At 58.9% G+C, this 115,343-nt stretch carries 92 protein-coding genes, 1 tRNA gene and 4 pseudogenes (1 of these 97 running past the window's edge); 50 read left to right on the top strand and 47 right to left on the bottom strand.

The features are described 5' to 3' along the window. Positions 1–181: the 5' portion of a hypothetical protein gene (locus H8B20_RS19975; protein ID WP_042559031.1), read on the bottom strand. 71 nt of this gene lie to the left of the window's left edge; 181 of the gene's 252 nt are visible here — the first part of the coding sequence; the start codon lies at positions 179–181; the stop codon falls past the left edge of the window. A gap of 153 nt (positions 182–334) precedes the next feature. Here H8B20_RS19975 and H8B20_RS19970 point away from each other — a divergent pair, with 153 nt between their 5' ends. After that, a complete protein-coding gene (locus tag H8B20_RS19970; RefSeq protein ID WP_210624311.1) occupies positions 335–652 on the top strand; it encodes an ElaB/YgaM/YqjD family protein in 318 nt (105 codons plus the stop codon). 41 nt (positions 653–693) lie between these two features. Here H8B20_RS19970 and H8B20_RS19965 read toward each other — a convergent pair whose 3' ends face one another. Next, positions 694–1,734: an Ldh family oxidoreductase gene (locus H8B20_RS19965; protein WP_210624310.1), complete on the bottom strand. Its 1,041-nt coding sequence runs from the start codon at positions 1,732–1,734 to the stop codon at positions 694–696. Positions 1,735–1,953: 219 nt separating this feature from the next. On the opposite strand from H8B20_RS19965, the gene H8B20_RS19960 reads away from it, so the two are divergent. After that, positions 1,954–6,753, top strand: coding sequence for a dermonecrotic toxin domain-containing protein (locus H8B20_RS19960; RefSeq protein ID WP_210624309.1), 4,800 nt, complete (start codon positions 1,954–1,956; stop codon positions 6,751–6,753). Between the two features lie 57 nt (positions 6,754–6,810). On the opposite strand, the gene H8B20_RS19955 is transcribed toward H8B20_RS19960, so the two are convergent. Next, positions 6,811–7,080, bottom strand: coding sequence for a PepSY domain-containing protein (locus H8B20_RS19955; RefSeq protein ID WP_042559028.1), 270 nt, complete (start codon positions 7,078–7,080; stop codon positions 6,811–6,813). Positions 7,081–7,232: 152 nt separating this feature from the next. On the opposite strand from H8B20_RS19955, the gene H8B20_RS19950 reads away from it, so the two are divergent. Next, a complete protein-coding gene (locus tag H8B20_RS19950) occupies positions 7,233–8,234 on the top strand; it encodes a FecR family protein (RefSeq protein WP_210624308.1) in 1,002 nt (333 codons plus the stop codon). 55 nt (positions 8,235–8,289) lie between these two features. Here H8B20_RS19950 and pvdQ read toward each other — a convergent pair whose 3' ends face one another. Beyond that, positions 8,290–10,635 carry a bifunctional acylase PvdQ gene (pvdQ, locus tag H8B20_RS19945; protein WP_210624307.1) on the bottom strand — a complete coding sequence of 782 codons (2,346 nt, stop codon included), beginning with the start codon at positions 10,633–10,635 and terminating at the stop codon, positions 8,290–8,292. A gap of 301 nt (positions 10,636–10,936) precedes the next feature. On the opposite strand from pvdQ, the gene H8B20_RS19940 reads away from it, so the two are divergent. Further along, positions 10,937–11,314, top strand: coding sequence for a fe2+ zn2+ uptake regulation protein (locus H8B20_RS19940; protein WP_210624306.1), 378 nt, complete (start codon positions 10,937–10,939; stop codon positions 11,312–11,314). An 18-nt stretch (positions 11,315–11,332) separates the two neighbouring features. Here H8B20_RS19940 and H8B20_RS19935 read toward each other — a convergent pair whose 3' ends face one another. Further along, complete coding sequence (locus tag H8B20_RS19935) at positions 11,333–11,521, bottom strand: hypothetical protein (protein WP_042559024.1); 189 nt, start codon at positions 11,519–11,521, stop codon at positions 11,333–11,335. A gap of 215 nt (positions 11,522–11,736) precedes the next feature. Between H8B20_RS19935 and H8B20_RS19930 the strand changes: the two genes are divergently transcribed. Next, a complete protein-coding gene (locus H8B20_RS19930; protein ID WP_210624305.1) occupies positions 11,737–12,135 on the top strand; it encodes a hypothetical protein in 399 nt (132 codons plus the stop codon). Between the two features lie 63 nt (positions 12,136–12,198). On the opposite strand, the gene H8B20_RS19925 is transcribed toward H8B20_RS19930, so the two are convergent. Then, entirely contained in the window at positions 12,199–12,726 is a 528-nt protein-coding gene (locus tag H8B20_RS19925; protein WP_210624304.1) for a hypothetical protein, read from the bottom strand. Between the two features lie 380 nt (positions 12,727–13,106). Between H8B20_RS19925 and H8B20_RS19920 the strand changes: the two genes are divergently transcribed. The 20 genes and pseudogenes from H8B20_RS19920 to H8B20_RS19820 all read left to right on the top strand — a co-directional run bounded on the left by H8B20_RS19920 (position 13,107) and on the right by H8B20_RS19820 (position 39,673). Then, a complete protein-coding gene (locus H8B20_RS19920) occupies positions 13,107–15,098 on the top strand; it encodes a methyl-accepting chemotaxis protein (protein WP_210624303.1) in 1,992 nt (663 codons plus the stop codon). 221 nt (positions 15,099–15,319) lie between these two features. Then, a complete protein-coding gene (locus H8B20_RS19915; protein WP_150596301.1) occupies positions 15,320–15,766 on the top strand; it encodes a DUF411 domain-containing protein in 447 nt (148 codons plus the stop codon). Next, a complete protein-coding gene (locus tag H8B20_RS19910) occupies positions 15,766–16,200 on the top strand; it encodes a YqaA family protein (RefSeq protein ID WP_210624302.1) in 435 nt (144 codons plus the stop codon). Before H8B20_RS19915 ends, H8B20_RS19910 begins: the two co-directional genes overlap by 1 nt. Positions 16,201–16,286: 86 nt before the next feature. Continuing rightward, entirely contained in the window at positions 16,287–17,336 is a 1,050-nt protein-coding gene (locus H8B20_RS19905; protein WP_210624301.1) for an alpha/beta fold hydrolase, read from the top strand. A 13-nt stretch (positions 17,337–17,349) separates the two neighbouring features. After that, a complete protein-coding gene (locus H8B20_RS19900) occupies positions 17,350–18,303 on the top strand; it encodes a D-2-hydroxyacid dehydrogenase family protein (protein WP_210624300.1) in 954 nt (317 codons plus the stop codon). 583 nt (positions 18,304–18,886) lie between these two features. Then, a complete protein-coding gene (gene glgA, locus H8B20_RS19895; RefSeq protein ID WP_210624299.1) occupies positions 18,887–20,473 on the top strand; it encodes a glycogen synthase GlgA in 1,587 nt (528 codons plus the stop codon). An 18-nt stretch (positions 20,474–20,491) separates the two neighbouring features. Then, positions 20,492–22,294: a malto-oligosyltrehalose trehalohydrolase gene (treZ, locus tag H8B20_RS19890; protein WP_210624298.1), complete on the top strand. Its 1,803-nt coding sequence runs from the start codon at positions 20,492–20,494 to the stop codon at positions 22,292–22,294. Next, positions 22,291–24,369 carry a 4-alpha-glucanotransferase gene (gene malQ / locus H8B20_RS19885; RefSeq protein ID WP_210624297.1) on the top strand — a complete coding sequence of 693 codons (2,079 nt, stop codon included), beginning with the start codon at positions 22,291–22,293 and terminating at the stop codon, positions 24,367–24,369. The genes treZ and malQ overlap by 4 nt, the downstream gene beginning before the upstream one ends. After that, the gene (locus H8B20_RS19880) at positions 24,366–27,134 is read left to right on the top strand and encodes a malto-oligosyltrehalose synthase (protein WP_210624296.1); all 2,769 of its coding nucleotides are present in this window, start codon (positions 24,366–24,368) and stop codon (positions 27,132–27,134) included. Before malQ ends, H8B20_RS19880 begins: the two co-directional genes overlap by 4 nt. A 27-nt stretch (positions 27,135–27,161) precedes the next feature. Further along, on the top strand, positions 27,162–27,491 hold the full coding sequence (locus tag H8B20_RS19875) for a DUF2934 domain-containing protein (protein ID WP_210624295.1): 330 nt from the start codon (positions 27,162–27,164) through the stop codon (positions 27,489–27,491). A gap of 223 nt (positions 27,492–27,714) precedes the next feature. Then, complete coding sequence (gene glgX, locus H8B20_RS19870; RefSeq protein WP_042559006.1) at positions 27,715–29,874, top strand: glycogen debranching protein GlgX; 2,160 nt, start codon at positions 27,715–27,717, stop codon at positions 29,872–29,874. Position 29,875: 1 nt separating this feature from the next. Then, the gene (locus tag H8B20_RS19865) at positions 29,876–30,874 is read left to right on the top strand and encodes an acyl-CoA dehydrogenase family protein (RefSeq protein ID WP_210624294.1); all 999 of its coding nucleotides are present in this window, start codon (positions 29,876–29,878) and stop codon (positions 30,872–30,874) included. Continuing rightward, complete coding sequence (locus H8B20_RS19860; RefSeq protein WP_210624293.1) at positions 30,871–31,641, top strand: PIG-L deacetylase family protein; 771 nt, start codon at positions 30,871–30,873, stop codon at positions 31,639–31,641. The genes H8B20_RS19865 and H8B20_RS19860 overlap by 4 nt, the downstream gene beginning before the upstream one ends. Further along, positions 31,638–32,237: an SAM-dependent methyltransferase gene (locus tag H8B20_RS19855; RefSeq protein WP_210624292.1), complete on the top strand. Its 600-nt coding sequence runs from the start codon at positions 31,638–31,640 to the stop codon at positions 32,235–32,237. Before H8B20_RS19860 ends, H8B20_RS19855 begins: the two co-directional genes overlap by 4 nt. Continuing rightward, a complete protein-coding gene (locus tag H8B20_RS19850; RefSeq protein WP_042559002.1) occupies positions 32,234–32,920 on the top strand; it encodes a glycosyltransferase family 2 protein in 687 nt (228 codons plus the stop codon). The genes H8B20_RS19855 and H8B20_RS19850 overlap by 4 nt, the downstream gene beginning before the upstream one ends. 155 nt (positions 32,921–33,075) lie before the next feature. Continuing rightward, positions 33,076–33,834 (top strand): PIG-L deacetylase family protein, encoded by a 759-nt coding sequence (locus tag H8B20_RS19845; protein WP_210624291.1) that lies wholly within the window; start codon positions 33,076–33,078, stop codon positions 33,832–33,834. A 400-nt stretch (positions 33,835–34,234) separates the two neighbouring features. Then, positions 34,235–34,589: pseudogene (locus H8B20_RS19835) on the top strand (DUF6124 family protein); the annotation flags it as partial. 131 nt (positions 34,590–34,720) lie between these two features. Further along, entirely contained in the window at positions 34,721–35,503 is a 783-nt protein-coding gene (locus H8B20_RS19830) for an endonuclease/exonuclease/phosphatase family protein (RefSeq protein ID WP_210624289.1), read from the top strand. Between the two features lie 199 nt (positions 35,504–35,702). Continuing rightward, positions 35,703–38,282 (top strand): autotransporter family protein, encoded by a 2,580-nt coding sequence (locus tag H8B20_RS19825; protein WP_210624288.1) that lies wholly within the window; start codon positions 35,703–35,705, stop codon positions 38,280–38,282. Between the two features lie 320 nt (positions 38,283–38,602). Then, complete coding sequence (locus tag H8B20_RS19820) at positions 38,603–39,673, top strand: autotransporter domain-containing protein (RefSeq protein WP_210624287.1); 1,071 nt, start codon at positions 38,603–38,605, stop codon at positions 39,671–39,673. Between the two features lie 129 nt (positions 39,674–39,802). Here H8B20_RS19820 and glgB read toward each other — a convergent pair whose 3' ends face one another. The 3 genes from glgB to H8B20_RS19805 all read right to left on the bottom strand — a co-directional run bounded on the left by glgB (position 39,803) and on the right by H8B20_RS19805 (position 47,541). Beyond that, positions 39,803–42,034 carry a 1,4-alpha-glucan branching protein GlgB gene (gene glgB / locus H8B20_RS19815; protein WP_210624286.1) on the bottom strand — a complete coding sequence of 744 codons (2,232 nt, stop codon included), beginning with the start codon at positions 42,032–42,034 and terminating at the stop codon, positions 39,803–39,805. Positions 42,035–42,036: 2 nt separating this feature from the next. After that, positions 42,037–45,378, bottom strand: a complete 3,342-nt coding sequence (treS, locus tag H8B20_RS19810) for a maltose alpha-D-glucosyltransferase (RefSeq protein WP_210624285.1) — start codon at positions 45,376–45,378, stop codon at positions 42,037–42,039. Positions 45,379–45,543: 165 nt separating this feature from the next. Further along, positions 45,544–47,541 (bottom strand): alpha-1,4-glucan--maltose-1-phosphate maltosyltransferase, encoded by a 1,998-nt coding sequence (locus tag H8B20_RS19805; RefSeq protein ID WP_210624284.1) that lies wholly within the window; start codon positions 47,539–47,541, stop codon positions 45,544–45,546. Between the two features lie 218 nt (positions 47,542–47,759). On the opposite strand from H8B20_RS19805, the gene H8B20_RS19800 reads away from it, so the two are divergent. After that, positions 47,760–47,918, top strand: coding sequence for a hypothetical protein (locus H8B20_RS19800; protein ID WP_210624283.1), 159 nt, complete (start codon positions 47,760–47,762; stop codon positions 47,916–47,918). A gap of 41 nt (positions 47,919–47,959) precedes the next feature. Here H8B20_RS19800 and H8B20_RS19795 read toward each other — a convergent pair whose 3' ends face one another. Beyond that, positions 47,960–48,493, bottom strand: a complete 534-nt coding sequence (locus H8B20_RS19795) for an MgtC/SapB family protein (protein ID WP_042558993.1) — start codon at positions 48,491–48,493, stop codon at positions 47,960–47,962. Positions 48,494–48,615: 122 nt separating this feature from the next. Between H8B20_RS19795 and H8B20_RS19790 the strand changes: the two genes are divergently transcribed. The 3 genes from H8B20_RS19790 to mapR all read left to right on the top strand — a co-directional run bounded on the left by H8B20_RS19790 (position 48,616) and on the right by mapR (position 52,138). Then, complete coding sequence (locus H8B20_RS19790) at positions 48,616–48,864, top strand: DUF3203 family protein (protein WP_210624282.1); 249 nt, start codon at positions 48,616–48,618, stop codon at positions 48,862–48,864. 195 nt (positions 48,865–49,059) lie between these two features. Next, positions 49,060–50,502 carry a cytochrome c oxidase accessory protein CcoG gene (ccoG, locus tag H8B20_RS19785; RefSeq protein ID WP_047300934.1) on the top strand — a complete coding sequence of 481 codons (1,443 nt, stop codon included), beginning with the start codon at positions 49,060–49,062 and terminating at the stop codon, positions 50,500–50,502. A 226-nt stretch (positions 50,503–50,728) separates the two neighbouring features. After that, positions 50,729–52,138: a GntR family transcriptional regulator MpaR gene (mapR, locus tag H8B20_RS19780; protein ID WP_042558991.1), complete on the top strand. Its 1,410-nt coding sequence runs from the start codon at positions 50,729–50,731 to the stop codon at positions 52,136–52,138. A 227-nt stretch (positions 52,139–52,365) separates the two neighbouring features. Here mapR and H8B20_RS19775 read toward each other — a convergent pair whose 3' ends face one another. The 7 genes from H8B20_RS19775 to tpx all read right to left on the bottom strand — a co-directional run bounded on the left by H8B20_RS19775 (position 52,366) and on the right by tpx (position 65,318). Next, positions 52,366–53,112 (bottom strand): SDR family oxidoreductase, encoded by a 747-nt coding sequence (locus H8B20_RS19775; protein ID WP_042558990.1) that lies wholly within the window; start codon positions 53,110–53,112, stop codon positions 52,366–52,368. Between the two features lie 116 nt (positions 53,113–53,228). Continuing rightward, positions 53,229–55,310, bottom strand: coding sequence for an EAL domain-containing protein (locus H8B20_RS19770; protein ID WP_210624281.1), 2,082 nt, complete (start codon positions 55,308–55,310; stop codon positions 53,229–53,231). Positions 55,311–55,581: 271 nt separating this feature from the next. After that, complete coding sequence (locus H8B20_RS19765; protein WP_210624280.1) at positions 55,582–57,042, bottom strand: efflux transporter outer membrane subunit; 1,461 nt, start codon at positions 57,040–57,042, stop codon at positions 55,582–55,584. Next, positions 57,039–60,146, bottom strand: a complete 3,108-nt coding sequence (locus H8B20_RS19760) for an efflux RND transporter permease subunit (RefSeq protein WP_210624279.1) — start codon at positions 60,144–60,146, stop codon at positions 57,039–57,041. The genes H8B20_RS19765 and H8B20_RS19760 overlap by 4 nt, the downstream gene beginning before the upstream one ends. A gap of 79 nt (positions 60,147–60,225) precedes the next feature. Further along, positions 60,226–63,327: an MdtB/MuxB family multidrug efflux RND transporter permease subunit gene (locus tag H8B20_RS19755; protein ID WP_210624278.1), complete on the bottom strand. Its 3,102-nt coding sequence runs from the start codon at positions 63,325–63,327 to the stop codon at positions 60,226–60,228. Continuing rightward, a complete protein-coding gene (locus H8B20_RS19750) occupies positions 63,324–64,631 on the bottom strand; it encodes an MdtA/MuxA family multidrug efflux RND transporter periplasmic adaptor subunit (RefSeq protein ID WP_210624277.1) in 1,308 nt (435 codons plus the stop codon). Before H8B20_RS19750 ends, H8B20_RS19755 begins: the two co-directional genes overlap by 4 nt. 186 nt (positions 64,632–64,817) lie before the next feature. Beyond that, positions 64,818–65,318 (bottom strand): thiol peroxidase, encoded by a 501-nt coding sequence (gene tpx / locus H8B20_RS19745; protein ID WP_210624276.1) that lies wholly within the window; start codon positions 65,316–65,318, stop codon positions 64,818–64,820. 167 nt (positions 65,319–65,485) lie between these two features. Between tpx and H8B20_RS19740 the strand changes: the two are divergent. Continuing rightward, positions 65,486–65,737: pseudogene (locus tag H8B20_RS19740) on the top strand (YciI family protein); the annotation flags it as partial. Between the two features lie 121 nt (positions 65,738–65,858). On the opposite strand, the gene H8B20_RS19735 reads toward H8B20_RS19740, so the two are convergent. The 4 genes from H8B20_RS19735 to H8B20_RS19720 form a co-directional block, all read right to left on the bottom strand. Beyond that, positions 65,859–66,533: a DUF3313 domain-containing protein gene (locus tag H8B20_RS19735; RefSeq protein WP_210624275.1), complete on the bottom strand. Its 675-nt coding sequence runs from the start codon at positions 66,531–66,533 to the stop codon at positions 65,859–65,861. 341 nt (positions 66,534–66,874) lie between these two features. After that, positions 66,875–67,849: a hypothetical protein gene (locus H8B20_RS19730; protein WP_210624274.1), complete on the bottom strand. Its 975-nt coding sequence runs from the start codon at positions 67,847–67,849 to the stop codon at positions 66,875–66,877. Between the two features lie 222 nt (positions 67,850–68,071). After that, positions 68,072–68,551, bottom strand: a complete 480-nt coding sequence (locus H8B20_RS19725; RefSeq protein WP_210624273.1) for a DUF934 domain-containing protein — start codon at positions 68,549–68,551, stop codon at positions 68,072–68,074. Then, positions 68,548–70,221, bottom strand: a complete 1,674-nt coding sequence (locus H8B20_RS19720; RefSeq protein ID WP_210624272.1) for a nitrite/sulfite reductase — start codon at positions 70,219–70,221, stop codon at positions 68,548–68,550. Before H8B20_RS19720 ends, H8B20_RS19725 begins: the two co-directional genes overlap by 4 nt. A gap of 240 nt (positions 70,222–70,461) precedes the next feature. On the opposite strand from H8B20_RS19720, the gene ccoN reads away from it, so the two are divergent. After that, on the top strand, positions 70,462–71,889 hold the full coding sequence (gene ccoN, locus H8B20_RS19715) for a cytochrome-c oxidase, cbb3-type subunit I (RefSeq protein ID WP_115147994.1): 1,428 nt from the start codon (positions 70,462–70,464) through the stop codon (positions 71,887–71,889). Between the two features lie 16 nt (positions 71,890–71,905). Beyond that, entirely contained in the window at positions 71,906–72,127 is a 222-nt protein-coding gene (locus H8B20_RS19710) for a hypothetical protein (protein WP_042558980.1), read from the top strand. A 116-nt stretch (positions 72,128–72,243) separates the two neighbouring features. On the opposite strand, the gene H8B20_RS19705 is transcribed toward H8B20_RS19710, so the two are convergent. Next, entirely contained in the window at positions 72,244–72,735 is a 492-nt protein-coding gene (locus H8B20_RS19705) for a hypothetical protein (protein ID WP_210624271.1), read from the bottom strand. Between the two features lie 202 nt (positions 72,736–72,937). On the opposite strand from H8B20_RS19705, the gene H8B20_RS19700 reads away from it, so the two are divergent. Then, positions 72,938–73,630, top strand: a complete 693-nt coding sequence (locus H8B20_RS19700) for an aspartate/glutamate racemase family protein (RefSeq protein WP_200614503.1) — start codon at positions 72,938–72,940, stop codon at positions 73,628–73,630. A 1-nt stretch (position 73,631) separates the two neighbouring features. Here the strand turns inward: H8B20_RS19700 and H8B20_RS19695 are convergent, their stop codons facing one another. The 11 genes and pseudogenes from H8B20_RS19695 to H8B20_RS19645 form a co-directional block, all read right to left on the bottom strand. Next, on the bottom strand, positions 73,632–74,150 hold the full coding sequence (locus H8B20_RS19695) for a GNAT family N-acetyltransferase (RefSeq protein WP_047300894.1): 519 nt from the start codon (positions 74,148–74,150) through the stop codon (positions 73,632–73,634). A gap of 122 nt (positions 74,151–74,272) precedes the next feature. Beyond that, a complete protein-coding gene (locus tag H8B20_RS19690; protein WP_210624270.1) occupies positions 74,273–75,253 on the bottom strand; it encodes a LysR family transcriptional regulator in 981 nt (326 codons plus the stop codon). Positions 75,254–75,342: 89 nt separating this feature from the next. Continuing rightward, on the bottom strand, positions 75,343–76,290 hold the full coding sequence (locus H8B20_RS19685; protein WP_210624269.1) for a peptidylprolyl isomerase: 948 nt from the start codon (positions 76,288–76,290) through the stop codon (positions 75,343–75,345). Further along, positions 76,287–76,760, bottom strand: a complete 474-nt coding sequence (locus H8B20_RS19680; protein ID WP_210624268.1) for a YbjN domain-containing protein — start codon at positions 76,758–76,760, stop codon at positions 76,287–76,289. The genes H8B20_RS19685 and H8B20_RS19680 overlap by 4 nt, the downstream gene beginning before the upstream one ends. Positions 76,761–76,790: 30 nt before the next feature. Continuing rightward, a complete protein-coding gene (locus tag H8B20_RS19675; protein WP_210624267.1) occupies positions 76,791–77,420 on the bottom strand; it encodes a DNA repair protein in 630 nt (209 codons plus the stop codon). Between the two features lie 17 nt (positions 77,421–77,437). Beyond that, a pseudogene (locus tag H8B20_RS19670) lies at positions 77,438–78,319 on the bottom strand (putative porin); the annotation flags it as partial. A gap of 2 nt (positions 78,320–78,321) precedes the next feature. Then, positions 78,322–78,725 (bottom strand): annotated as a pseudogene (locus H8B20_RS19665) (POTRA domain-containing protein); the annotation flags it as partial. A 112-nt stretch (positions 78,726–78,837) separates the two neighbouring features. After that, entirely contained in the window at positions 78,838–79,440 is a 603-nt protein-coding gene (locus H8B20_RS19660; RefSeq protein WP_042558968.1) for a transposase, read from the bottom strand. Positions 79,441–79,734: 294 nt separating this feature from the next. Next, on the bottom strand, positions 79,735–80,943 hold the full coding sequence (locus H8B20_RS19655) for a DSD1 family PLP-dependent enzyme (protein WP_210624619.1): 1,209 nt from the start codon (positions 80,941–80,943) through the stop codon (positions 79,735–79,737). Positions 80,944–81,017: 74 nt separating this feature from the next. Beyond that, entirely contained in the window at positions 81,018–82,346 is a 1,329-nt protein-coding gene (locus H8B20_RS19650; RefSeq protein ID WP_210624618.1) for a D-arabinono-1,4-lactone oxidase, read from the bottom strand. A 76-nt stretch (positions 82,347–82,422) separates the two neighbouring features. Beyond that, entirely contained in the window at positions 82,423–82,785 is a 363-nt protein-coding gene (locus tag H8B20_RS19645; RefSeq protein WP_210624266.1) for a c-type cytochrome, read from the bottom strand. Between the two features lie 368 nt (positions 82,786–83,153). Here H8B20_RS19645 and H8B20_RS19640 point away from each other — a divergent pair, with 368 nt between their 5' ends. After that, positions 83,154–84,779, top strand: coding sequence for an NADP-dependent glyceraldehyde-3-phosphate dehydrogenase (locus tag H8B20_RS19640; protein ID WP_210624265.1), 1,626 nt, complete (start codon positions 83,154–83,156; stop codon positions 84,777–84,779). Positions 84,780–84,816: 37 nt separating this feature from the next. Further along, positions 84,817–85,866, top strand: coding sequence for an FUSC family protein (locus H8B20_RS19635; protein ID WP_210624264.1), 1,050 nt, complete (start codon positions 84,817–84,819; stop codon positions 85,864–85,866). A gap of 4 nt (positions 85,867–85,870) precedes the next feature. Here H8B20_RS19635 and H8B20_RS19630 read toward each other — a convergent pair whose 3' ends face one another. Then, complete coding sequence (locus tag H8B20_RS19630; protein WP_210624263.1) at positions 85,871–86,764, bottom strand: DMT family transporter; 894 nt, start codon at positions 86,762–86,764, stop codon at positions 85,871–85,873. 149 nt (positions 86,765–86,913) lie between these two features. Between H8B20_RS19630 and H8B20_RS19625 the strand changes: the two genes are divergently transcribed. Next, positions 86,914–87,351 carry an Lrp/AsnC family transcriptional regulator gene (locus tag H8B20_RS19625; protein WP_042558961.1) on the top strand — a complete coding sequence of 146 codons (438 nt, stop codon included), beginning with the start codon at positions 86,914–86,916 and terminating at the stop codon, positions 87,349–87,351. Between the two features lie 57 nt (positions 87,352–87,408). Then, a complete protein-coding gene (locus H8B20_RS19620) occupies positions 87,409–87,735 on the top strand; it encodes a YceK/YidQ family lipoprotein (RefSeq protein ID WP_210624262.1) in 327 nt (108 codons plus the stop codon). Positions 87,736–87,800: 65 nt separating this feature from the next. On the opposite strand, the gene H8B20_RS19615 is transcribed toward H8B20_RS19620, so the two are convergent. After that, entirely contained in the window at positions 87,801–88,472 is a 672-nt protein-coding gene (locus H8B20_RS19615) for a Bax inhibitor-1/YccA family protein (RefSeq protein WP_007915443.1), read from the bottom strand. A gap of 122 nt (positions 88,473–88,594) precedes the next feature. On the opposite strand from H8B20_RS19615, the gene H8B20_RS19610 reads away from it, so the two are divergent. After that, positions 88,595–88,682: transfer RNA gene (locus H8B20_RS19610), tRNA-Ser, on the top strand. Between the two features lie 305 nt (positions 88,683–88,987). Here the strand turns inward: H8B20_RS19610 and H8B20_RS19605 are convergent. The 6 genes from H8B20_RS19605 to H8B20_RS19580 all read right to left on the bottom strand — a co-directional run bounded on the left by H8B20_RS19605 (position 88,988) and on the right by H8B20_RS19580 (position 94,744). Next, complete coding sequence (locus H8B20_RS19605) at positions 88,988–90,310, bottom strand: purine-cytosine permease family protein (protein WP_210624261.1); 1,323 nt, start codon at positions 90,308–90,310, stop codon at positions 88,988–88,990. 111 nt (positions 90,311–90,421) lie between these two features. Next, positions 90,422–91,396: a 5-oxoprolinase subunit C family protein gene (locus H8B20_RS19600; protein WP_210624260.1), complete on the bottom strand. Its 975-nt coding sequence runs from the start codon at positions 91,394–91,396 to the stop codon at positions 90,422–90,424. Beyond that, positions 91,393–92,265, bottom strand: coding sequence for a 5-oxoprolinase subunit B family protein (locus tag H8B20_RS19595; protein ID WP_210624259.1), 873 nt, complete (start codon positions 92,263–92,265; stop codon positions 91,393–91,395). The genes H8B20_RS19600 and H8B20_RS19595 overlap by 4 nt, the downstream gene beginning before the upstream one ends. Then, the gene (locus H8B20_RS19590) at positions 92,262–93,635 is read right to left on the bottom strand and encodes an acetyl-CoA carboxylase biotin carboxylase subunit (protein ID WP_210624258.1); all 1,374 of its coding nucleotides are present in this window, start codon (positions 93,633–93,635) and stop codon (positions 92,262–92,264) included. The genes H8B20_RS19595 and H8B20_RS19590 overlap by 4 nt, the downstream gene beginning before the upstream one ends. Before the next feature lie 10 nt (positions 93,636–93,645). Then, complete coding sequence (locus H8B20_RS19585) at positions 93,646–93,891, bottom strand: acetyl-CoA carboxylase (RefSeq protein ID WP_210624257.1); 246 nt, start codon at positions 93,889–93,891, stop codon at positions 93,646–93,648. Positions 93,892–93,985: 94 nt separating this feature from the next. Further along, positions 93,986–94,744 carry a 5-oxoprolinase subunit PxpA gene (locus H8B20_RS19580; RefSeq protein ID WP_210624256.1) on the bottom strand — a complete coding sequence of 253 codons (759 nt, stop codon included), beginning with the start codon at positions 94,742–94,744 and terminating at the stop codon, positions 93,986–93,988. 142 nt (positions 94,745–94,886) lie between these two features. Between H8B20_RS19580 and H8B20_RS19575 the strand changes: the two genes are divergently transcribed. Both H8B20_RS19575 and H8B20_RS19570 read left to right on the top strand, forming a co-directional pair. Further along, positions 94,887–95,804 (top strand): LysR family transcriptional regulator, encoded by a 918-nt coding sequence (locus tag H8B20_RS19575; protein ID WP_042558952.1) that lies wholly within the window; start codon positions 94,887–94,889, stop codon positions 95,802–95,804. 401 nt (positions 95,805–96,205) lie between these two features. Then, on the top strand, positions 96,206–97,279 hold the full coding sequence (locus tag H8B20_RS19570) for an NAD(P)/FAD-dependent oxidoreductase (protein WP_210624255.1): 1,074 nt from the start codon (positions 96,206–96,208) through the stop codon (positions 97,277–97,279). A gap of 71 nt (positions 97,280–97,350) precedes the next feature. On the opposite strand, the gene H8B20_RS19565 is transcribed toward H8B20_RS19570, so the two are convergent. Together H8B20_RS19565 and H8B20_RS19560 are read right to left on the bottom strand one after the other, a co-directional pair. After that, positions 97,351–98,511, bottom strand: coding sequence for an IS30 family transposase (locus tag H8B20_RS19565; protein ID WP_210624254.1), 1,161 nt, complete (start codon positions 98,509–98,511; stop codon positions 97,351–97,353). 166 nt (positions 98,512–98,677) lie between these two features. Then, positions 98,678–99,265, bottom strand: a complete 588-nt coding sequence (locus tag H8B20_RS19560; RefSeq protein ID WP_210624253.1) for a TetR/AcrR family transcriptional regulator — start codon at positions 99,263–99,265, stop codon at positions 98,678–98,680. 149 nt (positions 99,266–99,414) lie between these two features. Here H8B20_RS19560 and H8B20_RS19555 point away from each other — a divergent pair, with 149 nt between their 5' ends. From H8B20_RS19555 to yidD, 5 genes are all read left to right on the top strand, one after another. Then, on the top strand, positions 99,415–100,515 hold the full coding sequence (locus H8B20_RS19555) for an alkene reductase (RefSeq protein ID WP_210624252.1): 1,101 nt from the start codon (positions 99,415–99,417) through the stop codon (positions 100,513–100,515). A gap of 39 nt (positions 100,516–100,554) precedes the next feature. Beyond that, a complete protein-coding gene (locus H8B20_RS19550; protein ID WP_210624251.1) occupies positions 100,555–101,343 on the top strand; it encodes an SDR family NAD(P)-dependent oxidoreductase in 789 nt (262 codons plus the stop codon). Between the two features lie 82 nt (positions 101,344–101,425). Then, positions 101,426–102,295, top strand: coding sequence for an alpha/beta fold hydrolase (locus H8B20_RS19545; RefSeq protein WP_210624250.1), 870 nt, complete (start codon positions 101,426–101,428; stop codon positions 102,293–102,295). A 46-nt stretch (positions 102,296–102,341) separates the two neighbouring features. After that, entirely contained in the window at positions 102,342–103,340 is a 999-nt protein-coding gene (locus H8B20_RS19540) for an NADP-dependent oxidoreductase (RefSeq protein WP_210624249.1), read from the top strand. Between the two features lie 600 nt (positions 103,341–103,940). Then, on the top strand, positions 103,941–104,219 hold the full coding sequence (yidD, locus tag H8B20_RS19535) for a membrane protein insertion efficiency factor YidD (protein ID WP_342345714.1): 279 nt from the start codon (positions 103,941–103,943) through the stop codon (positions 104,217–104,219). Between the two features lie 190 nt (positions 104,220–104,409). Here yidD and H8B20_RS19530 read toward each other — a convergent pair whose 3' ends face one another. Continuing rightward, positions 104,410–105,396: a TerC family protein gene (locus tag H8B20_RS19530; protein ID WP_210624247.1), complete on the bottom strand. Its 987-nt coding sequence runs from the start codon at positions 105,394–105,396 to the stop codon at positions 104,410–104,412. A gap of 518 nt (positions 105,397–105,914) precedes the next feature. Here H8B20_RS19530 and H8B20_RS19525 point away from each other — a divergent pair. Then, positions 105,915–106,079: a hypothetical protein gene (locus tag H8B20_RS19525; protein WP_210624246.1), complete on the top strand. Its 165-nt coding sequence runs from the start codon at positions 105,915–105,917 to the stop codon at positions 106,077–106,079. Positions 106,080–106,332: 253 nt separating this feature from the next. Here the strand turns inward: H8B20_RS19525 and H8B20_RS19520 are convergent, their stop codons facing one another. Further along, entirely contained in the window at positions 106,333–107,460 is a 1,128-nt protein-coding gene (locus H8B20_RS19520) for a GGDEF domain-containing protein (protein ID WP_210624245.1), read from the bottom strand. A gap of 285 nt (positions 107,461–107,745) precedes the next feature. Here H8B20_RS19520 and H8B20_RS19515 point away from each other — a divergent pair, with 285 nt between their 5' ends. From H8B20_RS19515 to H8B20_RS19505, 3 genes are all read left to right on the top strand, one after another. Further along, on the top strand, positions 107,746–108,126 hold the full coding sequence (locus H8B20_RS19515) for a DUF2946 family protein (protein ID WP_228732716.1): 381 nt from the start codon (positions 107,746–107,748) through the stop codon (positions 108,124–108,126). Between the two features lie 168 nt (positions 108,127–108,294). Beyond that, positions 108,295–110,313, top strand: coding sequence for a TonB-dependent receptor (locus H8B20_RS19510; protein WP_210624617.1), 2,019 nt, complete (start codon positions 108,295–108,297; stop codon positions 110,311–110,313). Between the two features lie 422 nt (positions 110,314–110,735). Continuing rightward, a complete protein-coding gene (locus tag H8B20_RS19505) occupies positions 110,736–112,514 on the top strand; it encodes a sensor domain-containing phosphodiesterase (protein WP_210624243.1) in 1,779 nt (592 codons plus the stop codon). A gap of 555 nt (positions 112,515–113,069) precedes the next feature. On the opposite strand, the gene H8B20_RS19500 is transcribed toward H8B20_RS19505, so the two are convergent. Further along, on the bottom strand, positions 113,070–113,669 hold the full coding sequence (locus H8B20_RS19500) for a terminase small subunit (protein WP_210624242.1): 600 nt from the start codon (positions 113,667–113,669) through the stop codon (positions 113,070–113,072). Positions 113,670–113,908: 239 nt separating this feature from the next. On the opposite strand from H8B20_RS19500, the gene H8B20_RS19495 reads away from it, so the two are divergent. Further along, complete coding sequence (locus tag H8B20_RS19495) at positions 113,909–114,889, top strand: lysozyme inhibitor LprI family protein (RefSeq protein WP_210624241.1); 981 nt, start codon at positions 113,909–113,911, stop codon at positions 114,887–114,889. A 216-nt stretch (positions 114,890–115,105) separates the two neighbouring features. Here H8B20_RS19495 and H8B20_RS19490 read toward each other — a convergent pair. Further along, positions 115,106–115,343: phage holin family protein (locus tag H8B20_RS19490; RefSeq protein ID WP_210624240.1), on the bottom strand; the 238-nt coding region annotated here is incomplete at its 5' end.

The raw sequence follows: 115,343 nt of genomic DNA, 5'->3' as shown, positions 1-115,343 counted from the left end.
CCAGTTCCGCACGGACCCACTCGGCCCATTTGCCCTTGCGCTTGGCCCGCTCGCCGAACAACCGTGCAGCTTCGCCTTTGGCCTTGCCCAGATTACTTTGCCAGAGGTCGAACAGACGGGATTTCTCGTCTTCCAGCGCGGCGCGCTCTGCGAGGGGTTTGTCGGCCAGATTGAAACTCATGGGGATTTATCCTGCGGCGTAAAATGCCGACATCTTACACGCTCGACGGAAATCTCCCGCGCAGGTTTTGATTCCGGACTAAATTCAGTGCAACTTTTCACCCAGCGTCACACTCCATTGATCACTGTCCATTCAACTGCAAGGAGTCACCCAATGGCCCGCAAATCCGCCGTGCAAGCCGCCCAGGATCAAATCAAGGATCAAGCCTTCAGCGACCTTCAGGCGCTGATCGAAGAGTCCGAAAAACTACTCAAGAGCAGTGCCTCGATGGTAGGTGAAGAAGCGGAGACCCTGCGCGGACAAATCTCGGTGAAGCTGCAGCAGGCGCTGGACTCGGTAACCAGCGTGCGTGATCGCACCAAGCCTGCGGTCGAAGCCACCGAAAGCTACATTGGCGGCCACCCTTGGCAAACTGTGGCCATCTCGGCTGGCTTTGGCCTGGTGGTGGGTCTGCTGCTCGGTCGTCGCTAAGCAATCTCCTGTGGTGAGGGGACTCGTCCCCTCACCACACCTCAATATCCAGCCAGCGTTCTGAGCTGTTGCAAAGTCGCCTCATCCAGCACAATCCCCTGCTCCAGTGACCTTGCCCTCTGCAAATGCCGACGGTCCCCCGGCAAGCGCTTGAGCCCTGCCCCATGCATCTGACGCACTAGTTCTTCGCTGCGCTCGGCAAAGCTCTGGCCCGCCGCCTTGCTTGGGTCGATGACGATCAATAGCTGGCCGGTCCATGGTGTTTTCGCCCCTGGATGGTTGGACCAGTCGAACTCGAAAGAAAAATTCCCTCCCGTCAGTGCCGCCGCGAGCAATTCGACCATCATCGATAGCGCCGAGCCCTTGTGCCCGCCAAATGGCAACAATGCCCCGCCTTCCAGAATCGCCTTGGGGTCCTGAGTCGGCTGGCCGAGGGTGTCGACGCCCATCCCCGGCGGCAGTTTTTCACCTTTGCGCGCGGCGATCTGCACGTCGCCATGGGCGATGGCACTGGTGGCCAGGTCGAAAACGATGGGTGCGGCGCCGGTGCGTGGGGCGGCAAATGCAATCGGATTGGTGCCGAACAATGGCCGGTCAGCGCCGTGTGGCACCACGCAAGTCATGCTGTTGACCACGCTCAATGCCACCAGCCCTTCCTCGGCGAAAGGCTCGACATCCGGCCACAGCGCGGCGAAATGGTGAGAGTTGCGAATGGCCAACACGGCGATTCCGGCGTGACGCGCCTTCTCCACCAGCAGCGCTCGTGCAGCCGCCAGTGCAGGCTGGGCAAAGCCATTACCGGCATCGACCCGAACAAAACCCGAGGCGACGTCTTCAACCTGGGGCACTGCCTGGCCGTTGACCCAGCCACTGCTCAGGGTCGAAACATAGCCGGGAATGCGGAACACGCCATGGCTGTGAGCACCATCACGCTCGGCATTGGCGCAGTTGGCGGCCAGCACCCGCGCTACTTCGGCACTGGTGCCATTGCGCAGAAACACGCTTTCAAGCAACCGGGTCAGCGCCTCAAGGGTAATCGAGGAAGCAGCGGCAGGTATTGCACAATCGTTTGGCGCAGACATCTGAAGCTCCAGAATAGTTATTGGAGGGAACACCAGCGTACGGACAACTTGCGCACCGATTAACCACGCCACAACAGTACCCTGTCAACCCTTCGACGCCTGCCGTCCAAAGCACCAGCATCTGGCCGTGCGATAACTATCTACCACCTGCGCCGCCTCCATCGCCCCTAGTCTCGGACTTCATTTTTCGCGCCGCACGCGCCATTTCGAGACCTGATGATGACTGAGCCGGCATCCCCGCTGCTGTTTTCCGAAACCCTGAATTTTCCCGCGCTGTGGAGTCAACTGAGTAAAACGCACAATCTCAATGCCAAGGATTTCACCTGGCTGGGCCATGTAAAACTTGCTACTCAGGCACTGCGTAGCCGGCAAACCCCGCCGATGCTCGCGCAAAGCATTCACATTCACGCAGGCACGGCGCCCTCGGTGACGTTGGCAGGCTGTTTCATTCTCAGCGAAACGCCTGATGACCGAGGCGCGATCCTGTACACGCCCTATGACGGCATCAAGAAATACGAAAACCTGGCCACGCTGAAAAAACAGCTCGAAAAACGTCTGAAGGATGCCGAAGAAGACGACCTGCTTCTGGCCTTCATCGCGCTCGGCCAACGCAGGGACATTGTCGAACAGCGGCAGCGCACGCTGACGTTCGAAACCATCGAAGGCGACATTTTCGATCATCAGAAGGCGCAGATTCTCGCGAGCCAGCAACGTAATGCCCAGGCCACGCTCGACGAGTTGAAACGCCTGCCCTCGCTGACATCAATGCTGGAAACGCTCCTCAACGGCTTGTTGAACATCCGTTTGCCTCACATCAATCAGGCGCTGACCCGAGTCAACTTCTACCTCGATGCCGCGCTGGGCAGTGCAAACGCCGCATCGCCAACGCAGTCCGTCAGGCACTGGCACGACTCCATCAGCCTGAGTGACGCAGTCTTGATGGTCTACCGCAATCAGGGTTGGTCAACTGACCAGATGCATGAGTTTTCCCATCCCGGGCGTGCACCGTTCGATCGCGACCAGGCCGTATGGGAAGAGGCGCTTGATGCGGTCGCGGGCAAGCTGCAGGTGTTGCTCTTTCAACAACTGCAACACTACTGGCAGGCGCCCGCCGAAACAGGTTCGCCGCGTAACGCGTTCTTCAGTGCCGTGCTGCAAGAGCAGGCGCGCGCCGACCTGATGATCAAACGCGAAGGCGCCATCCTCAGCGCTGACAAGTTCGCCGTCCTGCATCAGATGATTCAGCCCGACGCATTACCGGCCGGTCGCCCGACCATCGAAAACGTGCGGATCTGGGAGTACCAACCCGAGTATGTCGAGTTGGCCGGTTCGCTGATGATCAGCCACATCGATGCCTGTCTGTACACGCCCACGCACGGTTTGCAGGTGCTCAAGGACTACGCTGACCTGCGAGACACCGTGTTGAGCAAGTTCGGCGCACGCGGTCATCAGGACGAATTCTATGGCTTGCTGAGCATGCAGGAGCGCAACCGGTTCATTGGTTTCAATCGCCCGAACGTGACGGGAGAAAGCCTCGGCGGCGAACCCTTCAAAGTGCTGTGCGAGGCGATCATCACCAAGCAACGGCAAAACATCGCCTACGCCTTGCAAGTGTTCCGGCACAGCGATGGCGGCGTCGATATTCATTCATTGTTCGACAAGGCACTGGATATCCGCGCCATGCTGCATGAACGGCTGTTGACTCTCGACGCCGGCGAACGTTGGTCGACACGGCCGGTATTGACCGGCGTGCAACAACCTTCCGAGGTGCTGGCGCACAAGGCGACGAGGATTGCCGATACCTGTGATCTGGAAAACATCGTGCTGACCGGCACGTTCAGAGGGCAGCCGACGGCGACCGAAGCCGAACAGCGCCGTTACCTCGACACCCTAAAAGGCAGGCTCAGCAACGTGTTGGTCAGCGGCGTGACCCATGAGGCGCAGCTACGCGTGATGAGTGGTTCGCTGACGGTGCCGGAGCAAGCGATTGTCGACACCGTGTTCAACAACGCTCAGCCCAGCCGCGATGATCGTCGCTCGCTTAATGGTTTCCGGCCCGACGCCTGGTCAATCACCCTCAGGAGCGCCGGGGTGGCGCAAGCGTTGGCATTGGCCCACTGCTTTTTACTGACCGAGCGTGGTGGCCTGGACGACCTGTACTCCGGTCGCGCCGTTTTGTGGACTCCGGCACAGGGCCTGGAAGTCTTTGCCAGCATCGGCTCCGCCCGCCTCGCGCTGGAACATCGGCTCAAGGACAAGCTTGATCGCCTGACCCTGCTGGAAAACCTGCTGCCCCAGCAACGTCGGTTTCACAACGAGTACACGCTGGGTGCCTTGCGGTTGATCGAGGACAACGTGCTGCTGGAACGTGTGCAGTCCGGCATCGAGCATTTCCTTGCGCGTTGCAATCAGCTTCGCCAGCGCATCAAGACGGCGTCGAAACTCAAGGCTGCCTTTGACGTTGTGGTGAAAACCCCGATTGACACCAATTTGGAGCGCAGCGTCTACCTGGCCAACGCCATCTGCCAGCAACAATCGCTGCCGGCCTGGATGGCCATGGCGCCGGTGCAAGAGCAACAGCTTTATCTCGAACTGCTGGAGCAATGGCGCCACAGTGTGGTTGACCAGCAGGATTACCTCAGCGGCCTGCCGTCACTGCCCGAGTACGTCAGCCAGCGCTTGCAGTCGTTGCTCGACAGCCGTTTCCCGGGTAGCGCGCTCGACCCGCAGAACATCGAGATCACCCCCAACCTGGCATTGGCCGGCCCTGCGCGCCCGCTGACGGAATTTGCGTTGAATCATTTCAACATCGGCCAGGGCACCGGGTTCAAGGTCGCCTCGAAAACCACCCGGCGTCTACCGGCCGGCCTGGATCAAAGCGCTGTCAGGCAATTGCTGTTGTCGCTGGACATTCCCACGACATTCGCGGCAAAGATCACCGCCGCGTTGTCGCCGGGCAATGCGCAAGCCACGGCGCGCAGACAGCGCTTTTATCGCCAGTTACCCTGGCAATTGCTGCAACATGCGCAAGGTCTGAAGATGCAGCAACAGCTGTCCGCCAGCGCGTTCGATCACCTGTGTCAGGTGCTCGACATGCCGGATGGCCTCGCCCGTAAAACCGTCGAAGGCGCCCACGCGATTGTTTCTCCGCTGTCTTTGTTCAAGACCGCAGGCGCAGTCGCTGTCGAAGCGTTGGGGATGTACCTGATCGGTCCGGGTGGCGGCCACACCGGCCCATTGGTCCTGTATTCGCCGTATGGCGAAGAAGTGTTGCGCGAGTTCGCGGATTCGGCGAGCGTCATCGCCGCCATCAACACACCGGGCAGGTTCCAGGACCTGCTGATTCGCCGTTTGCCCCAGGCACAACAGTCGATCTTCGCTACGCTTTTACAATCGAGTGCTGGCACGACCAGTGAGTTCACCCTGTCCAGCACGCCCATCACCGGCAACGTGCTGCACAGGTTTTTCACTGACAACCTCAAGCTGCTGCCGCAATTTCTGAGCTGCCAATTGCAACGCGACGCCCAGGCCGACTGGGACACGGCCAAAGCGCTGTTCAACCGAGGTATCAGCCTGAGTGCGAGCCTGCTCCCGGGTAAAGTGTCCTACCTCTCTTTTCTCTGGCAGGCCTACAAAGACTTCAAGCACTCCGCCGAAGGCTTGCAGGATCATCACTGGCCGCAAGCCCTGAAAAGCTTTATTTCAGGGGCGGCGCAAATGATCTCGCTGGGGCGTCTCAAGCTGGAAGGCGCCGCGACCGTCACCGACGTGCCAGCACCGCCCACCGCGCAGTCTGCACCGAGCTGGTCGCAGATCAGAACAACCTCGCCGCTACGCACCGAGTTGCAGCCCTTTGAAGCCACGGATGTCGCGCTGCAGGATCTGCGGCATGTCCCACAAACGGGCGTCTACGAGGATCTGCTCAGCAAGCGCACCTATGCGCCGATCGCTGGCAAGGTAAACCGTGTAGAACAACCAGGACCTGTCTGGCAGATGGTCAACGACCTGGCACCCGGTCCGTGCTTGGTCCAGAGCGGCTCGCGCCTGTTGCTGGCGCCTGATCAGAACGCCGCGCATTACGGCAAAGTCATGTCGATCCTGTCGCGCGCGGATGATGTTGAAGCCCACCGCAGGGCGTTGCTGAACATTGAAGCGATTGGCATGAAGGAGATTCAGCGCCTTCATCCGTATAAAGCACGGCAGATCCAGCAGGCCATCGACATTGCCCGCTTTTACGCTTTCAACAGTTTGCACAATCTGGCCCAGCTCAAAGCCAACGTTCCCGGCAGCCGGCTGGATGGCTTTCTCAAGGTTTTTTTCGGGGTGACTGCAGTCGATAAAAACCTGTTAGGCAAGGTGCACAAGGCGATCGTGCCGATCTGTGAAGCGCTGGTAGACCCCAGCGATGACCTGATGAACACCGAGCGGTTTGTGGTGGGCTCCAATATCTATAAGTCCTCCGTCAGTGCGTTTGTACTGATCAAGGACGAGCGCAAAATGGTGCATTTCACCGAGCATTTCTTCGACCCGAACCTGGCCTACTACCAGGAACATCTGAGTGAGCCCTTCAACATCGAAGGCCATGCCCAGGCTGCCACCCTGATCCACGAATTTTCCCATCAATACTCCGGCACCGAAGACTTCGCCTTACTGGAAGCGCGGCGACCGTTTCCCGATCTGATCAACACCATCACGGTTTTCGGGCGAAACCTGAGGGATGCGCTGGAAGACTTTCGAAGCACCGCGCTGTCCCTGCAAACGCCGCGTCAGGCACTCTTTGCGCGTGAAAGCCACCGCCGCGGGGAGTTCGTCGATCTGGACAAGATCCCCGATGGCAAACACATCGGCAAAGAAATACTCAGGCTGACCAGCAGCCCGACCATGGATGAGGCACGCAACGCTTTTTACAACCGAATCTCAGCCGACGCGCGGATCGATGTCATTTTGCACAATGCCGATTCGCTCGCCCTGTTGATCTGCGAGATGGGTCGGCAACTGGACCCAGTACCGGCACCCTGAAAAAAACATAAAAAAAGGCGCAGGTCGAAACCTGCGCCCTGGCTCAGACGATCGGGATCAGTCTTTCTGATCGCGCAGTATGTTGCCCGATGCGCCATCGATGCGGAACTCATAGACGACACCGTCAGACTTGCGCCCTTCCCCTTCCCAATAGCCATCGTTATCGGCCTCGATCTTGTAGATCTCGACATAACCTGCCTTGGTCTTCGCGGTATCGATGGCTTTTTCGATGGTGATCCAGCCTGCGCCTGGCTTGTCTGCCAGCGCAGCACCGGCGCTGAGCAGGCTTGCAGTGGCAATCAGGGCAGCAAAGGTCTTCTTGATCATTTTTTTACTCCATTTATGGATAGTGGTCATTGGCGTCCTGTTTTTTGGGCGCCTGAGCGAAAAATAAGTTCCACTTTGATGGGTAAATGCCATGACTTATGTTCTCGGCAACTTCCCGTCAAGGTTAGAATGTGCGAAATCAGGATGAGTCAATGACCCAAGACACTCTCTCGGAAGCCGAATACGATGCGATCACCGATGCCGCCGCGCATTGGTGCATGCGTTTGCACGCCGCCGACTGCACGGAAGACGAGCGTCGCGCATTCCAGCAATGGCACGATGCACATCCTCTACATGCATTCGAGTACGAAGCCATGCTGGAAATCTGGGACGTTGCCGGACACCTGCCGCGCCCGGAGACAGCATCGGTTGTGCCGGTTCCTCAGCCTGCCCGCTCATGGCGCCGCTACGCGATAGCGGCCGGGGTCTGCGCACTGGCGTTGCCGCTGACGGCTTACACCGGTTGGCATCTGGGCTGGCTGCCCAACAGTTATGAGCATTTTGCTGCCACTGACAATGTGCGGCAGGTGACGCTGAGTGACGGCAGCCAACTCGAACTGAACCTCAACACTGACCTGACCTTCAGCAACTACAAGGACGAACGCCGCGTCACGCTGAAAAAAGGCGAGGCATTCTTTACCGTCAGTCACGACACGTCACACCCGTTTGTCGTGCGGGCAGGCGAAGGCAGAATCCGGGTGACCGGCACGCGGTTCAATGTCTGGATGTACGAGGATCAAGTGCGAGTGAACCTGATCGCAGGTTCGGTGCTGGTCAGCAGTAATCGTCAATTGCCGGGCGATGGCTTGCGTCTCGAGCCGTCCATGCAAGCGCGTTACAAACCGGGCGACTACATGCCGCAAATCAGCCAGACCTACCCTGACGATGCTTCGCTGGCCTGGCGCAGCGGCAAACTGGTGCTGGACAATCTGCCGCTCAGTGAGGCCCTGCCGCTGATCAACCGCTACCTGGAAAAACCGTTGATGCTCGCCGACAACAGCACCGGAGCGATTCGGGTGGGCGGTATCTACAACATCAAAGAGCTGAACAACCTCGCCAACTCCCTGCCCAAGGTCTTGCCCGTTTATCTGACGCGCAACAAGGAAGGCAACCCGGTGATCAACCCGATGCCGCAACAGCCGCCAAAAAGCTGAAGGCCGCGCCCCCTGCGGGATGCGGCCTTCAGCTTTTTTTCCAGTAACACCGTGTTTACTGTGCGGCGACCTTCCCCGCTTTGTCCAGCGTCCCGTGAATGGTCTGCACCTGATACTGCGGGTCAGCCTGGATCTGCTGTTCGGTAAACGGCAGCACACTCCACTGTTTCTTCGAGAATGCCTCAGTCTGATCGCGCGAGTATTTCGATGCCGGATCGCTGGACAGCGAGAAGGCCAAAATTCCCTGCGCGTGCGGGCCCTTTTCATCGAACGTCACGACTTGCAGATAACTGGTCCCACTGACCACCTCAAGCTTGCCATCCTCGCGTGGCACGCTCTGGATCGCGTTGTAGATCCCCAGCGTACCCGGCCCGCCATGGATCGGCGTCTGCCGCCCGCCGCTGCTGACCACCTGAATGTCGCCCCATCGGGTTTGCGGTTTCAGGCCCATTTTGGCCACCGTATCGACCGACGCCAGCATCGCTTCGCGAAGCGCCTTGGCCACCGCTGGCTGCTCGACCGCCAGACCACGCGGCGTGTGTTGCGCGTCTTGCGGATCGAAGGCGACGCGCCAGATGTCCACCGACTTCTGCAGGGCTTGCATGATGTTCTGGAAATGCACCAGGCCCAGGCCCGAATCCAGATTGGCCCGCCCGTCCCACGCTTTCAGGCTGGCACACACCGGTTTCAGTGCTTGCGCATCGGCGCCAAGGTCAGCGGCGCAGAACTTCAGCAGATCCGGCACCACCTGGGTTGCCAGATACACTTGATCGTCCATCACCATCTGCTGCAGATCCTTGATCCCCAGCGCGCCTTTTTTGTTCAGGCTCGCCAGACGATCGAGGGCAAAGCGCGAACGCAAGCCCAGCGGTTGGCCGTCCTGACTGATCAACGGCGAGAAACCGGTGAGCGGTTGCGCCGGGTTGGCCAGCCATGCGGAATCGTTGGAGTGCTGGACGAAGTCCTTGCGCAGCAGTTGCGGCAATTGGCTGGCAGCAAAAATGCCCTTCTGCGCGGCTTGCGAGTCGACGTCCCAGGCGCAGGCGCTTTTTGAGCCGTCGAGCACGATCATCTGGGTGCCGATTCGCGGGTCACTGCACTTTGCGAGTTTTTCGCCGCTGACGTTCGGCACCACCGACAGGTTCATGTACAGCGTCTGCCCCTTGTCATCTGCGGCGAGCGTATTGACCCAGGGAATACCCTGAATCTTGTGCACCGAATCCTGCAAATCTTCAAGCGTGGAAGCCTGATTCATCGCATACCACTGCTTGAGCACGCGATCGTTGTCGAGGTTGGCATCACGCAGGCTGTAGGCGAACTGATTGTCCCAATCGAGCTTGCCCGGCCACTGCACGATCGGCCCGTACTTCGAGCTGTAGATGTCACGTGCCACCGGCAGCACTTGCCCGTCGGCCTGTTTGACCTGCACGGTCACTGTCTGCTTGCTCATCGGCAATGATTGGCCATCGAGCAGATAGCGCGTCGGGTCTTTTGGATCGAGTTGCAGGCGATACAGGGTGAAGTGTTTGGAGGAATCGACCGTGTGGGTCCAGGCCAGATGCTGGTTGAAACCGATGTTGATCATCGGCAGGCCCGGTAAAGCGGCACCCATGACGTCAAGTTTGCCCGGAATGGTCAGGTGCATTTGATAGAAACGCATACCGCCAACCCAGGGAAAGTGCGGGTTGGCCAGCAGCATGCCGCGACCGTTGAACGACCGCTCGCCCCCCACCGCCACGGCGTTGCTGCCACGATCAAGCGCGAAGCGCTGCTGACGGACATCTGCCATTTGGTAGGCGTGCGTATCGTTGGCGATCCGGGCCGTGGCCTGTGGCGGCGTGGCACCGGCAAGGGCTTCGGCGAATTGTCCAACCCCGCCCTCGACCAACAGACGACGGGTCAGCTTGACCAGATCTTCCGGGGCAATATCGCGAACCCATTCGCCCTGACATTGTTGCGGCAGGCCCTGCGGACGGCGTTCGGCGAGATAGCGGTTGTAGCCCGCGGCATAACCCTGGACCAGATCACGCACCTGTGCCGTTTGCGCCTGCCAGAAGGTGCTGACCGCTTCCGGCGTATTAAGCCAATTGAAAAAGACATCGCTGACACGGTTTTCACGCTCTTCGACGGTGAACTGATCCGGGCCGAAATAACGCGAACGCTGGCCATTGACCGTGACGATTTCGTTGGCCAGCAGGCACAGGTTGTCCTGCGCATAGGCGTAACCGATGCCGAAACCCAAGCCTCGCTCGTCGTGTGCGCGGATATGCGGCACGCCGAAACCGGTACGACGGATCTCGGCGCTGGTATCAATGGAGGGGCTGAATGCATGGGCCGAAAGGCTCAGCCCGAAAAGCATACCGGCAACGGCCAGTCCGGTTAACTGCCTGGAAATAATCACGCTCGCTCCTGATCGAAATGCCGAAGAGCGGATCTGCCTTGCCGCGCGAAACATGTGACGGGCAACGGATCCGCTGTGGTAACACCCACGCGTCCACGCGCAATGAGCCTGTCCTGAAAACGAACGTCGACGAAAAAAATTTAGCGCGGTGGGCGGCAGTTTTACGCAGTGATTACGCGCAGAAGACGAAATCCCGACAAATTTTCTACATTTTTTCTTTCATGATTTGGCGAGCTGAAACGTCTTGTTTAGAGAGCGCAAAAAAACCTTTCCCGATCGGGCTCTGAAAAGGAGTAATTGCATGTACAACTCGCAACTACCAAGGGACGGTAGCCAGGCGTCACAAGGAGCATCCATGAGCCCCCACGCGAGCGATTTCGGACAACGCATCGAGCGTCACGGCAACGAACGCATCCGGCTATTGCTCAAGAGCTTCGGTCTGCGCACCAGCCTGATTCGCCTGAAGGTCATCGACGCCCTGCTGGTCGCGGCACAAAACGACCGTCGCCTGGGCGTTCGCGGCGTCCATAGCCAATTGCTGGATCTGGATATTCCGCTGTCCTTCCTCAGTGTGCGCGAAGTCCTCAAGCGCCTGAGCGCCGAAGGTGTGATCACCTTCAACGCGGACAAGAGCTACAGCCTGCATCCGCAGGCTGCTGCAGTCCTCGACACCGAGTGAAACGTACTGCGATCGCCGTCAGGGTTTGACCTTGCGGCGCATTACGCCGTTGATCACCACGACGATCACCGCCACACCGATGGCGATGTACTGGAAGGTCTTTTCATCGATCTTCCCGGTGTTTTGCAGCCAGGACAGGCCGAGCATGATCGCCAGTACGGAGACGGCGATCAGAATCGAATAAATCAAACGTTGCTTCTGGGTCATTGCGGCTTCCTGAAACTTTGGAATGTATCCACTTGCATGCCATGCACTTGCCGTCATACGGGTACGCGCCGCTGCAAACGGGGCCTCATGTTACAGCCGATAGAGGCTTTTGGCTTCATCACGGCTTCAAGACGACCATCATCCTTGCAACGGGGTAGCCCCGGCGGCGATCAACATCGCCAAGGCAGATCTGGCCGTCTGCTTACCGCAGTTTCATGGAACATTTATGTGATGTATTCGGCACGCAAGAGCAGCGATTTTACTGGCGTGGTCCCGCGATTCAGCTGGAACAACACACCAGTCGTTACGACATCCTGCTCATGGCCCTGCGGCACGATCTGCTCGAGCAGCTAAGGGGATTGCCGCAGCAATGGCTAGTGTCGATCCGGCTCGGATTGTCACCGCAATTTACCTGCGACCTGAACAGACTGGCTGCAATCGGATTTGTCTTTACCGGGCTGACACCCGTCGAGGGTAAGGAGGGAGGATGGCTGGCGCTGTTTCACCGGGGTTACCGGCTGGGAAAACTTGAGTTGCACTGCCCGCAGATGCAGCAGTTACACGATCAGGCACAACAGCAAGTCGTACCTCGCCTGAGCAAAATAGCGCTGTGACTTGAGCGTACCGCGATCTTGCGAAATGACCCGTTCACCTTGAGCGGGTCATTGTCTGGCGGCTCAAGCCTTGGCTTTGATGCCGTCTTTATTGGGAAGCGGCGCGTTGCCTTCCCCATAGGTTTTCAGGTTTTGCAGGACGTAAATGGCTTTCTTGAATTCGGGGATCAGATTTTTGCCATACGCGTTGCCATTGAGACCATTGTTCTGGATCGCATCAAGCTGAGTCGCGAAATACTCCAGTGCATTGAATTTGGCGTCAATGTCTTTGGTCACGCCGAAACGGTCGAACTTGTCGCCGGCATTCATCAGGGTGAAGGACGTGATTTCCGAGATCAGCCCGCGGCTACGCAGCATCGCCGCCAGGTTACCCATCTGTTTTACCGAGACATTCGCGGGATCAAAGCCCTTGATGTTTTTGCGCAGGCCTTGCTTGTCCATCTCGGCAGTGTTCAAAGCGTTAGGATCGTTACCGACCTTGGTGAGCATCTGCTGCACCTTGACGCTTTGGGACACCTGCTTTTTGCCGCCCGTGTTGCGCACCATGACGCCAGCCTTGCTTTCCCAGCCGCCGACAATGCCAATCGTCATGAGAAAACTCCCTGTGAAATGAACATGAAATATCCTTGTTGAACCACTCGAATGCTGGGGAGTATCCATCGGCTAACTGATGGCACCAACCCTTTTTGTGCGCTCACTTACAATTCTCGTACATTCTCGATACAAATCAGCAGACGTCTGTGGATGCTGGCTTTCAAGCCCTTCATCGAACCGCGACCGGTCGAAATTCACCCCGATGGCCTGGCTTGTTGATTCTTGTGTAACAGGTTCGATACCGACCAGTCATCGGCATTCAGCTTTTTAGCACGCCGGTACCTAAAGCTTCTGACGGCAACGACGATACCTAGTGATACCCGCACTGTTTACGCCTCCCGCCCCTAATAAGAATCGCAGCTCAAGGACCGGTTTCCATGCCCGCATTCCGCACTATTCAGGCTCGCTACACGCTGTTTCTGGTTCTGTTCATGCTGCTGTTGTCAGTGCTGACCGTGGTCGGTATCAGCCAACTGGTCGCACCCAAACTGCGTCAAACCGAAGAACAGGTGGTGCTCAACCGCATTGCCGAAGTCGCGGAGCAGATTCAGGGCGAGTTGAACAAGGTTCAGGCGCAACAACGCAGCATCACCCAGACCATCCCGCTGCTCGACAGCGTGGCCATCGACACGGTATTGCCGGGCCTGGTGGATCAATACGGCGAACTGAAAGTGTTTGGCGGTGGTATCTGGCCGCTACCCGGCCAGCGTGAAGCCGGGCGCAACAAGTTCAGCACCTTCTGGCATCGCGATGCCTCGGGCAAACTGGCTGTCAACACGTTCTGGAACAGTGATGCGGCGCCCAACTACTACGACCAGACCTGGTACAAGGGCGGCATGGCCACCCCGCGCGGTCAGTGCGCCTGGGCGGCGGCCTACAAGGACGACGCCAGCGCCGAGCCGCGCACCAACTGCGCCATGGCCATCCAGAAAAACGGCAATGCCTGGGGCGTGTCGACCATCGACGTCACCCTGGGTTTCTTCAACGACCTGGTGGCCCGCAAGGAAAAAGACCTCAACGCCGAAATGCTCATCGTCGAGGCCGATGGCAAAATCATCAGCAACAGTTCGCGCATCAGCGGACCGATCGTGCTGAAGAACATCAGCGAACTGGCTGCCAGCTCGACCTTCGCCAGCCAGGTCAAGGCGGGTCTGCAAAGCCGCGATCAGGCGCAGCGCGTCGAATTCGACAACAACGGTGAAGCCAGCACCTTCTTCATGCGCCCGATCGAGGGCACGCCGTGGTTCCTCGCCACTGCCCTGCCGACAAAAATGCTGACCGCCCAGCGTGACGACGTGCTCAGCACCCTGAGCCTGTTGCAGATTCCGCTGGTGATTCTGCTAGTGCTATTGCAGGTCTACGCGATCCGTCAGCTGGTTTCGCGCATGAAAGCGCTGAAAGCCAACATCGACCTGCTGTCCAGCGGCGATGCCGACCTGACCCGACGCATCACCATCCGCGCCGAGGACGAACTCGGCGCCATCGGTCATTCGGTCAACACCTTTATTGCCTATCTGCAAAACATGATCGGTGAAGTCACCCAGGCCACCGGCGCCATGGCGTCGAGCCTCGACAACCTGCAACGCACGTCGACGCATACCAGCCAGATTCTGCTGCGTCATGCTTCGGAAACCGATCAGACCGTCACCGCCATCACCGAGATGAGTTCGACAGCCGAAAGCGTGGCACAGAACGCTGCAGAAACCGCGGCGTTCACCCAGCGCGCCAACGAAAACGCCGACCGTTCGCGGGTGGTGGTGGGCGAGGCGACCAACAGCGTGGTTGCGCTGATCGATGAAGTGGCCAGCGCCACCCATAAAGTCGAAAACATGCAACAGGACGCTCAACGCATCACCGAGATTCTCGGGGTGATTGGCGCGATTGCCGGTCAGACCAACCTGCTGGCCCTCAACGCCGCCATCGAAGCGGCGCGCGCCGGTGAACAGGGCCGCGGCTTCGCCGTGGTGGCCGATGAAGTGCGTGCCCTCGCCGCCCGGACCCAGGCCAGCACTTCGGAAATCAACGAGATGTTGAAGCGCCTGACCCAAGGGGTCAGTTCGTCGGTCAGCGCCATGGAAAACACTCAGGCCAGTTGCCAGTCGGCGGCCGACGCCACGGCACGGGTCAACTCGGGGCTGGATGAAATGGCCGGTTCCGTCAGCCATATCAACAGCCTCAGCACGCAAATCGCCACCGCCGCCGAGCAGCAAAGTGCGGTGACCGAAGAGATCAACCGCAGCATGGTGCAAATTCGCCACATGGTTGATGAACTGGTTCAAAGCGGCCAGGCCAGTGAACTCAACACCCGCCAGTTGCTGGAAGCCAACAGCCGGGTGAGTGCGATCATGGGGCGCTTCAAGGTCAGTTGATCCACCTCAATCTCATGTAGGAGCTGCCGCAGGCTGCTCCTACACAGGATCGCGTGCAACCTTACGGATATGTCATCTCTCGCTCATGGGGCTGTCAGGGTTGATCTACGATTATCCTGCCAGTCAGCCTTGTAGCAACTTGAAACACTGAGTTGATGCCTGGCAGGAAAAACCGGTCAAAATACGTTCTTTTTGACCGCCACCCGAGTCGAGAGTCCGTCATGCGAACCCACCTGCGTCTGGTCGCCCTGAGCGCCCTGTTCATCTCCTCCCTGGCCCAGGCTGCCGACCTGATTCCCATCGAAGTCCATCGCGACGCCAATTGCGGCTGCTGCAAGAAATGGATCAGCCACCTAGAAGCCAACGGTTTCAAAGTCGAAGATCACGTTGAAACCGACATGAGCAGCTTCAAGCAACAACACGGCGTGCCGCCACGGCTTGCCTCATGCCACACCGCAATCATCAACGGCAAATTTGTCGAAGGCCATGTCCCGGCGGAGCAAGTGCTGGCCCTGAGCAAGCGTGACGATCTGCTGGGTGTTGCCGCACCGGGCATGCCGATGGGCTCGCCGGGCATGGAAATGGACGGCATGAGCGATGCTTATCAGGTGATTGGTCTGAAAAAGGACGGCGCTGACGTCGTAGTGGCGGACTACCCGGCCCGTTGATGGGCGCGGCTTACGCAGGACTTTTCTTTGCCGCCTTCGGCGCCGCGACGTTGCTGCCACTCCAATCCGAAGCCTTGCTGGTCGGATTGATCGTCAGCGACCGTTACTGGCTATGGGGATTGTTGGCGGTGGCGACGGTGGGCAATGTGCTCGGCTCGCTGGTCAACTGGTGGCTGGGTTGCAGGCTTGAGCGATTTAAGGATCGGCGCTGGTTTCCGGTCAGCGCCAGACACATGGAAACCGCACGCAAGCACTATGAAAGATACGGCCATTGGTCACTGCTGCTCAGTTGGTTGCCGATTATTGGCGATCCGCTGACGTTGGTTGCCGGGGTGATGCGCGAGCCGCTCGGGCGCTTCCTGTTGATCGTCACCCTCGCCAAAGGCGCGCGGTATGGCGTGCTGGCCATGCTGACGCTGGGCTGGATCGGTTGAACCATCATCGCCGCACATTGCCTGTGTTTAACGTCGCCCTAATCCCGCCGTTCCAGCATCGGCCGATTTCAATGGAGTTAGCCCTTATGTCTGTCACGTTATCCCGTTGGCTGCCCGGCCTGTTCCTGACTGCCGCCCTGCCGCTGTTTGCCCATGGCGCCACGCAAACGACAGCCCCCGCCGAAGGTCCGGCGTATGGGCCACAGCTGCAAGGCTTCGAATACCCCTACACGCTTAAACACTTCGATTTCCAGTCTCAGGGCAAAACCCTGCAGATGGGTTACATGGATGTCGCTGCCCTCGGCAAGGCCAACGGTCGCACCGTGGTGCTGATGCACGGCAAGAATTTTTGCGCAGCCACCTGGGACAGTTCGATCCAGGCCCTGAGCGAGGCCGGTTACCGTGTGATCGCGCCAGATCAGATCGGCTTCTGCACCTCCAGCAAACCGGACAACTATCAATACAGCTTCCAGCAACTGGCAACCAATACCCAGCAATTGCTCAAAGCGCTCGGCATTCAGAAAGCCACCCTGCTTGGTCATTCCACTGGCGGCATGCTCGCCACGCGTTACGCGCTGCTGTTCCCGGAGCAGGTCGACCATTTGGCACTGGTCAACCCGATTGGTCTGGAAGACTGGAAAGCCCTCGGCGTGCCGTATCGTACGGTGGATCAGTGGTACCAACGGGAGTTGAAAGTTACCGCCCAGGGCATTCGCGACTACGAGCGCACGACTTACTACGATGGCCGCTGGAAACCTGAGTTCGACCGCTGGGTCGACATGCTCGCCGGCCTGAGTAAAGGCCCGGGCAAGACCCAGGTGGCGTGGAACTCGGCGCTGATCTACGACATGATTTTCACCCAGCCGGTGTACTACGAGTTCAAGGACTTGAAGATGCCGACACTGTTGCTGATCGGCACCTCCGACACCACGGCCATCGGCAAGGACCTCGCGCCACCTGAGGTGAAAGCGAAAATCGGTCACTATGAGGTGCTTGGTAAACAGGTCGCCAAACTGATCCCGCAGTCGACTCTGGTTGAATTCCCCGGCATGGGCCACGCGCCGCAGATGGAAGAGCCGGCGAAGTTTCACCAGGCCCTGCTCGGCTGGCTGAACAAAACCAATCCCGTTGATTGATGAGGTAGGGCTGATGGCGGTACAGATTGCGGTGATTGATGACTGGCAGGACGTGGCGCGGGACGTGGTCGACTGGTCGGTCCTCGATGGCATCGGTGAGGTGACGTTCGAGCACGATTACCCGGCGGACAATGCCACGCTGGCCAAACGTCTGGGCAAGTACTCAGTGATCTGCGTGATGCGCGAACGCACGCGTTTTGACGAAGACCTGCTCAAGCGTTTGCCCAATCTCAAGTTGTTGGTGACCGGCGGTATGCGCAACGCCGCGCTGGACATGCAAGCCGCAGCGGCGCTGGGCATCAGGATCTGCGGCACCGACAGCTACAAACACGCCGCGCCGGAACTGACCTGGACACTGATCATGGCCGCCACGCGCAACCTGCTCAATGAAACCAACGCATTGCGCGCAGGCGTGTGGCAACAAGGCCTTGGCGGCGATTTGCATGGCAAGACGCTGGGCATCCTCGGCTTGGGCAGCATCGGGCAACGGGTGGCGCAGTTCGGGCAGGTATTTGGCATGCGCGTTATCGCCTGGAGCGAAAACCTCACGGCCGAGCGCGCGCAACAAGCCGGTGTGACCTATGTCAGCAAGCAACAATTGTTTGAACAGGCGGACGTGCTGTCCGTGCATCTGGTGCTCAGCGACCGCAGTCGTGGGCTGGTCAATGCGCAGGCATTGGCCTGGATGAAGTCGACTGCGCTGTTGGTGAACACCGCCCGCGGCCCGATTGTCGATGAAGCAGCGCTGATCAAGGCCTTGCAGAAACAACAGCTCGGCGGCGCGGCGCTGGATGTGTTCGATCAGGAGCCGCTGCCAGCGCTGCACCCGTTTCGCACACTCGACAATGTGCTGGCGACCCCGCATGTGGGGTATGTGAGTCGGCAGAATTATCAGCAATTCTTTTCGCAAATGATCGAGGATATTCAGGCTTGGACGGCGGGCGACTCAATACGTCTGCTCAACTGAGCCCCCCTGTAGGAGCTGCCGCAGGCTGCGATCTTATGATTTTGAACCCGGATACAAGGATCAAAAGATCGCAGCCTTCGGCGGTTCCTACATAGGGCAAGGTGATCGGCTTATCAACAAACTCCCCGCACCACAACAGTGCGCTCATCTTCCTCGCTAGCACGAAAACGTGACCGCTCGGTCACCGTTTTGACCCCACCAGGCAAAAAAACCTGCCCTTCGTCGGTGCGTTTCCCTCTCCATACCTTCACTCGCAACACCACGTAACCGATTGTCGAACAATTTACCCATTTGCTCTGGCCCGCTCTAGGATCTGGCCTAGACTCATTTTCGCGGGGTAAAAACTGTCGGTCACAAACTCGAAAAAAAGTCGAAACTTTTGCTGGGCCCGGCGGGTCATCTCAAAGGTAGGGCTGAAGCGAGTGGTGCAATCCTTGCAATGGCCTCTCCACCCATTCTGCTTTGCGCGTGTTGGGTAGCGTTTGCTCCCCACTGCGCGGTGCGTTTGCGCCCGGCCACAGGATTTGGCCATGAACATCGTTTGTTTGAGACAAGAATCAGATCAAAAACACGGGAGATTCATATGATCAGTGCGGCATTGGACATTCAGGGAGAACGTGCTCAGCAGTCGATAGGCGAAGCGAGCACCGTCAGCATTCCCGGCAGCCGGTCGATCAACGTCCCGAGCAGCAAAACACTGACACCGGTAGCCAGTCAGAATCCCAACAAGAAAAAAGTATTGTTCGTGACCTCGGAAATCGCCGATCTGGTGAAGACCGGCGGCCTGGGTGACGTGTCCGCCGCCCTGCCTCGCGCCATGGCGCATCTGCACGACGTCCGGGTGTTGATCCCCGGTTACCCGCAGGTGATGCACAGCGAGAACCCTATCCATATCATCGGCGAACTCGGCGGTCATGCAGCGCTGCCGCCGTGCCAGATCGGGCGCATGGACATGCCCGACGGGCTGGTGATCTACGTGTTGATCTGCCCTGAACTCTACGAGCGTGAAGGCTCGCCCTACGGCGCCAACAACGGCCGCGACTGGCCGGACAACCACATTCGCTTCGCACGTCTGGGCCTGGCCGCTGCCGATATCGCCGCCAACCTCGCGCAAATTCACTGGTGCCCGGACCTGGTGCACGCCCACGATTGGCCGGCTGGCCTGGCGCCTGCTTACATGCACTGGCGCGGTCAGCGTACGCCAACCCTGTTCACCATCCACAACCTGGCTTATCAAGGCGTGACCAGCCTGGGCTCGTGCCCTGAACTCGGCATCCCGAACCATGCCCTGCAACAGGAAGGCATGGAGTTCTACGGCAAGATGTCGTTCCTCAAGGCCGGCATGGCTTATTCGAGCCACATCACCACGGTCAGCGCGACCTACGCGCAGGAAATCACCACCCCGGATTTCGGCTGCGGTCTCGACGGTTTTCTCGCCGCCAAAACCCAGCAAGGTTTGCTCAGTGGCATTCCCAACGGCATCGATGAAAGCTGGGATGCCGCAACCGACCCGCACCTGTTCGCGCCGTTCGCCATCGGCGACTGGGAAGGCAAAGCGGTCAATGCCGCGCACGTTCGCCAATTGTTTGGCCTGAAAGACTCCACTGGCCCGCTGTTCGCTGTGGTTTCGCGCCTTGTTTATCAGAAAGGCCTGGACCTGACCGAGGCTGTCTCCGAGTACATCGTGCAGAACGGTGGGCAGATCGCAATCATCGGACGTGGCGAACCGGAAGAAGAACAGGCCATGCGTGAACTGGCGTTGCGCTTCCCGGGCCAGATCGGTGTGCGCATCGGCTTCAACGAAACTGACGCACGCCGCATGTTTGCCGGCAGCGACTTCCTGTTGATGCCTTCGCGTTATGAGCCTTGTGGCCTGAGCCAGATGTATGCGCAGCGCTTTGGTTCGCTGCCCGTAGCGCGCAATACCGGGGGTCTGGCCGACACCATTGAAAATGGCATGACCGGGTTCCTCTTCGACGAATCCACGCCTGAAAGCTATCGCGAAGCGCTGAGCCGGGCGTTCAAGGTTTTCGCTTTCCCTGAACTGCTCAACGCCATGCGTTGCCGCGCTATGGCTGCGCCGTTCAACTGGTGCAAAGCGGTCGAACCGTACGCTGAACTTTACGAAAAACTGGTCGCCAAGGCACTGGGTAAGGCTCACCACAAATAAGCAGGGAGTTTTTTAACGATGCCGTTACGGACCCAAGAGAACTGGCCCCACGGCGCGATCAAGCTGGACGCCGAACACACACAATTTGCGCTGTGGGCACCTGACGCGTTTTACGTCAGTGTAGAACTGGACAATGGAGAGTCGCTGCCGATGCTGCCTCAGGCAGACGGCTGGTTTGTGGTCAAGACCCGCTGTCCGGCGGGTACTCGCTACCGTTACAACATCGATGGCGAGCTGGAGGTGCCCGACCCGGCCTCCAGAGCTCAGGACGGTGACATCGATCGCCACAGCGTGGTGGTCGACCCTCTCGCCTATCAATGGCGACACCTGGCCTGGCACGGTCGCCCCTGGCACGAGGCGGTGATTTACGAACTGCACGTTGGCGCGCTCGGCGGCTTTGCGGCAGTTGAAACGCATCTCGCGCGACTGGCCGAAATGGGCATTACTGCTATCGAACTGATGCCGATTGCGCAGTATCCCGGCGATCGCAATTGGGGCTACGACGGCGTCTTGCACTACGCACCGCAAGCGTCCTACGGCACGCCCGAACAGCTCAAACACCTGATCGATACCGCCCACGGCCATGGTCTGGCGGTGATTCTCGACGTGGTCTACAACCATTTCGGACCCGACGGCAATTATCTCAACCGTTATGCCAAAGGTTTTTTCCGCGAGGACAAGCACACGCCTTGGGGCGCCGGAATCGACTTCCGTCGCCTGGAAATCCGTGATTTTTTCATTGAAAACGCTTTGATGTGGCTGCTGGAATACCGCTTCGACGGGTTACGCCTGGACGCGGTGCATGCCATTGAAGACCCGCAATTCCTGCGCGAACTGGCGCGACGCATCCGCCAGCAGGTCGATCCTTCCCGGCACGTCTGGCTGACCGTGGAGAACGAATTCAACCAGTCGAGCCTGCTCGAAGAGGACTACGACGCGCAGTGGAACGACGATGGGCATAACGCGCTGCACGTGCTGCTGACCGGCGAAACCGATGCGTATTACGCCGATTACGCGCTGCAGCCAACCGAGCAACTTGTGCGCTGCCTGAGCCAGGGCTTCGTGTTTCAGGGCCACATCACCCGCCATGGCGAGCCTCGGGGTGAACCGAGCGAACATCTTCCGTCGACCGCTTTCGTGCTGTTCTTGCAGAACCATGACCAGATCGGCAACCGTGCCTTTGGCGAACGCCTGCATCAACTGGCCGACCCTCGAGCCTTGCAGGCCGCGACCGTGTTGCTGCTGTTGTCGCCAATGATTCCGCTGATGTTCATGGGCGACGAGTTCGCCGCCGAACAGCCGTTCCTGTTTTTCACCAGCCATCATGGCGAACTGGCGGAGCTGGTGCGCGAAGGCCGGCGCAATGAATTCGCCGCGTTCAGCGCCTTCGCCGATCCGCATAAACGCGAGCAGATTCCCGATCCCAATGCCGAGCAAACCTTCCACGCCTCGCAGCCACAGCTGATAGACGGCGGCACCGCGCAACAGCAGGAAACCCTCGCGCTGTACCGGCAACTTCTGCAATTGCGCCATCAGCACATCATTCCGCACCTCAGTGGCACACAGGCCCTTGGCGCGCAAATGCTGGGTTATGCGGCCGTCAGTGCGCGCTGGCGCCTGGGCGATGGCAGTGAGCTGCGAATCGACCTGAACCTCAGCGATACCGCAGTGGTCAACCCTCCACGGACCGGCGCGGTGTGGCTGTTTCAAAAGCCACCCGCCGTCGAACTGTCGGATGAAGGCCTGCTGCCACCGTATTGCGCGCTCGTCAGCCTCACGGCCGCAACCCCCTTGCAACCTCTGAATGGAGAGCGCCTATGAGCGATGCGCAACTGGAAATTCTTGCCAGCCGAGCCGGCCTTGCCGTCGACTGGATTGACGCCAACGGGCGGCCACAAAAAGTCGCCCCGGCGGTGCTGCGCAATGTTCTGATCGGCCTAGGCCACCCCGCCAGCACGGCGCTGGAAATCGACGCCAGCCTGCTTGAATTGCAAAAAGTCCAGCAAGACCGCCATCTGCCCCCGCTGCTGACCAGTGACGTGGGCGTCAGCGTTGACCTGGCCCGCTTTTTCAAACCCGAGACGCCGTGTGAAATCCACCTTGAAGACGGTTCGCGGATGAACCTGAAACTCGATTCCGAAGCCATGCTGCCTGGCGTGGTCCCGGTCGGCTATCAGCAAGTGCACATTGACGATCAGTACTTCACGCTGGCCGTGGCGCCGGAACGTTGCTTCAGTGTCGGCGACGCGGTCGACAACCCGCTCCCCCGCGCCTGGGGTCTGAGCGTGCAGTTATATGGCCTGCGTCGGGCTGGCGACGGCGGTTTCGGTGATACTCAGGCCCTGGAAGAACTGGCCAGGGTCGCCGGCGAGCGCGGTGCCGATGCATTGGCGATCAGCCCGATGCACGCGATGTTCAGCGCCGACACCGGGCGATACAGCCCTTATTCGCCTTCCAGTCGCTTGTTTCTGAATTCCCTGTATGCCGCCCCCGGCGCGATTCTCGGCGAACGCGCCCTGCGCGATGCTATCGACAGCGCAGGCCTGGCGGCGCAGTTCGCGCAACTCGAAGACCTGAAACTGGTCGATTGGCCGACCGCCGCCGACGCCAAACAAAAACTGCTGCAAGCCTTGTATGAAGGCTTTGTCGCTGGCGACCATCCGTTGCACCCCGACTTCGCCAGTTTCCGTCACGCCGGTGGTGATGCGCTGGAAAACCACTGCCGCTTTGAAGCCATTCAGGAAATGCGCGCCGCCCGTGGCGAGAGCCTTGACTGGCGCGAATGGCCCGAGCACTGGCACGACCCGCGTGGCGCTGCCCTCGGAGCATTCGCCGAAGAGTATGCCGAGCGCATCGGCTACTTCGCCTTTTGCCAATGGCTGATCCACCGCTGCCTGGAACGCGCCCAAACCGCTGCGCGCAGTGCAGGCATGGGTATTGGCCTGATCGCCGACCTGGCGGTCGGTGCCGATGGCGGTGGCAGTCAGGCCTGGAGTTTTCAGGATGAGCTGCTCGCCTCGCTGACCGTTGGCGCGCCGCCCGACATCCTCAATCGTTCCGGTCAGGGTTGGGGGATTTCCGCATTTTCTCCCGAAGGTCTGATTCGCAATGGCTTTCGTGCATTCATCGAAATGCTCCGTGCCAACTTCGCCCATGCCGGCGGCCTGCGCATCGACCATGTCATGGGCCTGCAGCGGTTGTGGGTGATTCCCAATGGATCGGCGCCGGCCGACGGTGCGTACCTCTATTACCCGGTGGATGATTTGCTGCGTTTGCTCACCCTTGAGTCGCACCGCCATCAAGCCATCGTGCTCGGTGAAGACCTCGGTACCGTGCCCGACGGCCTGCAGGAAAAACTCATCGCCCGCTCCATACTTGGTATGCGAGTGCTGTTGTTCGAACAGAACAACACCCATTTCAAACCGATTCTCGACTGGCCGGACAACGCACTGGCGACTACCAGCACCCACGACCTGCCGACGCTCAACGGCTGGTGGCATGGCCGCGATATCGACTGGAACGCCCGCTTGGGTTTTGTCGATGCCAATGGCGAAATCGAATGGCGTCGCTACCGCCAGCGTGAGCGCGAAGGCTTGCGCGGTGCCTTGAGTCAGGACCCGCAGAATTTTCGCGAAGAGTCCCACGAAGCCGATCAAATTGTCGACGCCGCCGTGCGTTACCTCGGCCATACCCGAGCACCGCTGGTGCTGCTGCCGCTGGAGGATGCGCTGGGCATCGACGAGCAAGCCAATCTGCCGGGCACCATTGACACGCACCCGAACTGGTCGCGGCGATTGCCCGGCAACAGCGAAGCATTGCTTGAGGGTGCGGATGCCGCGCGGCGTCTGGAACTCTTGGCGTGCGCGCGCCTGCAAGCTGCCGAGCGTGACCAATGAACCAAGCGAACATCCAAGCGTTGCGCGCCACCCTGCGACTGCAATTTCATAAAGGCTTCACCCTCGAACAAGCCGTGCCACTGGTGCCGTACTTTGCCCGCCTCGGCATCAGCCACATTTATGCCTCGCCACTGCTCGCCGCGCGCGCCGGTTCGATGCACGGCTATGACGTGGTCGACCCGACACAAGTCAATCCGGAACTGGGTGGCGAGCCTGCGCTGCGCCGTTTGGTCAGTACCCTGCGCGAACACGGCATGGGGCTGATCCTCGACATCGTCTCCAACCACATGGCGGTCGGCGGCAACGACAATCCGTGGTGGCTGGATTTGCTGGAGTGGGGGCGTCTGAGCCCTTACGGCGAGTTCTTCGACATTCAGTGGCACTCGCCGGACCCATTGATGGAAGGCCAGTTGCTGTTGCCGTTTCTGGGCAGTGATTACGGTGTCGCGCTGCAAGAGGGCACGCTCAAGCTGCAGTTCAATGCGCAAACCGGCGGCTTTTATGTCGAGCACTATGACCATCATTTCCCGATCTGCCCGAACGATTACGGCGAGCTGCTCACATCCGAAGAAGCGCTGAAATCCCTGGCCGATCGTTTCAGCTCACTCAGCTACCAGACCGATGCCCATTCGCTGGCCATGCCTCTGAAAGAAGAGCTCCGGCAATTGGCAAGCGAGCCGCAGATTGTCGCAGCCATTGGCAGCAATCTGGCGCATTACGACTCCACCACCGAAGAAGGTTTCCAAAAGCTGCATCAGTTGTTGGAACGCCAGAGTTATCGCCTGGCCAGTTGGCGCACGGCGGCGGATGACATCAACTGGCGGCGCTTCTTCGACATCAACGAACTGGGCGGTTTGCGCGTCGAACGTCCGGCGGTCTTCGAAGCGACTCACGGCAAAATCTTCCAGTTGATCGCCGAAGGTTTGGTGGATGGCCTGCGCATCGACCATATCGACGGCCTCGCCGACCCGCGTGGTTATTGCCGCAAACTGCGCCGCCGTGTCGATCTGCTCGCGCCGGGGCGTCATTTGCCGATCTACATCGAGAAGATCCTCGGTGCCGGCGAAACCCCGCGCCGCGACTGGGCGGTGGATGGCACCACCGGTTACGAGTTCATGAATCAACTGTCGCTGCTGCAACACAACCCCGACGGTGAACACGTGCTCGGCGACTTGTGGCAACGCCGCACCGAGCGCCCTGCCGCGTTCATCGAAGAGGCGCAACTGGCGCGTCAGCAGATCCTCAACGGCTCGCTGGCCAGCGATTGCGAAAGTGTCGCGCAGGCGTTACTGCAAGTGGCCCGCGATGACTTGATGACCCGCGACCTGACCCTCGGCTCGATCCGCCGGGTCTTGCAGGCGTTGATCGTGCACTTCCCGGTCTATCGCACCTACATCAGCGCGATGGGCCGTTCCGCCCAGGATGAGGTGTTTTTCCAGCAGGCCATGGACGGTGCGCGGCAGACCCTCGGCGAAGGCGACTGGCCGGTGCTCGACTGCGTCGCGGCCTGGCTCGGTGGCACGCCGTGGCGGCAGAAGCCGCGCGGGCGTTCACGCAAGATCCTCAAGCACGCTTGCGTACGCTTCCAGCAACTGACTTCACCGGCAGCCGCCAAAGCTGTGGAAGACACGGCGCTGTATCGTTCGGCCGTGTTGTTGTCGCGCAATGACGTCGGCTACAACACCGAACAGTTCAGCGCACCGGTCAGCGATTTCCACGAGATCAATCAGCAGCGTCTGGAGCAGTTCCCCGACAACCTGCTGGCCACCGCCACCCACGATCACAAACGCGGCGAAGACACCCGCGCGCGCCTCGCTGTTCTCAGCGAGCGCAGCCACTGGTACGCCGAACAGATCGAACTGTGGCGCGCCCTCGCCCGCCCGGTGCGCAGTGACGATCAAATGCCTTCGACCGGCGATGAGCTGATTCTCTATCAAGCCCTGCTCGGCAGTTGGCCGCTGGATCTGCACGATGGCGATCAGGCCGGATTGGCTGACTACGCCAAACGCATCTGGCAGTGGCAACAGAAAGCGTTGCGCGAAGCCAAGCTGCAAAGCAGTTGGAGCGCTCCCAATGAAGCCTATGAAAACGCCGCGCAGTCGTTCACCGAAAAACTGCTCACTGGCGAAGAAGGCGAACTGCTGCGAGCGGCCCTGCACAAGACCGTCCACAGCATCGCCGCCGCCGGCGCGCTCAATAGCTTGGCGCAGACTTTGCTGCGCATGACCGTGCCGGGTGTACCGGATTTGTATCAGGGCAACGAGTTCTGGGACTTCAGCCTGGTCGATCCGGACAATCGTCGGCCGGTGGATTACGCCGCTCGCGAGCACGCCCTGGAAGCAGCGTTACCGGTCGGGGAGTGGCTGCACGATTGGCGTGACGGGCGCATCAAGCAGGCCTTGATTGCTCAGGTACTGAACCTGCGCGTCGAGCATGCCGAGTTGTTCCGCCGCGGCTCGTATCAGGCCCTGGAGGTGCTGGGCAGCCAAGCGCACAACGTGCTCGCCTTTGTCCGCGAACATGCAGGGCTGCAAGCTATCGTCATCGTGCCGATTCGCTGCGCGAGCTTGCTGGAAAACAGTGCTGTACCGCAGGTCGATGCGCTGCGCTGGGGCGATACGCGAGTGGTTTTACCGTTCGCCGCCTCTGACACAAACCTGAAGGGACTTTTTGCAACCCGCGCAGTCACAAAAAACAGGGAGTTGAAAGTCAGCGACGCGCTGGGGGATGTCCCGGTCAATCTCTATATCCAACACTTAACCTAAGCGTGAGTTCAGTTCAGGAGTATTGCGATGAGTACCGACGATAAACGCATTCGCGAGTTCGCCTATCAGATCTGGGAATCTGAAGGTCAGCCGCAAGGCCAGGAAGAACGCCACTGGGAGATGGCGCGCAAACTGGCCGAGGCCGAAGCACTGGCGCCGAAAAAATCGCCCAAGGCTGCCGGCAGTAAAACCGCTGGCAAGTCTGCAACCACCAAGACAGCAGACAGCAAAACCGCAGCGGCAAAACCTAAAACGGCGTCCAAGGCCAAGCCTGCAAGCGCTGCCTCGGTGATCCCGCCGGGCGAAAAAGCCGCCGAGAAAAAACCGCGAGCCGCACGCAAGCCCCAGGCGAACTGACGCTCTTCCGAGTATTGAACTGAACGACTGTGTGGCGAGCGTGCTCGCCACCGAGGGCTCATTCGCCCTGAAAAAAGCACACAAACACCTGTGGGAGCGAGCCTGCTCGCGAAGACGTCGGTACATCCGACATCGCTGTTAGCTGACCTACCGCCTTCGCGAGCAGACTCGCTCCCACAGGGGCTTGTGTAAAACGAACTACCCGAATTTTGCAGGAGCAATCATGACCCGTCCAAATAAAGCCGAGCCCGCCACACACGCCGAACCATCGAGAATTCGTGAGGGTCTGCCCTTCCCGCTCGGCGCGACCTGGGATGGCTTGGGGGTGAACTTTGCCCTGTTCTCCGCCAACGCCACCAAGGTTGAACTGTGCATCTTCGATGATGCCGGCGAAGTCGAACTCGAACGCATCGAACTCCCGGAATACACCGACGAGATTTATCACGGTTACCTGCCCGATGCGCACCCAGGGATGATCTACGGCTACCGCGTTTATGGCGCGTATGACCCCGCCAACGGCCACCGCTTCAACCACAACAAACTACTGATCGACCCCTACGCCAAGCAATTGGTTGGCGAACTCAAATGGTCGGAAGCGCTGTTCGGCTACACCATCGGCCACCCTGACGCCGACCTCAGTTTCGACGAACGCGACAGTGCGCCATTTGTACCCAAGTGCAAGGTCATCGATCCGGCGCACACCTGGGGCAACGACCAGCGCGTCAGCGTGCCGTGGGACAAAACCATCATCTATGAGACCCATGTGCGCGGCATCAGCATGCGGCACCCATCGGTTCCGGAAAATGTGCGCGGCACCTTCGCCGGTTTGATGAATGACGATGTGCTCAAGCACATTCGCAGCGTCGGGGTGTCGTCGGTGGAGTTGCTGCCGATCCACGCTTTCGTCAACGACCAGCATCTGCTGCACAAGGGCATGACCAATTACTGGGGTTATAACAGCATTGCGTTCTTCGCCCCGGACCCGCGCTATCTGGCCAGCGGCAAGATCGCCGAGTTCAAGGAGATGGTCGCGCACCTGCACGAAGCCAACCTCGAAGTCATCCTCGATGTGGTCTACAACCACACCGCCGAGGGCAATGAGCAAGGCCCGACCCTGTCGATGCGCGGTATCGACAACGCGTCGTACTACCGCTTGATGCCGGATGACAAACGCTATTACATCAACGATTCCGGCACCGGCAACACTCTGGACCTGAGTCACCCGTGTGTATTGCAGATGGTCACCGACTCGCTGCGTTATTGGGCCAGTGAAATGCATGTCGACGGTTTCCGCTTCGACCTGGCGACCATTCTCGGTCGCTATCACGACGGGTTTGACGAGCGTCACAGCTTCCTCGTGGCCTGCCGTCAGGACCCTGTGCTGCGTCAGGTGAAAATGATCGCCGAACCTTGGGACTGCGGCCCGGGCGGTTATCAGGTCGGTAACTTCCCGCCGGGCTGGGTCGAGTGGAACGACAAGTTCCGCGACACCGTGCGTGCGTTCTGGAAAGGTGACGACGGCCAGGTAGCCGACTTCGCCGCCCGCATGACCGCATCCGGCGAGATGTTCAACCAGCGTGGACGGCGGCCGTATTCGTCGGTGAACTTCATCACCGCCCACGACGGCTTCACCCTCAATGACCTGGTGTCGTACAACGACAAGCACAACGAGGCCAACGACGAGAACAATCAGGACGGCAGTAATAACAACCTGTCGTGGAACCATGGCGTCGAAGGCCCGACCGACGATCCCGAGATCAATGCCCTGCGTCATCGGCAGATGCGTAACTTCTTCGCCACCCTGCTGCTGTCCCAAGGCACACCGATGATCGTCGCCGGTGACGAATTCGCGCGGACTCAGGACGGCAACAACAACGCATATTGCCAGGACAGCGAAATCGGCTGGGTCAATTGGGACCTGAGCGAGGACGGCAAAGCCCTGCTGAAATTCGTCAAACGTCTGATCAAGTTGCGCCTTGCTTACCCGATCCTGCGCCGTGGCCGTTTCCTGGTTGGCGAATACAACGAAGACATCGGCGTCAAGGACGTGACCTGGCTGGCACCCGATGCCACCGAGATGACCACCGAACATTGGCACGACGCCAATAACCGTTGTCTGGGCATGCTGCTCGATGGCCGCGCGCAGGAAACCGGCATCCGCCGCAAGGGCGCCGATGCGACCCTGCTGCTGGTGGTCAACGCCCACCACGACGTCGTCAACTTCACCTTGCCGGAAGTGCCTGAGGGCAGTTTCTGGACGTGCATGATCGACACCAATCAGCCGTCGATCCGTGGTCAGGAACGATTCGACTTCGGCCACGAGTACTCGGTCACCGGGCGTTCGCTGCTGCTGTTTGAACTGCAACGTGATGAAGAAGATTGATATGGACTTGCAAAACTATCTCGCCCGCCGCCCCCCGGACTACAGCGATACCGTAGCGCTGGGTGGTTGCTTGCGGGCGATGGTCGAGGCAGGGCTCGACCGCTTGCCGCTACCGGGCAGCGGTCACACGCTGCAGCGGTGGCAGCATCTGGCCACTGTCAGCGGCCACGATCTGGGGCTGTGCAAACTCTATGAAGGCCACACCGACGCACTGGCAATCATCGAGCAACTGGGCGGTTCGCCGACGCCGGGCAGCACGTGGGGCATGTGGGCGGCAGAACCGCCGCAGGCGCGGGTGCAAGTGAGACCCGCCGGTCACTTGGTCACGTTGCATGGACGCAAGGCCTGGTGTTCTGGCGCCGCCGTTCTCAGCCATGCGCTGCTTACTGCGTGGGACGCCGATGATCAACAGCAACTGGTTGCGGTCGCACTCGATCAACCGGGCGTGACCATCACCGATCAAGGCTGGCAAGCGGTTGGCATGGGCGCCACCGGTAGCGTCGAAGTATTATTCGACGGCGCCGAAGCCCAGGCCATTGGCAATCCCGGCGACTACCTGCAACGTCCAGGGTTTTGGCAGGGCGGGATCGGCATCGCCGCCTGCTGGTATGGCGCGGCACGGCAGATTGCCGAAGTGTTGCGCCAACAGTGCACGCAACGACAGGAACCACACGCCCTCGCCCACCTCGGCGCGGTCGATACGGCGTTGCAGGCGGCTGCCGATGTGTTGCGTTTCAGCGCCTTGCACATCGATGCGCATCCGCAAGAGAGCGCCGAACTCCTCGCCCGTCGCGCCCGCGCCGTGGTCGAACAGTCGGCTGAGCAGGTGATTCGCGAAGCTGGCCGCGCGCTGGGCGCCGGGCCGTATTGCAAGGATCGGCATTTCGCCCGCCTCATCGCCGACTTGCCCGTGTTCCTGCGGCAAAGCCACGCCGAACGCGACCTCGCCGCCCTCGGCCAAATAGTTGCCGCGCAATCTGCTGAGGCCTGGACGCTATGAACGCCGCGCAGAAAGACAATCCGATCGTGGGTCACGGCACGTCCCTGCAGCAATGGCAGAACTCGCGGCATCTGGCGGAACTGGACAGCATCGATATCCTCGAGCTTGTGCCTGCGGGCGCCCGGGCGGTGATCATTGCACCGCACCCGGACGATGAAGTGCTGGGCTGCGGCGGCATGTTGCAACTGCTTGCCGCCGCCGACCGTCCAGTGCAACTGATCTCGGTCACCGACGGCTGCGCCAGTCACCCCGGCTCGGAGCGCTGGCCGGTGGAGCGTTTGAGCGTGATTCGTCCGCAAGAGTCCGCCGAAGCCTTGCGCCGGCTCGGCATGCCGATGCATCAACTGAAATGGCTGCGCGGTGGTTTCGCCGACACCCAGGTGGCCGCTCAGGAGCCTGCATTGAGCGACTTTATCGAGCGCTATCTACGTCCCGGCGATGTGGTGTTTACCACTTGGCGTGAAGACGGCCATTGCGACCACGAAGCCGTCGGCCGCGCCAGTGCCGACGCTGCGCGCAGGGTCGGGGCAAGCTGCCACGAACTGCCCGTGTGGACGTGGCACTGGGCAACCCCCGAAGACGCGGTCGTGCCGTGGCAACGAGCACGCAAGATTCTGCTGACGCCCGAACAAGTCGCACGCAAACGCCACGCAGTGCAGGCCTTTGCGAGTCAACTGGAAGGTGATCCCGCCGCCGGACTCGCCCCGGTCCTCGCGCCGCATATTCTCGAGCGTCTACTCCAACCCTTCGAAGTGGTGTTCTTATGAGCGTCGAGGATCGATATTTCGAAGGCCTGTTCGCAGGCAACGATGACCCTTGGGCCTTCCGCGAACGCTGGTATGAACAGCGCAAACGCGCTATTACCCTCGCGGCGTTGCCTCGAGCGCACTATCGGGCGATTTTCGAACCGGGCTGTGCCAACGGCGAGTTGAGCGCAGAACTGGCCAGCCGTTGTGACCGACTGTTGTGCTGTGACACGGCAAGTGCTGCGGTGAAACTGGCGCGAACCCGATTGGGCTTGTTTGATCACGCCGAAGTCCGCCAGAGCCGCTTGCCCGGCGACTGGCCGGAGGAAAAATTCGACCTGATTGTATTTAGCGAAATCGGTTACTACCTCGATGGCAAGGATCTGACAGAAGTGATCCGTCGGATCAGCGATTCACTGACGGCCGACGGGCAATTGCTGGCCTGTCACTGGCGCCCGCCCATTGAAGGCTGCCCGCTGAACGCGAGGCAGGTTCACGATCTGATTCACGAACAATTGCGGCTGCCGCGTGTGGCGCTGCACCAGGAGTCGGACTTCATTCTCGAGGTGTGGAGCCGCGAACCGCGCTCGGTGGCGGCATTGGAGGGCTTGCGATGATTGGCATTCTGATCCCGGCGCACAACGAAGAAGACCTGCTCGACGAATGCCTGAGTGCGGCCATACGCGCCAGCCAGCACGGTTTGCTCGCTGGTGAGCGAGTCGAAGTGCTGGTGGTGCTCGACAGCTGCACTGATCGCTCGGCGCAAATCGTCAGCCGCTACCCAGTGCAGAGTCTGCACATTGAGGCCCGCAACGTCGGCCAGGCCCGCGCCGCCGGTGCCCAACTGTTACTGGAGCGCGGCGCGCGCTGGATCTCCTGCTCGGATGCTGACAGCCGGGTCGCCGATGACTGGCTGGTGGCTCAACTCGGGCTGGGCGCGGACGCGGTGTGCGGCACGGTCACCGTTGAGCGCTGGCATGAGTCGTTCGATGAAGCGGCGCAAATCCACTATCACCGAAACTATCGGGCCTGCGATGGTCATCGGCATATCCACGGCGCCAATCTGGGCATCAGCGCTGACGCCTATCGATGGGCCGGAGGCTTTAAACCGCTGGCGTGCGACGAAGATGTGCAACTGGTCCGGGAGCTGGAACTGGTCGGTGCCAACATCGCCTGGAGTCATCGCCCGCAGGTTCACACCAGCGCTCGCCTGGACAGTCGGGCCCGCGGCGGCTTTGGCGACTATCTGCGTCACCTGGCACAGTTGGACGCAAAAAAACCGGATCAGATTGATCTGTGACGCGACGAATCTGAATTCATGGGCAATACTCCTGTGCGCGGCAATCCAGGATTCGGAGCGCTGCCAGGCAATCAACCAGCCTTCAGGGGTCGACCACGTCGGATTTCATGACGGTGAGCGCGATCGAGGGCGAGACAAACAAGGACGTCACACCCATGAAACCGTTATCGCTAACTGAAGGTCCTTCGTCGGCGCAAATCTGGAATAGCGCGGCGCAACTCGACAATATTCCCATCATCAACACCCGCACCCTGGTGCCCACCGGCGCACGCGCGGTGATCATTGCGCCGCATCCCGGCGACGAAGTGGTGACCTGCGGCGGCCTGCTGCAATTACTCTCAAGCCTGGGTCATCCACTGCAGTTGCTTTCCATCACCGATGGCAGCGCCAGCCATCCCGGTTCGCGACAATGGTCGGAAAAACGCCTGAGCGTATTCCGCCCGCAGGAAAGCGTCGAAGCCCTGCGCCGCCTCGGCTTGCCGATGCACAGCCTGAAATGGGTGCGTGGTGGCTTCACCGACAACGCCCTGAGCGATCAGCACAGCCAGTTGACCGAGTTTATCGGCCGTTACCTGCGGCACGGCGACGTGGTGTTCAGCACTTGGCGCGGTGACGGCAACAATGACCATGAGGCAGTCGGTCGCGCCGCCGCCGAAGCCGCAGAACTGGCCGGGGCGACTTTCCACGAAGTACCGGTCTGTGCATGGCATTGGCCAGAGCGCGACCAGCAATTGATCCCCTGGCAGCGAGCTAGAAAACTGCGCCTCGACACCTGGACGGTCGCCCGCAAAAGCCACGCCACCCACGCTTACGCCAGCCAGCTCAAGGGCGAACCGGCACTCGGCATCGCCCCCATGCTGCCGCCGGTGATTCTTGAGCGGATGCGTTTGCCGTATGAGATTGTTTTCGTCTGAACTACCCGTGAGTCGCCGAAGGCGACGATTCTTGCTTTTAAACGGCCATGTTTAAAAGACACTTGCAGACACGGGTTCCAGGCTACAAATCCTTGCGCCTTTGCCTACAGCTACGCAAGAATCCGCCGGCTTGTGCGCTTTGGGCGGGATCTCTATCGTGGATCGGTCGCTGACGAATCAGCGATCGGGTTTAGCGATCCGGCACTTTACAGACGTCACAATGCCCAGCCTCAACTGCAGCTTCTGTCGTTCCTGCAATTGGCGTCATGGTGGCTGTGCGCGGGAAACCTTCGGGTCTACCCGGGGTTTCTGTGACCCGGATCGTTAACCTGCGTACAGCCGCCACCTTTACTTGTTTAGCGATGAGCCGTGGCGGCCTAATCAACCACGGAGCTTCACCATGATAAAACCCACGCCCAACCCACCCGAAACCGACCCCACCTCCCCCTACGAATCCCTTGATTCAAAAAAACTCAACGACGCCGCCGACCGCGCCCTCGATCACTACCTCTGCCCACCCGGCTTCACCCCCACCGCCACGTCAAACCCGCAGGATGTACGCCGTTACCGCGGATTTTAAAAACGAGGAGCTGCTGGTCGACGCCTGCGAACCACTCGCCTCGGCCAAAACCATCGCCCAAGACTTCGCCCGTCTCTTGCCAGCGTCACAGCGCCGGACGCTGTCGGGGATTGCGCAACTGATCATGCTGGGAGAGTTGGCGGTGAATCGCGTGCTGGATAGTCTGGAATTGCCGGGCTACGCCTTGGCACATCCCCCTCGCAACAGAATGGGGCAACTCCACCGGTGGGTGTGCGCATTCCGACGGAACTGCCACCCCCACCCATCAGTCGCATGAACAGGCACTCAGGATTCAGAGGAGTAACCGTGTCCAGCGATCCCCAGCCTCACCTCGTCGACGCACCCGCCATTCATCGTCTGCGGGTGCTGACGGTCAATACCCACAAGGGTTTTACCGCGTTCAACCGGCGTTTCATCCTGCCGGAATTGCGTGAAGCGGTACGCAGCACTTCGGCCGATCTGGTGTTTTTGCAGGAAGTAGTGGGTGAACACGAGCGGCATTCGAACCGCTACAACGAATGGCCACAAACGTCGCAATACGAATTTCTCGCCGACAGCATGTGGAGCGATTTCGCCTACGGGCGCAACGCGGTCTATCCCGACGGCCATCACGGCAATGCGTTGCTGTCGAAATACCCGATCCGCGAATACCGCAACCTCGACGTCTCGATCACCGGCCCCGAACGCCGTGGCCTATTGCACTGTGTGCTGGATGTGCCGGGGCACGCTGAAGTGCACGCGATCTGCGTGCACTTGAGTCTGCTCGAAAGCCATCGTCAATTGCAGCTGCAACTGCTCTGCCAGTTGCTCGAATCCCTTCCGGACGACGCACCGGTGATCATCGCTGGCGACTTCAACGATTGGCAGTTGCACGGCAACGCCGCCCTCGCCCGTCGTGAATATCTGCACGAAGCCTTTGAGCGCCACCACGGCCGCCCGGCAAAGACGTATCCGGCACGGTTTCCTTTGTTGCGTCTGGACCGGATCTACCTGCGCAACGCCAGCAGTCATGACCCTCAAATCCTTGGCAACAAGCCCTGGACACACCTGTCGGATCACCTGCCGCTGGCGGTTGAAGTGCATCTCTAGCATTACATTGTGCAGGACCGTTCGTCAGACATGCTGTCCGACGCCGGAAAAACCCTCTACACCTGTAAAGGCCAAGGACAGCACTTTCATAACGTTAGGGTTCAGATCTCACGTAGTTCATCAGCAGTTCAGAGGTTTTTTAGATCAGGCACCCATCCAAGGATTAATACCCACTGGTTCCTCCATGGAAATTGCCAACATGCGATCTATAAATTCTTTGAAGGCTTTGCCGCACACTTTACTGCTGCCCGCTTCCATCCTGCTGCTCGTCAGCCCGCCGGCCTGGTCCGCCTGCGTGTTGACGCCCGGCGCAGGTAACGATGCCTTCACCTGTGACAGCGGCACCAGCGGTTCACTGACCGACCTTGCGGGCAACAACATCCTGACTCTCCCCACCAATGGCACAGGCCGGATCAACGGCAGCGTGACCTTCGGCGATGGTGCCGACCGCGTCGACATACACTCCGGCGTCATCACCGGCGCCGTCGGCCAAGGCAATGGCATTGATGATTTCGTGATGTCCGGCGGTTCGATAGGCTCTTTGGCTCAGGGCGACGGTCGCGACACCTTCCTGATGACCGGCGGCACCATCGTCGGTGCTTTCGAGGACGGTGATGTCGCGCGCATGACCGGCGGCAGCATCGGCAGGGTCGACATGAAACTCGACAAAAATATTTTCGATCTGTCCGACGGGCAGATTATCGGCAACCTGGTGACTGGTTTTGACACCGACACCATCATCGTCTCCGGCGGGCGCGTTGGCGGCAATGTCAGTGTTAGCGGCGGCAACGACAGTATCACCGTGACCGGTGGTGAAATCGGCGGCGAGATCCGCGCCAGCACAGGCAATGACACCTTGCTGTGGGACGGCGCAGGCATTATCCGCTCGGCAATCCTTATGGACGCCGGCAATGACAGCGCCACATTGCGCAACCTTGACGACAGCATTCTCGCGCTGACTCCCAGCGTCAATGGCGGTGTCGGTACCGATGTGCTGACTTTCGACAATACGCGCACAGCCCTGCCCGCGCGGTTTATCAACTGGGAAACCGTCAATCTGAGTAACAGTTCGCAACTGGATCTGGGCGCGAGCAGCCTGGTACTGGGCGACGCCGGAACCGGCAGTGGCGTGCTGAATATCGATGCGAGCAGCGTTGTGCTCGCGACGCAAGGGGCTGTCGCTCCCGCAGTGGCCGGGCAAGCGGTGACGTTCAATAACGCTGGCACCATTGACCTCACCCGCAACAACAGCCGCACCGACGACACGCTCACGGTTCAGGGCAACTATGTCGGCAACAGCGGTCAGTTACTGTTGCAAAGTGTGGTGGCTGGCGATGATTCGCCGAGTGACAAACTGGTGGTCAACGACGGCAGCCTCGGCGGTGCCACGGTGATCAGCGTCAGTAACGTCGGCGGACTCGGCGCACTGACCCAGGCCAACGGCATCCAACTGGTGCAGGCGCAGGACAGCACGGTCAGTACCGATAACGCGTTTACCCTCAGTGGCCCGGTGTCTGCCGGCGCCTACGATTACTACTTGTTCAAGGGCGGCGTGACTGCCGGTACGCAGAACAGTTGGTACTTGCGCTCAGCTGTGGTTGCGCCGCAGGTGATCAGCGTGCCGAATCCCGATCCAGCGTTGCCGCCGATTCTGGTTCCGGTAGTGACCACCCCCGTCGCGGCGGCCATCACGCCTATTGCCAGCTCACCTGGCTTACCCGGCGAACCCGGCGAACCCGGCGAACTCGCGCCTAACCCGGCGCCACCGGCACTGGCGGCACTGCCTGTCCTGCCGGCGGCTGTGCCGGGTGCCGAGCCAATTCCTCTCTATCGTCCGGAAGTCCCGACCTGGTCGGTGCTGCCACCCGCTGCGGCGCAGTTGACGCTCAACGCACTGGGTACATTCCATGACCGCCAGGGCGATCAGCGCTTGCTCAGCGAGACCGGCGCCTTCGGTGCAGGTTGGGGTCGGGTTTATGGCAAAAACCTCGATCAGACCTGGGCCGGCACCGTCACGCCGCGCCTGGACGGCTCACTCAATGGTTTTCAGGTTGGCAACGACCTGTACAGCTCGCTGACCTCGGGTGGCCAGACCCAACGTCTCGGTTTCTTTGTTGGCCATAGCCGCTTGCAAGGTGATGTCGAAGGCTTCAATGAAGGTTTTCAGGACAACAGCGCCGGCAAGGTCAAACTTGAAGGCGACAGTTATGGCTTGTACTGGACGCTGACTGATCCGTATGGCTGGTACATCGACACGGTGGTGATGGGCACCCGCTTCGACGGCGACAGCCATTCCGACCGCGGTGTTGAACTGGACAATCGCGGGCATGCGCTGACGCTCTCGGCGGAAGCCGGTTATCCCTTTGCGCTCAACGACACCTGGGTAGTCGAACCGCAGGTGCAAGTCATCCACCAGAAAATCTCCCTCGACAGCCAGGACGATGGCATTTCCCGAGTGTCGTTCGACTCCGGCGACGCCTGGACCAGTCGCCTCGGCACGCGACTCAAGGGTCGCTATCAGGTCAGCGGTATGCCGCTGGAGCCGTATCTGCGTGCCAACCTGTGGCATACATTTTCCGGGACCGATTCGGTGACTTTCGACGACAGTGATGTGATCAGCACCGAGCAAAAATCCTCAACGGCGGATGTCGGGTTCGGTGTGGTGCTGACCCTCGACCGCGCAATGAGTGTCTACGCCAGCACCGATTACAGCCGCAATATTGACAGCAATGACTTGCACGGCATGTCGGGAAACATCGGAATTCGCATTAGCTGGTGAACCTTCCGTCGGTAAGAAAATGCTCTGGGCCGGCACTTTCATTACGTTTTTCTATGCAAACAACCACTTAGTTATGTGCAGAAAAACAAACGCTTGCGTCGGACAATTTGCCACTACCGCTCATCGTTCAATTTCTTGACGCGCGCCCTTCACTCTTCTTATCTCTACCTTACTACCCCCGGAATCCTAACCGGGGCAAGCCTACGGACTCTCGCGAAATCGAGCGCCCACGGTTTGCCTCGCTCCATTCGGTCGCCCCTCGTTCGGGGTAGGAGAGGCGCCACATCGAGATGCTGCATGCGCCCGCAAGGTAGACCTCCATGAAAACGTCAATCACCCCACACGAGATCAAAATCACTTTTTGCACAGTATCGAGTTCTATCTTGCTGTGCTCATCCATGGAGGCGCAGGCCGGTTCTGCGGCGGATGAAACGTCCCCTTGGTATCGAGAGAACGTCCCGGTGATGACCTTGCCCGCGACGGTGATCACCCCCGGTCCGCAACGCTTCAGCCAGCGCCCTGACCTGCAAGGCTCCCGCCTGATCACCGAAGACCTCGCGCCCGGAGTCTGGGAGCGGTTCTACGGCCAAAGCTCCCGCCAAGCGCAAATCGACGTGCTGTCATCAGGTTTCGCAGTACCCGGCGGTGGCCATTCAAAAGGTCCTGCAATCCTGACACTGCAAAGCGGCAGCGGCGCCACCCAGACCATCGGTTTGATTGGCGGTGTCAACCAGATTCAGGCCAACGGCAACGGCCCGCTCACCAGTCGTGCCCTCGCCGACCCGTCCACCGTCACCCTGAATCTGGAGGGCCAGAGCCTCGGCGCCTATTACAGCCTGACGGGGGCGCAAGGCTGGCACGTCGACCTCTCGGCGAGCGGCGGGCGAGTCAGTGGATTCAGTCGCAACCAACAAGGTGCGCGGCAAGCCACCGAAGGCAGCGCGATCACCTTCTCGGTCGAGGGCGGCTACCCGATTGGCTTGAGCGAAAACTGGGTGGTCGAACCGCAGGCGCAACTGATCAATCAGCGCATCACCCTGGACACACCGTCAGCAGGCTCCGGCAATGCGTCGTCAAGCGACCTGACCTCATGGAGCGGTCGCGTCGGCGCACGGTTGAAAGGCAGTTATGACTTGAACGGTTTGCCGGTCGAACCCTATGTGCGGACCAATCTGTGGCACACGGTGTATACCGGCAGCACGGTGACCCTGGACCAGGTCGACAAAATCAGCAGCAGTCGCAAGTCATCAACTGTGGAATTGGGACTGGGACTGGTGGCACGGGTGACACCCGTGGTCAGCCTGTACGTCAGCGCCGATTACAGCAGTGACGTCGATGACAATGATTTGAATGGGCTGATAGGCAGTTTGGGTGTGCGGATGCGTTGGTGATCTTCGGATCACCAAAGATCCCTGTGGGAGCTGGCTTGCCAGCGATGGCGCTGGATCATCCAACAGTCATATTGAATGTCACGCCCTCATCGCGGGCAAGCCCGCTCCCACAGGTTATGCGGCGCCTGGCTAGCCCTGCGGTCGCAAGATCAACACCGCCAGCGGCGGCAGGTTCAGCTCCAGTGACATTGCCTGGCCGTGGCTCGGTACTTCTTCGGTAAACGCCCCGCCGCCGTTGCCATAGTTGGAACCGGCGTAGGTGTCGGCGTCGCTGTTGAGCAGCTCGGTCCAGCGCCCGGCAAACGGCACGCCAACGCGATACGCCTGACGCGGCACCGGCGTGAAGTTAGCCACCACCAACACTGGCTCGCCGTCCTTGCTCCAACGCAACCAGGCATACACGCTGTTGATCGCATCGTCACCGATCAGCCACTGAAACCCCTGCGGCGCGTCATCCTGATCGTGCAGCGCCGGCACTTCGCGATACAAGCGATTGAGGTCGCCGATCAGTTTCTGCACGCCTTTGTGCTCGGAATACTGCAGCAGATACCAGTCGAGCTGTTGATCATGATTCCACTCACGCCACTGACCAAACTCGCAACCCATGAACAGCAGCTTCTTGCCCGGATGGGTCCACATGAAACTCAGGTAGGCGCGCAGGTTGGCAAACTTCTGCCAGCGGTCGCCGGGCATCTTATCGATCAGCGAATGCTTGCCGTGCACCACTTCATCATGGGAAATCGGCAGGATGAAGCGCTCGGACCATGCGTAAACCAGACCAAAACTCAGCTCGTTGTGATGATGGGCGCGGTAGACCGGGTCCTGCTGAATGTAATGCAGCGAATCGTGCATCCAGCCCATGTTCCATTTATAGGCAAAGCCCAGGCCGCCCTGCTGCGTACTCTGGCTGACGCCCGGCCACGCGGTGGACTCCTCGGCGATCACCAAGGCAGCCGGCGCTTCGAGCTCAACAACATCGTTCAAGTGGCGCAGGAAGTCGATTGCTTCCAAGTTTTCACGTCCGCCATGGCGGTTCGGCACCCATTCGCCAGCCTTGCGCGAATAGTCGCGATAAAGCATCGAGGCCACCGCATCGACGCGCAAACCGTCGATGTGAAAATGCTTCAACCAATGCAACGCCGAGGCAAGCATGTAGCCATGTACTTCGGTGCGCCCGAGGTTGTAGATCAGCGTGTCCCAATCCTGATGGAAACCTTCCAGCGGATTGGCGTATTCGTACAGCGCCGTGCCGTCGAACTGGGCCAGACCGTGGGTATCGGTTGGAAAGTGCGCCGGCACCCAGTCGAGGATCACCCCGATCTCGGCACGGTGGCAGGCATCGACGAATTCGCCGAACTGCTCCGGCGTGCCATAACGCGCACTCGGGGCGAACTGCGAGAGCAGTTGATAACCCCATGAGCCACCGAATGGATGCTCCATGATCGGCATCAGTTCTATGTGGGTGAAACCCAGTTCCTTGACGTACGGAATCAGCCGTTCAGCCAGTTCCGGCCAGCTGTACTGGCGTGCCACTTCACCGAGATCATCCAGCTCGCATTGCCACGACCCGGCATGCAGCTCGTAGATTGACAGCGGCGCCGCATGTTTCTGCCGCTCGTGGCGGCTGCTCATCCAGTCCTGATCCTGCCAATTGACCTGCAATGGCGCGGCGACTTTCGACGCCGTGTCCGGCGGCAGGCTGGTGGCCAGCGCCATCGGGTCAGCCTTGAGCGGCAGAATCCCGTGAGCACCCAGTATCTCGTATTTGTACAGTTCCCCCGCTTGCAGGCGCGGGATAAACAACTCCCATACCCCGGAAGGATGGCGCAGACGCATCGGATGGCGACGACCGTCCCAGACGTTGAAGTCACCGACCACCGAGACCCGCCGCGCATTCGGCGCCCACACTGCGAAACGTACACCGTCGACGCCATCAACCGTTTTCAGTTGTGCGCCGAGGCAGGCACTGAGGTCACGGTGATTGCCTTCGGCGAACAGATACAAATCCATTTCGCCAAGCAACTGCCCGAAGCTGTAAGGATCCTCGGCAACCTGCTCACCACCGGCCCAACGGGTGCGCAAGCGATAGCGCGGCTGCCCATTGAAGTGGCCAACAAACAGCCCCGGCGTCTCGGTTTGCTCCAGCGCGCCGAGTTCTTCATCGCTGTCCTTGGCCAGCACGGCAACGCTTAGCGCACCGGGTAGATAGGCTCGAATGAACTGCCCGCCAGCGCCATCGCCGTGCGGGCCAAGAATGGAAAATGGATCCGGGTGTTCCGCACGTACCAGCGCGTCGATGTCTTTCGTCGACGGCAGTAACGCTTCTTTAGCGTGACCCTGTTCCTTGTTCGAGAAACTCATGACTACTCTCCACCAAGATCGGAAAAGGGTTTAAGCCCCGTCAATAACCCATACAAACCGTGCAACGGCACGGGCAGCCACGTGGGGCGATTTTCGGCTTCATAGGCCACTTCATAGGCCGCCTTCTCCAGACCGAACAGCGCAAGCGCGGCGTCGGCACCTTCAGGATCCTGCCAGGCATGATCAAGACTAGCTGTCGCTTGGCGATATGCCTCGACAAATGCTGCGCGCGCCTCAAGCAGATACCGTTGCGCCACCCGACGGCGAGCGTCTTCGGATTCCGAACTGTGATCGACGTTGTGCACGTTGATGGTCATCGCTGCGGCGTAGTCGAAAGAACGCAGCACGCCGCTGACATCCTTGTACGGACTGTGCTTGCCACGGCGTTCGCTAAGTGGTCGCGCGGGCTCACCCTCGAAATCGATCAGATAAGCGTCGCCCTTGATCACCAGCACCTGGCCCAGGTGCAAGTCACCATGGACACGAATACGCAAACCACCGACGGCTTTTTTCGCCAGATCCTGCACATGGACAAGGATGGTTTTCTTCTCGTCGAGCAGCCGTGCGACCAGTTTCTGATCCGCAGCACTGAGTTGCCCCTGATGTTGCTTCAAGAGTTTCAGCGCATGCTCGACCTGGGCCACGACATCCTTGCCGGTCGCTTGCATATCCTTGGCCGAACTCACCTGTGGCGCAAAATCGGCGTTGTCGGTCGGCGCAGCCAGCAACTGGTGCATCTCACCGAGGCGCTGGCCGAGCATACCGGCAAAATCCTTCAGCTCGCCCAAAGCGTTGTAGTGCTGATCCTGCTCGGACATGGAGTCGGCCAATTCATCGCGCAACGCCCGTTCGAGGTTGTTCTGCGTCCATTCCCACGCATCGCCCTGATTGCTCAAATAACCTTGGGCGATCATCAGCAGGTTATCTTCGCCCTTGGCGTCGCGGCGGATCACCGAGCCCAGCAGCGGCGAGATATTGGCAAATCCGGCAGCGGTCAGGTAAGCGCTCATCTCCAGTTCCGGGTGTACGCCAGACGCTACTTTCCGGATCAGCTTAAGCACCAGGCTGTTGCCGATCACCACGGAACTGTTGGATTGCTCGGCCGACAGATAACGCACTTCAGAGTCGGCACCCAGGTTGAGTGTTTCCAGATGTGCCGTCGGTGCGAAACGGATTTCGCCGTCGGCCGACTCCAGCACGGTATTGTTCTGCATGCCTTGCAGCACCGCATGGACAAACCCTTCAAGACTGAAGGCGTCAGTGATCAAACCCACCTGACGAACCCGACGCACGCGGGCCAGTGCCAATTGCTGTGGCAACGGTGGCCCGACGTAATCTTCGGCGATAAAGCCGAACGGCAGCTGATAACGGCTGGTCTGGCCGCCACTGGTGACTTCGATTTCGCTGAGCAACACGGGGTGCTGCGCATCGCCAAACCGCACGCCGTAAGCCAGATTGACCTTCTCGATCGCCGCATCCTTGCCGGCGAACCAGCGACGGTTTTGCAGCCAGCTCGGCAGAATGCTCTGCTCCAGCGTCGTGCGGGATGGCGCTTCGAGCAGCTCTTCCATGCGTTTTTTCAGCACGAGCGTGGTGAAGTCCGGCAGGCTCTGTACCGGTTCCACGTGCCAGCTCGGCATCTGGTTTTCGGTCGCCAGGGCGAACCAGTAGAAACCGTACGGCGCCAGGGTCAGGAGGAAATTCAACTGGCCAATCGGTGGAAAAGCGTTACCGCCGAGCATTTCCACCGGCACCATCCCGGTGTAGGCAGACAGGTCGAGCTCAGCTGCCTGAGCACTGCGCGACACGTTGGCCACACAAAGAATGATCTCGTGTTTGCCATCGGCATCGGTGAATTCGCGGGTGTAGGCCAGAATCCGTCGGTTGCTCGGCGAAAGCATTTTCAACGTGCCGCGCCCGAACGCCTTGGACTGTTTGCGCACAGCGAGCATGCGCCGCGTCCAGTTCAGTAGCGAGTGCGGATCGCCGGCCTGGGTTTCGACGTTGACGGACAGATAACCGTATTGCGGGTCCATGATCGGTGGCAGCACCAGGCTGGCCGGGTCGGCGCGGGAGAAGCCGCCATTGCGGTCGATCGACCACTGCATCGGCGTGCGCACACCATCACGGTCACCGAGGTAGATGTTATCGCCCATGCCGATTTCATCGCCGTAATACAGGGTTGGCGTGCCCGGCATCGACAGCAGCAGGCTGTTGAGCAACTCGACGCGACGACGGTCGCGCTCCATCAACGGCGCCAGACGTCGGCGAATACCGAGGTTGATCCGCGCGCGACGGTCAGCCGCGTAGTAATTCCACAGGTAATCGCGTTCCTTGTCGGTCACCATTTCCAACGTCAGTTCATCGTGGTTACGCAGGAAAATCGCCCACTGACAGTTGGCAGGGATTTCCGGGGTCTGGCGCAGAATGTCGGTGATCGGAAAGCGATCTTCCTGGGCCAGCGCCATGTACATGCGCGGCATCAACGGGAAGTGGAAAGCCATGTGGCATTCGTCGCCATTCAGGCCTTCGGCGTCGGTGTCACCGAAATACAGCTGAGTGTCTTCCGGCCATTGGTTGGCCTCGGCGAGCAGCATGCGGTCCGGGTAGTTGGCGTCGATTTCCGCGCGGATCTGCTTGAGGACGTCATGGGTTTCCGGAAGGTTTTCGTTGTTGGTGCCATCGCGCTCGATCAGGTACGGAATCGCGTCCAGACGCAGACCGTCGATCCCCATGTCCAGCCAGTAGCGCATCACCGACAGCACCGCTTTCATCACTTGCGGATTGTCGAAATTCAGGTCCGGCTGGTGCGAATAGAAACGGTGCCAGAAGTACTGGCCTGCGACCGGGTCCCAGGTCCAGTTGGACTTTTCGGTGTCGAGAAAAATGATCCGCGTGCCGTCGTATTTCTGGTCGTCGTCCGACCACACATAGAAGTCTCGCGCCGCCGAACCGGGTTTGGCCTTGCGCGCCCGCTGAAACCACGGATGCTGGTCGGAGGTGTGGTTGATGACCAGCTCGGTGATCACTCGCAAACCGCGCTTATGCGCCTCGGCGATGAAACGCTTGGCATCGGCCATGGTGCCGTAATCGCTGTGCACGCCGCGATATTCGGCGATGTCGTAACCGTCATCACGTCGTGGCGAGGGATAGAACGGCAGCAGCCAGATGGTATTGACGCCGAGTTCGGCAATGTAATCGAGTTTGGCGATCAGGCCGGGAAAGTCGCCGATCCCGTCGTTGTTAGAGTCGAAAAACGATTTGACGTGAACCTGATAAATCACCGCATCCTTGTACCAGAGCGGGTCTTTGATAAAGGTGGCTGCCTTGGGTTTCTTCGCCATTTGAAACTCCTGCGTTCAATTCTGGAAGCCATCCGGCGTCCTGAAAAAATGGTGGTCATTGTGGGAGCTGGCTTGCCAGCGATAGCGGTGGTTCAGCGATAAACAAGCAAGCTGCCAGAACGCAATCGCTGGCGAGCCAGCTCCCACATTTGATAGTTGTCGGGCTCAGGAATGACTGATCCGCCAGATGCCGAACGGCTGATACGCCGGATCAAGGCGCATGAACTGGTACTTGCCATGCCAGTCCCAGCGGTGCCCGTTCATCAAGTCTTCGCCGTGCGTGGTTGCATCGTCCGGCAGGCCCATTTCCCATAACGGCAGCTCGAAATTCGCTTCCTGCACGTTATGCGGATCGAGGCTCACCGCCACCAGAATGAAATTGCTGCCATCGGCGCTGCGTTTGCCGAAATACAGAATGTTGTCGTTCCACGCGTTGTAGACCCGCAAGCCCAGATGGGTGTGCAGCGCGGGGTTTTGGCGGCGGATGCGGTTGAGCTGGGCAATTTCGGCAATGATGTTGCCCGGCGCATTGAAGTCGCGGACGCGGATTTCGTACTTCTCGGAATCGAGGTATTCCTCCTTGCCCGGCACCGGTGCCGCCTCGCACAGTTCAAACCCCGAATACATGCCCCACAGGCCCGAACCCATGGTCGCCAGCGCCGCACGAATGAGAAAGCCCGGGCGCCCGGATTCATGCAGGAACGCCGGGTTGATGTCAGGCGTATTGACGAAGAAATTCGGTCGGTAGCATTCGCGCCACGGCGACTCGTTCAGCTCGGTGAAGTACGCGGCCAACTCTGCCTTGGTGTTGCGCCAGGTGAAATAGGTGTAGCTCTGGGTGTAACCAACCTTGCCCAGGCGCGCCATCATCGCCGGCGTGGTGAAGGCTTCGGCGAGGAAGATCACTTCCGGGTGCAGCGCCCGCACATCGGCAATCAGCCATTGCCAGAACGGCAGCGGCTTGGTGTGCGGGTTGTCGACGCGAAAGATCTTCACGCCCTCCTCGACCCAGCCAATGACGATGTCCCGCAGCTCGACCCACAGACTCGGGATCGCGTCCGGCGCATAAAAGTCGACGTTGACGATGTCCTGATATTTCTTCGGCGGGTTTTCCGCATATTTGATGGTGCCGTCCGGCCGCCAGTTGAACCAGCCCGGATGCTGTCTGAGCCACGGGTGATCCTGGGAACACTGAATCGCGAAATCGAGGGCGATTTCCAGACCATGATCGGCAGCCGCAGCCACCAGCCGACGGAAATCCTCACGCGTGCCGAGCTGCGAGTGAATCGCCTCGTGGCCACCCTCCTTGCTACCGATGGCGTACGGGCTGCCGGGATCATCCGGCCCAGCGGTCAGGGAATTGTTGCGGCCCTTGCGGTGGGCGCGGCCAATCGGGTGGATCGGCGTGAAGTACAGCACGTCGAAACCCATGTCCTGAATCATCGGCAACCGAGAGTGCACGTCATTGAAAGTGCCGTGGCGGTTGGGATCGTCGGTGATCGAGCGGGGAAACAATTCATACCAACTGGCGAACTCGGCCAGCTCGCGCTCGACATCCATCGGGAATTCTGCGCTGACGCTGAGATAAGCGCGGTGATCCGCCTGGGCCATCAGTTGCGCACTGCGCGAGTGCAGAAACAGCGCGACTTGCTCGGTTTCGAGCAGACCGGACAGTTCATGGTGCAGCGCCGCCAGTTGTTCGCTGAGCTGACCTTCACTGCGCTCGGCGGCGTGTTGCACCATGCTGCGACCTTCTTGCAGCTCCAGTGAAACCGGGACGGCGGCGTTGTGTTTCTTTTCCAGTTCATACTGGAAACTGGCGAAATGGTCGATCCACGCTTCGACGCAGTACACGAATCGCCCTTGGTGTTCCGGGCGGAAACTGCCACGCCAGCCGTTGTTGCCTAGCTCCGACATGACTTCGCTTTGCCAGGTTTCCTGACCTTCCTCGCGCCAGCGAATGCGCACGGCGAGCTTGTCGTGACCGTCGGCAAACACCTTGCTGGTAACGATCACGTCGCGCCCGGCAATCGACTTCACGGCGAACTGGCCGCCATCAAGAGTTGGCATAGTGTCTTCGATAACGATGCGAGGCAGCAGCAATGCCTGCGATAGCGGCATGTGCGGGTTATAGCTCAGCTCTGAGGTTTTTTCAGCAGTCATCGAGCATCTCTCCTTTACGCCCCAAGGACGCTCTTGTGCCGGTTCAGTCTTCACAACAAAGCACCTGCCCCGGAATGAACTCACTTAGGTTCCGAGCGACCGCGGCCGAGAAAAGTTCACAGCGATTTGTCTGTTTGAACCGGCGGATCGAATTCGTCGCGAGGTGGTCAATCCACTTAAGCACTTCTCACGCCATGTGCCACACGGAGGTCTACCTGATGAACAACCCGTTCCCGGCGGAAACGCCCGATCCGAACATCGACAACCCGACCATTCCTGAAACCGAGCCGCAACCGATCCCCGAACAGGAGCCGCCAGGCACCACGCCACCGGCCAAGGAAGAGCCTCCGACAACGATGCCGCCGGTGATCCTCTAAACCGAAACGATCGCTCCTACGCACAGTGTGGGAGCGATTGATCACAAGCGATCATCCTTCTGCTCATCCTTGTCAAAAGGCTGATCGTCCTTGTCGAAGATGCGCACGATCCTCGGCATCAGACTGAAAATCCCCAGTGTCAGCAGGGTACTGAACAGTGCGGTCGCCTCCTTGCCCAACCCGGCTGCCACACCGATGGCTGCCGTCATCCACAACCCGGCAGCGGTGGTCAGGCCTTTGACGTGCCCTTCATCACCCTCCTGATTTTTCAGGATGGTGCCGGCGCACAGGAAGCCGATCCCGGCAATCACCCCCTGCAACACCCGGCTCATCGCGTCGGACTCTGCACCCGAGGTCTGCGGCACCAGCACAAACATTGCCGCACCCAGCGCCACCAGCATGTGCGTTCGCACGCCCGCAGCCTTGCCCTTTTGCTCGCGCTCGAAACCGAGAATCCCGCCAAGGATCGCCGCCACCAGCAGGCGCACGGTAATGCGCGTCAGTTGCGACGCATCACCGATGTCGGCGAATTCCGCTTGCAGCGTTTCCAGCACCTCTTCCCACCACGCGTTCATCGTCCAGTCCTTGTTATGGCTATATAAGCGATGGACAGCGGCGACCATTAATCAGTTGCGCAGAACGATCTGCGAGTCCTGTGCCCTAACCTTTCAGATACCCGTGAAAAAAGGACCGCCTCATGACCGTTCGAATCGATGAAACCAATCCCGACTCAAAAGTGTGTTTTTTCACCGTTGAAAATGGCGAGGAAATTCGCATCTGCGACACCCTTGAGGTCAAGACAGATAGCGAAAAAGCCATGTCATTCGTAGAAATCGAAGCGCGGCGCGTCTACATCACCGAAGCGGAGGCCGACGCCTTGACCGTTGCAGGCGTCAAGGACGGGCGTAAGCATTTGAAGGCCGATACGAGTGATTCGGTGATTTGATTGACCTTGGTCAACACTTCGCGCAAACGTCTGGTTCAGGCGTTTGCGCCTTGGCCTGCGGGCTGCTTCAAGTTGTCGCAGGCGCTGCATCAAAGCTCATCTGATACGGTTTTTATTGATTTAGCTGAGTCTGTTATGCAAACAGATCGACGCTCATAGTTCATCGGCCTGATGGAGGCTGATGAGCGAATGACCATGAGCGAACAAATCCCCGTCCGAACCGTAGAAGCAACCCCCACCATAGCTCCTCATATAAAAAAGGTGCCCGCACGCCCAATGAAGGCGACGGCCAAGTCCAGCGACAACCAGATTCATACCCGCAGTTTTACCGGCCTGTTCCGCACGCTGCGCATGAGCGGCGCGGGGTTTCTGTTTTTGCTGTTCTTTGGCACGGTGTGGTTGAACTGGGGTGGTCGTCAGGCTGTGTTGTGGGACCTCGCAGAAAGCAAATTTCACATTTTCGGCGCGACCTTTTGGCCGCAGGATTTCATCCTGCTCTCGGCCCTGTTGATCATCGCCGCGTTCGGCCTCTTCGCCATCACCGTGTTCGCCGGACGCGTCTGGTGTGGTTACACCTGCCCGCAGAGCTCGTGGACGTGGATCTTCATGTGGTGCGAGAAGATCACCGAGGGCGAGCGCAACCAACGAATCAAACTGCAAGCCGCGCCCTGGGGCTTGAACAAACTGGCGCGCCGCGCGGCCAAGCACACCCTGTGGCTGGCGATCAGCGTGCTCACCGGCCTGACCTTTGTCGGCTACTTCACGCCGATCCGGCCGCTGGCCGAAGAGCTGCTGACCCTGCAAATCGGCGGGGTCAGCCTGTTCTGGGTGCTGTTTTTCACCGCCGCGACGTACATCAATGCCGGCTGGCTGCGCGAAGCCGTGTGCATGCACATGTGCCCGTATGCGCGGTTCCAGAGTGTGATGTTCGACAAGGACACCCTGGCTATTTCCTACGACGTGGCCCGCGGCGAAAACCGTGGCCCGCGCAAACGTGATGTAAAACCGCTCGAGGCCGGGCTGGGCGATTGCATCGACTGCCAGTTGTGCGTGCAGGTGTGCCCGACCGGTATCGACATTCGTGATGGTCTGCAGATGGAGTGCATCGGTTGCGCGGCGTGCATCGATGCCTGTGATTCGATCATGGACAAAATGAACTACCCGCGCGGCTTGATCCGCTACAGTTCGGAGCGCGAATTGCAGGGCGGCAAAACACATCTGCTGCGGCCACGGCTGGTCGGTTACGTGGCGGTGCTGCTGGTGATGATCGGCGCACTAGCATTGGCCTTGGTGGAGCGGCCGATGGTGTCGCTGGACGTGACCAAGGATCGCGGATTGTTCCGCGAAAACGGTCAGGGCCAGATCGAGAACATCTACAGCCTCAAAGTCATCAACAAGACCCAGCAACGCCAGGATTACCGTTTGAGCCTGGTCGACGGTGAGGGCTTCCAGTTGCAAGGCAAAACCGAACTGAGCCTGGCGCCGGGTGAGATTGTCGATGTACCGGTGTCGGTGGCGATGACCACGGAGCGGCCGAGCAGCAGCTCGCAGACCTTGAGTTTCAAGATTGCCGACAGCGACGAACCTGAAGTTTATAGCGTGGCGAAAAGCAGGTTTGTCGCACCGATGAATCGCTGAGTCGTTAGAATCTCCGCCCTCACCCCAGCCCTCTCCAAGAGGTAGAGGGGGCCGACCGAGGTGTCACTCGCTGTACATCGACCTAGGCGACCGAGTCGATTATGGGTTCAGAGAAGCGCGTACTTCCAACATTCAACACGGTCAGTCCCCTCTACCTCTGGGAGAGGGCTAGGGTGAGGGGCAGTTGCCTGGCACCCCACACAACCAACAAGCACCAAGGCCCTCGATGAAACGCTACGAAAAATTCGCCGAAGACATCGCAGAACTGATCCGCTCCGGCGTCCTGGGCCCCGGTCAGCGCGTGCCATCGGTGCGCTACGCCAGCCAGACTTACGGCGTCAGCCCGTCCACGGTGTTTCAGGCCTATTACCTGCTCGAACGTCGTGGTCTGATTCGCGCCCGGCCCCGCTCCGGTTACTTCGTCAACACCCATGCACCGAGCCCGTTCTCGGAGCCGGTGATCAGCAGCCACGTCAACGATTCCACCGAAGTCGACGTCAGCGAACTGGTGTTCTCGGTACTGGAATCGATCAAGGACCCAAGCACCGTGCCATTCGGCTCGGCATTCCCCAGCCCGACGCTGTTCCCGTTGCAACGGCTGTCGCGGTCACTGGCCAGCGCCGCGCGGGAGATGGACCCGCGCATGGTCGTCACCGACATGTCGCCGGGCAACCCGCAACTGCGTCGACAGATCGCCCTGCGTTACATGGTCGGCGGCTTGATGCTGCCGATGGAGGAACTGCTGATCACCAACGGCGCCCTCGAAGCGCTGAACCTGTGCCTGCAAGCGGTCACCGAACCCGGCGATCTGGTGGCCATCGAAGCCCCGGCGTTCTACGCCAGCCTGCAAGTGCTGGAACGACTGAAACTCAAAGCCGTGGAAATCCCCGTGCACCCGCGCGACGGTATCGACCTCGGCGTGCTCGCGCAGACGCTGGAACGCCATCCAATCAAGGCCTGCTGGTGCATGACCAGTTTCCAGAACCCGATGGGCGCGACCATGCCCGAGGCCAAGAAACAGGAACTGGTCGAACTGCTGCGCCGCCATCAGGTGCCGCTGATCGAAGACGACGTCTACGCCGAACTCTATTACGGCCAACAGGCGCCAAAACCGGCCAAGGCCTTCGATACCGAAGGGCTGGTGATGCATTGCGGTTCGTTCGCCAAGAGCCTGGCCCCCGGCTACCGCATCGGCTGGGTCGCGGCTGGGCGCTACGCGCAGAAAATCGAACGGCTGAAACTGATGACCTCCCTGTGCGCCTCGATGCCGGCGCAAGCGGCGATTGCCGACTACCTGCAACACGGCGGCTACGACCGGCACCTGCGTAAATTGCGCTATGCGCTGGAAGAACAGCAGAGCGCAATGCTGGCGGCAATTGCGCGGTACTTCCCGGCGCAGACGCGGGTCAGTCAGCCGGCGGGCGGCTACTTTTTATGGCTGGAATTGCCACCGCAGATGGATTCGTTGAAGTTGTTTCAGATGGCGCTGGCGCAAGGCATCAGCATCGCGCCGGGGCCGATTTTCTCGCCGACGCAGCGGTTCAGGAACTGCATTCGCTTGAATTACGGCAGCCCGTGGACCGAGGACTCGGAGAAGGCGATGGAGACGCTGGGGCGGATTGTGCGGTCGTTCTGACAGTTTGAGGTTGATGGCACCCGCCTTATCGCTGGCAAGCCAGCTCCCACAGGATTCGATGTCGCTCACAAATTGCGTGTTCAACACAAATCATTGTGGGAGCTGGCTCGCCAGCGATGAGGCCAGACCTGACAAAACAAAAGATCGCAGCCTGCGGCAGCTCCTACAGGGGAAAATAAATTCCTCTGTAGGAGCTGCCGCAGGCTGCGATCTTTTGATCTTGCTGTTTATCGCCCACCACCCAAATCAACAAACGTCCCGGTCGCATACGAAGCCTTGTCCGACAGCAACCAGATGATCGCCTCTGCCACCTCATCCGGGCGCCCGCCACGAGCCATCGGGATCGCTGACTCAAGCTTGCTGACCCGATCCGGATCGCCGCTCAGCGCGTGAAAATCGGTGTAGATGTAACCCGGACGCACCGCGTTGACCCGAATCCCCTCGCCCGCCACTTCCTTGGACAAACCAATGGTGAAGGTATCGAGCGCGCCTTTGGAGGCCGCGTAGTCAACGTATTCATTCGGCGAACCGAGGCGCGCCGCCACAGACGAGACATTGACGATGCTGCCGCCCTGCCCGCCGTGTTTGGGCGACATGCGCAGGATGGCGTGCTTGGCACAGAGGATCGGCGCCAGGACGTTGGTTTTCATGATTTTGAGGATGCGGAATTCGGACATCTCATCGACACGCGACTTTTGCCCGACGGTGCCGGCGTTGTTCACCAGCGCGGTCACTCGGCCCAGCTCGTTGTCGACCCGGTGAAACAGTGCGATCACTTCGTCTTCGATGCTGACGTCGGCGCGCACCGCGATGGCTTGTGCGCCCAGCGCACGGACTTGCTCCAGCACGCTGTGTGCGGCCTGTTCGTCTGACTGGTAGTTGATGCAGATCCGATAGCCGTGTTCGGCAGCCAACAACGCCGTGGCGGCGCCAATTCCGCGCCCGCCACCGGTGATCACAATGACTTTATCCATGCTGGCCTTTCCCCCAAATGCACACGTAACCGTCGCGGGGAAGAATAACCGCCATTGGCCGGTTTTGCATGGGCTGCGTTGCGCCCGGGCTTACCCGAAAGAACCCGGGGGTGGGGTCATATCACCGCCAGCTTCTCGCCCCGGGCAATGTCACGCATGAACTGATCCGCCGGCAGCGGATGCCCCAGCAGATACCCCTGCAACGAATCGCAACCCAGTTGCGTCAGGAAATCCTGCTGCGAATCCGTTTCAACACCTTCAGCAACGATGCGCAAACCCAGCGCCTGGCCCAACGCGACAATCGCCGAAACGATCGCAGCATCGTCGCTGTCATGCTCCAGATCGCGGACAAATCCACGGTCGATCTTCAACTCGTTGGCCGGCAGGCGTTTGAGGTACATCAGGCTCGAGTAGCCGGTGCCAAAGTCATCAATGGACAAATCGACGCCCATGTCCGACAACTCCTGCAACACCGTCATGCTCGCATCAGCGTCGCTCATCGCCGTGGTTTCGGTGATTTCCAGGGTCAGGCTGTTGGCCGGCAACTGGTGGGTCGCCAGCGCCTTGGCAACGCTGCGCACCAGTCCTGCGTGGCAGAACTGCAACGCCGACAGGTTCACCGCGATGCGCCAGTCGGTGTAGCCGAGCACGTACCACTCGCGCATCTGTCGGCAGGCTTCGTTGAGCACCCATTCGCCGATCGGGATGATGACCCCGGTTTTCTCCGCCAGATCGATGAATTTGTCTGGCATCAGCATGCCGTGGATCGGGTGCTGCCAGCGTAGCAGCGCTTCGGCGCCGACCGGTCGCCCGTTGGCGGCGTCGAATTTGGGTTGGTAATGCAGGCTGAACTGGCCATGCTCCAGCGCTGCGCGTAAATCCTGCAGCAATTGCAGCTGTTTGCGCGCATTGGTATTCATCGATACGTCGAAGAAACTGTAGCCGTTTTTGCCACCACCCTTGGCGTGGTACATCGCTGCGTCGGCGTTCATCAGCAATTCCTGAGCACTCTCGCCATTGCCAGGGTACAGGGCGATGCCGATGCTGGCGGAAATCTGCAAGTCATGTTCAGCCACGTGAAATGGCTGCGCGATCAGCCCGACCTGGCGTGTTGCCAGGCCCAAGGCGTCGTCAGGCTCGGTCAGGCGCACCAGCAAGACGAATTCATCGCCGCCGATCCGCGCCAGCGTGTCGAGGCTGCGCAAATCTTCGCGCAGACGCACGCCAACTTCACGCAACAGTTGATCCCCCATGTGATGGCCGAAAGCGTCATTGACCGGTTTGAAGCCGTCCAGATCAATGAACATCAGTGCAAAGCAGCCACCCTGCTCATTGACCTTTTTCATCGCCTGATTGATGCGGTCATCCAGCAGCATGCGATTGGGCAGACCGGTCAGGGTATCGTGCAGCGCCAGTTGCGTGAGCTCGCGGTTAGCCACGGTCAAGGAGTGCGCCAGATCGGCGGTGCGCGCTTCAAGACGCGCGTCGAGTATCGAGGTCAGCAAGGCAATCGAAAGCACCGCCAGTGTGGTGATCAGCACGAGACTGTCGAGGCCATTGCCTTTCAGGCCATCGATCGCCGCGCCGCAAAAACTGCCGTCCGGAAACTGCGCGGCGGCCATGCCGGTGTAATGCATGCCGACAATGGCGATGCCCATGATCACTGCAGCGCCAGCGCGAATCAAACGGACGTAGGGCGAATGCTGGCGCAGGCGAAAAGCGATCCACAGCGCCGCCGCAGAAGCACCGACCGCGATCAACAAGGACGCACTGAACAGCGTCGGATCGTAGTCGATTCCCGGGGTCATGCGCATCGCCGCCATGCCGGTGTAATGCATGGCACTGATGCCGGCGCCCATGATCAGCGCGCCAAACGCCAATTGCAGAATTGGCAGTTTCGGCTGACTCACCAGCCACAAGGCAAAACCACAGGACAGCAGTGCGATCAGCAGCGACAGCGCCGTGAGGGCGATATCGTAGCCAAGCTCGATCGGAAGCTTGAAGGCGAGCATGCCGATGAAGTGCATCGACCAGACGCCAATGCCCATGGCGAAACCGCCACCCGCAGTCCAGAAATGCACGGCACGGCCCTTGGCAGTGGTGATGCGGCCCGTGAGGTCGAGCGCGGTGTACGAAGCGAGAATCGCGACACACAGCGAGATGAAAACCAGAGTGGAGGAATAACTACCGATGAGCATGCGGATTCTCGAGGCTACCCATACCGGCTTGCGTCCATTCTCGGTCGGGCAAATGCGGCGATTGTACTGATTGCACAGAAGAACGCACTGACAAAGTAACCATTTTGCCATCAACCCGATGAAACGCTTGTTTGATCGTCCTGGCGGGCTCTGGCGCGGTAATCACAGCCCCCAAAAACCCCTTGTAGGAGCTGCCGAAGGCTGCGATCTTTTGATCTTGCCTCTAAAGACCAGGATAAAAAGATCGCAGCGTTGCGCAGCTCCTACACAGTCATTCGGCGGGAAGTTGCCCATCCCATCCACCGCCCAACGCAGCAATCAGTTGCACACTGGCAATCAGCCGGCTCTGAAGGATATTCAGCACATTGCGCTCGTTGCTCAGCGCCGTGGCCTGCACCACCACCACGTCGATATAGGCAATCAGCCCGGCCTTGTACTGGTTTTCCGTGAGGCGCAGCGAATCCCGGGCAGCATCCAGCGCTTCCTGGCGCACCGCCGCTTCGTCCTCATACACCTTGAGTTGGACCAGATAGTTTTCCACCTCGCGGAAACCGTCGAGCACCGTCTGCCGGTACTTGGCCACCGTCTGGTCGTACACCGCTTCAGTACGGTCGACCTCTGCCGAACGTATGCCGCCGTCGAACAGCGGCAAGTTAAGTTTCGGCCCCACCGACCAGAAGCGGTTCGGCAGGCTGATCAGGTCATTTGACGTGCTGCTGCTGTAGCCACCGCTCAGACTCAGCGACAGATCCGGGTAATAGGCAGCTTTGGCTACGCCGATGTTGGCGTTGGCTGCAATCACCGAGCGCTCGGCCGACGCGATATCCGGGCGGCGCTCAAGCAGTTGCGAAGGCAGGTTCAACGGCACCTGCGGCAGGTTCGGAATGGTCTGGGTTTCGGCGATGTCGAAGTTTGCCGGCGCTTGCCCGGTCAGCACGGCAATGGCGTTTTCAAACTGCGCCCGCTGCCAGATCAGATCGACCAGATCAGCCTGGGTACTTTTGAGCTGCGTCTGCGCCTGGGCTACCGCGTCGCGCCCGGAAACGCCCGCGCGGTATTGGTTCTGGGTCATCTTCAGCGAACGCTCATACGCCGCAACCGTGGCTTCGAGCAAACGCTTCTGCTGATCGATGACCCGCAGTTGCAGGTAGTTCTGCACTAACTCCGACTGCTGGCTCAAACGCATCGCCGCCAGATCGGCGAAGCTCGCCTGGGCACTGGCCTCATCGGCTTGAAGCCCGCGGCGCAGCTTGCCCCAGATATCGGCTTCCCAACTGACGCCCAATTGCGCGTTGTAGGTATCACGAATACCGCTGGATGAACTGCTCAGGCTCGAACTGCTGCTGCCGGTACCCTGACTGGAACGTGTCTTGCCGACGCTCAGGTCGACACTGGGGTAAAACGCTCCACGCGCACTGCGCACCAAGGCCTGGGCCTGACGGTATTGGGCTTCCGATTGCGCGACCGTCTGGTTGGCATTGTTGAGTTTCTCGATCAGGCCGTTGAGTTGCTGATCGCCGTATAGCTCCCACCACGCGCCGCGGGCCAGCGAATCGCTCGGGTTGGCCTGGCGCCAGCCTGCGGCTTCCTTGTATTGAGCGATTTCCGCTGTCTGCGGGCGCTGGTAGTCCGGGCCGACGGCGCAGGCACTGAGCATTGCCACACACAATGACAGGCTCAACAGGCGCGAGCCGCGAGCAGTGGCCAGATTGAAAAGCGAACGGTCAGTCATAGCGGAGTTTCCAGAGCGGCATCAGTACGCACGCCACGCCATTTGTTGAAGCGATGGCGCAGCTTGTCGAGATAGAGGTAAACCACAGGCGTGGTGTAAAGCGTCAGCACCTGGCTGAAAACCAGCCCGCCGATGATGGTCAGGCCCAATGGCTGGCGCATTTCGGCACCTTCGGCGCGGCTGAGCAGCAACGGCAAGGCGCCGAGGATCGCCGCCAGCGTGGTCATCAGGATAGGTCGCAGTCGTTGCAAACAGGCGCTGCGGATCGACTCCAGCGGAGTCATGCCCTGATGCCGTTCCAGTTGCAATGCGAGGTCGATCATCAGGATCGCATTCTTCTTCACCACGCCGATCAACAGGAACAATCCGAGCAACGAGATCAGGCTGAACTCACCACCCAGCACATAGATCGACAGCAACGCGCCCACCCCGGCCGAGGGCAGCGTCGAAAGAATCGTCAGCGGATGGATGTAGCTTTCATAGAGCACGCCCAGCACCAGATACACCGCCAGAAGCGCGCCAAGAATCATGAACGGCTGGCTCTTCTGGGTCGCGGCAAAGGCATCGGCGGTGCCGGCCATTTTCGCGATGACATCTTCCGGCAAGCCGACCTTGGCAATCGCCCGCTCGATGGCGGCACTGCCCTGCTCCACGGTCACGCCTTCGGCCATGTCGAAGGAAATATCTTCGGAAGCGAACTGGCCTTCGTGGCTGACGCGATCGTCTTCGAGGCTGTTTTCATAGTGAGCAAAAGTCGACAGCGGCACCCGCGCACCGTCAGCGGTGATGACCTGCACTTGCTTGAGCGTCACCGGGTCCTGGGCGTATTTCGGATTGACCTCCATGACCACTTGATACTGGTTGAGGCTGTCGTAGATCGTCGAAATCTGGCGCTGGCTGTAGGCGTTGTTCAACACAGAAGTGACCATGTCCATGTCCACGCCAAGACGTTTGGCCTGGTCGCGGTCGACGATCAGCGTCACCTGTTGCGCGCCCTTGCCTTCGCGGGCGTCGATCGCCGTCAACTCCGGCAAGGCTCGCAGCGCGGCGACCACTTTCGGATACCACTTACGCAGTTCACCGAGATCGCCGCTTTGCAGGATATAGCTGTATTGCGACGAGGTTTGCTCGCGGCCACCGCCAAATTGCAGATCCTGATCCGCCATCAGCATCAGTTGCGCACCGGGCACCTTGGGCATTTCCTTGCGCAGGCGCTCGATAACCTTCTGCGCCGACAACTGGCGATCCTTGATCGGTTTCAGACGCACCAGCATGAAGGCGTTGTTGGTGCCGTTGCTGCCACCGATGAACCCGGCGACACTTTCTACCGCTTCATCCTTGAGCACGGCGCGGCGGAAGATCTCCATTTTCGGCTGCATGACACTGAACGACAGACCGTCGTCACCACGCACAAAACCAATCAACTGCCCCGTGTCCTGTTGCGGCATGAAGGTTTTCGGCACCACCACGTACAGCGCGACGTTGACGCCAACGGTAACAAACAGACTGAGCAACGTCAGGCGACGGTGGCGCAACACCCAGTCGAGGCTGGTGGCGTACCTGGCGACCATCCAGTCGTTGGTTCTGCGACTCCAGCGTTGCAGGCGGTTTTCCTGCCCCGGCGTATGCGGCTTGAGCCACCGCGCACAGAGCATCGGCGTCAACGTCAGGGACACCACCAGCGAGACCACAATGGCCGCGGCCAGAGTGATGGAAAACTCGCGAAACAGGCTCTCGACAATCCCGCCCATGAACAGGATCGACAGGAACACCGCGACCAGCGACACGTTCATCGACAGCAAGGTAAAGCCGACTTCCTTGGCGCCCAGATAGGCCGCCTGCATCGGTTTGACGCCTTCGTCGATGTGCCGGGAAATGTTTTCCAGCACCACGATGGCATCGTCCACCACCAACCCGGTGGCGAGAATCAGCGCCATCAGCGACAGGTTGTTCAGCGAGAAGCCATAGAGGTACATCACCGCAAATGTGCCGACCAACGACACCGGCACCGCCAAAGTCGGAATCAGCGAGGCGCGGAAGTTGCCCAGAAACAGGAACACCACCAGGATCACCAACGCCACGGCGATCAGTAGGGTCATCTCGGCTTCGTGCAGGGTTGCCTTGATGACTGGCGAGCGGTCCATCGCCAGATTCAGCTTGACGCTGGCCGGCAACACCGCCTGCAGCGCCGGCAACTGTGCCTTGATCTCGTTGACCGTCTCGATGATGTTGGCGCCGGCCTGGCGGTTGATCACCAGCAGCACTGCCGCGTCATCGTTGAAGAAACCACTGTTGTAACGGTCTTCGACACCGTCACTGACCTTGGCCACATCCTTCAGGCGCAGCGCGGCACCGTCGGCGTAGTGGATGATCAGCGATTCGTAATCCTTGGCTTTCTCCAGCTGATCGTTGGCCTGGATCTGCCACAGCCGCTGACCGTCCTCGACCGAGCCTTTCGGCCGGCGCACGTTGGCATCGGCGATGGTTTTACGCACATCGTCCAGCGCTACACCGTATTGGTTGAGTGCCTGCGGTTCGAGTTCGATGCGCACCGCCGGGAGCGAGCTGCCGCCGATCTGCACCTCACCGACACCCTGCACCTGCGACAGGCTCTGCGAGAGGATCGTCGACGCCAGATCGTAGAGCTGGCCCTTTTCGAGCACATCCGAGGTCAGCGACAGCACCATGATCGGTGCCTGCGACGGGTTGACCTTTTTGTAGGTCGGCATGCTGCGCATCCCGCTCGGCAACAGATTGCGCGAAGCATTGATCGCGGCCTGCACCTCCCGCGCCGCGCCGTTGATGTCGCGGTCGAGATCGAATTGCAGAATGACCCGGGTCGAACCCTGACTCGAACGGCTGCTCATGGTGTTGACGCCGGCAATGGCGCCGAACGAACGCTCCAGCGGCGTCGCCACGGTGGACGCCATGACTTCCGGACTGGCGCCGGGCAGGCTCGCCTGCACGACAATCACCGGAAAGTCCATTTGCGGCAGCGGAGACACTGGCAGCAAGCCGAAGCTGACACCGCCCAGCAGCATGATCGCCAGGCTCAGGAGCATGGTTGCCACCGGACGCTTGATGAAAGGACCAGAAAGATTCATAGCGCCGAGCCCCAGGCTTCAAGCGTCAAGCTAAAAGCCAGGTATCTTGCAGCTTGAGGCTGGAAGCTCGCCGCTGCCTTCATACCGCCACCTCTTCGGTGTCGGCATTGGTTTTGCCAAAACGTCGGCCCAGACGGTCGAAATACAGGTAGATCACCGGTGTGGTGAACAGCGTCAGCACCTGACTCACCAGCAAGCCGCCGACCATCACCAGACCCAAAGGCTGGCGCAGCTCAGCCCCGGAACCGGTGGCGAGCATCAATGGCACGGCACCGAACAGCGCCGCCAGCGTGGTCATCAGGATCGGTCGGAAACGCAGCAGTGCCGCTTGATAGATAGCCTCCTGCGGCGCCATGCCCTGATTGCGTTCCGCGTCTAGGGCGAAGTCGATCATCATGATCGCGTTCTTCTTGACGATGCCGATCAGCAGGATGATGCCGATGATCGCGATCATGCCCAGGTCGTTACCACTGAGCAGCAATGCCAGCAACGCGCCGACCGCCGCTGACGGCAGAGTCGAGAGAATGGTGATCGGGTGGATATAGCTCTCGTAAAGAACGCCGAGCACGATGTACATGGTCACCACCGCCGCCAGAATCAGCAGCAAGGTGCTCGACAGCGATGCCTGGAACGCTTCGGCCGCGCCCTGGAACTGGGTCTGCACGCCGACCGGCATGCCGATGTCTTTCTGCACCTGTTCGATGACATCCACCGCATGCCCCAGCGCTACGCCCGGCGCGAGGTTGAACGACATCATCACCGCCGGGAACTGGCCGATGTGGGTGATCGCCAGTTGCGCCTGGCGCTCCTCGACATGAGCCAGACTCGACAGGCGCACCTGCGCGCCGTCAGTGGTCTTGACGTGAATCTGATCCAGCGCCTGCGGCCCGATCCTTTCCCCGGCCTGCGCCTGCAACACCACGCGGTACTGGCTGGCCTGAGTGTAAATGGTCGAGATCTGCCGCTGGCCGAAAGCGTCGTACAGCGCATCGGTGATGTTCGCCACCGACACACCGAGGCGCGACGCCGCATCACGGTCGATCACCAGATAAACCTGCAAACCCTTGTCCTGCAAGTCACTGGCGACGTCGGTCAGCTCCGGACGTTGCGCCAGGGCCTGGACCAATTTGCCGCTCCATTGGCTCAACAGCTCGGAGTCTGGCGAGGACATGCTGAACTGGTACTGGGTGCGGCTGACGCGGTCTTCGATGGTCAGGTCCTGCACCGGTTGCATGTACAGACGAATGCCGACCAGTTTGTCCAGTTGCGGTTGCAGGCGAGCGATGATTTCGGTAGCGGTGAGATCACGCTCGCTGTGTGGTTTGAGATTGATCAACAACCGACCGCTGTTGAGCGTGGCGTTATCGCCATCGACGCCAATGTAAGACGACAGGCTCTGCACTGCCGGGTCTTCAAGAATGACCTTGGCCAATGCCTGTTGACGCTCACCCATGGCAGCGAAGGAAATCGACTGCGGCGCTTCGGAAATACCCTGAATCACCCCGGTGTCCTGCACCGGGAAGAAGCCCTTCGGCACAACCATATAGAGAAACACAGTCAATGCCAGAGTACCGATGGCGACCAGTAACGTCAGCGGCTGATGCTTGAGCACCCAGCGCAGCATCCGACCGTACTCGGCGATCATCCAGTCGATACACGCGCCGCTGGCCCGGTAGAACCGGCCCTGCTCATGCTCCTCGGGTTCGCGCTTGAGCAGACGCGCGCACATCATTGGCGTCAGGGTCAGCGAGACTACGAGGGAAATCAGGATCGCCACCGCCAGGGTGATGGCGAACTCGCGGAACAGCCGCCCGACCACGTCTGCCATGAACAGCAGCGGGATCAGCACGGCTATCAGCGACAGGGTCAGGGAAATCAGGGTGAAACCGATCTGCTTCGCGCCTTTTAGCGCGGCCTGCATCGGGCTGTCGCCCTCCTCGATGAAGCGCGAGATGTTTTCCAGCATCACGATCGCATCGTCGACCACGAAACCGGTGGCGATGGTCAGCGCCATCAGGGTCAGGTTATTGACCGAGAATCCGGCGAGATACATCACGCCGAAGGTACCGATCAGCGACAGTGGCACAGCCACCGACGGAATGATCGTCGCGCTGAAACGGCGCAGAAACAGGAACGTCACCATGACCACCAACGCGATGGCGATCAGCAGTTCGTGCTGCACGTCGGTGACCGAGGCGCGAATGGTTTGGGTGCGATCGGTGAGAACAGTGACTTCGAGGCCCGCCGGCAAATTGTCGGTGATGCTTGGCAGCAAGGCTTTGATCCGGTCGACCACCTCGATGACGTTAGCGCCCGGTTGACGCTGAATGTTCAGCAGCACAGCCTGATTCAGGTTGGCCCACGCGGCCAGGCGCTCGTTCTCGGCGCCATCGACAATTTCCGCGACATCCTTGAGCCGCAACGGCGCGCCGTTCTTGTAGGCGAGGATCAGGTTGGCGTAGTCCTCGGGCGACGTCAGTTGGTCATTGGCATCGAGCATCGACACCCGGGTCGGGCCGTCGAAGTTACCTTTCGGCTGGTTGACGTTCGAGGCGCCGATCAAGGTGCGCACGTCCGACAGGTTCAGGCCATTGGCGGCCAACGCCTCCGGGTTGACCTTGATCCGCACGGCCTGACGCTGACCACCCGCGATGCTGACCATGCCGACGCCACTGATCTGGGCGATTTTCTGCGCCATGCGCGTATCGACCAGGTCATTGAGTTTGGGCAGCAGCATGGTTTTCGAGGTGATGGCCAGGGTCAGCACCGGGGTGTCCGCCGGGTTGACCTTGTTGTACACCGGCGGCGCCGGCAAGTCGGTCGGTAACAGATTGGTCGCAGCGTTGATTGCCGCTTGCACCTGTTGCTCGGCGACATCCATGTTGATGTCGAGGCTGAAACGCAGGGTCAGCACCGAGGCGCCGCCGGAGCTGGTCGAGGCCATTTGTGTCAGGCCCGGCATCTGCCCGAATTGACGTTCAAGCGGCGCGGTGACGGCGCTGGTCATCACGTCCGGGCTGGCGCCGGGATACAGGGTCATGACGCGGATGGTCGGATAATCGACCTGCGGCAGCGCCGACACTGGCAGCAGGCGATAAGCGATCAGGCCGGCCAGCACAATGGCCAGCATGCTCAGGGTGGTGGCTACCGGACGAAGGATGAACAGCCGCGAAATGTTCATGCGCCCTTCTTGGCCTTGTCGGAAACAGCGGCATCAGTCGGTGTGGCGGCGGACTTGCCTTGCAGGTGTTCGGTCGGTGTGGTCGGCACTTGATTGCTGTCGTTGACCACCTCCACTTCGCTGCCTTCCTTGAGGCGGTCGGTGCCTTCCAGCACTACGCGGTCGCCAGCGGCCAGGCCTTCAGTGATAACGGTGTTTTCACCGTCACTGGCGCCAATCTTCAACTGACGGATCGTGACTTTCTTGTCGCCATCCAGCGCATAGACGAAGGTGCCGTTGGTGCCGAACTGAATCGCGGCGGACGGTGCCAACACGACGTTTTTCAGGGTGTCGGCCAGCAGGTGCACATTGACGAACTGATTGGGGAACAGCGACTGATCACGGTTATCGTAACGGGCCTTGAATTTCAGGGTGCCGGTGGCCACATCGATCTGGTTGTCGAGGCTTTGCAGCACACCGGTGGCTTGCAGTTTGGTGTCGCCGCGATCCCACGCTTCAGCCGGCAGCTTGGCACCGCTGCGGTAGCGGGCGAGCACGGTTTCGAGGTTGTTTTCCGGCAGGGTGAAGGCGACGCTGATCGGCTGAGTCTGGGTGATCACCGCCAGAAACGTGGTGTCGTTGGCCGCAACGAGGTTGCCGACGTCCACTTGGCGCAGACCGACCCGACCGGCAATGGGCGCGCGAATTTTAGTAAATTCGAGATTGAGTTTCGCGTCGTTGACCGCCGCCTGATTGGTCTTGACCGTGCCCAGATACTGGCCGACCAACGCTTCGGCGGTGTCCAGCGTCTGCTTGGCGATGCTGTCTTCCTTGAACAGACCGCGATAGCGCTCGACATCAACCTGCGCGTTCTTCAGTTGCGCCTGATTCTGCATCAAAGTGCCTTGCGCCTGAAGCAAGGCATTCTGGTAGGAGCGCGGGTCGATCTCGGCAAGCAAATCGCCCGCCTTGACCATCTGGCCTTCCTCGAAATGGATTTTCACCAATTCGCCACCCACTCGACTGCGCACGTTGATGGTGTTGAGCGCAGTGACGGTGCCGAGCGCCTTGTAATACAGCGGAAAGTCACCCGTGACCGCCGGCGCCACGCGCACAGGAATTGGCCCGGTGCCGCCGCCGAAGCCCGGCCGCATCATCCCGGAACGCCCGGCATGTCCGGCTGCAGCCTTCTCGCCGCCCTCCTTGTCGGCTGAACCGGCGGGCCAGAATTTCCAGCACAGTACGGCGATAACCAACAAGACAAGCAGGCTGAACAGCCAGCGACGGGAGTTGCGGGGAGACGATTGCATGGAGTGATTAACCATTGGGCGCGTGGGCTTCTTCTACGGGAGGCTGAACGATAAGCACTGACGGGAATTAAGCAAAGCAGCTTTACCGGCAATTTACCTTCAACTTACGTTTCAAGGTGTGAGTCAAAACACTGATACACAAATGAAAACGGCCTGGACAGGGCCAGGCCGTTAACAATTGTAAAAGCGCTGTTGCGCAGTTTACTTCAGTACCGCCAGAGCAGCGTCGTAGTTCGGCTCTTCAGCGATTTCGTTGACCAGTTCGCTGTGCAGGACGTTGTCGTTCTCGTCCAGTACTACCACGGCACGGGCGGTCAGGCCTTTCAGCGGGCCGTCGGCGATGGCAACACCATAGTTCTCGATAAACTCGGCGCCACGCAGGGTCGACAGGTTCTGCACGTTTTCCAGACCTTCGGCACCGCAGAAACGCGCCTGGGCGAACGGCAGGTCAGCCGAGATGCACAGCACCACGGTGTTGCTGATGTCGTTGGCCTGGGCGTTGAACTTGCGCACGGAGGTTGCGCAGGTCGGGGTGTCGACGCTTGGGAAAATGTTCAGCACTTTGCGCTTGCCGGCGAAGTCTTTCAGGGTGACGTCGGACAGATTGCCGGCAACCAGGGAAAAGGCTGGCGCCTTGGAACCGGCTTGTGGCAACTGGCCGTTGACTTGAACCGGGTTGCCTTTGAGGGTGACTTGAGCCATGACTTGAGTCCTTCTGAACGTTGTTTTAGAAAATCACGCAAGGGCCGAAGTTAACCACGAAATTGTTCGACAACCTATGCCCGCGCTGAAATTGTCATGTTCTGAAATGAAAACTGCATACAACTCGTAACCCCTGTAGGCGCAGCGTTCCGCAGCTCAAGGGCTTGGGTGAAAAACGCACAGTGACCGACGGCCCCTTCATCGAAACCAAAGAACTGGTGGCCGGGTACTGGATCTGGGACGTGAAGTCGAAAGAGGAAGCTATCGAATGGGTCAAACGCTGTCCCAACCCGATGCCGGGCTGTGACTCTGAAATCGAGATTCGCCAGATCTTCTCGGCAGAGGATTTCGGTGCCGAGTTCACGCCTGAGCTGCGGGAGCAGGAAGAGCGGATTCGCGAGCAAGCGAAAAAGCCCTGAGCAGTCCTCCGTGAACGCGACCTACTGTAGGAGCTGCCGCAGGCTGCGATCTTTTGATTTGCTTTTCAACGATCAAGATCAAAAGATCGCAGCCTTCGGCAGCTCCTACGCTGGTAAGTGGTTATTTACCCGCTTTAAGCTTGAGAAGGGACTGATGCAGATCCGAAGCCCAGCCATCGATCACGGCTTTGACGTCATTGGCCTGCATTACTTGCGAGTCGTTCTCCAGCGGTTTGCCAGTCCCTTTACGCACAACCTGAGCGACAACCTTGTTGGTGGCGCCATCCATGAACACCGCTTCGGTGGCCAGGGTAGTTTCCTGATCGCGGATCCCCGTGGCAGTGCTCACTGCCGCCGCCACCAGTGCAATCGGGATCACTTCATAAACCTGCAGGCCTTTGGTCTTGCTGCTCACAGCAGTGATCGCCGGACGCACCACAATCACCCCAGGACCAGGGCCGGTGGCGAGTGGCAACGACTTGCCGAGCTCACGCTTGAGCGCCTGATCGTAGTAGCTGGTAATGCCGTTGAGAGTCTGTTGCGGGACCTTGGCGGTCGCTTGTGGTTTGGGATAGAGCTGGCTCGGCTCGACGTAAACGCTCGTGAATTTGTTGACGTCGAGTTTCGGGTCCATCCAGCGCATCACCTCGGCGCCGGACGGTGACTTGGCCTCCTTCAGCTGACTGTAGTCCTTGAGAAACCCCGAGTATTCATCGGGAGCGACGGTTTTGCTTGAGCAGCCCACCACGCCGAGGGTGGCGATGCACAGCGTGCCCATCATTACTGCTAGCTTCATGCTGTAACTCCTGTCAGAAGGCCTGAATGTATTGCGTGAGGGGGAGTTACAGGTATAGCTAAAACCGCGGCAATTGCGATTTGAAACCACAAAAAAAGCGTGATTCTGGAGGGTTCGTCCAAGGTACAACCGGTTGAAGCGCAATGCGCGGCTCTCGCAGTGCAAAACGGCAAGGCACCAAGGGCGCAGATGCTGTTGCGGAGTAGGAAGAGGATGAGTATGGGGGACCCGGCGCTGAAGTGACCGGCTGGAGATTGTTGTCCCCTCACCCTAGCCCTCTCCCTCCGGGTGGTCCGACGTTTCGGGAGGGTCAGGGTGAAGGGCTTTTGATCTTCAGCCCGTCACCAGGAAGAGGTTTCACCACTGCGCAACGCTATCTCTCGCCGGGTATTGGCGCGCATCGCCTTGTACAACGACACCGTGCCCACCAGCAAAATCGCAGCGCCAAACAGGAAGTCGATGTTGTACAACCGGAAATCCTCCACCGGCCCGATCAGCAGCACCCGCACCAGCGCAACACCCACCAGCGTGGCGAGGAAATCGATCCCCGGCTCTTCGCGATAGAACACCAGCAACAGCGGCAGACACAGCACCAGCAGAAACAACAGCACCACGGCTTTGAACGAGCCCTTGCGCTCGACGCTGAATGCGCATTCGTGCGGGCCGTAGGCCTTGTAGTCTTCGTCGCGGATCAGCGAGGTTTTCTCGTTGATGTAGTCGACGCGGTTGTACTTCTGGATCGGCGTGAAGGTATTGGACATCTCCATCAGCGTGGTGATGTTCTTGAAGCGCAGGTCGATGCGATCGCTGCCTTTGACGTAATACAGCACCGGTTTGTAGCCGTAACGGTAGGTGTCGAACGGGAACTCGGTGACCTGCCCCTGCACGCCAATCGGACGCGGTTCAAGTTCGGCAAATGCGCTTTTGTTGGTGGCTGAGAGGTTGCGACTCAGGGGCTGGACCTTGACCTGTTCAAGGAAGATCGGCGTCGCGCCGTAGGACCACTGCAACGGTTCCAGACGCAGACGCAGTTCGCTGCGGCCCAGATCGTAGCGGTTGAATGTGCGTTCGGAGACCACCAGTGAACCGCCGAGCATGAACTCGCCACGCAGGTTGTTGGTGACGCGCAAGGTCAGTTGGTCCTTGCCCAGCAGCGCCGCTTCAGTGGACGGCGGCGTGCCACACCACGCGGTGCTTTCACCGACACCGCCGAGTTGGCCGTCGCGGTTTTGATTGAATACATAAAAGTAACTGGCCCACAGCGTCAGCATCAAAAGCAACGCGGTGAGGCCCAGGATTTTCTTGCCCGGACTCACTGATCAGACTCCCTTCTTCGATTCTACCGTCCAGCCGAAAACCCGCTGGCGACGGCGACTCTACCAAAAGGCCACCATCGACCCAAGGAAAAATCCCGAATGAGCCAGGGTTCTAGGGGTTTCCCCGGTATGGCCAAGATCAAAAGATCGTAGCCTTCGGCAGCTCCTACAAGAGCTGCGTTCCCATGCAGGAGCTGCCGAAGGCTGCGATCTTTTGATTCATTAGCGTCTACGAAACAACGGGCGCGGCTCGATGACTGAGCGGCCATACAGCACGCTCATCCCTGCCAACCCCTTCAGCGCATCCTCAGCCGATTTGTCTTCTCGCACGGCAAAACTGTCGAACCCGCACTGGCGCATATGGCTGAGCTGATCACGCAACACGTCGCCAATCGCGCGCAATTCCCCGGTCCAGCCGAAACGGCTGCGCAACAGATAGGCCTGGCTGTAGGCGCGACCGTCACGAAAACTCGGAAAGTCCAGCGCAATCAGGGGCAATGACGCAAGCCAGGGCACGAGGCTTTCGACGTCATCATCCGGGCCGAGCCACACGGCGTGGGTCGAAGGCCGTTCCAGCCAATGAATCAAAGGCAGAATCAGCAATCCTGAAGCACTGGCCAACACAGGCTCGCGGACCAGCGTCCACGGATCGTCCGTGACTATTTGCGCCACGCCCTCGTGCAACCGCAGCAGATTGTTCATGCCGGCACCTCAAGAGCTTTGGGATACACACGTTCCTTGAACGGCTCCAGTCCGATCCGCGCCAAAGTGTCGACAAACAATTCCTCACTCTCGCGATAACGCACAAAAGTGCCGATGATCCGCTCAATCACCTGCGGCACCTCTGCTGCGCTGAACGACGGGCCGATGACCTTGCCCAGCGCGCTGTGCTTGCCCTGCGCGCCGCCGAGGGTGATCTGGTACCACTCGCTGCCGTTCTTGTCGACGCCGAGGATGCCGATATTGCCGATGTGGTGATGGCCGCAGGCATTCATGCAGCCAGAGATGTTCAGGCTGATGTCACCCAGATCGTGCAGGTAGTCGAGATTGTCGAAACGCGCCTGAATCGCCTGGGTGATCGGGATCGATTTGGCGTTGGCCAGTGCGCAGAAATCCCCGCCCGGGCAGGCAATGATGTCAGTCAGCAAGCCGACGTTGGCCGTCCCCAGATTTAACTCGCACGCCAGTTGCCACAGCGCATACAGATCGGCTTTCGGCACATCGGGCAGGACGATATTTTGCTCATGGGCGATGCGGATCTCGCCGAAACCGAAGCGCTCCGCCCAATCGGCCACCGCCAGCATCTGCAACTGCGTCACGTCCCCCGGCGGCGCGGCCTGACCGGGTTTGGTCGACAAGACTACGCTGGTGTAACCCGCCACTTTGTGCGGTTGCACGTTGCGCGCGACCCAGCGGGCAAACGCCGGGTTTTCGGCCAGCCGCGTGCCGTGATCCAGATCGGTGTCGGGCAGCGTGTGATACGTCGGTGGCACGAAAGCACTGGCAACCCGCTGATATTCGGCCTCGGTCAACTGCGCCGGGCCGTCCTTGAGGTGCTGCCATTCTTCTTCGACTTCTTTGGCGAAAGCTTCGATGCCCAGTGCCTTGACCAGAATCTTGATCCGCGCCTTGTACTTGTTGTCGCGCCGGCCATGGCGGTTGTAAACCCGCAGCACCGCCTCGACGTAGGACAGCAAGTGCTGCCACGGCAAGCCGTCACGGATCTGCAAACCGAGGATCGGCGTGCGTCCCAGCCCGCCTCCAACGATCACTCGCAAAAGCATTTGCCCATCGCGCCCGGGGTAAAGATACAGGCCGATGTCGTGCATCATGATCGCCGCGCGATCCTGCTTCGCCGAGCAGATGGCGATCTTGAACTTGCGCGGCAGGAAGAGAAATTCCGGGTTGATCGTCGACCATTGCCGGAGAATTTCCGCCAGGGGGCGCGGGTCGATCAACTCATCTGCCGCAACCCCGGCAAAGGCTTCGGTGGTGATGTTGCGCACGCAGTTGCCGGAGGTCTGGATCGCATGCATGTTGACCTGCGCCAGGCGTTCGAGAATGTCCGGCACCTCAGCCAGTTCGATCCAGTTGAACTGCATGTTTTGCCGCGTGGTGAAGTGGCCGTAACCACGATCATAGTCAGCCGCGATGCTCGCCAGCGTGCGCATTTGCGCGGCGCTGAGGGTGCCGTAGGGAATCGCCACACGCAGCATGTAAGCGTGTTTTTGCAGGTACAGACCGTTTTGCAGACGCAGCGGCAGGAACTCCTCTTCGCTCAATTCCCCGGCCATGAAGCGCTCGACCTGATCGCGAAACTGCGCAACGCGCTCGAACACCAGTGCGCGGTCGTAATCGTCGTATTGATACATGCAGCGGCTCCCCCAGTTTTCGTAACAGCACTATGACGGAGCGGCGCAGCGCGTTACAGATTCACCTGAACGGATAAAAACCGTATCAGGGCGCGTCAGATGGCCGCAGGCAGCACTTCAATCTGATCCGCATAAATGAAAGATTCCTGAGCCTGTTTTGTTTCCGGTGGGGTTTCTACAGTGCAACCCATGCCAGACCGGGTGGCCTGGCAAGACTTTGCAACCGTGGATGAACTGACCATGAGCACAGCAACAATCGGACAGGCTTATAACTACAAGGTCGTCCGCCAATTCGTCATCGCGACTGTTTTCTGGGGTGTCGTGGGCATGGCGATGGGGGTATGGATCGCCTCGCAACTGGTATGGCCGGAGATGAATCTGGACGTGCCGTGGACCACCTTCGGCCGCTTGCGACCGTTGCACACCAGCCTGGTGATTTTCGGGTTCGCCGGCAGCGCACAATTCGCTGCCAGTTACTATGCCGTGCAGCGTACCTGTCAGGTGCGGCTGTATTCGGACAAGCTCGCCGCGTTCACGTTCTGGGGCTGGCAATCGGTGATCGTGATCATGTTGATCACCCTGCCGCTGGGCTACACCACCACCAAGGAATACGCCGAGATCGAATTCTCCGGTGCCGTGTGGATGGCCGTGGTCTGGGTTGCCTACGCCGTGGTGTTCTTCACCACTGTGGTGCAGCGCAAGACCAAACACATCTACGTCGGCAACTGGTTCTTTGGCGCGTTCATCGTGGTGATCGCCATGCTGCACGTGGTCAACCATCTGGCGATTCCGGTCGACTGGTTCAAATCCTATCCGGTGTATTCCGGCGCGACCGATGCCATGGTGCAGTGGTGGTACGGGCACAACGCGGTGGGGTTCTTTCTGACCACAGGCTTCCTCGGGATGATGTATTACTTCGTGCCTAAACAGGTCAATCGGCCGGTGTATTCGTACCGGTTGTCGATCGTGCATTTCTGGGCGCTGATCACCCTGTACATCTGGGCCGGCCCGCACCACTTGCACTACACCGCGCTGCCGGACTGGGCGCAGTCGCTGGGTATGGCGATGTCGCTGATCCTGCTGGCGCCGAGCTGGGGCGGGATGATCAACGGGATGATGACGCTCTCGGGCGCCTGGCATAAGTTGCGTACCGACCCGATCCTGCGCTTTCTGGTGCTGTCGCTGGCGTTCTACGGGATGTCGACCTTTGAAGGTCCGATGATGGCGATCAAAACCGTCAACGCCCTCTCCCATTACACCGACTGGACCATCGGCCACGTTCACGCCGGGGCACTCGGCTGGGTGGCGATGATCACCTTCGGAGCGACGTATCACATGGTGCCCAAAGTGTTTGGCCGCGAGCAGATGTACAGCACGCCGCTGATCAACTTGCACTTCTGGCTGGCGACCATCGGCACGGTGCTTTATATCGCTTCGATGTGGGTGAACGGCATCACCCAGGGCCTGATGTGGCGGGCGATCAATGAGGACGGCACGCTGACCTATTCGTTTGTCGAGGCGCTGCAGGCCAGCCATCCGGGGTTCATCGTGCGCTTTGCTGGTGGGGTGTTCTTCCTGACCGGGATGCTGCTGATGGCTTACAACATCTGGCGCACCGTGCGGGTCGCGGACGTGGCACTGGCGCACCGCGAAGCGCAGATCGCCTGAGGCAGGGAGCCGGGTCATGTTCGAATTTTTCTTGAATGGGTTGGGCGTGGTGTTTCTGTGGCTGGCGGTGGAGTACTGCTTGCGCCGCGAGACCGCAGACAGTCTGGATGAGGCGAGCATGGTGCCGTTTGCCGATGACCCGGAGGTGGCGCGAAGGGTTGAGCTGGCGACGGGCAAGGCCGTGAAAGCGGTGGCGCCGGAGGTGGCGAAGCCGGGTTGGGTCAACCTGGATATGTAACCTCCTGCAGGAGCTGCCGCAGGCTGCGATCTTTTGATCTTGCGTTTAAAAAAAAAGATCAAAAGATCGCAGCCTGCGGCAGCTCCTACAGGGGGAATGCGTGTTTCCTTGGGGGCTCAGCCGCGGTCTCGAGGAATCAGGCTCTGCAACTGCAACGCCAGGAAATCCGCATCAAACACAAAGGTATCCGGGTCTTTCAGGCCGTTGGTCTTGCGCCACTGCCACTCCCCGTCCGGCAGGCCCACCAGCGAAATACTGCCGTAGCGCGCCGCTGTCAAACCCATCACCGCCAACGAAATCTGTCCCGAACTGCCCATCACATCGGGCACGAACTCCACCGGTTTGACGGCAATCACAATGGTCAGTTTCTCGGTCTTGAAGGTTGAAGTCTCGACCGGAGTGCTCGGGCCGAACGCGACATACGCCTCACGGCTGACCTCCAGCAAACCCGGTGCCTGCACCGGCTCAAGCCATTGCTGAATCTGCCCGAACAATTCGGTAATCCGTTTCGCCCATACCTGCGACTGCGTTTCGAACAGCTGCTTCTTGTGCGACTCACTCTCGGCATAGTGACGAAGCATTTCGCCCAGTTGTTGTACGTCGTTCATGGGTACATTCCTCTGAGGAGCCTGCGATACCTGATAGTGACAGATCGAAGCACTGGCGTACGTTTAACCTCGAAAGCGACCACCGAAACACTTTGCATCTGGATGATCAGTACAGTTGATTTGCGCTGGCGCACGCTGGTGAACAAATGGACACTCGGCTCCAGCCCGGCCTTTCGCCTGGGCACCTGCCCGGGGAAATCGAATGCGCACCATCGGCCTGATCGGCGGCATGAGCTGGGAGTCCAGCGCCGAATACTATCGCCTCATCAATCAGCAAGTCCGCGATCAGCTCGGCCCGCTGCGGTCGGCTCAGATGCTGATGTACAGCGTCGACTTCGGCCCGGTCGAACAGGCCCAGCATGCCGGGCGTTGGGACGACGCGGCAGCGATCCTGGTGGACGCCGCACGCAGGCTCGAAGCGGGCGGCGCCGAATGTGTGGTGCTGTGTACCAACACCATGCACAAGGTGGCCGAACAGATTCAGGCGGCAATCAGCATTCCGTTTTTGCACATTGCCGAACCAGCGGCGCAAGCGGCGTTGAAAATCGAGGCGCGTACGGTCGGGCTGTTGGGCACGGCGTTCACCATGGAGCAGGACTTTCTCAAGCAGCGCTTGATCGCCCAAGGCTTGACGGTCGTGGTGCCGGACGACGCTGAGCGCAAAGAAGTGCACCGGATCATCTACGACGAACTCTGCGTCGGCGTGATCAGCGAGGCATCGCGCAAGATCTACCAGCAGGTGATCGAATCCCTGACCGCTCGCGGCGCCCAGGCAATCATTCTGGGCTGCACGGAAATCGGCATGCTGATCAAACCCGAACACAGCGCCCTGCCCCTGCTCGACACCACCGAGCTGCATGCGCAGTCGGCGGTGGCGTTCGCGCTGGGCGACTGAGTCAGGTTTTCGGACGATTGCGCAGGCGGGCCATGCTCAGGGTGTCGACCCACTGCCCGTCGCGTACCGCGTAATCACGGAACAGGCCTTCGGTCTCGAAACCGAACTTGCGGTAGAGACCGATGGCCGCCTCGTTGTCGGCGTACACCGAAAGCTCGACGCGGTGCAGATTCATCCAGTTGTCGGCCACATCCAGCGCTGCCGCCAACAACGTCGAACCAACGCCCTTGCCTTGCCACGCGGTCGCGACACCCATGCCGAAGCTGCCGGCGTGGCTGCGGCGAATCCGCGAAAAATGCTCCAGGCCCAAGTGACCGATCACGACACCCTGATGGAGCGCCACCAGTTTCACCGCCCGCTCGTTATCGGCTAGTACCCGCTGGCGCCACACCTCGGCGGACTGAAACGGCATCTGCAACACCTGCCGGGCGACGGCGGCATCGTTGTACAGCGCGGTGACACCCTCGACGTGGGATTCGTTGAAACGCTCGAGGTGAATGGCGGGGTCGTGGTCAGGCATGGCAGATCCTTCCTGGATCGATGTGTGGCTGGTCACTCTAAACCAGTGCTATTGCGTCTGGCGAATATCAAACGGTGGGAGCTAGCTCCCACAGGGGGAATGGGGGATGCATGGGGTTTGGTTCAGGGCTGGAACCATTCCTGGCGCTCATTGAAGGCGTGGTGGATGAGTTCGATCAGGGTTTGCACTTCGCTGACATTCTGCGAGTCGGCATTCACCGCCAGCCATGCATTCAGTTGCATCGGTTGCTCAAACAGGCCCGGCAGCGCCACCAGCCCACGGTCGTAGCGACTCATGTACATGGGCAGCAATCCGATGCACGCACTGCAACGGATCATCTCCAGCATCAGTTCGTAGGACTGCATCTGCACCACCCCGGCCAGACGCTGTTCCACCAGCTCGTTCCACGGGCGAAAGCTGTCGATCTGGCGGTCGTGCTGCCATTGCACCAACATGAAATCAGCGAGGTCGTCAGGACTGTCCGGGCGTGCAGTGACACGCGAATAGCGTTTGGCGATGTGCGGCAGGTAGTCAAGGCTCGCCAGCCGTTGCGGTTGATGGGTGGCGAAGGACGGACCGGGGCTGGGTGAGTCTCCGGGAGCAAGCCACAGAACGACGTCGGCGCTGACCGCGCGCAAGGACAGTTCACTGTCGAGGGCGATGATCTCAAGGCGCACACTGGCGTTGCGGCGCAACAGCGCGATCAGGTCGCGGCCGAGAATGTCGTGCAGGATCGACTCGGCGACGGCGAGGCGAATCAGCGGCTGCTCGACCACCGGCAGTTTGCGTTCGTGGGCCAGGGCGGTCAGTTTTGCCTGCAACTGCTGGCCTTCACGGGTCAGGCTCAGCACACTGCCCTGAAAACTGAACAAGGTGTGCTGGAGTTCCTGCTCAAGCTGCGCCAATTGTTTGCGCAGTAAGGTCGAGCGCACGTTGAGGCTACGCGCGGCCTGCATGAAGCAACCGCAGCGGGCGCTGACCAGAAAGTACTGCGCGACGTCGGTGTCGATGCTCGCGGCGTTTGCCAGCCAGGGTTCGCTGCCGTCCTGCGCCCAGCGAAATTCGGCGCTGCCCTGTCGTCCTGCGGGTTCGGTGAATGACATCAATGACTCCCTGTCGATCTTTGTTGTTTGATGGCTTCCAGCACTTTGAAAATATTCTGAACCCACAGGGGTTCAGTGTTGAACCTGGATTACTGTTTTTCTTCAAGGACCTTATTGAGCTCAGCACCATCAATACTCAGCGTCGCGGTGTTGAGCATCCCGTCCAGATAAGCCTGGGCAATCTGCTCCTGGCGCTGGGCACGCAACGCCTGAGTCAGCTGGTCGCGTAGTTCATCCAGCGTCGCGGTGCGCGCCGGTTGCTGCTCGGTGAGCTTGATCACATGGAAACCGGCCGCACTTTGCACAGGATCAGACACTGCACCGACCTTGAGCCGCGCCACCACGCCACGCACCTCCGGCACCAGTTGCTGCAATGGTTGCAAACCGCTGTCGCCGCCACGTTCAGCCGTCACGCGATCCTGCGAATACTGGGTCGCCAGCGCAGCAAAATCCCCCGGCGTCGCCTGCGCCTTTTTGCTCAGTTCCGCAGCCTGCTTGCGCACCGCATCAAGGTTCTGCGGATCATTCACCGCGAGGAAAATCTGGCTGATCCGATACAACGCCGGGGTCTGCCAATTCGCCTTGCCTTCGTCATATGCCTTCTGCAGCTCGGCCGTACTCGGGTAGTCCGCCGGCACCTCGCTGACCGAACGCAGATAATCGCGGAAGACGATTTGCTCGGTCGCCGCACGGGTCTGTTGCGCGACGTCCGGACGCTGCGCCCAACCCTGCGCATCGGCCTGTTCCAGCACCGCTTTCTCGGCCAGTCGTGCTCGGATCAAACGCTCCAGCGCTTCGCGATTGCCGCGCAGTTGCTCACGGGTCGCGGGTGGAACGGTTGCCAGCAACGCCTGCAATTCCGCCGGTGTGACCTGCTGACTGCCCAACCGAGCCACCGCCGGCCCCGTAGCAACCGCCGCCACCGACGACGATTGCTGGGCGGCGACCGGGTCACTGCCCGATCGCACCACCAGCGCCACGGCCACCACCAACAGCGCTACAGCTCCCGCGCCGATCACCATGGCTGGTTTTTTCACAGCGCGACTTCCTCTTGCTCTGCGACAGCCACTTTGGCGGTCTGAGCCGTTGCACCGCTCTGGGCGAAATCACGCAGATAGACGATGAACTCCTGCAGCAGGCGATCCCACAATTCGAGGTTGCCACGCAGGTGGTCGTTGCTCACGCCGGCGGCCAGTACCACGTCCATTTCCATCACCAGAAACTCGCCCTGCAACGACAACCGCGCAAAGCGCCGGGTGGCATTCCACTGCTCGGCCACACCTTGCGGCAACTCACCCTGCACGCGCAGCGCACAACTGAACGTGAAATCGACGTAACTGCCCTGCTCCACCGCCGGGTTGCCGAAACGCACGGCGTAACCAATGCCCTGGCTGGCGCTGAGCAACTGGACGATGCCGTTCTGTTCAGTCTGATTGACGCGATAACCGGCGGCTTGCAGGACGTCGGTCAACGATTGCGGGGAAACGTGGTTGATCAATTGAGTCATTGTTTCTTCCTTGTTTATCAGGCTTGTTAATCAGTGCGAGAGCGCGGCTTGCGGCGCATCGAATTGAGTCTTGTAGAGGTCATCGCCAAACCCTTGGGTCAGTTCTTCGAACTTGACCCGTGCGCTGCCCGCGAAGGGCTGGCGGATCTTCATCACCTCGGCGACATCGATGTGTTCGTAGGCCGTGAGGATCTGTTTGGCGACGCCGTACATCTGCTGATTCTTGGCTGAACATTGCTGCACTTGTGTGTCACGTTCAGTCAATTGCGCTTGAAGCTTAGACCGTTCTGCTTCTTTGGCACGGGCCATGACAAGCAACTCGTCATAGGCCTTTTTGAACTTGCCGGTCTGCTCGTTGCTGGCCGCCATTTGCGCCTGCGCCTGGCTGTGCAGGTTCTGCTGCTGCCCGACCAATTGGTCGGCAAGGCTTTTGGTCTTGACCAACTCAGCGGTCAATTGCTTGATTTGCGCCTGCCCGGCCTTCACCTCGTTCTGCGCCGCCAATTGTGCGGCGCTGGCCTGGGCCTGCTGACTTTGCAGGGCCTGGAGCTGCTGGGTGGTGCTGCGCAATTGCGTGCGCAAGCGTTCTTCCATGCCTTCGGCACTGGCACCTGTGGCGATCAACATCCCAAGCCCCAGCCACAAAAATCGCGTATGCATAACCCTCTCCCGGCGCCTTAGAAGCGCGTGTTGATCTCAAGCTGCAAGACGTCGATGTCAAACGGCGCGCCATACACCGCCTCGGTGCTCATCCAGCGACCGGTCGCCGAGACGTTCTTCGCCAGACCGTAGTTGCCGCCGAGGAAATACCCCTTGGCATTGGTGCCACCGAGGCGGAATGACGAATCGTTGAAGCCGTCCGGCAAGGCATCCGGCTGGATGTACTTGTAGCCGGCGAACAGGTTCCAGTCGCCCTGCTTTTTCAGGTCCAGTTCATTGCCGAGGGTGAACTGCACCATCCAGGCATTGGCGCCGCTTTCGATCTCGCCGTTGCTGTCGAGGTTGTTGACGATCTGCCCGGCCGAACGCTTGCGCATATCGCCCTCGTCGTAACTGAGGTTGTGGATGTAGTTGCCCTGGCTGCGCAACTTGAAATCTGCCGGCAGATCGGCGTCCCACACCAGGTTCAAGTCGAGCAGGTTGAACTCGGAGGCCAGGCCGACAAACTGAGGTTGCGCCGTGATCGTCGGGTTGGCCGGGTCAGGCGTGATGTCACGTAGCAGGAGCACGCTGTTGCCCTTCTGCATGAACGCCGCGCGGCTGCCGTCGCTGTCGCAACCAGGTGCGCCGGCCCAGGGTTCGCAGGGGCTGGAACGCTGGCCCTGGATATCGTCGAAGCGGTAGCAAGCCAACGCCCCCTTCAAACGGTTGTTGCTGTTGATCGCCCACTTGGCGCCAAGCTGCGCGCCGTACAGCCATTTGTTGTCGCTCTCTTCCTTGTCGAAACCGTTGCTGCTGCTGGTGTCGTTGGTGTAGTCCACCGGGAACGCACCGACGGTACCGAACACGCCCGAATCGTGGTTGAGCTTGTGGTCGAAAATCGCTGCCACGCCATCGAATGCGCCAGTTCGCCCTGGACCTTGGCGAAGTCCGGCGCCTCGCCTTCCTTCAGCGCCGGCACGTCGTCGCGGAGGTCCAGCGGCGAATAATGTTTGGCGCCGACCACCCGCACCCGTCCGACCTTGGTTTCGCTGACTTGCAGATAGACGATGCCGCCGCTACCGCTTGCTCCGGCAACTCGACGAACACCGATTGATAGCCGCGTTCCTGATAGGCCTTCTGCAACGCATCACGCGCGCCTTCGATGTCGGCCAGCGCTTTTTGCGGGCCGAGAAACGGGTACACCGCCTCTTCAATCGCCCGTGCATCGAGCACCGTATTGCCGCGCACGAAGTATTCGTTGACGTCGACCAGGCGCTGCGTCGCTGCACTTTCGCCAGCCTCTTCGGCCAACGCCGGCTGCATGCCCGCCGTCACCAGCAGCCAGCCCCACAGCACCAGCCGTGACGTGAAAATCTGTTCCACACTACCCCCTGAAATTCGCGTTGACGTGTCGGCGTTCAAACGCCCTGTTGCATCAGTTATTGGCTATCGAGGCGCCGGCATGTTTGCCGAGCCAGGTGTGCAACAGCGCGAAGTTCAAGGAGAACTCGGGCATTTGCAGCAAGGCGCCGCAGAACACTTCTCCGATGATTTTCTGGATGAGTTGCACCGCACGCGGGTTGTTGAGCAGCGTGGCGATGTCGCGACTGAGGACGTTGAAACTCCAGACTTTCTGGTTCAGGCCCAGACCTACGAACCAGCGGAACAGCAGGTTGTAACTCAGCTGTTCATAGAGCTGCTGTTCGCTGGGCACCGAATACAGCAGTTGCAGGAGTAGGATGTGCATGACCGTTTGCGCGGGAATGAGCATGCCGGGTTCGGCATTGAGGTCGTGCAGAACGTCGCGGTGGGTATCGAGCAAGTCCTCGATCTGTGGGCGCAGCAAAACCAGTGAATGGCCCGGCGGAATGTAGCTGGACACCTCTTTCAAGGCGCCCTGCCAGTCATCCTGCGAGACGATCCAGACCCACGGCGCGCCGTAGCGATACACCGAGACCGGCTTCTTGCGCGCGGCTTCGACGATCTTCGACAGGCGTTGATCAAGTTCCTGCATGCCCACTTTCGAGTAGCGTTCCATAGTCCCCACTGCCTCACGCCCGGCGTCCCGCCTCGGCTTGTGAAAAGCGCCCCGTTGGGGCCCTCAAGCGCGTTACATAGGCATGACCGGACAGGCGATGGGCTACCGAACTTTTGTCATAAAAGCTTCATTACTCGAAAGTTTGAATGGGGTCTCACATACACCACAAAACCCTGTGGGAGCTGGCTTGCCAGCGATGGCGGTGTGTCAGCCAACTACCAAGGTCGCTGACCTGACGCCATCGCTGGCAAGCCAGCTCCCACAGGGGACGTGGCGTTTGGCTTGGATGCGGTTTCAGGTATAAACCGCCCAGGTGTCAACAATCTTGCCGCCACGCACCGCCAGCAAATCACCGAATTGCAGGAGGACAGCTTCGGTCTGGGTCGGGCGCAGGAAGACCTGATCCTCGATCTTCAGGCCCACCGCGTTCGAGCCGTTGACCATTTCCTGATTCGAACTGCGGCCATAAACAGTATTGCTTTGCAGCCCCTGCGGCGATTCGAACTCGGCCATCCAATTGCCGCCGTAGATGAAAAAGGTCTGTTGCTGATTCTGGTCCCACCACGAGAACAGTGTCGACTTGTCGTCCAGCGCCGGGATGTTGACCGCTCCAGTGCTTTTCAGCACGGGCGTGGCAATGTAAGTGGCCGGTACATGATCGACCAGGGACGGGAGATCGTAGTGCGTCGGCTTGAGCATTGCCGTACCGACTGAAACTTCCGTGCTCAGGGTTTCCTTTTCATGGATGCGATAGCTCGGACTGCCAGCGGTGTTCAGGCACAAACCGTCATGCCACAACCCCGAAAATTGCTGGCGGGTGAAATCAACGCAGCGCTGATAAATCACCATGACCCTGGCAAACAATTCCTCGGGCGAGCCCAGAATCCCCGGCACACCCATGCCCACGAACGGGTCGTAACCCATGAACCCGGAAAACTGCAGGTGCTGCGGGTTGGCACTGATCAGCGCGAGCATCTGCCCCAGCACGTTCACGTCACTGACCCCGCCGCGATGCAGGCCCACATCCAGCTCGATGTTGATGCGCATCCGCGTGCCCAAACCCTGCGCCAGCGCCAGGTACTGCTGCAAACGCTCAGGGCTGTCGAGCAGCCATTGCAACTGCCTGGCAGGATCAAACGGGCCTTTGTGGATCTGATAAAACAGCTCGGCCGAACGTACCGGCAACGGTTTGCCGAGCAAGATATCCGACTGCGCAAACGTCACCGCATCGTGATTGAGAAACGGCTGATGAAACGACATCAGTTTTTGCGTTCCGACACGTTGCGCGATATAGCTGAGCAACCCTGGCGATGGCAGCGACTTCTCCACCAATCGCAACTGCTTGTTGCCACGTTTGACCGATTGCATGACCACATCGATGTTGTGATCGAGACGATCCAGATCGATCAGTAGCACCGGGCACATCGGCCCCTTTTCCCTCAGTTCTTTATTCAGCGCCCGGAAATAGTCGCTATAAGGCCCGCCGCGATCGCCCGGCCGCAACCACGCGCCGACGCCCACCAATAAAGCTCCGACACCCAACGTGCCAAGCACAAAGTTACGTCGATTGACCGCCATCAGCTCACCCCCAGAATCGACGACAAATGCGCATTGAGAAACCGCCCCCTCGGATCAAGCGCCTCGCGCACCTGGGCAAACTCACGCCAGCGCGGGTACAGCGGTTGCAGGTTTTTCGCGTTGAGCGTGTGCAACTTGCCCCAGTGCGGGCGGCCGTTGTACTTCCAGAAGATGGGCTCGACAGCCGCGAACAGATTGTGATGGTCCATCTGGTAATGCTGGTGCACCGAGATCGAACAGCTGTCGCGCCCCTCGAACATGCTCAGCGGGATGTCGTCGGCCTTGACGTAGCGATACTCGATGGGAAACCAGGTGCGCAGGTCTTTGTCATGTATCAGCTTGAGAATCTCGCGCAGGCAGGCCGGGCCGTGTTCGGCAGGCACCGAGTACTCCATCTCGTTGAAGCGCACGGTGCGTACGTTGGCATAGATGTCGAACGAGTCGCCGACCCGGTCATCGAAACTCGCCAGATGCCGCAGGCTGTTGAGCATCGTACGGCGCAGCTCGGGAAAATCGCTGGCGTACTTGTCAATCTTTTCAATCAGGGTGACGAACTCGTTGCCGCCCTCCTCTTCGGGACTGATCGGCGGTGTGGTCGGGTCGTCCGTTTCGTTGAGGGCGATGGACAAGGCGTAGTCGGAATGGGTGACCACGAGCATTTCCCAGTGCTGATTTTCGCGGGTGTTGGTGTCGAGGTCTTCCAGCAGCTCTTCGGTTTTAGCGATCCACTGGCGTTCGCGCAGGCGATAGGCCGGGCGGTTCTGCAGGCGAATTTTTGTTGCCACACCAAGTGCACCGAGGGATACGCGGGCGGCATTAAACACCTCAGGATGGCGCTGGCTGTCACAGTCCAGCACCTCGCCGCTGGCCGTCACCAACTGCATGCCGCAGACGTGGGCCGAGTAGGACTGGAAGTTTTTGCCGGTGCCGTGAGTCGAGGTGGCAATCGCGCCGGCGAGGGTCTGATAGTCGATATCGGCCATGTTTTGCAGCGCCTGGCCGACGTCCTTCAGGGGCATGCCCATGCGCGACATCGGTGTGCCGGCGGCGAATTCGGCCTGCAGGGTTTTCGGGTCGTGATCGAGCAGCCCGGTGAAGTAGCTCAACGACAACAGCGTGCCGTCGGTGGGCACCAGGGCGCTGAACGAATGCGCCGAGCCGACCGGACGAATCGTGCCTTGAGCCTGACGAATCACTGCCGTCAGCTCATCCAGATTTTTCGGCGCCAGACGCGCCGCCGGCAGGCAGCTCTGCGCGCCCGACCAGTTGCGCCAAGGGATCAGCCGTGGCGCGCGCATCAATTGGCCCAATGCCGGGTTGCTCGCCAACGCACTGAACGCGCCAACAATGCTCGCCCGTTGCAACAACTGACGCCGTGTCAGATCCATCGTCATGCGCGCACCCTTATTCTGGAAGAGGCTGGTCGGCCATGAAGCCGATCAATTGCAGGAACTGCTCTTGCGAACACTCAACGCACTGGCCCATCGGTGGCATGCCGTTGTAGCCGTTGATGGCATGGTCGAGCAACGTGTCGGCGCCCTGCTGGATTCGCGGTTCCCAGGCTTTGCGGTCGCCGGTGAGCGGCGCATTGGCAGCCGGGTTGGCGTGGCAGAGTTGGCAACTGTTGGCGTAGATCTGCGCCAGCGCCGGGTCGGACGGGGTAGCGCTGCTGGCGATGCTGGAAGTGACCGCCGGTTTGGCATCGTCGCCGCATCCGGGCAGCATCGTGGCCAACGCCAGCAGCAATGTGATCGGGATTGCCCGCATAACGATCCTCAAGGGTGGCCCCACTTATTGTTGTGATCACACCTTAAGACAGCGACGCCAGAGGCTTGAGGGCATTGCGGGACAGCGAGGGGGACTTCGACGGCCAGTTGGGCTCACTTCAGGATTGGGCACACCACAAAACCCTGTGGGAGCTGGCTTGCCAGCGATGCGGAGTGTCAGTCAATGCAGAGAATCAAATAACCGGCCTCATCGCTGGCACGCCAGCTTCCGCTGGGATCGGTGGTGGCCCCGCCCTCTCTGTTTCGGCCCTTTGCCTGATATTTACGGGTTTAAATTTCGCCGCATTCAGGCGTATAACCTGTACAGACTTTTTGATCTGCACGCGGACATCAACACGGGGTAACGACATGACCACAGCAAACATCCTTGGCAACCTGTTCCCTTCTGTCAGCGACATCCCGGAAAAATACCGCCTCGACGGTCAGGTCGAGCAACGCGAATACCTGGTCGACGGTGAATTGCGCCGCTGGGACGGCCCGCTCGCCACGGTTCGCAGCCCGGTCTATCTGCACGGCGACAATGGCGATGAGCAAGTGATTCTCGGCAGCACACCCCTGCTCGACGCCGACACGGCCCTCACCGCGCTGGACGCCGCCGTCCGCGCCTACGACCGTGGCCAGGGCCTGTGGCCGACCATGCGTGTGGCCGAACGCATCCAGCACGTTGAAGCGTTCCTCGGGCGCATGCGCCAGCAGCGTGACGCAGTGGTCAAGCTGCTGATGTGGGAAATCGGCAAGAACCTCAAGGACTCGGAAAAAGAGTTCGACCGCACCTGCGATTACATCGTCGACACCATCAATGCGCTGAAAGAACTCGATCGCCGCTCCAGCCGTTTCGAACTGGAGCAGGACACGCTTGGGCAAATTCGCCGCGTGCCGCTCGGCGTGGCGCTGTGCATGGGCCCCTACAACTATCCGCTCAACGAGACCTTCACCACGCTGATTCCGGCGCTGATCATGGGCAACACCGTGGTGTTCAAACCGGCCAAGCTTGGCGTGCTGCTGATTCGCCCATTGCTCGAAGCATTCCGCGACAGCTTCCCTACCGGTGTGATCAACGTCATCTACGGCAGCGGCCGCGAAACCGTCAGCGCACTGATGGCCAGCGGCAAGATCGACATCTTCGCCTTCATCGGTACCAACAAGGCCGCCAGCGACCTGAAGAAACTGCACCCAAAACCGCACCGCTTGCGCGCCGCGCTGGGGCTGGATGCGAAGAACCCCGGCATCGTCCTGCCGGAAGTCGATCTGGATAACGCCGTCAGCGAGGCGGTCACCGGGTCACTGTCGTTCAACGGCCAGCGCTGCACCGCGCTGAAAATACTGTTTGTCCATGAGGATGTGGTGGACAGCTTCATCGAAAAATTCAACACCAAACTGGCCACGCTGAAACCGGGCATGCCGTGGGACAGCGGAGTGTCACTGACACCGCTGCCGGAGTCGGGCAAGGTCGATTATCTGCATGAGCTGGTCGCGGATGCGCGCAGCAAGGGTGCCGAAGTGGTCAACCCGAATGGCGGTGAGTCGCGCGAGTCGTTTTTCTACCCGGCGGTGCTGTACCCGGTGAACCCGCAGATGCGCGTGTATCAGGAAGAACAGTTTGGCCCGGTGGTGCCGATCGTGCCGTACCGTCACCTCGATACGGTGATCGACTACGTGCTGGAATCGGACTTCGGCCAGCAGTTGAGCATCTTCGGCACCAACCCGGTGGCCGTCGGACGGCTGGTCGACACGTTCGCCAATCAGGTCGGCCGGATCAACCTCAACGCCCAATGCCAACGTGGCCCGGACACTTATCCGTTCAACGGCCGCAAGAACTCCGCCGAAGGTACGCTGTCGGTACACGATGCGCTGCGGGTGTTTTCGATCCGCACGCTGGTGGCCACTAAATACCAGGATAGCAACAAGGATCTGATCAGCGAGATCATTCGCGGACGCGATTCTAGCTTCCTGACCACCGACTACATCTTCTGACGAGGACCTTGCACTGAGTACGTTCAGCACCCACCGAATGCCACCGCTGTTGCGCCGAATCCTGCGTCCGCTGCTGGACCCGTACCGGCGCTACCGCCACGCCCGACTGATCCACGCGGTGCGGGTGGCATTGGGGTTGCTGGCAACCATCCTGCTGACCACCGGCATCAACCTGCCTCATGGCGAGTGGGCATCGGTGACCATGCTGGTGGTCATCGGCGGTTTGCAGCACCACGGCAACATCGGCAAAAAAGCCGCCGAACGCGCCACCGGCACCTTGATCGGTGCCGGCGTCGGTTTGTTACTGGTGGCGCAGGAAGCGTGGCTCGGCATGCCGTGGCTGACCTACTTTGCCATGGCCGTGGTGTGCGGCTTCTTCTCGTATCACGCCATCGGCAAGGGTGGCTACACTGCCCTGCTCTCCGCGATCACGGTATTTATCGTCGCCGGGCACGGCGACAACCCGATCACGGATGGGCTGTGGCGCGGGGTCGACATCCTGATCGGCATTGCCCTGGCGCTGGCATTTTCCTTCGCCCTGCCGCTGTACGCGGTGTATTCGTGGCGCTACAACCTGGCCGATGCCTTGCGCGATTGCGCCACGGTTTACGGACGCATCATCAGCGGCCAACCGGTCAGCGCCGACGAACATCTGAAACTGATGGGCCGCCTGGGTGCGGTGATGGTGCAACTGCGTTCGCTGATGCCGTCGGTGTCCAAGGAAGTGAAGATTTCCATGACCGAACTCGATGCCATCCAGCGCAACCTGCGCATGTGCATCAGCACACTGGAGATCCTCGGTAACACGCGCCCCGACGTCAACGACCCCGAAGCCATGGCCCATCTGCAATCAGCGTTGAAGGCCGAGCACCGGCAGATTCGCGTGCAATTGATTGGTATGGCCCGCGCACTCAAGTCGGGAGCGACGCAGCGTCTGGATCGGCCAGCGGAGTTGCCGGACGCCAGCCTTGAGGCACCGGTTTACAGTGCTTTGGATGGCTATCGATTGCTGACCCGGCAACTCGCCGCAAACATCGGCGAGTTGCGCCAGCGCCTGGCGAAAACCGCGCCGCGATGGAATATTTGACGTTTTACTGCGCAGCCAGTCGCCGAGCCTTGAAACCCCAGCCCTGTTGCATGCCCGCAGCGGCCAGCAGAATCGCTGCCACGCCCACCCATTGCAAGACTTCCAGGCGATGACCGAAGGCTAACCAGTCGACGAAAATCGCTGCAATCGGGTAGATGAACGACAGTGCGCCCGTCAACGCTGTCGGCAACTTCTGAATCGCGCCATATAGCAGCACGTACATCAGGCCAGTGTGAACGATGCCCAGTGTCACCAGGCTGGCCCATGCACTCGGCGCTTGCGGCAGTGCCGAAAAGTGCGCGAACGGCGCAAGCAACAGCACGCCGGTGCAGACTTGGATCAGCGCAATCAAGTGCGGCGGCGTGCCCGTCAGGCGCTTGATGATCAACGCGGCAATCGCGTAGAGAAACGCCGCGCCCAGTGCCAGAGCGATGCCCAGCAGATACTGACTACCTCCATCGCCTTGCTGGCCGTGGGCACTGACAATTGCCAGCATGCCCATAAAGGAAATTGCCAGCCAAAACAGCTTTTGCAGGGTAATTTTCTCGCCGAGAAACAGCGCCGCCAGTCCGACCAGCATGAACGGCTGCACGTTGTACACCGCTGTGCCGATGGCGATCGAGGCCCGGGAATAAGACGCAAACAACAGCACCCAGTTGCCGACAATCGCCACGCCGCTGAGCAACGCCAGCAAGAATGTAGCGCGTGTCAGTAAGCCGGGGCGCAAAAAACCGAAAATCGCGCAAATCAACAGCAAAGTGCCGGCCCCAAACACACAGCGCCAGAACACCACGTCCAGCACCGGTTGCCCGGAAACCAGGACGAACCAGCCGATCGTCCCGGATATCAGCATGGCCGCGGTCATTTCAAATGAGCCGCGACGGATTGGGTTGTCCATCATCAATCTCCTCAGCGTTTGGCGAATGCGTGGCAAAAGTATGCCAATCCGATGCCGGGCCATTCCAGCGCAAAAAGCAGGCTAAACTCGGTTTCTGCCTTTTTTATCGAGGGTGGTTTTCATCAATTGCCTAATGCTGGAGATTGACCATGACCGATGACATCGACCAGATCCTCATCAGTGCCTTGATGGAGGATTCGCGGCGTTCATTAAAGGCCTTGGCGCAAATCAGTGGCCTGTCGTCGCCCAGCGTCGCGGAACGCTTGCGCCGACTGGAAGAACGCGGCGTGCTCAAGGGCTACACCGTCGAAATTGACCCCAAGTGTTTTGGCTATCAATTGCAGGCCATCGTCCGCGTGCGACCGCTGCCGGGGCAGCTGCAAGAAGTAGAGCGGCAGATTCTGTCGATTCCCGAATTCACCGAGTGCGACAAAGTGACCGGCGAGGACTGTTTCATCGCCCGCCTGCACGTACGTTCGATGGAGCAGCTGGATACCCTGCTCGATCGCCTTAACAACCTCGCCGAAACCAACACGGCGATCGTCAAGAAGACACCGGTCAAGCGCCGACTCCCGCCAATGGCATAAATGCTTTTTGCTCTCGTTCGGCGTAGATTGAGATTTTTGCGGCTAAGGATTGGCGGTATGAGAATTCAGGCAGTGATGTTGGCGACGCTTATGCTCGCCGGTTGCGGGACCGTGCAGACGGTAGTGCGCAGTGATCAAGTCGCGGCGGACTATCTGAAAGACAAGAAATCCCACTGCGGCGCCGTTCCGCGGATCTACAGCGGCGTGACCTATGATTTCTGCCTGCTGCACGCAGAGCGTCCGGATGATGTCGATGCGTTCAATTACAACAACGCAACGCCCGGCGTGCTGGTAGATGCCGCGTTGTCGGGGGTGGTGGACACACTGCTGTTGCCTTACACGATCTATAAGCAACAAGCCGATGGCAGCATCGTGATCAATTGATCACCTTTTCTGCAGGCAACAAAAAACCCGCCTAGGCGGGTTTTTTGTTGTTTCATGGACTGCGATCAGTCATCGCGGCTCATGATGCCGAAGATCTGCAACAAGCTGATGAACAGGTTGTAGATCGATACATACAGGCTGATGGTCGCCATGATGTAGTTACGCTCGCCGCCGTGAATGATGGCGCTGGTCTGGAACAGGATGCAGACCGACGAGAACAGCACGAAACCTGCGCTGATCGCCAGTTGCAGGCCGCTGACCTGGAAGAAGAAGCTTGCCAGCGTTGCACCCAGCAGGACGAAGAAACCGGCGGTGATGAAACCACCCAGGAAGCTCATGTCCTTGCGGGTGATCAGCACGTAAGCCGACAGACCACCGAACACCAGTGCCGTCATCGCGAACGCGGAGCTGACCACTTCGGCGCCGCCCTGCATGCCCAGGTAACGATTGAGGATCGGGCCGAGCAGGAAACCCATGAAACCGGTCAACGCAAAGGCGGACACCAGGCCCCATGCGGAATCACGAAGTTTGTTGGTAAGGAAGAAAAGCCCGTAGAAGCCAATCAGCACCACGAAAATGTTCGGGTAGCCAACACGCATCTGCTGGGCAACGAACGCCATCACGCCGCTGAATGCGAGGGTGAGAGCGAGTAGACCATAAGTGTTGCGCAGGACGCGGCTAACCTCTAGCTGCTCAGCCTGCACGCTGTTATTAACTGCGTAATCCTGTTCGCGCATGGCGACACTCCTGTTGGTTTGAAACGTTCAGTCGCAAAGATCATAACAGAGGCTCTGTAACAAGCCATGCAGAGAGTTTGACAGTGTGTTTCATTCAGGTATTATGGCGCCCGCAACGCAACGGAGGTGTGGCCGAGTGGTTTAAGGCAACGGTCTTGAAAACCGTCGACTGTAACAGGTCCATGAGTTCGAATCCCATCGCCTCCGCCATATTTGTACCGACAAAGCCCTGATTATTCAGGGCTTTGTCGTTTCTGGGGTTTAAGATTGTGGGTTCTCGCTTCCTGGATCGTTTCCGCATCTTTTCGGGCATTTCCGCAACCCTACATTCCAGACCGCCCTCTTCCAGTCAATTTTTCAAACGCCAGATTTGATGAGATGGGCGAGTTTAGAGTGAGGCAAAATGCTAGTTTCGGCCAGAAGCAGTCACTGGAAACCCATCGGCGAATTAATAATTAGCTTCCAGTTGCCTGCTCTTCCTTGTTAGAACAGAAGGGATCAGTGACTGCAAGATGCTACTCTGCCAGCCCTAACTGCAACCGGCTTCGATGGGATAAGCCTGCTTGCAGGGCAAACGCCACTACCACCGTCGCCGGAGCCGAAAAACTGCTCAGTCCATCACCGGCAAACATCAATGCCAGTCCCAGCGCTGTCGCCCCGAACCACGCCGTCAGTCCCACCGGATTGAATGCCGCCACTCGCTCCAGCGCCGCCACATCACTGCGTCCACAGAGAATCTGCGCCAGCGCTACGCCGACCCAGGCCACGACGAAAATCCCCTGATAGGCCAACGCTTTGAGGAGGTAGGCGAACACGTCCGCGAGCATCAAGCCGTAGACGATCACGCCGACCACCAGCGCCCACACCATGTACGAACCGCGTACGCCGAAACGGCCGAAGAACGCCTGCATGTTCAACGTCGCCAGGTAGTAATTAGCGGTGTTGATCCGGGTTTGCGTGGCCCAGACAAAAAGCAATCCCCACAGCCCCATCAACTGCAGGATCGCCATCACCACCGACACTTCATTCAGCGCGCCGTCGTGGGGAATGCTGCTGACTAGATAGATACCCGCCGCGCCATTGAGCAGGAACGTCACTGCGTAGAACGGCATGCCGAAGTTCCAACGACCGTGGTACTCGGCGTCTTCAGATTTGCCGAAACGTGCGTAGTCGAAGGTGAACAACATCAATACCCAGACGCCCATGTAGGCGACGAAGCAATGCCACCAGCCAAATGCGTCGGGGGTTGCCGGGCCGAAATCCAGCCATTGCGGCTGGTAGCCATAACGACTGATCGACAGCCCCACCGCCACCAGCAGACCGCCGAGGTAAATCGGCAGCAACACGCCGTTGAGCTTGTCGAGCCAGTGTTGCACGCTGCCGAGGATCATCGGCACGCTGTAGATCACCACCGCCAGTGCCGCCAGCGGATAGATCAGTTGCGGATACAGGTGATTGAGCGCCACGGCGATCACCGAGCCTTCGAATACCGCGTAGTAGATCGCCGTGGAAAAGAAGATCAGCGTCGCCAGGCACGCGCCGGTGCTGCCGAACAACAACCGTGAAAACAACGCCACCGACAAGCCGCTGCGAATCGCGAAGCGGCTGAGCACACTGTTGACCAGACCGTAGCTGATCACCGACAGCACCATGCCGATCAGCGCATTGCGCGCACCGAACGACAGCGCCAGTGACGCCCCGACCACGATGTAGAACATTGCACTGCACACCGCCCACCAGGCCATGGTAAGCGACAGTCGCCCCATGCGCGCCTGGCTCGGTACGGGATGATGGGCCGGGTCCTGCCCGGTTTGACTCGATTGCGATAAAGCAGCCATATGCGTGAACTCCAGAACCAGTCAAAGGTTGAAGCGCGGGCAGCCGTCACCGCACCGAAGCGCGGCGTTGGCTTACCGTTTGGCATGGCCCGCGCGATGCGGCGGGCAGAATCAGGAAGGGAACAGCTTGTTCAGGCAGCTGAGTTTTTTCTTATAGGAACGTCGCGCTTGCAACGCCTCTTCGAGGGTCACCGCGACAAAGCGGGCCTTCTGGTTGGGTTGCATCTGGCCAATCAGGTCGAGGTCGGCGCTGATCACCGTGCCGATCATCGCGTAGCCGCCGCCGGACACCGCATCGCGGTGCAGAACAATCGGCTCAAGCCCCGCCGGCACTTGGATCGAACCGATCGGGTAGCAACTGTCGACGATGTTGGACGGATCGGACCCGGCACCGAACGGCTGCTCTCGTGGCTGAAAGCTCAGCGCGCTGCCGCCCTTGAAGCGATAGCCAATACGGTCTGCTTCCGAGCCGACCGTCCATGGTTCGGCGAAAAAGCTCTGTGCCGCAGACTCGCTCAAGCGCTCGTAGTACAGGCCCGGCACCACCCGCAGGGTGATTTCGCCGCCCAGCGATTGGCGCAACGCCATGGGCAGACTGGCACCGGCGCGGCCCTTACCGCTGGCGGCGCCTACCGGCAATTCGTCGCCTGCGACCAGTCGGCGCCCCTGAAAACCGCCGAGCGCACCGAGCGCGTAGGTCGAGCGACTGCCGAGCACCACCGGCACATCAATGCCACCCGCCACCGCCAGATAAGCCCGAGCGCCGGCCTTGGGAAAATCGAAACGTAGCACCTGGCCGGCCTTCACCTCAAAGGCGGTGTCGTGGTGCATTTCCACACCCTCGACCCGCGGTGTCATGTGCGCACCGCAGACCGCCACCAAGGCGTCCTGCTGAAATTCAAGCTCCGGGCCCAGCAATGTGCATTCCAGCGCGGCAGAACCCGCCGGGTTGCCGACCAGTTGATTGGCCGCACTCAGGGCGTATTGATCGAGCGCACCTGAAGGCGGAATACCCAAGTGGTAATACCCTTCGCGGCCCAGATCCTGTACCGAGGTCGCCAGACCGGGTTTGAGTACCTTGATCATGCCAGCACCTCCTGCAGCGACTTGGGATAACCAATCGGATCGGCGACAAACGCATCCAGCGAAAACTCCACCGGGCGAATTCGTAGATCAAAGCGTCCGGCGTCCACTTCGGTCACAGCATGGTCGTAGGCCTCACGATCGATCGGCTTGAACTGCACGATGTCGCCCGGACGGAAAAACACCATGTGTTCCTTGAGGTAGGCGAGGTTCTGTTGCGGGTCGTAGATCGGTGCCGGCGTGACGCCAAACATCTGATAGCCGCCGGCACCGCGCACCGAATAAATGCAACCGAAGCAGCCGCCATGCCCGAGGGTCAATTTCGGTGTATCGGTGCGTGGTCGCAGGTACTTCGGCACCTGCAACTGGCGCTCACGTTCAACCATCTGAAACATGAACGGCAGCCCGGCGACGAAGCCGACCATCGACACAAACCACGGTGCACCGCTGTGGGCGGCGATGAACGCATCGACGTCCGCCAGACCGTTAATGCGCGCGGCGTATTCCAGGTCTGTGGCGCTGGGGTCCTGATGGCGGTCGCGAAAACGCATCAGGGTTTCGTGGGTCCACGGGTCGTTGTACAGCACCGGAATCTCGATGATCCGCGTATGAAGAGTGCGCTCGGCAACCGCTTGGGCTTCGGCGCCCTTCACCGCCTCGAGCAAGGTGTGCGGCGCAATACGATCCGGATCAAAACGGATCTGAAACGAAGCATTGGCCAGACACACATCCAGCACGCCATCCAGCGCCAGCCGTTCCACCGCTCGGGTGACGGCCAGGCCCTTGAAGAACGCATCGAGGGACATGCTGTCGCTGACTTCGGCAAACAGATGCTCGTCGGCGCCGAAGCTGTAACGTATCGGTGTGCTCATGCTTCACCTCCACTGCGGCGCTCGGCCAGCCAGGTTTCCAGGGTGCCGGTGTGGAAGTCAGCGCTATGCAGCCACGGTTGTTCCAGCAATTCGCCGTGCAGCGTCAAGGTACTGGCCATGCCGGTCAATGTGGTTTGCTCTACCGCCGCCCTCGCCCGACGTAAGGCTTCGGCGCGATCAGCACCGTGCACGATCAGCTTAGCCAGCAGCGAGTCGTAGTAAGGCGGCACGCGGTAGCCTTGATACAGATGAGTGTCGACGCGAATGCCTTCGCCCTGCGGCCAGATCAGTTCTTCAACCAGCCCGGGACTGGGGAAAAAATCCCGCTCCGGGTCTTCGGCGTTCAGGCGCATCTGCAGCGCGGCACCGTTGAGTTGAATGTCACTCTGCTTAAAGCCCAGCGGCTCGCCGCCGGCAATGCGCAACATGGCTTGAACCAGATCGATGCCAGTGACCAGTTCGCTGACCGGATGCTCCACCTGGATCCGCGTATTCATCTCGATAAAGAAGAACTCGCCGGTGGCGTCGTCATACAGATACTCAAGGGTGCCGGCGCCTTTGTAGCCTAGGGCTTGGGTCAGGCGCACGGCGCTGGCACAAAGAGTTTCGCGTTGCTGCTGACTGAGAACCGGCGACGGCGCTTCTTCGAAGATTTTCTGCCGGCGACGCTGCAGTGAGCACTCGCGTTCAAACAGATGCACAGCGTGCTGACCGTCGCCCAGCACCTGCACTTCAATGTGCCGCGCTCTGCCGATAAACCGTTCCAGATAAACCGCGCCATTGCCAAACGCCGCCTGGGCTTCGCGCTGCGAACGAGGAAATTCTTCGCGCAGTTGCTCGACGTTTTCCGCCAGACGAATACCACGCCCGCCGCCACCGGCCGAGGCCTTGATCAACAGCGGGAAACCAACGGTTTCGGAAGCCTTGAGTGCCGATTCGACGTCGAACAGTTCACCCGGCGAACCCGGCACCACCGGCACCCCCGCCGCTTGCGCGGTGCGTCGGGCTTCGGCTTTATCGCCCATTCGGCGGATCGTCTCTGCGCTCGGCCCGACAAAAATCGCCCCGGTCGCCACAACAGCTTCGGCAAAATCAGCGTTCTCCGAAAGAAAGCCGTAACCCGGGTGAACCGCATCGGCACCCGTGGCCTTCAAGGCGCCAAGCAACGCTTCGACATTCAGGTAACTTTTATCGGCGCGGGCCGGGCCGAGGATGTGAACCTCATCGGCCATGCGCGCTGCCTGTGAATCGACGTCCGCCTCGCTGCACGCGGCAACAGTGGGGATCCCCAATTCCTTGGCGGCGCGAATAATCCGCACCGCGATCTCGCCACGGTTGGCGATCAGTAATTTATGAATACCTTGGGTCATGATCGCGTCCTCACTCGTTTTCGAGTGTTGCGATGACTTGACCCGGCTCCACCGGATCACCGTCTTCTACCAGGAATGCGCTGAGGCGACCGGCCGTCCCGGCGGTCAGTTCGGAAAACTGCTTCATGACCTCAATCAGGCCAATCACCGTGTCGGCGCTGACCTGCGCACCCACCTCAACGTAGTTCGCCGAATCCGGTGTGGCTTTGCGGTAGAAGGTCCCCGGCAACGGAGTGATTACAGTGTGTTCGGCCATGTCTGTTCCTTTTGGAATAGTTGTAGAAAGGCAGGCAAAAAGTGCAGCGTTGAGCTAACCCTGGCGTCTGTGTGCCAAGTGTTTTCGCAAGAGTTCAGCGTGGTGCGCGCACCTTGATCCCGGCGTTATCGAGTGCTTTGCGTGTGGCCTCGACCAGCGCTAGTGCACCCGGGGTGTCACTGTGCAAACAGATCGAATCGAACTCTATCGCCAGGTCTTCACCCTCGACCGTACGCACCACGCCTTGCTGACAGGCGCGCAATACCCGCGCGGCGACCTGCTCCGGGTCGTAGGCGCGCACGTTGCGGGTGAAGACGATGGAGCCGCTGAGGTCGTATTCGCGGTCGGCGTAGAACTCGCGGATCACCGGTTGGCCAAGTTCTGTGGCGACTCGCCAGATCACCGAATCTGGCATGCAATACAGCAACAACTTAGGTTCCAGGCGTTGCAGGTTTTTCACCAGCAGACGCGCAGCCTCCTCGTCACGGGCCAGGTGCATATAGAGCGCACCGTGCGGTTTGATGTGTTGCAGGGCCACGCCCTGAACCCGAGCCAGTTCACGCAGGGCGCCCAACTGGTAAAGCATGTCGTCGACCAGTTCCTGGGCCGGCGCGTTGATGTGCCGACGGCCGAAACCGACCAGATCACGAAACCCCGGATGCGCGCCGACCGCCACGCCCAGACGCTTGGCCTGTTCGACGGTGCGGCGCATGGTGCAGGGGTCTCCGGCATGAAAACCGGTGGCGACGTTGGCCGAGCTGATGAAACCCATCAGTTCATTGTCGACGCCATCGCCGATGGTCCATGGGCCGAATCCTTCACCCATGTCCGAGTTGAAATCTACTGCTTGCATGACGCTTGCTCCTGACGCTTGTGACTTCATGCAGTGCAAGTTAAATTTCCGCCACCCCCTTGGGAAGATCTATTAACAGATAGGCCATCTTCTGAAAAACAGATAGCCTCAAAAAACAGCGTCTTCATCGACCGGAGTGTTCATGTCACTTACCTTGCGCCAAGTGCGCTATTTCGTTGCCACGGCCGAGATCGGACAGATCTCCCAGGCCGCGATTCACTTGAATATTTCGCAGTCGGCGGTGACCACGGCGATTAAGGAACTGGAGGGCATACTCGGCACGCTGCTGTTCCAGCGCTCAGCACAGGGCATGAGCCTGACCGATGCCGGGCGGCACTTTCTGAACCGGGCCTATGTGATTTTGCGCAGCGTTGATGACGCTCTGAACAGTCCGTTGCCGGACATCCGAGCCAGCGGCGTGTTGCGCCTGGCGGCGAGCTACACCGTGTTCGGTTACTTCCTGCCGCACCATTTGCAGCGACTGGAGCACTGGCATCCCGACGTGACCATCGAAGTGCACGAACAGGAACGGCAAGCCATCGAACAAGGCCTGCTCGAAGGCCGGTTCGACATGGCCGTGGTGCTCACCGCCAACCTCACACACCCGGACATCGTCTCCGAAACACTCTTCAACTCCGAACGCCGGTTATGGCTGCCCAGCCACCACCCATTGTGCGAACGTTCTGCAGTCAGCCTTGCCGATGTGGCGAAGGAGCCTTTCATTCTGCTGACCGTCGACGAGGCCGAACAAAGCGCCATGCGTTATTGGGAAAACGCGCGCCAGCAGCCGAACGTGCGAGTGCGCACAAGTTCGGTAGAAGCGGTACGCAGCATGGTCGCCAATGGCAGCGGCGTGGCGATCCTTTCGGACTTGGTGCACCGCCCCTGGTCGCTGGAAGGCAAACGCATCGAAACCCTGACAATCACCGACAAGGTCACTCCAATGAGCGTCGGCCTCGCGTGGCACCGTGAACAGGAGTTCAGCCCGGCGATGCACGCGTTTCGCAATTATTTCCACGATGCATTTTTAGCGCCGCAACAGCTGTCTGCGAGACGCTGAAAAAAGCCAAAAGTCCCTCCCTCTTTTTGTTGTTTTCTAGGATGAGCGTTTTGACTCATTTGCGTACTGTTGTGACGCAAACATTTTTGCCGTTTGCTGTCATTCACGAACGACCGCTATCGGCCGATTGTGTTGAAAAAGTCGGTTTTCCCATAACACTCGAATATTGATTGATAAAAACACCTCTGTTGCCCGCTGCTACGTGAAATCCGAGTAATGAACCTTCTGCCAAAAATTCAGATTTCAATTTCAGGCGCGTACTTTTCTGACGTGGAATCCGAAGCCGACTTTTTCAACAGAATCGGCCAGAAGCAGACGCTTAAAAGCTGCACGATCAGGTTCTCATGTAATGAAATCATCCAGCTGTCGTACCATCGGCACATCAACAAAAGGAGGTTGATATGGGAGATGGTCAGGGCAAACGAGTCGTTGTCATTGGTGCAGGCATTGTTGGCGCGTCATTGGCGTATCACTTGGCAGGTAAAGGCTCGAATGTCACTTTGGTAGAAGCTGAAGATATAGCTTCGGGAGTGACTGGCAGCTCATTCGCTTGGCTCAATGCCTCACACCCCGAACCCGACCCAATTGCGCAACTGCGCGGTTCTGCCATCAAGGAGTACCGTCGACTCGAAACGCAGCTGCCAGGTCTGGAGATAAGATGGACAGGCGCCTTGTCTTACAGCGTGATGGCGATTAAAGCGCTGCCAACCTCAGGTCACCAAGCTTCGGCAAACCTGGTGTCTCGATCGCAGATTCTCGACTTGGAACCAAATCTCAAGAACCCTCCCCAGTCTGCTATGTATGCGGCTGAAGAAGGAGCGCTGGACGCAGTGGCAGCTACGCATGCGTTGATCGCAGGTGCCCAGGCATATGGGGCAAAGACTCTCACTCAGACGCGAGTACTCGGTTTTGTAACCCAGAGTGCAACGGTGACTGGAGTCGAAACAACAACAGGCATCCTCGATGCCGATATTGTCGTACTGGCAGCCGGGACAGGCATCACGAAGCTGGCAGACATGCTTGGAGTGTCCCTGCCAATAGAGGCATCTCCTGCCATTTTCATCCGTTACAAGTCACAACCCAACCTCGTGCACACCCTCATCTCCAGCCCTGAAATGGAAGTGAGGCAAAGTTCGGATGGTACGTTGCTGGCAGCAGAGGATTACCTGGACGACGCGATGGAAAATCAGCCGGCAGCGATAGCGCTTCGAACTGCCAAGACGATCCAGAACGAACTCCATGGTGTTGTTTCTATAGATCCGGAACGGGCTTGTGTCGGACTCAGGCCCATGCCTGCAGATGGCATCCCCATCATTGGTTATCTACCCAAAGTGGGTGGCGTCTACGTTTGTGCAATGCATCCTGGAATTACTTTGGCGGCGACAGTAGGACGAATGGCCAGCGAGGAGATCATCGATGACAAGGTGTCCAGTGCGCTTTGCCCATGCAGGCCCGATCGATTTTTGCAAGCGTAGGGGGGACCCTCTTGTAAGGCAGCAATCGGCCAGAAACGGACATTCCCATGCGACCGCATACGGCTGTGGATTCAACCGGTGGACGCAACAGATTGGCTAAATCGTTCAGCGGGCGTTTCGTAGTTTAGTGTTTTTCGAGGGCGGTTATTTAGCTGCCTTGCTACTTCATTGAGTGTGGCTTGCGAGTGATCTGCAAGGTCAGTCCCTTTCGGGAAGTACTGCCTTAACAACCCGTTGGTGTTCTCATTCGATCCCCGTTGCCAAGGACGATGAGGATCGCAGAAGTAGACCTTTATGTCGGTAGCCACCGTAAAGCGCTTATGGTCAGCCATCTCTTTGCCACGATCCCACGTCAGCGATTTGTAGAGTTCTTGGGTTAAGTCGCGGGCGTTTTCGATCAGGGCGCTGATGACCGTCTCGCTATCCTTACCGACCAACTTCACCAGCATTACGTAGCGGGTATGACGCTCTACAAGAGTGGCAATTTGGCTGTTTCTGCTACCGCACAGCAGGTCACCCTCCCAGTGACCTGGCACCGCTCGATCCTTAACCGTGGCCGGGCGTTCACGGATCGATACCGCGTCTGTGATGCGACCGTGATTTTCTTTCTTCTGAGTGTGATGGCGCGAGCGACGCATGGCTCGCGTCCGCCGTAAATGCTCGAGCAACTCCTTCTTCAGAGCCCCGCGAGCCTGTATGAAGAGGGTGCGATAGATCGTCTCGTGTGACACCTGATAGCTCGTATCGTCCGGGTAGGATCGCTTCAGCCAGCCGGCAATTTGTTCCGGTGACCACTGCAATTGAAGCTTGTCTGCAACAATTTGCGCCACCGCTCGGTTCTCAACAAGCTTGCAGACCTTAGGCCGATGCGCGCGATCCCAAGCAGCCTGATCAGCTTGATTAGCCCGGTAGCATCCTTGACCACCGTTGCGTCTGATCTCACGGCTAACGGTCGAGGCTGCTCGCCCTAGCAGTGCAGCTATGGAGCGGACCGAGTTACCTGCAACCACCGCACGCGAAATCTCTTCGCGCTCAGCCAACGTCAGCGCCAATCTGGACCTGCGCCGTACAGCGGGTCTGATACCCCCTGTTTCCGCCAAGATGCGCTGTATCGATGAGTGGTTTCGATCAAATAATTGGGCGATCTGCTGGAGAGAGTCGCCTTTCTGCCAGTGATCCCACATCAGTTTTTTCTGGCTGTCGGTGTAATAAATCCGAGGTCTCTGCTTCATCTGCAACACTCCTTCTGCTTACACAGAATTTAGTCATGTTGCGTCCACCGGTTGAATCCACAGCCAAAAGCCGTCATTCGCGCACATGGTTTTGGTCAAAATGCCCATCTGCTCCGAGAATCAACATCGCAATTCTACGGAAACTGGACGTTCAATGAATGCCTCTCTACACCGTTTTCACGTCATCGACCGGCACTGAAGCAACCATTTCTGCCCGGCACACCTCAAGAATTTCATCAGCAAGTGCGGAATCATCCGGGCAAGCACGCGACAGGATAATAGCGCCGACGGCCCGCGACAGCAGGTCGATCATCTTCTTGCGCCCCTCACCCGCCTCGGCCTCCGGCCCTGTCGGGTACTTCTCGCCCAAGGTTTGCAGGGTGTGCTCAATGCCTTGGGCAAATGTCGCTTTCACCTCATCTGACTGGCGCGCCGCGTCGCCGCCCAACGCGGCCATGGTGCAACCGTCACCACGTCCGTCGCGATGCTCTCTGTTCACGTAGACGTTGATGAAGCCCGGGACATCCAGTGCCTGAGCGCCGGTCAGCGATTTGGCCAGACTGCACGCCGAGGCTTCGGCCATTAGGTCAGCCTTCGACCCGAAGTGTTTGTAGAACCCGCCATGGGTAAAACCGGCGGCCGCCATGAGATCGGCCACGCCGACGCCGTCAAAGCCGCGCTCACGGAACAGCTCTGAGGCCGTTTCAACGATGTGCTCTCGATTGGCCTGTGCCTGTGCCTTGGTCACTCTCACGTGCAATACCTCATGTTTACCAGGAAATCATGCGCCTAATCATACATAGATGCTGTTCATAATCAAAACCGTTGACAGTTTAGATTTCGATCATCATCCTAATTGCTCGCACCATCGATCTTCATCAACGGCAACGGAAGAAACATCAGATGACCGAGCAAACCCTGTTCTCCCCCTACCCGCTGGGCAATCTAACGCTGTCGAACCGCGTCGTTCTCGCGCCGCTGACACGCAACCGCGCCGGCCAAGGTTTGGTCCCCAGCGAATTCGCGGCGACCTATTACAGCCAGCGCGCCAGCGCCGGTTTGTTGATCAGCGAAGCCACGCAAATCTCCCGACAGGGCCAGGGTTATCAGGACACCCCGGGGATCTACACGCAGGCGCAGATCAACGGCTGGCGCGCCGTGACCGAAGCTGTGCGTGCCAAGGGCGGAAAAATCTTCCTGCAGCTATGGCATGTCGGCCGCGTCTCGCACGTCGACCTGCAAGAAAACGGCGCCGCCCCAGTGGCCCCTTCTGCGCTGCGCGCCGCCACCAAAGTGTTCGTCAACAACCGCTTCGAAGACGTCTCCGAGCCGCGCGCACTGGACATCAGCGAACTGCCGGGCATCGTCAACGACTTCCGTCAGGCGGCAGCCAACGCGATCGCCGCTGGCTTCGATGGCGTGGAAATTCACGGTGCCAACGGCTACCTGCTCGATCAATTCCTCAAGGACAACGCCAATCTGCGTACCGATGCTTACGGCGGTTCGATTGAAAATCGTGCGCGTCTGTTGCTCGAAGTGACGGCGGCTGTAGTCAGTGAGATCGGTGCAGATCGAACCGGTGTGCGCCTGTCGCCGGTGTCGCCGGCCAATGGCGTATCCAGCAGTGATCCGCAGGCGCAATTCGATTACCTCGTCGAGCAACTCGACGCCCTCGATGTGGTTTATCTGCATGTGGTCGAAGGCGCGACCGGCGGCCCGCGTGACGTGGCGCCCTTCGATTTCGCCGCCCTGCGCCAGCGCTTCAAAAACACCTACATCGCCAACAACGGCTATGACCTCGATCTGGCCAATTCGCGGCTCGCTGAAGACCAGGCCGACCTGATCGCCTTCGGTCGCCCGTTCATTGGCAATCCGGACCTGGTGGAACGCCTGAAACGTGGCGCGCCGTTGTCCGCGTTCAATCCCGACACCCTCTATGGCGGCGGCGCGGCGGGCTACATCGACTACCCGACACTGGCTGAATCGAGCGTCAGCTCAAGCTGAGCGCATTCTGTTTCTCACCTCCTCAAAGAGAGATACCCCATGAGCACTCGCCCTACTGTTCTGATCACTGGCGCCTCCACCGGCATTGGCGCCGTCTACGCCGAACGCTTTGCGCAACGCGGCCACGATCTGGTGCTAGTCGCCCGCGATCAGGCGCGCCTGGACGCACTAGCCGCACGCTTGCGCAGTGACCATGAGGTCGCCGTCGATGTGATCCCGGCAGACCTGACTCAATCCGGCGATTTGACCGTCGTTGAAAACCGTCTGCGCGACGACGCCCGCATCGGCATCCTCGTCAATAACGCCGGTGCCGCGCTGTCCGGCCATTTCGTCGAGCAAAGCACCGACAAAGTGGCGCAACTGGTCGCCCTCAACACCACCGCGCTGGTGCGGCTCGCCAGCGCCGTCGCTCCACGTCTGGTCAAGGCCGGTGACGGTGCGATCATCAACATAGGTTCGGTGGTAGGCCTCGCGCCGGAATTCGGCATGACGGTCTACGGCGCGACCAAGGCCTTTGTGCTGTTCCTGTCCCAGGGTTTGAGTCTGGAATTGTCGCCTCAGGGCGTATACGTGCAGGCGGTGCTGCCGGCCGCCACTCGCACGGAGATCTGGGATCGCTCCGGAATCGACATCAACACCTTGAACGAAATCATGGAAGTGGGTGATCTGGTGGATGCCGCGCTGGTCGGCTTCGATCGGCGCGAGCCTGTGACCATCCCACCGCTGCAAGAAGCTGAGCGTTGGGATGACCTGCAGGGCGCACGTCTGGGTCTGATCGGGCAAATCCGTCAGTCCGCGGTTGCTCAGCGTTACCAGACTCCAGAGTGATCTTCAGGTAGCGAGCATGTGCGGCGGATTCGCTGCAGGCGCAAGGCGCTGCACCTAATCCGTCCTGCAATCCGGAGTAGTCATGAATTCAGCACAAACAAATCCGCCTTCAGGTTCGCCGACGTCGTTCATCCACGCGGCGAACCAGTCGATTACCGTAAACGGTATTCCATTCGCCTACCGCAATATTGGCCCCGCTACCGGTGTGCCCCTCGTACTGTTCAACCATTGGTGGGCGGTGCTGGACAACTTCGACCCCGCGATCATCGATGGCCTGGCGCAAACCCGACGCGTCATTACCACCGACTATCGCGGCATCGGCGGCTCGGGTGGAACCGCGCCACTGACCGTCGGCGAGATGGCTGACGATGCCATCCAGTTGATCCGCGCGCTGGGGCTGGACACCGTTGATTTGCTCGGCTTCTCCCTCGGCGGTTTCGTCGCTCAGGACATCGCTCTGAAGGCGCCTGAACTGGTGCGGCGATTGATTCTGACCGGCACCGGGCCAGCCGGCGGCATCGATATCGACAAGGTTGGCCCGGTGTCGTGGCCATTGATCCTCAAAGGCCTGCTGACCCTGCGCGATCCGAAGTTCTATCTGTTCTTCACGTCTACGGCCAACGGCCGTCGATCTGCCTCGCAGTATTTGCAGCGCCTGCAAGCTCGCAAAAACAATCGCGACCAAGGCCCGACGCCCCGCGCTTTCCTGCGCCAGTTAAAAGCGATCACTGCGTGGGGCAAACAGCCGCCGCAAGACCTTGGGCGCTTGCAGTCACCGACGCTGGTCGTCAACGGCGACACCGACATCATGGTGCCCAGCGTCAATTCGTCTGACCTGGCCAAGCGAATCCCCAACGCAGAACTGGTGATTTATCAGGATGCCGGTCACGGCGGGATTTTCCAGCACCACGTTGATTTTGTGGCCAAGGCGCAGGCGTTCCTCGATGCCTGACCACGCCCCGGCTACCCTTCCTACAACAGACAAGAGCCCCACCTCGATGAAAGCCTTTCTGATTGATCGCTATGGCAAGCAACCCGGACGCCTCGGCGAAACTCCAGCCCCTGAAGTGGGGGCGCGCGACGTCTTGATCGAGGTCCATGCCAGCAGTGTCAACGTGCTGGACTCGAAGATAAGCACAGGCGAATTCAAGCTGATCCTGCCCTACTCGTTCCCGCTGATTTTGGGCAACGATCTGGCAGGCGTGGTGACTGAGGTTGGCTCGCTAGTGACACGCTTCAAACCGGGAGACGAGGTGTACGCTCGCCCGCCGGAAGCACGGATCGGCACGTTCGCCGAAAGGATTGCCGTGGACGAGAACGCGATCGCCCTCAAACCGGCCAATACCAGCATGGCGCAAGCCGCGTCCCTGCCCTTGGTGGCACTGACGGCCTGGCAAGTGCTGATCCACACCGCCCGCCTGCAACAGGGCCAGAAAGTGTTGATCCATGCTGGCTCCGGCGGCGTCGGCAACGTTGCCATCCAGCTTGCCAAACACCTGGGTGCCTTTGTTGCCACAACCACCAGCACCGCGAATGTCGAATGGGTCAAGGCGCTGGGGGCTGACGTGGTCATCGACTACAAAAAGCAGAATTTCGAAGATGTCTTGCACGGCTACGACGTGGTGTTGAACAGCCTTGGCACCGATGTCCTGAAAAAGTCACTCAAGGTCCTCAAGCCCGGCGGTCAGCTGATTTCCATCTCAGGGCCGCCCACTGCGCTATTCGCACAGGAGCAAGGATTATCCTGGCCATTGCGGCAGGTAATGCGTCTGCTGAGCCTCGGCATTCGGCGCAAGACACGTAAGCAGGGCATTAGGTACACGTTCGTGTTCATGCGCGCCAACGGCGCCCAACTGCACCAAATCAGCGCGCTGGTTGAGGACGGCATCATCAATCCGGTGATTGATCGCACGTTTCCCTTTGAATCAACGGCAGAGGCGCTGAAATACGTCGAAGAGGGACGAGCCAAAGGCAAGGTCGTGGTTACGATCAAATGACTACCCGCCCATCGATGACTACCGAAGTGCCCGAGCAACTTTTAGCGCACCAGCACTCCTCATCCGGGCTGAGCGAGTTGACTGCAATTGAGTTGCCAAAACAGGTACTGCAGCAAACAGACCTCTCACCTGTTGCACCAACAGTGATCCTATGGCGCAGTTTAATGCTTGAGCAGTAGACAGGTTTGGCTAGCTCCGAATATCGCTAACGCCAGTGCGCTATCTGAGATGGGAAAGTATCGGGTGAATGATTCTGGCCGAAAGCTGCCTTCCACGCTTAGCAGCCGATGCCCGGAAGGAGCCCTGGCAAGAGCTTGCTTTTCTGGCCGATCCGGAAGCGTGCGATTCGGTTGTTCATCCGGTTCAGAACCAGATATAAAGCGAATGCGCTTTGTATTCAGGGGAGTACAAGCATTCATAAGGTGATCAGGGATGTACATCTACAAAATGGTTCAAGTACCGCCCAACATTGAAGTTCGTGCGAAGGAGCACCGGGGGGATCGAGGCCGCTGTTTATCTACAAAATGTGGTCAACACTCATGCTGAGGATGGGTGGGAGTTCTATCGGATTGACACGATTGGCGTTTCAGTCAAACCGGGATGCTTCGACGCGTTAATAGGGAAGAAAAACGTGCTAAACCACTATTACGTGATTTCTTTACGCAAGCCCCGATGATCAAGTTTTGCGCCGTCTCAGCAATACGCTGCTATCAGCGAGTTGCTCCCTCTCGATTGCGAGATGTTTGCCGATTTGAGCCTTCCTGTTCAAACTATGCGATACAAGCCATCGAAAAGTATGGTGTTCTAACCGGCTGCAGCAAGGCTGTGGTCCGCATCTGCAGGTGTCGGTACCCGAACGGCGGAAAAGATTTTCCCTGAATAAGTCTGCTAGCGGGCCCCAACACCTTAACTGTTCAGCTGTGCTTGCCATGATCCTGACGGGATGCTTTTGATTTCGGGGCCCGGGCGATATCAGCTTTGAGCATAAGTGGTATAGATTTTCCAAACTCTGCCCTTGCGCCAAGTTTAATAATTTAGTTTGACGGCTGACATCTGTCGGTATCTAGACCTACGGGCTAGCGGAGTTTTTGTTGCGGGTTTTCCAAAGCGATAGCAACACACCGCCGAGCAGCAAAGCCACCGTTACGCTCAGAGAAAAGACTGCAGGAATCTTGCCGACAATGCCGACCATGAAGATCTTGCCGCCGATAAACACCAGCACTAGCGCCAAGGCGTACTTAAGATAGGCGAAACGGTGAATCATCGCAGCCAGAGCGAAATACAGCGCACGTAGGCCTAGGATGGCGAAAATGTTAGAGGTGTAGACGATGAAAGGATCTTGGGTGATTGCAAAGATCGCCGGCACGCTGTCCACAGCGAATACCAGGTCGGCACACTCGATAAGCACCAATGCCAGAAACAACGGCGTCGCCCAGACCACAGACTTGCCACTGGCATCGGTCTGGCGAACGAAGAAGTGTCCTTCATGCAAGCGATCGGTCACCCGCATGTGTTTGCGCAGGAACTTCACCAGCAGGTTCTCGCTAAGGTCCGGGTGGGCATCGATCTTGCTGAACAGCATCTTTACCCCGGTCAAAAGCAAGAAGATGCCGAACACGTAGAGTATCCAACTGAACTCGGCTATCAGCGCTGCACCCAGGCCAATCATGATAGCGCGCAGCACTATTACACCGAGAATGCCCCAGAAAAGCACCTCGTGCTGATACTTACGCGGAATTGAGAGAAAGCTGAAGATCATCGCCATCAGGAAAACGTTATCCATCGACAACGATTTCTCGATTAGAAAGCCGGTGTAAAAATCCATCCCGGCATTACCGCCCTTGACCTGCCAGACCCATAGGCCGAACAGCAAGCCAGCCGTGATATAGCCAGCAGACAGCAGCAGGCTTTCACGAACGCCGATTTCTCGATGCTCACGATGAAGTACCCCAAGATCGAAAATCAACAGGAACAAGACGATGCTGACAAAAACGAGCCACAACCAAGTGGCGGTGCCGAGAAACTCGGCAAAAAAGAACGGTTCTAGGGCAGTCATGAGCCCCTCCTCTAATGTCGAAGTTGTAGAAACTGCAACTCCGACATGGCAGCGTTTCGCTGTCAGAGGGGCCCGGCGTTGTGATAAAAAATTTAGAGAGGAGCGTGTAGTTTCTCAACCACTCAACAGTTGCAAGTTATTTCTATCCAAAAGGCCGCATATCGGTTGATCGACGTACCACCCGTGATCAAGCTCATCCCCGTGCGCTCACACGGTAGCAGCGTGACTGGCGCCATTAACGCTAGCATTGTGTAGTACCCGCCCCCGTCGCCGAGATGGTGGTTACCGTCCGGCATCGATAATCAGATGCTCCGCCAATTTTTCAAGCGTGCCATTGACGGTGGCAAAACTACAAATCTAGAAGATGATGAAGAGAACCTTCAAGGGCCACAGGCTTTGCAGGCAGTCATCTTCATGATGCCTATGCAGCCGTCGGAGGTCCTATTGCCGGCTATCGTTCCAACCTATGCGGCTTGCGCTTGGTCGCTCGCGCGTCACTGTTATTCTCCGCCATAGCCATGGCGTTTCTACCCTTCTCGGACTTCCATGCACCCGGCATCGTGGTGCCTGCGTTGCTGGCCTTGCTGGGTCTGACCCTCAGCGTCCGCCTGACGGCATCTTCTATTGTCATCATGGGCTCGGTGGAGCCCAGTAAAGGCGCGGCGGCAGGTGCGCGGCTATGAGCTAGGAACCGGATTAGGTATCACTTTTTTTGACGTATCCATGTCCACGCCTAGGCAACGTCGTATTCATCATGCTTAGCAGCTACAAGTGAGGGAAATAGCTAGAAAACCGGTTGGTGATAACCGAAGTTGAATGAATCCCATGATGTGATTCCAGCAGAAATTTTGCCGAATTCGGCCTTTCACTAAAGAATAAAAACGGCCAAAAGCGGCCACTGAGCGGGCTTACGATGAAATTCAAAGATTTGAGCAATTATTCAGCGACAGCCACTTGATTGCGTCCATAGGACTTTGCTTTGTATAACGCCCTGTCAGCATTGTTCATCAAGGTGTAAAGGCTTTCATCGGTGTAATCCAATGATGCTAGGCCAAGGCTGGCCGTTATTCGTTCGGCCGGCTCTGCTTCCAATCTGGCGATGGCCTGGATCAGTTCTTGCGCAATGCTCAAGGCGACATCAAGTTTGGTGTGAGGCAGCAAAATAGCGAACTCCTCCCCTCCCAGTCTGCCATGAACGTCGGTTTCACGAACTGACGCGGTGATGACCGCCCCCACCTGGCGCAGCACCTGATCTCCAACCTGGTGACCGTACGAGTCGTTGATATGCTTGAAGTGGTCCATGTCGAGCATTACGGCGCAAAGCGCGGAGCCTTGACTTTTGCATTCACGAAAAAGCTGGTGTGCATCATCGAAGAACGCCCGTCGATTCTTCAGGCCGGTCAGTTCATCAGTTCGAGCCGCTCTGACAGAAAGCCTGTTTTCCCGTTCCAGCTCTCGGGCCAAGCGAAACGCTGTTTCCAGAGCCTCTGACATTTTGCGTGTGGCGCTGGCCACGAACGATGCGAAAACGAAAACAGCGAGGGCCATGCCAACCTGAAAGGTTGAGGACTGAAACAACAGCCACGTCGAACACGGCATTAAAACCAGCCCGATCGAGACCATCGTCATGTTCCTGTAGGCCGTGTAACACGACACGGCACTTACAGACATCCCGACCGTAAAGAGCATGACCATCGCCTGAGCCAACAGATCCTCGGCCGGTATCACCGCGAGCGCACCTGCTCCCCAAACTCCTGCCGATAACACAAGCGTGCACCAGTATCTTCGCTCCCAACGCTTTGGTGTGCGCTCACTGATGGGGCTACGAAAATAGCCGATGAACATCAAAATACGTAGCAACGTGGACGCCGTCAGCAAGGCGATCCACCCGGCCACCACAGCGTGGTCAAATCGATCCCAGCACAGCCAGCAAAGAATGACGGCTGCCATATAACTACCGAAAACAGCAGCACCGGATTGCCGAAATAGCAGCTGCAAGCGTTCGATTCGAACTTGTCCGGCTATTTCCGAGCCCTGATCACTGCCAAGCTCAAAATCATCCATTTAAACCGCCTGAGCATGTTGAATCGATAGGTCGAAATATGGCATCTCGCCATCATCGAGACAACCAAGAACCGGGAAATCTTTAATTTTTCAGAACGACATTCTCAGCGGAAGATTCCGTACGAGACACTCAGTAAAGGGAGAGAATCAAGCCTCATCTTCGTCCGCTTTATTCTCCCCCGAACGCTCCTAACCTGTGGCGAAATGGCACACCAATGTGACTTTAAATTATTCCGTGATTTGCGGCTTAATGCGCACCTCTTCGCCGACCTGGCTCATGCTTCCTTGAAACGTATTACTTCCCTGTCCATTTGTCTGGCACTGCTGCTGAATATGTTGGCGTTGTCGTTGAGCCAGACAACGCAGATGCCGGACACGCAGCTAATGCTGTGGGGTGGGTTCTGTTCGGCAGGCACCTCTAAAGTATTACCGGCAGATTTCAAAAAACTGATCGACCCGTTCAATCCTGCTCCATCCAACAAACTGATGCTGCATGGGGATTGCTGTTGTCAGCACGTTGGCTTAACAGCTCTGCCATCGAACTTCTACAGACACTTTCTTCCGCGCTACATACCTGACCAGCTATTTGAAAACCCAGAGCTGCCAACACTGCATCCCAGGGTCCGCTGGCCAAGCTTGAGCCCTCGTGCCTCTCCCTTCGCCTGATCGTCAATAGCGTCGAGCTCGACGCTGTCTTCAACTTTACTGTCAGCGTCTCCGCTGTAGCCGCTGAACGCCTTGAAGTCTCTTGGTTATCAGGAAGTGCGCGTTATGCCCGCTCCGTTTACTTTGCTGCACGTAAAGCAATTATTTGTGTCTCGTTCCCTCGCCCCGATGCTGTCGCTCGGCATGTTTGCCATGACCCCTTTATCTTTAGTGTTGGCGGACACCGCAAAAACCGAATCCTCCACGCTGACATTGGGCACCGTGAACGTTCAGGGCACCGCCAGCGGGCCATTGAGCACCATCAGTGTGCTCAGTTCCGTGGACATTCTCGGTGGCGATATCCTTGAAAAAATGCCGGTCAACTACAGCTGGGAACTGTTTAGCCGCGCCCCGGGCGTGATGCTAACGGAGTTCAACCAGGGCACGACCTCAGGGAAAATCTCCTTCCGTGGCTTTAACGGCGAAGGCGAAGTGAATGCCGTCAAACTGTTGATCGACGGGATTCCGAGCAACAGCAACGACGGCAACATGCCGTTCATGGACATGATTTTCCCCATGGAGCTGGATAGCATTGAGGTTGTCCGAGGTACCAGTGATGCGCGCTACGGTCTGAATAACATTGCCGGCAACGTCAACATGCTGACCCGTACCGGCGGTGACTACACTAAGGCACGGATTCGTTACGGCAGTTTTAACACCCAAGAGACCCAACTCGCCAAGGGCATCGAAAGCAGTAACTGGACGCAAAATTACTTTTTTGCTTACCAGAAATCCGATGGCTACCGCGATCACGCCGACACCGACAAGTTTTCTATGTCTGGGAAGTGGTTTTACACGCCGGGCGATGACAGCTATCGCATTGGCTTGATTGCCCGGCACTATGAAACCGAGGCGCAGGAGCCGGGTTACCTGACCGAGGACGATGCCCGTCATCATCCGACCATGACGAACAGCTACAACGCGACGGACAAAGGCACGCGGCGGATGAATCAGGTCAGCCTGCATTTCGATACTGACCTGGCCGACACGCTCGCCTGGTCGGCGAAAACTTACGTCAACACCTTCGACGATCGACGTTGGACCCAGTATTGGCGCACCAGCGCCCAGCAAGAGCGCGACAGTTATGAAACACAGTACGGTGCCCTCACCTCGCTGACTTGGCGCCCGGAAGTCAACTGGCTATACGACTTCGCTCTGGAAGGTGGTGCTGACATGCAGCAGCAAAACAACAAGAGCGAACGCTACAAAACCAGCAACAGGGTGCGCCTGGCGCAAACCCGTGATCAGCAGTTCGACTTCGATACTTACGGTGCTTACATGCAGGCTGAAATCAAGCCATTCGAATCCTTGAAGATTGTCCCGGCGTATCGGGTCGACAAGATTCAGGGCGATTTCACCAATGAAATGACCGGACGGGATTACAACATCAACGATTACGGGCTGATCAAGCAACCCAAACTCAGCGTGGTCTACTCCCCTTGGGACGTCGCCAGCTTCTATGCGAACTGGGGCAGAACTTTCCAGGTGGGTACAGGCGCGGCGGCATACAAGATTCCGCCGAGAGACTCGGATCTCGCGCCATCCATCAATGAAGGCTGGGAAACCGGGATCAAATTCACCCCCGCCGACTGGATCGATGGCCGTGTCGCCTATTGGCAGCAAGAGGCGTCGGGTGAAGTCAGTCGTCGCCTCAACGACCCAAGCGGCGAATCGGACAACGTCGGTGAAACACGGCGCTGGGGCTACGACTTACAAATGAACCTGTCCCCTGACGATCGCACCAATATCTGGATGGCCTACTCTTGGCAATACTCGAAAATTCTTCAGCCGAGTGCGACATTGCCCAATAGCAAAGGGCAGGAAATCGACCACATTCCACATCACCTCTACAACGCGGGTATCAGGTATGCCACTACGCCTGCCTTGCAGTTGACGGCATGGATGAACGGCCAGACCAACTACTACCTAGAGCGGGAAAACACAAAGGGGACTTACGGTGGTTACGTGTTGATGAACCTGGGTGCCACGTACAAGGTAAGCGAGTCAGTCAGCGTCGATCTTCAATTAAAGAACCTCACCAACCGCTATTATGAATACGTCTGGTATGACCCGGACGGTGCACAGGCTTCTTTGCACTCACCGGGTGACGGACGCGCGCTCTGTACCGGCGTGACACTGGATTTCTAAAGTAAATGTTCGCCGGGGCTCATGGGCCCCGGCCATTCAATACAAACCTACCGATGAGTCATGTGACCAGAGGCGTTACCGATGCCTGCACATTTTCCCAAAAAACTAGCCGCCGCGTTGCTGGTATCGCTTCATACTGCCACATCAGTATTGGCACATGCCCAGCTGAAGTCTGAAACCTAGACTGCCGATAGAACGGTTGCGTCGCCGCGGGAGTTACGTCTGGTTTTCTCGGAGGGTGTTGAGGTGTGCATGGACTGCAGCGCTGAGGATTACAAGACCGTCATCACCTGGATGGCTCCCCAGATAGCCGCCGATGACCCAAGATTTCGTCTATAGACTTTATAGACTCGGAGGCAAATGACGTCCCATTAGTGATCTGATAACGTCTAAGCACAAGGCCGTGTTATACGAGGTTAATCATGGACGCAGACGCTCCTATCCCTGACTACGAAACTGAACGCCTAAGACGCGTTGCGGACCTTTGCCCGCAAAATGACCAAGATGACGAAGTGTTCGAAAAGATGATTTCAATGACATCGGAATACTTCAATGCCCCGATCGCATTGATTTCGATTGTTGACAAGCACGAACAATGGTTCAGGGCTCGGATTGGTCTGGAACAACGCGCAACACCACGGAACGTTTCGTTCTGCGCCCACACACTCCGCGACCGAGAACCTGTGGAGATCCTGGATGCGCATAATGACGATCGCTTCAAAGATAACCCTTTGGTAACCGGCTCCCCCTTCATTCGCTACTACGCTAGCGCTCCACTTCTCACAAGTGACGGGTTCTCTTTGGGCAGTCTGTGCGTAATTGACACTTCGCCAAGAGCACCAATGAGCGAGCGAGACGCAGGAATGCTCGTATATTTTGCTCAATTGGTCGTCATGCGGATTATGGGCTTACGCTCCCGCAACTATATCGACCAGCCTACTGGACTATTTAACCGGCTCCGACTCGAAGAAGATATTCGCCAAGCGAGCTCAAGCGGTGTACCACATAATCTATATGCGGTAGATGTTATCTCACCAAAGTTTCTGAATGATGTAGTTAAAGCACTTGGCTATAGCTTTTCACAATTGCTAATGCTTAATGTAAAGGCTCGACTCCTTTCTTTGTTACCAAAAAATTATCTTTTGTACAAAATCAGCCCTACTCGCTTTGGATTTCTTCTCAACGCTATCGAACCTGTTGAGGACCAGTGCTTAAGAATTCTTTCGAGCTTTGAAACGCCGGTTGAATGTCAAGGCATTCCGATACTGATGCAGACAGGCATAGGTGTTTTGGAAATTGCCGATGCAGAAGAAAGGGATTGGCTGCGCCTGGTAGTTGGTGCAGCTGATGACGCGAGAGCTCGGAACTTGGGATGGGCACTTTATCAGGCTGAGCTGGATGCAGCCCAGCAACGTGCGTTTGCGCTACTGAGTTCTCTGCCGGATGCAGTTCGATCTACCGAACAACTGAGCCTAGTGTTCCATCCAAAAGTCAATTTGCCCAACCTCACGTGTGGGAGTGTAGAAGCATTGATTCGATGGAATCATCCGACACTAGGCCCGATTAGTCCGGCAGAATTTATCCCTCTCGCCGTAAAAACTGCATTAATGCAGTCGATAACATTTTGGGTACTTGATGCAGTAGTAACCCAAACAAAAAACTGGAGGGCAAGAGGCATTGAGTTAAGAGTAGCCATGAACGTAACCGTCAGCGACCTTGAAAACTCGAAGTTTGTTGAAAAAATAATAGAACATATACAAAACGGCGATCTTTACCCAGAAAGCATTGAACTTGAATTCACTGAAAGCATGCTCATGTCAGACCCACAGTTAGTTATCAGACAACTTGAGCGAGTGCGCGGACTGGGAATTGAGATTTCCGTAGACGACTTTGGCACTGGCTATAGTAACTGGACCTACTTGCGGCAGCTTCCGATAAATACGGTAAAACTCGACCAGTCCCTGATTAGCAACATCAACACAAATGAAAAAGACAAACGATTAGTCAAGACGTTAATCGAGCTTGCCAAGGGCCTGGGGTATAGAGTTGTAGCAGAAGGAGTGGAGACCGAAAGCATCCTTGAGATCATTACTCGTTGGGGTTGTTCAGAGGCTCAAGGGTACCTGATCACCAAGCCTCTGAAGGCAGATTTGTTGGAGAAATGGCTGGAACAAGGTGGCTTCAACACCGACTCTAGATAAGTGGAATGATCAGGCGGGAAGCAGGCTTAGCTCCCGCCCTAGAAAAGCCTAGTCAGATAACACTCATCTCTCTTCGCTGCGACAACAATGAGCTATGCAGCAACGTTTAATTCAACCCCTCTGCATCAAGCAGTTTCTATGCAAAAGTCTGCGCTTCATTCACTTAGTCATCTAACGCCTGACGTGTGCATGAACCCCAGCAGTAGCGGGTCGACTCTGGATTGCCATCGTTGTCCAAAGTAGTTACGTCGTACCAGATAGCCGGGAGCACTTCGACGGAGCGCTTGCCCTCGATACCTGCCGCGCGCCACTCCGAAGCCTGCTCGGCAGATACAGCGATTGCAGTTCGGGAATGACCCCAATATTGGTTTGAACGCCAGCGTTGGTCATCTGTAGTTATCGGTTTAGTTCTGCCAATCGTTAGAGACAACAGATCACGACCGCCTGCTTATGGTGAAAATATTTCTGTTGGGAATATTATATCTTCTTCTGGCCGGTAGCAGACGAACTGATACACGCTACCAGCAGATTCAGCTCCCTGTGTGGTTCTCATTATCACTCGCTCAATACGACGCCGAAATCGTCGCTGGACACTTGAGCCGCTTCGTTGAGCCGTTGACGTAATGCAGCGGTCAGCTGACGTTCCACTTCCCATGGGTCAGACAGTGCGGCGAGTTGTGGCGCCAATTGCGGCGACAGGCTCATCAGCGAATGATTGAGCGCACGTGCCGTTTCGTAAGCGGCCTTTTGCACAAAGCTGATTTCCACCAGCTCTCCCTGCGCCTTGCGAAACTCCATTTCAGCCATCCGCGCTAGATAATGCTCGCGATGCGCTCGTGCCTTCTGAAAGTCTGGGGTCTGCCCTTGCGCAGGATCAGCGGGCGGCGGCGCAGCCATGTTAGTCGGTTCGGATTGGGCTGCGACGTGACTGTACACATCACGCTGAAGCCGATCCTGTTGGTGGCGAGCAGCGACGGCAGCCTTGCTTGGGTCGGCGGTATCACGGATCAACGCTTCAGTGGCCAGCACGTCTACCTGCTTGCCATTGGGAGACAGGACCAAGCGGCCGTTTTCCTTAAGCCAGGTGATGTAACTCGGCGACCGCCCGATGTGCGCGGCGAAGGCGCTTTTGGACAGGTACGTGGCTGCGGTCATAAGCCCTCCTTTTCAGCGGCTTTTCAACGAATCCTTTCAAGATTTCAGTGGATTGAAATTTCAGTAAGCTGGTGGGCCTCCCACTAACACGATCCCGCGGGTTTCCGACCCCGTGCAATTCCTAAAGTCTCAGGGTCCCCGCCGATTTTCTATCAATACGCCGGTAAGCACCCGCATGATGTTGCCCTCGTCTACCATGTGCCGAGAGCCGAATGGATTCTTTTCAGTGGAAACCAACCATGAGCAAAACCAGAGACATCATTCAAGAAATCGGGGAAATCCGTCAGAGAAGGCAATTTGGCTCCGCGATGATGGAGCTTCCGTTTCGCCTCATGACTCTTGAGCAAGCCTTTCAAAATCACAAGGATCTTGATGGAGAGCTTGTCAGGTACTTCCCCGTCGCTTTGATAGCTTGCGTGGAAGGCTATTTTCGGATGGTTATCAAAGATCTGATTGATTCAGGCGAACCATATCTAACCAATGCCGAAAAGCCGGCCTCATCGATCAGGCTAGACTTCTCAGTCCTGAGAGCGGTCCATGGGAAAGCAATTACCGTAGGCGAGCTGGTCGCTCATGGCGTTCAGATAAGTCGACTTGAACACATCAACGTCACGCTCTCTACCATTCTTGACACCAGTTTTTTGAAGGGGCTTGAGAACGTTGTTGATCGCTGGGCGCACGAAATCAAAGGCGAAGCAGTTGCACCAATCTTAGAAAATCCAAACGATGTTTTTGCAGACGTTGCCAGGACGTTCGAGCTGAGACATATCATTTGCCATGAAATCGCCTCAGCCTATGAGATCAAGCTCGAAGAAGTGGCGCGTTGCTTTGAAAGCTGCGTGGCCTTCTTAAGAGCTTCTGATGAGTTCATCTCAGAAACGCTTTATCCGGGAGCCCCACTAACTCAAACAGATATGAATATTGCCGCTGGTGAAGCATTAGGGGCAAAGCGCGCAGAGCTGGAGGAAACAGCCAAGAAGCTCATGGCACGCCTAGATGAAGCGGAGCTAAAAGCATTCAACGAGTCACAGGACAAGTGGCATCAATATTGCGACGCGTGGGCCGATTTCGTAGCGGGAGATCGCGCCGGTGGAGGAACAATATGGCCATTGATTTACGCCGGAGCAGCTCAGGCCACCGTAGATATGAGAATTCAGGAGGTCCGCAGCTTCAGGCGCTTAAGTGACAGTGCAGGAGATCTCGATAACCAGAACACATAGGAGCGCTTTTCCCAAGCCATTTTCAGGAGCTGCCGACATTGTCGAGATCCCCGGTATCTGTGGTGAGCTGAAACCACTCTACCCTAGCTCGCTTGGAAAGACGGACATCCCTGCAAAAGTTTCAGCTAGAGAGATCTCGCGAGTTCGATAACCCGTGTAGGGGGCGGCCCTCAGGGAGGACCCGTAAAAATCGGCGCCCTACCCGGCCTGCCCGGCTCATGCCTTCGGCTCGGCCTCGCTCAGGTCCAGCCGCTTGGCCACCCAGCGTTCGTACAAGCCGATGGCGACATCGGCGCCGGCCATCGCGGTCAGGCAACCCAAAGCGCTCGCTGTCCAGATCGACAGGCCCGCGCCGAACAGCAACATCATCGCTGACACGCCGCACACGATGCAGGCACCGGACCGAAGTGCGAGGCGCCGCAGTAACGCCCAGCCTCGCGCCCCATCCTTGTCA

The sequence above is a fragment of the Pseudomonas sp. P42 genome, assembly GCF_017973755.1.
Classification (GTDB): domain Bacteria; phylum Pseudomonadota; class Gammaproteobacteria; order Pseudomonadales; family Pseudomonadaceae; genus Aquipseudomonas; species Aquipseudomonas iridis.
The sequence above is the reverse complement of the archived record's forward strand: the minus strand, read 5'-3'. Positions and strand labels throughout refer to the sequence as shown.

Bases quoted from the DNA above. Each gene is read 5' to 3' on its own strand.
- H8B20_RS19820 (WP_210624287.1), top strand. From the start codon at position 38,603: ATGAAAACGTCAATCACCCCACACGAGATCAAAATCACTTTTTGCACA.
- H8B20_RS19960 (WP_210624309.1), top strand. From the start codon at position 1,954: ATGACTGAGCCGGCATCCCCGCTGCTGTTTTCCGAAACCCTGAATTTT.
- H8B20_RS19530 (WP_210624247.1), bottom strand. From the start codon at position 105,396: ATGACTGCCCTAGAACCGTTCTTTTTTGCCGAGTTTCTCGGCACCGCC.
- H8B20_RS19805 (WP_210624284.1), bottom strand. From the start codon at position 47,541: ATGACTGCTGAAAAAACCTCAGAGCTGAGCTATAACCCGCACATGCCG.
- H8B20_RS19860 (WP_210624293.1), top strand. From the start codon at position 30,871: ATGAACGCCGCGCAGAAAGACAATCCGATCGTGGGTCACGGCACGTCC.
- H8B20_RS19795 (WP_042558993.1), bottom strand. From the start codon at position 48,493: ATGAACGCGTGGTGGGAAGAGGTGCTGGAAACGCTGCAAGCGGAATTC.
- H8B20_RS19635 (WP_210624264.1), top strand. From the start codon at position 84,817: ATGCCACCGCTGTTGCGCCGAATCCTGCGTCCGCTGCTGGACCCGTAC.
- H8B20_RS19565 (WP_210624254.1), bottom strand. From the start codon at position 98,511: ATGAAGCAGAGACCTCGGATTTATTACACCGACAGCCAGAAAAAACTG.
- H8B20_RS19520 (WP_210624245.1), bottom strand. From the start codon at position 107,460: ATGGATGATTTTGAGCTTGGCAGTGATCAGGGCTCGGAAATAGCCGGA.
- H8B20_RS19770 (WP_210624281.1), bottom strand. From the start codon at position 55,310: ATGCTCATCGGTAGTTATTCCTCCACTCTGGTTTTCATCTCGCTGTGT.
- H8B20_RS19695 (WP_047300894.1), bottom strand. From the start codon at position 74,150: ATGCCTGACCACGACCCCGCCATTCACCTCGAGCGTTTCAACGAATCC.
- H8B20_RS19605 (WP_210624261.1), bottom strand. From the start codon at position 90,310: ATGGCTGCTTTATCGCAATCGAGTCAAACCGGGCAGGACCCGGCCCAT.
- H8B20_RS19505 (WP_210624243.1), top strand. From the start codon at position 110,736: ATGGACGCAGACGCTCCTATCCCTGACTACGAAACTGAACGCCTAAGA.
- H8B20_RS19590 (WP_210624258.1), bottom strand. From the start codon at position 93,635: ATGACCCAAGGTATTCATAAATTACTGATCGCCAACCGTGGCGAGATC.
- glgB (WP_210624286.1), bottom strand. From the start codon at position 42,034: ATGAGTTTCTCGAACAAGGAACAGGGTCACGCTAAAGAAGCGTTACTG.
- H8B20_RS19510 (WP_210624617.1), top strand. From the start codon at position 108,295: ATGCTGTCGCTCGGCATGTTTGCCATGACCCCTTTATCTTTAGTGTTG.
- H8B20_RS19550 (WP_210624251.1), top strand. From the start codon at position 100,555: ATGAGCACTCGCCCTACTGTTCTGATCACTGGCGCCTCCACCGGCATT.
- H8B20_RS19555 (WP_210624252.1), top strand. From the start codon at position 99,415: ATGACCGAGCAAACCCTGTTCTCCCCCTACCCGCTGGGCAATCTAACG.
- H8B20_RS19940 (WP_210624306.1), top strand. From the start codon at position 10,937: ATGTACAACTCGCAACTACCAAGGGACGGTAGCCAGGCGTCACAAGGA.
- H8B20_RS19905 (WP_210624301.1), top strand. From the start codon at position 16,287: ATGTCTGTCACGTTATCCCGTTGGCTGCCCGGCCTGTTCCTGACTGCC.
- H8B20_RS19850 (WP_042559002.1), top strand. From the start codon at position 32,234: ATGATTGGCATTCTGATCCCGGCGCACAACGAAGAAGACCTGCTCGAC.
- H8B20_RS19955 (WP_042559028.1), bottom strand. From the start codon at position 7,080: ATGATCAAGAAGACCTTTGCTGCCCTGATTGCCACTGCAAGCCTGCTC.
- H8B20_RS19500 (WP_210624242.1), bottom strand. From the start codon at position 113,669: ATGACCGCAGCCACGTACCTGTCCAAAAGCGCCTTCGCCGCGCACATC.
- H8B20_RS19620 (WP_210624262.1), top strand. From the start codon at position 87,409: ATGAGAATTCAGGCAGTGATGTTGGCGACGCTTATGCTCGCCGGTTGC.
- H8B20_RS19750 (WP_210624277.1), bottom strand. From the start codon at position 64,631: ATGGTTAATCACTCCATGCAATCGTCTCCCCGCAACTCCCGTCGCTGG.
- H8B20_RS19950 (WP_210624308.1), top strand. From the start codon at position 7,233: ATGACCCAAGACACTCTCTCGGAAGCCGAATACGATGCGATCACCGAT.
- H8B20_RS19915 (WP_150596301.1), top strand. From the start codon at position 15,320: ATGCGAACCCACCTGCGTCTGGTCGCCCTGAGCGCCCTGTTCATCTCC.
- H8B20_RS19910 (WP_210624302.1), top strand. From the start codon at position 15,766: ATGGGCGCGGCTTACGCAGGACTTTTCTTTGCCGCCTTCGGCGCCGCG.
- H8B20_RS19675 (WP_210624267.1), bottom strand. From the start codon at position 77,420: ATGCATACGCGATTTTTGTGGCTGGGGCTTGGGATGTTGATCGCCACA.
- H8B20_RS19690 (WP_210624270.1), bottom strand. From the start codon at position 75,253: ATGTCATTCACCGAACCCGCAGGACGACAGGGCAGCGCCGAATTTCGC.
- H8B20_RS19760 (WP_210624279.1), bottom strand. From the start codon at position 60,146: ATGAATCTTTCTGGTCCTTTCATCAAGCGTCCGGTGGCAACCATGCTC.
- H8B20_RS19570 (WP_210624255.1), top strand. From the start codon at position 96,206: ATGGGAGATGGTCAGGGCAAACGAGTCGTTGTCATTGGTGCAGGCATT.
- H8B20_RS19525 (WP_210624246.1), top strand. From the start codon at position 105,915: ATGGCGTTTCTACCCTTCTCGGACTTCCATGCACCCGGCATCGTGGTG.
- H8B20_RS19935 (WP_042559024.1), bottom strand. From the start codon at position 11,521: ATGACCCAGAAGCAACGTTTGATTTATTCGATTCTGATCGCCGTCTCC.
- H8B20_RS19595 (WP_210624259.1), bottom strand. From the start codon at position 92,265: ATGAGCACACCGATACGTTACAGCTTCGGCGCCGACGAGCATCTGTTT.
- H8B20_RS19660 (WP_042558968.1), bottom strand. From the start codon at position 79,440: ATGGAACGCTACTCGAAAGTGGGCATGCAGGAACTTGATCAACGCCTG.
- H8B20_RS19900 (WP_210624300.1), top strand. From the start codon at position 17,350: ATGGCGGTACAGATTGCGGTGATTGATGACTGGCAGGACGTGGCGCGG.
- H8B20_RS19965 (WP_210624310.1), bottom strand. From the start codon at position 1,734: ATGTCTGCGCCAAACGATTGTGCAATACCTGCCGCTGCTTCCTCGATT.
- ccoG (WP_047300934.1), top strand. From the start codon at position 49,060: ATGAGCGAACAAATCCCCGTCCGAACCGTAGAAGCAACCCCCACCATA.
- H8B20_RS19680 (WP_210624268.1), bottom strand. From the start codon at position 76,760: ATGACTCAATTGATCAACCACGTTTCCCCGCAATCGTTGACCGACGTC.
- treZ (WP_210624298.1), top strand. From the start codon at position 20,492: ATGCCGTTACGGACCCAAGAGAACTGGCCCCACGGCGCGATCAAGCTG.
- H8B20_RS19705 (WP_210624271.1), bottom strand. From the start codon at position 72,735: ATGAACGACGTACAACAACTGGGCGAAATGCTTCGTCACTATGCCGAG.
- H8B20_RS19495 (WP_210624241.1), top strand. From the start codon at position 113,909: ATGAGCAAAACCAGAGACATCATTCAAGAAATCGGGGAAATCCGTCAG.
- H8B20_RS19640 (WP_210624265.1), top strand. From the start codon at position 83,154: ATGACCACAGCAAACATCCTTGGCAACCTGTTCCCTTCTGTCAGCGAC.
- H8B20_RS19735 (WP_210624275.1), bottom strand. From the start codon at position 66,533: ATGAAGCTAGCAGTAATGATGGGCACGCTGTGCATCGCCACCCTCGGC.
- H8B20_RS19545 (WP_210624250.1), top strand. From the start codon at position 101,426: ATGAATTCAGCACAAACAAATCCGCCTTCAGGTTCGCCGACGTCGTTC.
- H8B20_RS19775 (WP_042558990.1), bottom strand. From the start codon at position 53,112: ATGGATAAAGTCATTGTGATCACCGGTGGCGGGCGCGGAATTGGCGCC.
- H8B20_RS19645 (WP_210624266.1), bottom strand. From the start codon at position 82,785: ATGCGGGCAATCCCGATCACATTGCTGCTGGCGTTGGCCACGATGCTG.
- H8B20_RS19720 (WP_210624272.1), bottom strand. From the start codon at position 70,221: ATGTATCAATACGACGATTACGACCGCGCACTGGTGTTCGAGCGCGTT.
- H8B20_RS19800 (WP_210624283.1), top strand. From the start codon at position 47,760: ATGAACAACCCGTTCCCGGCGGAAACGCCCGATCCGAACATCGACAAC.
- H8B20_RS19630 (WP_210624263.1), bottom strand. From the start codon at position 86,764: ATGGACAACCCAATCCGTCGCGGCTCATTTGAAATGACCGCGGCCATG.
- H8B20_RS19790 (WP_210624282.1), top strand. From the start codon at position 48,616: ATGACCGTTCGAATCGATGAAACCAATCCCGACTCAAAAGTGTGTTTT.
- H8B20_RS19710 (WP_042558980.1), top strand. From the start codon at position 71,906: ATGTTCGAATTTTTCTTGAATGGGTTGGGCGTGGTGTTTCTGTGGCTG.
- H8B20_RS19875 (WP_210624295.1), top strand. From the start codon at position 27,162: ATGAGTACCGACGATAAACGCATTCGCGAGTTCGCCTATCAGATCTGG.
- treS (WP_210624285.1), bottom strand. From the start codon at position 45,378: ATGGCGAAGAAACCCAAGGCAGCCACCTTTATCAAAGACCCGCTCTGG.
- H8B20_RS19855 (WP_210624292.1), top strand. From the start codon at position 31,638: ATGAGCGTCGAGGATCGATATTTCGAAGGCCTGTTCGCAGGCAACGAT.
- H8B20_RS19755 (WP_210624278.1), bottom strand. From the start codon at position 63,327: ATGAACATTTCGCGGCTGTTCATCCTTCGTCCGGTAGCCACCACCCTG.
- H8B20_RS19585 (WP_210624257.1), bottom strand. From the start codon at position 93,891: ATGGCCGAACACACTGTAATCACTCCGTTGCCGGGGACCTTCTACCGC.
- H8B20_RS19600 (WP_210624260.1), bottom strand. From the start codon at position 91,396: ATGATCAAGGTACTCAAACCCGGTCTGGCGACCTCGGTACAGGATCTG.
- H8B20_RS19920 (WP_210624303.1), top strand. From the start codon at position 13,107: ATGCCCGCATTCCGCACTATTCAGGCTCGCTACACGCTGTTTCTGGTT.
- H8B20_RS19970 (WP_210624311.1), top strand. From the start codon at position 335: ATGGCCCGCAAATCCGCCGTGCAAGCCGCCCAGGATCAAATCAAGGAT.
- H8B20_RS19880 (WP_210624296.1), top strand. From the start codon at position 24,366: ATGAACCAAGCGAACATCCAAGCGTTGCGCGCCACCCTGCGACTGCAA.
- glgA (WP_210624299.1), top strand. From the start codon at position 18,887: ATGATCAGTGCGGCATTGGACATTCAGGGAGAACGTGCTCAGCAGTCG.
- H8B20_RS19845 (WP_210624291.1), top strand. From the start codon at position 33,076: ATGAAACCGTTATCGCTAACTGAAGGTCCTTCGTCGGCGCAAATCTGG.
- H8B20_RS19540 (WP_210624249.1), top strand. From the start codon at position 102,342: ATGAAAGCCTTTCTGATTGATCGCTATGGCAAGCAACCCGGACGCCTC.
- H8B20_RS19615 (WP_007915443.1), bottom strand. From the start codon at position 88,472: ATGCGCGAACAGGATTACGCAGTTAATAACAGCGTGCAGGCTGAGCAG.
- H8B20_RS19765 (WP_210624280.1), bottom strand. From the start codon at position 57,042: ATGACTGACCGTTCGCTTTTCAATCTGGCCACTGCTCGCGGCTCGCGC.
- tpx (WP_210624276.1), bottom strand. From the start codon at position 65,318: ATGGCTCAAGTCACCCTCAAAGGCAACCCGGTTCAAGTCAACGGCCAG.
- H8B20_RS19865 (WP_210624294.1), top strand. From the start codon at position 29,876: ATGGACTTGCAAAACTATCTCGCCCGCCGCCCCCCGGACTACAGCGAT.
- H8B20_RS19580 (WP_210624256.1), bottom strand. From the start codon at position 94,744: ATGCAAGCAGTAGATTTCAACTCGGACATGGGTGAAGGATTCGGCCCA.
- H8B20_RS19925 (WP_210624304.1), bottom strand. From the start codon at position 12,726: ATGACGATTGGCATTGTCGGCGGCTGGGAAAGCAAGGCTGGCGTCATG.
- H8B20_RS19575 (WP_042558952.1), top strand. From the start codon at position 94,887: ATGTCACTTACCTTGCGCCAAGTGCGCTATTTCGTTGCCACGGCCGAG.
- yidD (WP_342345714.1), top strand. From the start codon at position 103,941: ATGCTTCGACGCGTTAATAGGGAAGAAAAACGTGCTAAACCACTATTA.
- H8B20_RS19825 (WP_210624288.1), top strand. From the start codon at position 35,703: ATGCGATCTATAAATTCTTTGAAGGCTTTGCCGCACACTTTACTGCTG.
- glgX (WP_042559006.1), top strand. From the start codon at position 27,715: ATGACCCGTCCAAATAAAGCCGAGCCCGCCACACACGCCGAACCATCG.
- H8B20_RS19725 (WP_210624273.1), bottom strand. From the start codon at position 68,551: ATGAACAATCTGCTGCGGTTGCACGAGGGCGTGGCGCAAATAGTCACG.
- H8B20_RS19930 (WP_210624305.1), top strand. From the start codon at position 11,737: ATGGAACATTTATGTGATGTATTCGGCACGCAAGAGCAGCGATTTTAC.
- H8B20_RS19700 (WP_200614503.1), top strand. From the start codon at position 72,938: ATGCGCACCATCGGCCTGATCGGCGGCATGAGCTGGGAGTCCAGCGCC.
- malQ (WP_210624297.1), top strand. From the start codon at position 22,291: ATGAGCGATGCGCAACTGGAAATTCTTGCCAGCCGAGCCGGCCTTGCC.
- mapR (WP_042558991.1), top strand. From the start codon at position 50,729: ATGAAACGCTACGAAAAATTCGCCGAAGACATCGCAGAACTGATCCGC.
- ccoN (WP_115147994.1), top strand. From the start codon at position 70,462: ATGAGCACAGCAACAATCGGACAGGCTTATAACTACAAGGTCGTCCGC.
- H8B20_RS19625 (WP_042558961.1), top strand. From the start codon at position 86,914: ATGACCGATGACATCGACCAGATCCTCATCAGTGCCTTGATGGAGGAT.